Origin of the sequence: Streptomyces albidoflavus (genome assembly GCF_000719955.1) — a bacterium.
Classification (GTDB): Bacteria; Actinomycetota; Actinomycetes; order Streptomycetales; family Streptomycetaceae; genus Streptomyces; species Streptomyces albidoflavus.
Map to the genome: position 1 here is coordinate 1 of NZ_JOII01000008.1, position 115,343 is coordinate 115,343.

The window sequence follows — 115,343 nt, forward strand, 5'->3', positions numbered from 1 at the left end:
CTGCCGGGGCCGGCTGGGTGTGGTGGTGGGTGATGAGGAGGCGGGCGCCGGAGTCTTCGAGCATGTAGGTGAGCCGGTCGGCCGGGTAGGCCGGGTCCAGGGGCAGGTAGGCCGCGCCGGTCTTCATGATGCCGAGGAGGCCGACGGCCATGTCGGTGCTGCGTTCGACGGAGAGGCCGACCAGGTGGCCGGGGCCCGCGCCGAGGGAGATGAGGTGGTGGGCGAGCTGGTTGGCGGAGCGATCCAGTTCGCCGTAGGTGAGCGCGTCTTCGCCGCAGACCACGGCGATCGTGTCGGGGTGTTCGGCGGCCCGTTCGGCGACCTGGCTGTGGAGGGTTCCCGGCCAGGGGGCGACGCCCTCGGTCCCGGCCCACTCCCGCACCACCCGCTCCCGCTCACGGTGTCCCCGTCCACGGGGAAGTTCTCGAAGGCGACCAGGCTGTCGAAGAGGCTGGTGCCGCGTTCGACCCCGCTCCACCCCTGGATGCGGGGGAGCGGCACGTACTCGTACTGCCGTGCCTCGGCCTGGGCCTCCTGCACCCCGGCGAGCCAGGTGCCGACCGGGGTGTCCCCGTCGACGCCGACGCGGACCGGCAGGGTGTTGACGAGCATGCCCACCACCGAGTCGACGCCCGGCAGGTCGGCGGGGCGGCCCGAGACGGTCGCGCCGAAGACCACGTCGCTCTCGCCGGAGTACCGCGACAGCAGCAGTGCCCAGGCGCCCTGGACGACGGTGTTGACGGTCAGCCGCTCGGCGCGGGCGAAGTCGTAGAGCTTGCGCGACGCGGCGGCCGGGAGCCGGGTCACCAGCCGCTCGGCCGACTGCGCGCGGTGGGTGGCGACCGGGTTGCGGTCGTACGGGAGCGACGTCGGCTGGCCGAACCCGTCGAGCAGCTCCCGCCAGTACGCCTCGGCCCTGGTCAGGTCCTGGCCCTGGAGCCACTCCACGTAGGAACCGAACGGGCGCCGCGAGGGCAGGGCGGGGTGCTCGCCGGCCAGCAGGGCCCGGTAGGCCCGGGTGAGCTCGTCGAGCATCTGGAAGGTGCTCCACCCGTCGAGCAGCACGTGGTGGGAGGTACGCACCACCCGCACCGAGGTGTCGGAGGTGCGGGCGACGGCGATCCGCACCATCGGCGCGGCCGCCAGGTCGATGCCCAGCTCCCGGTCCTCGGCCAGGTGGCGGGCGAGCGCACGCCCCTGCTCCTCCTCGCTCAGGCCGCGCCAGTCGAGGTGCGTGACGGGCTGCGTGACGTTCCGGCGCACCACCAGCAGCGGCTGGTCGACCTGCTCCCAGACGACGGCGGAGCGCAGGATCTCCAGGTGGTCGGTGACGTGCTGCCAGGCCCGTTCCAGCAGCTCCGGCGCGGCGACGCCGTCCATCCGGAAGCTCATCTGCTCGAAGTAGGCGCCACCCTCCGGCTCGGCCAGGGTGTGGAAGAGCATGCCGCTCTGCATGGGGGTGAGCGGGTAGACATCCTCGATGTTCCGGCCGTCACCGGCGATCCGGTCCACGGCGGCCTGGTCGAGGCGGGCCAGGGGGAAGTCGGACGGGGTCGCGCCGCCGCTCGACGGGTCCTGGCAGTGCGCCAGCAGGGCCCGCAGCGCCGCCAGGTGTTCTGCCGCCACGCGCTCGACCGTGGCCCGGTCGAAGACCTCGCCGGAGAAGATCCAGGTGAAGCCGAGCGTGCCGTCCTCCACCATGCCGACGACGTCCAGAAGATACGGGCGGGGCTCGTCCGGAGCGTGATCCTGGCCGAGGGCGGGGAGCCGGTCGCGGATCAGGCCGTCCTCGGTGGTGGTGCCGTCCCACTGCCCGAGGTAGTTGAAGCTGACCGGCGGCAGCGGGTCGGTGCGCAGGGCGTGGCCGGGAGTGCCGGGCGCGGAGAGGAAGCGCAGCGCGTCGTAGCCGAGGCCGCGGCCCGGGACGGCGCGCAACTGCTCCTTGACGGACTTGACCGTCTCCCCCCAGCCCGCCGCGTCCGGCAGGGTCAGCGCGACCGGGAAGTGGGTGGTGTACCAGCCGACGGTGCGCGACAGGTCGAGGTCGTCGAAGAGCTCCTCGCGGCCGTGTCCCTCCAACCCGATGACCAGGCGCTTCGACCCCGTCCACGCGCCCAGGGCGCGGCCGAGCGCGGCCACCAGGACATCGTTGATCTGCGTGCGGTACACCGACGGGACCCGGTGCAGCAGCGCGTCGGTCTCCGCGCGGTCCAGGCGCACCTCCACGGTCCGCTCGGCCGCGGTGACGTTGCGGCCGGCCGGGTCGTCGGCGGGCAGGGCCGGAGCGTGCCGGGCGTCGACCGACCGCCAGTGCTCCACCTCGGAGTCGAGGCCGCCGTCCCGGACGTGCGCGGTCAGGTGCTCCGCCCACTGCTGGTAGCTGCTGGTGCGGGCGCCGAGGTCGGCCTGGCGCCCTTCAGCGAGGTGCGCGTAGGCGGTGGCGAGATCCTCCAGAAGGACCCGCCAGGAGACGCCGTCCATGACGATGTGGTGGACGGTGAGGAAGAGGCGCGGCCAGGACGCGCCGGCGCCCCGCAGGAACACGCCCTTCACCAGGGTGCCGGTGGACAGGCCGAGGGCGCGCTGCGCCTGGAGCGCGGCCGCGTCCAGCTCCTGCTCGGGGTCGGGGGACCCGGTGAGGTCGCGGACGGTGAGCAGGCCGGCGGGCCGCTCGCCGTACTCCTGGACCCAGTCGCCGTCCTGGCGGACGTACCGCAGCCGCAGGGCGTCGTGGTGGGCGACGACCGCGTCCAGGGCCCGCTCCAGCAGTGCCGCGTCGGTGCCGGGTGCCAGCCGCAGGTGCACGGACATCGCGTAGTGGTCCGGGTCGACGGTGTGCTCGTCGAGGAACCACCGCTGGATCGGGGTGAGCGGGACGCGCCCGGAGACCACCGCCTCCGGCGCGGCCGACAGCTCCTCGGCGGGCGCGGCGACCGCCGCGAGGGCGGCCACGCTCTGGTGCAGGAAGAGCAGCCGTGAGGTGAGGCGCAGCCCCGCCTGGCGGGCGCGGGAGACGACCTGGATGGAGAGGATGGAGTCTCCGCCGAGGTCGAAGAAGTTGTCGTGCACGCCCACGCGGGAGACCCCGAGGACCTCCGCCCAGATGGCGGCCAGGGTCTCCTCGGTCGCGTCGCGCGGCGCGGTGTACCCGGTGCCCAGCCGGTCGGCGTCGACCTCGGGTTCGGGCAGTGAGCGTCGGTCGACCTTGCCGCTCGGAGTGAGGGGCAGGTGGTCGAGCGTGACGAAGACGGCCGGGACCATGTAGTCGGGCAGGTGGCCGGAGAGGTGCGCGCGCAGGTCCGCGCCGCGCGGCCCGGACCCGCCGTCCTCGGGCACCACGTACGCCACCAGCCGCCGTCTGCCGGACTCCTCCTGCCAGGCGAGCACCACCGCGTCCCGCACTCCGGGGTGGGTGAGCAGGGCGCTCTCCACCTCGCCCAGCTCGATCCGGAATCCGCGGATCTTCACCTGGTCGTCGGCGCGGCCCAGGAACTCCAGGTCCCCCGAGGCCAGCCACCGGGCCCGGTCGCCGGTGCGGTAGAGGCGGTCGCCGCCGGCGAAGGGGCTGTCGGTGAAGCGTTCCGCCGTCAGCTCCGGACGGCCGTGGTAGCCGCGGGCGATGCCCTCGCCGCCGATCCAGATCTCGCCGGGCACCCCCTGCGGGACCAGGTTGCGCGCCGCGTCCAGGACGTAGACGCGGGTGTTGGGCAGAGGCCGCCCGATGGGGACGTAGACGGTGGCGCCGAGGCTCTCCTCGGTCGGGACGAAGACGGTCGAGTCGACGGTGGCCTCGGTGCCGCCGTAGGCGTTGACGACGACGCAGCCGGGGGTGATCCGGCGCAGCAGGTTGCGGCAGTCCTCGACCCGCCAGCCCTCGGAGCCCACCGAGACCAGCCGCAGCGCGGGGAAGTCCTCACCGCGCCGCTCGACCTCCTGGAGCACGGCGTTGAGCAGCGAGGGCACGATCTCCAGCCCGGTGGCGCCGGTCCTGGCGATCAGGTCGAGGAGCGCGGCGGGGTCGGTGGTGACGTCCTTCGAGGCGATGACCAGCGCGCCGCCGAACGGCACCGAGCGGATGAGGTCGGCGAAGAAGAGGTCGACGGAGAGGCTGGAGACCGACAGGAAGCGCGGCTTCAGCTCGGTGAGGCCGTACCGCTCGTCCCAGGCGGTCAGGATGTGGCGGACGTTGCGGTGCTCGACGGCGACGCCCTTGGGGTTGCCGGTGGAGCCCGAGGTGTAGATGACGTACGCCAGGTCGTGCGGGGCGACGGTGGTCGGCGGCGCGGTGGCGGGCAGCCGCCCGATCACCTCGGCCTCCGCCGCCAGGTCGACGAAACGCACGCCGGCCTCCAGGGGCAGGCTCGCCCGCGCCGCGCTGTCGCCGACGACGATCCGGGCGCCGGAGTCGGCCAGCATGTAGGCGAGCCTGTCGCCCGGGAAGCCGGGGTCGAGCGGGACGTACGCCGCGCCCGCGCGCAGGATGCCGAGCAGGCCCACCGCCATGGCGGAGCCGCGCCCGAGGCTCAGGCCGACCAGCGAGCCGGGTCCCGCGCCCAGGCCCGTCAGGTGGTGGGCGAGCCGGTTGGCGCGCTCGTCCAGCTCGCGGTGGGTCAGGGTGGCGTCGTCGGCGATCAGCGCGACGGCGTCGGGGGTGCGGGCGGCCTGGGCGGCCAGCCGCTCGTGGACGAGCGCGTCGTCACGGGACGGCAGTTCGGTGGCGTTCCACTCCACGGCGAGCCGCCGCCGCTCCGCCTCGGTCAGCAGCGGCAGCGCGGCCACCGGGCGGGCGGGGTCCGCGACCGCCCCGTCGAGCAGGACGCACAGGTGGCCGGAGAGCCGGTCCACGGTGTCGGCGTCGAAGAGGTCGGTGTCGTACTCGACCAGGCCGTGCAGGACCCCGTCCCGCTCGGTGAACTCGAAGGTGAGGTCGAACAGCGAGGCGTCCCGCTCCAGCGGATAGGGGGAGACGGCCGCGCCGGGCAGCGCGAGGGTGTCGGCGGGGGTGTCCTGGAGGGCCACCATGGCCTGCACCAGCGGGGTGCGGCTGGTGTCGCGCTCCGGCTGGAGGGCCTCCACCAGCTTGTCGAAGGGCACGTCCTCGTGGGCGAACGCGTCCAGCACCGTGTCCTTGACCCGGTCCAGCAGCTCGCCGAAGGCCAGCTCCGGCGCCACGTCGGTCCGCAGGACCACGGTGTTGACGAGGAAACCGACCACCTGCTCCAGGTCCTTGTGGCCGCGGGCGGCGGCCGAGGTCCCCAGCGCGATGTCCCGCTGGCCGGACCAGCGGGCGAGGACCGCCTTGACGGCCGCGGTCAGCGCCATGAACAGGCTCGCGCCCCGCTGCCGGGCCAGCGCCCTGAGCCCCGCCGTGGTGGCGGCCGGCACGGTGAAGCGGCGAACCGCCCCGGCCGAGTCCCGTACGGCGGGCCGGGGCCGGTCGGTGGGCAGTTCGAGCGGGGCGATCCCCTTCAGCTGCTCGCGCCACCAGGTGAGCTGCTCGTCGAGCTGACCGCCGTCCTCCAGGCGGCCGCGCTGCCAGGCGGCGAAGTCCGCGTACTGGACGGTGACCTCGGGCAGGTCGTGCGGGCCGCCCTGGAGGCGGGCGGTGTAGAGCGCGCCGAGTTCGCGTGCCACGACCCCCATGGACCAGCCGTCGGTGACGATGTGGTGCATGCCGAGGACGCAGAGATGCTCGTCGTCGCTGAGGCGGACGAGCAGGACCCGGACGAGCGGGCCCTCGCGCAGGTCGTAGGGGCGGGCCAGCTCCGCCAGGACGGTCTTGCGGGCGGTCGCCTCGTCGCCCGCGTCCGCCGTCACCCACTCGGCGTCGAGCCGGTCGTGGACCACCTGTACGCCCACGCCGTCCCGCTGCCCGAAGGTGGTCCGCAGCGCCTCGTGACGGGCGGTCAGGTCACCGACGGCGGCGCGCAGCGCCCCGGTGTCCAGGCGCCCGGTGATCCGCAGGGGCAGGGCCGAGTGGTAGTCGGCGCCGCCCGGCTCGAAGTCCTCCAGGAACCACAGGCGCTGCTGGCCGTAGGACATCCGCAGCTCGCCGTCGCGCGCCACCCGGGGCACCGGCGGCGCGGACCCGGCCGCCGACCCGCCGCCACCGCGCCCGGCCAGGCGCTGGGCGAGAGCCTCCCGCAGGTGCGCGGGGAGGGCTGCTATCCGGTCATCGCGGGAAGACGGCTGGTTCATCGGAACAATCCCCCAGGGAGGTGCGGGTCGGCGGGTGTGCTGGTCTGCTGGGCGAGGAGAGGGCTCCCGGTACGGGAGTCCGGCGCGGCGGCCGGGCCCCCGCGGGCCGGGAGCGTGCCCCGGCCCGCGGTGCGTGCGCCGGGGGCGCGGGGTCAGGCGGTGGCGGCCCGCAGGCTGCGCGGGCGCATGTCGGTCCAGTGGGCCTCGACGTGGGCGAGGCACTCCTCACGGGAGCGGTCCGCGAGCACGGTCCGCCAGCCCGCCGGGACGGTGGTGCCGGTGGGCCACAGGGAGTGCTGGCCCTCGTCGTTGACGAGCACGTCGTAGGAACGGTCGGAGTTCTCGAAGGGGTTGGACACGGTGGGCCTTTCGTACGGGAGGGGCGAGGAGGGTCGAGAGGTGTGCGGGTGGGTCAGGACGGGGTGGCGGTGGCCGCCTCCAGCTCGGCGAGGATCACGTCCTCGACCTCGGCGGCCGCCTCGGCGACCGTCGGCCGGTCGAAGAGGGTGCGGGGGGTCAGACCGGTGCCGAAGACCGCGTTGATCTGCGTCACCGTGCGCAGGGCGAGCAGCGAATCGCCGCCCAGCTCGAAGAAGTTGTCGTGCAGGCCGACCCGCTCGGCCCCGAGCAGCTCCTGCCAGACCTCGGCGATCAGCGTCTCGGTGGGCGAGGACGGCGCCTCGTACGCGGTGCCGGTGGCCAGCCGCGCCCCGTCCGGGTCGGGCAGTGCCCGCCGGTCGACCTTGCCGTTGGCGGTCAGCGGCAGGGCGTCCAGCGCCGTGAAGGCGGCGGGCAGCATGTACTCGGGCAGCGAGGCGGCCAGGCGGGCGCGGAGCTCCGCGGCACCGGGCAGTACGGCGCCCTGGGCCGGCACCAGGTGGCCGACCAGCACGGTCCGGCCGGAGCCGGGGTCGGTGTGCGGCACCACGGCCGCGTCCCCGACGGACGGGTGGGCGACGAGCGCGGCCTCGATCTCGCCGGTCTCCACCCGGAAACCGCGGATCTTGACCTGGCCGTCGGTGCGGCCCAGGAACTCCAGGGTGCCGTCCGGCCGCCACGCCACGAGGTCCCCCGAGCGGTACATCCGCCCGCCCGGCGCGCCGAACGGGTCGGCGGTGAACCGCTCCGCCGTCAGCCCGGCCCGCGCGTGGTAGCCGCGGGCGAGCCCCGCCCCGGCGATGTACAGCTCGCCCGGAACCCCGGCGGGAACCGGTTCCAGGCCGCCGTCCAGGACGTACACCCGGGTGTTGGCCAGCGGCGCGCCGAGCGGCACCGAACCCTCGCCGAGGGCTCCCCGCAGGTCGTGCGTGGTGGTGAAGGTGGTGGCCTCGGTCGGGCCGTAGCCGTTGGTGAGCCGCAGCGCGGGATGGGCGTCGAGGACCCGGGCGCAGTGCTCGGGCGAGAGCCGGTCGCCGCCCGCCAGCAGGTGCCGCAGCCCGGCGAAGACCGTCACGTCGTCCTCGGCGACCTGGTGGAACAGGCCCGCCGTCAGCCACAGGTGGGTGACGCCGGCCTCGGTGAGGAACCGGCCGAGCTCCGCCGTGGTCGGCACGTGCGGCGGGTGCACCGCCAGCCGTGCGCCGCGCAGCAGCGCCGTCCACACCTCGAACGTCGACGCGTCGAAGGAGAGCGAGGCGAACTGCGCCACCGTGTCGCCGGGCCGGACCTCGGTGTACCCGCTCGCCAGCGCCAGCCGCACCACGGCCCGGTGCGGGGTCAGCACGCCCTTGGGCACGCCGGTGGAGCCCGAGGTGTACATGACGTAGGCGAGGTCGTCCGGCGCCGGGGACGGCACGGGCGCCGCGTCACCGGGCCGGGCGGCTATCGCCCCGGCCTCCTCGTCCAGGTCCAGGGCCCGGACCCCGGAGGCGGGCAGCCGGTCGCGCAGGGCCTTCTCGGTGACCAGCAGTCCCACCCCGGCGTCGCCGATCATGTACGCCAGCCGGTCCGCGGGATAGCCCGGGTCCAGCGGGACGTACGCCGCCCCCGCCTTGACCACGGCGAGCAGCGCGGTGACCGCGTGCGCCCCGCGCTCCAGGCACAGGCCCACCAGGGAGCCGCGGCCGGCGCCGAGCGCCACCAGGTGGTGGGCGAGGCGGTTGGCCCGCTCGTCCAGCTGCCGGTAGGTCAGCTCCTCGCCCGCGTCGGTGACGGCGACCGCGTCGGGGTGTTCGCGGACGCGGGCGGCGAACAGCTCCGGCACCGACGCCTCGGGCAGCTCCTCGGCGGTGTCGTTCCAGCCGCGTACGGTCTGCTCCGCCTCGGCCTCGGTGAGCATCCCCACGGCGGAGACCGGTGTCCCGCCGTCGGCCGCCGCCAGGGAGCCGAGCAACGCCTCCAGCCGTCCGCAGAGCCGCCCGGCCGTCGCCTCGTCGTACAGCGCGGCGTCGTACGCCAGGGTGTAGCTGAGGTCGTCGCCGGCGTAGGCGATGAGGTTGAGCGGGTAGTTGGTGGCCTCGGTGCCCGCCAGGCGGCGCAGCCGCAGGCCGTGGGCGGCGGCCGCCTCGTCGTCCATCGGGTAGTTCTCGAAGACGACCAGGGTCCGGAAGAGATCGGCACCCCGCTCGACGTCGCCGCACGCCTGGATACGGGGGAGCGGCACGTACTCGTACTGCCGCGCCTCCACCTGGGCCCGCTGGAGCGCCTGGAGCCAGACGGCGGCGGGTGCCGACTCGTCGACGCGTACCCGGACCGGCAGGGTGTTGATGAGCATGCCGATCATCGAGTCCGCGCCGGGCAGGTCGGCCGGACGGCCCGAGACGGTCGCGCCGAAGACCACGTCGGACTCCCCGGCGTGCCGGGCCAGCAGCAGCGTCCAGGCGCCCTGGAGCACGGTGTTGACGGTCAGCCGGTGCCGCCGGGCGAAGGCGAACAGCGCGCGGGAGGCGGCCGGGTCCAGGCGCCGCGCCAGCCGCGCGGTGGAGCCGGTGGCGTGGCCCGGCGCGGTGTGCCGCAGGGCGGGCAGCGGGGTCGGCGCCGCGAAGCCGTCCAGGGTCTCGCGCCAGTACGCCTCGGCCTCGGCCAGGTCCTGCCGCTCCAGCCAGTCGACGTAGGCGCGGAAGGGGCGGCGGGCGGGCAGCGGGTGCTCCCGGCCGGCGGCCAGCTCCGCGTAGGCCGCGTGGGTCTGGGCCAGCACGTCGAAGGTGGACCAGCCGTCGAGCAGGATGTGGTGGAAGGCGCACACCAGCCGGACGGTGGTGTCCGTCAGCCGCACCAGGGTGAGCCGCATCAGCGGCGCGACGGTCAGGTCCACGGGCCGGCCGCGGTCCTCGGCGAGGAGCCGCCGTACGGCCTCCTCCTGCTCGGCGGTGGGCAGGCCACGCCAGTCGAGGTGGGTCACCGGCAGCTCGGCCTGGCGCCGGACCACCATCAGCGGCCGCTCCACCTCCCGCCACTCCAGTGAGGCGCGCAGGACACCGACGTGGTCGGCGACGCGCTGCCAGGCCGTGGCGAGCAGCGCCGGGTCGTCGACGCCGTCCAGCTCGAAGGTCATCTGCTCGGTGTAGGCGCGCGGGGTGGACAGGGTGTGGAAGAGCATGCCGCTCTGCACCGGGGTGAGCGGGTGGACGTCCTCGACGTCGCGGCCGCCGCCGGTGATCCGGTCCACCGCCGCCTGGTCGAGCCGGGCCAGCGGGAAGTCGGACGGGGTGGCCCCGCCGTTCTCCGGGCGCAGGCAGTGCTCCACCACACCGCGCAGCGCGGCGAGGAAGGCGTCGGCGAGCCGCTGGACCGTCTCGGTGCGGTGGACGGCCGGGGCGTGGATCCAGTCGACACGCAGTTCCCCGTCGCCGACGGCCGCCACCACGTCGATCAGGTGCGGGCGGGGCTGGGCGGGCGCCTGGTCGGCGCCGAGCCGCTCCGCGAGCCGCGTGCGGACCAGCCCTTCGGTGCCGGTGGCACCGTCCCACCGGCCGAGGTAGTTGAAGCTGATCTCGGGGTGCGGAGCGCCCGCGAGGGCGCGGTGCGCGGCGGTGTCCGGCTCGGAAAGGTGGCGCAGCGCGCCGTGGCCGATGCCGTGGCCGGGCACGGCCCGCAGCCGCTCCTTGACGGCCTTCAGGGAGCGCCCCCAGTCGCCGGGGCCGTCCGGTGCCTCGGGCAGCTCCAGCCGGAACGGGTGGATGGTGGTGAACCAGCCGACCGTGCGGGAGAGGTCGACGTCGTCGAACAGCTCCTCGCGGCCGTGGCCCTCCAGGGCCACGGTGACCGGCTCCCCGGCCCAGTCGCGCAGGACCCGGCCGAGCGCGGTCAGCAGCACGTCGTTGATCCGCGTGCGGTACGCCGCGGGCACCTGCTGGAGCAGGGCCCGCGTCTCGGCGCGGCTCAGCCGTACGGAGGCGGTCGCCGCGGCGCCGAAGGTGTTGGCCTCCGGCGCCTCGTCGGCGCCGGCGTCCCGGGGCAGCGGCCGGATGTGCGCCGACTCCGCCTGCCAGTAGGGAAGTTCGTGATCCATGGCGCCGGAGCGCACGTGGCCGGTGAGCCGGTCCGCCCACTGCTGGTAGCTGCTGGTCCGGGCGCCCAGGTCGACGGGGCGCCCCTCGGCGAGCTGGGCGTAGGCGGTGGCGAGGTCCTCCAGGACGATGCGCCAGGAGACCCCGTCCATCACCAGGTGGTGGACGGCCAGGAACAGCCGCGGGAGCTGGGAGGGACCCAGGCGGAAGAAGACGCCCTTGAAGAGGCCGCCGCCCGCCAGGTCCAGGGAACGCTGCGCCGCCGACGCGGCCTCGTGCAGCGCGGCCTCCCGCCGTTCCGCCGCAAGCCCGGAGAGGTCGCGTACGGCCAGTGGCTGGGCCGGGGCGGTGCCGTACTCCTGGACCCAACGGCCGTCGTCCTGGCGGGTGTAGCGCATCCGCAGGGCGTCATGCCGGGCGGCGACCGCGGCGAGGGCGCGCTCCAGCAGGGCGGTGTCGGTGCCGGGCGCCAGTTCGACCTGGGCGGACATGCCGTAGTGGTCCGGGTCGACGGTGTGCTCGGCGAAGAACCAGTCCTGGACGGGGGTGAGCAGGGCCTCGCCCGTCACCTCGGCCGGGCCGTCGCCCGTGGCCGTCTCCTCGACCGTCCCGGCCACCTCCGCGAGGGCGGCGACGCTCTGGTGGAGGAAGAGCAGCCGGGAGGTGAGCAGGATGCCGGCCTGGCGGGCGCGGGAGACGACCTGGATGGAGAGGATCGAGTCGCCGCCGAGGTCGAAGAAGTTGTCGTGGACGCCGACCCGTTCGATCCCGAGCACCTCGGCCCAGACCCCGGCCAGCACCTCCTCGGCACGGTTGCGCGGCGGGGTGTGGTCGGCGCCGCCGCGCTCCGCCCGGAAGTCCGGCTCGGGCAGCGCCCGCCGGTCGACCTTGCCGCTCGGGGTGAGCGGCAGCCGCTCCAGCCGCACGTACAGGCCGGGGACCATGTAGTCCGGCAGCGAACCGGCCAGGTGGGAGCGGAGTTCGCCGGTGGTCAGCTCGCGGTCGGTCACCAGGTGGCCGACCAGCCGCTGCCTTCCTGTCCCGTCGCGGTGGACGGCGACCACCGCGTCCCGTACGTCCGGGTGGCGGCCGAGGGCGGTCTCGATCTCGCCCAGCTCGATGCGGAAGCCGCGCACCTTGACCTGGTTGTCGGCGCGGCCCAGGTACTCCAGGCTGCCGTCGGCCCGCCACCGCGCCACGTCGCCGGAGCGGTACATGCGCTCGCCCGGCGCGCCGTACGGGTCGGCGGTGAACCGCTCGGCGGTCAGGCCGGGGCGCCCGTGGTAGCCCCGGGCCAGGTGCGGCCCGGCGATGTACAGCTCGCCGGGCACGCCGGCGGGCACCGGCTGGAGCGCGGCGTCGAGCAGCCGGACGCGGGTGTTGGGCAGCGGGGTGCCGATCGGCGGGACGGCGCCGCCGGTGAGCGGGGCGCTCATGGTGGCGACCACGGTGGACTCGGTGGGCCCGTACGCGTTGATCATGCGGCGGCCCGGCGACCAGCGGGCCACCAGGTCGCCGGTGCTGGCCTCCCCGCCGACGACCAGGGTGCGCAGCCCCTCCAGCCCGTCGGGGGTCAGGGTGGCGACGGCCGAGGGCGCCAGCAGGGCGTGGCTGATGCGGCGTGCGGACAGGAAGTCCTGGAGCGCCTCGCCGACCAGCGGCCCGTGCGGCGGCAGGACGAGGGTGGCGCCCGCGGGCAGCGCCATCAGGATCTCCATGACCGCGCCGTCGAACGAGGACGAGGCGAACTGGACGATCCGGCTCTCCTCGGTCACCTCCAGCCGCTCGATCTCGGCGGCGGCCAGGTTGCCGATGCCCCGGTGCGGGACGAGCACCCCCTTCGGGGTGCCGGTCGACCCCGAGGTGTAGATGACGTACGCGAGGTCGTCCGGGCGCGGCCCCGGCGTGGGGGCGGTGGTGGGCAGGTCCCGGAGTCCGGCGACGGCGGCCGGGTCGACGACGACCGCGCCGGTGTCCGGCAGGCGCCCGGCCAGCTCGGAGCGGGTGACGACGAGGGAGGCCCCGGAGTCCTGGAGCATGAAGGCGAGCCGGTCGGCCGGGTAGCCCGGGTCGAGCGGCAGGTAGGCGGCGCCGGTCTTCATGATGCCGAGCAGGCCGACGACGGTCTCCACCCCGCGCTCCAGGCAGAGCCCGGCGAGGGTGCCGGGCCCGGCACCGAGCGAACGGAGGTGGTGGGCGAGCTGGTTGGCCCGCTCGTCCAGCTGCCGGTAGCTCAACGCGGTGTGCGTGTCCTCCACGGCCGGCGAGTCGGGGCGGCGGCGGGCGCTCTCGGCGACCAGCTCGGGGAAGGTGCCGGGCAGCGGGGGGACGGTGGCGCCGTTCCAGCCGTGGACGAGCTGGTGGTGCTCGGCGTCGGTCAGCATCGGCAGGGTGGCGAGGGCACGGCCGGGCTCGGCCGCGGCGGCCGCCAGCACCGTCGTCACGTGCCCGGCGAACCGGGCGACGGTCGCCTCGTCGAAGAGGGCGGTGCTGTAGCCGACCTGGGCGGTGAGGCCGTCCTCCCCCTCGAAGAACTCCACCGTCAGGTCGAACGGCGCCGCCTCGCGGTGCACCGGGTGGTCGGCGACGGTGAGACCGGGCAGCCGGGCGCGGTCGGCGGGCGCGTTCTGCAGCACCACCATGGCCTGGACGAGCGGGGTGCGGCTGTTGTCGCGGGCCGCGCCCACCGCGTCCACGATCCGCTCGAAGGGCACGTCCTCGTGGGCGAACGCCTCCAGGGCGGTCTCCTTGAGCTGCGCCAGCAGCTCCCCGTACGACATCGCGGCGTCCACGCGGGAGCGGAGCACCACCGTGTTGACGAGGTAGCCGACCAGTTCCTCCAGGTCGCCGTGGTTGCGGCCGGAGGAGGCGGTGCCCACCGCGATGTCCTCCTGCCCGGACCAGCGGGCGAGGACGGCCTTGACCGCCGCCGTCAGCGCCATGAAGAGGGTGGCGCCCTCCCGCCGCGCCAGCTCCTTGACGGCGGAGGCGGTGGTGGCGGGCACGGCGAAGGTGTACGTGGCGCCGGCGGTGGAGCGGACCCCGGCGCGCGGCCGGTCGGTGGGCAGTTCCAGCGGGGTGATGCCGTCCAGCTGCGCACGCCACCACTCCAGTTGCCGGGTGAGCAGGCCGCCGCTCTCCAGACGGCCGCGCTGCCAGGCGGCGAAGTCCGGGTACTGCACGGCGGCCTCGCGCAGCTCCGGGGCGCGGTCCTCGGTGCGCGCGGCGTAGAACTCGCCCAGCTCGCGCAGGACGATGCCGGTGGACCAGCCGTCCGTGACGATGTGGTGCATGCCGAGGACGCAGATGTGCTCGTCGTCGGCGAGGCGGACCAGCAGCACGCGCACCAGCGGCCCGGCCGTCAGGTCGTAGGGGCGGGCTGTCTGGGCGCGGACCAGCTCGCGCAGCCGGTCCTCGCGCAGCGAGCCGTCGACGGCGGAGACGTCCTCGGTCCGCCACTCCGGCGCGAGCTGCGGGTGGACCACCTGGACGCCGCGCCCGGCGACCACGCCGAAGGTGGTGCGCAGGGACTCGTGGCGCGCGGTCAGGTCCTGGACGGCGCCGCGCAGCGCCTCGGCGTCGAGCCTGCCGGTCAGACGCAGCCCGGTGGCGGTGTGGTACTCGGCGCCCGTCGGGTCGAAGTCGTGGAGGAACCACTGGCGTTGCTGGCCGTACGACATCGGCAGGGCGCCGTCGCGCGGCACGAGCGGGATGGCGGAGTCCTCGCCGGAGTCCTCGGGTGCCACCGAGGCGGCGAGCAGGGCGATCGTCGGGGTGTCGAAGAGCACGCGGGGCGGCAGGGCGACGCCCAGCGCCGCGCGCATCCGGGAGACGGCGCGGACGGAGAGGATCGAGTTGCCGCCGAGCGCGAAGAAGTCGTCGTGGACGCCGATCCGTGGGACGCCGAGCACATCGGTCCAGATGGCGGCCAGCGTCTCCTCGACCGCCGTGCGCGGCGCGTCCTCGGTGGCCGCCTCGCTCTCGCGCACCGTGGCGGGGTCGGGCAGCGCCTTGCGGTCCACCTTGTCGTTGGGGGTGAGCGGCAGGGCGTCCAGGACGACGACGGTGGCGGGCACCATGTGGTCGGGCAGACCCTCGGCGAGGAAGGCGCGCAGGGCGTCGGAGGTGGGGCGCTGCTTCCCGGCGGCGACGTAGGCGATCAGGTTGGTGTTGCGGGTGACCACGACCGCCTGGGCGACGCCCGGGTGAAGGGCCAGGGCGCTCTCGATCTCGCCCAGCTCGATGCGGAAGCCGCGCACCTTGACCTGGTCGTCGGCGCGGCCCAGGTACTCCAGGTCACCGCCGGCACTCCAGCGGGCCACGTCCCCCGAGCGGTACATCCGCTCGCCGGGCGCGCCGTACGGGTTGGCGACGAACCGCTCCGCGGTGAGCCCGGGCCGGCCCTGGTAGCCCCGGGCGAGCCCGGGTCCGGCCAGGTACAGCTCGCCGCGCACGCCCGCCGGTACCGGCCGCAGGGCGTCGTCCAGGACGTACGCCCGGAAGTTGGCGATCGGGGTGCCGATCGGCGGCACCACGGCGCCGCTGAGCGGGCGGCTCATCGTGGCGCAGACGGTGGTCTCGGTGGGGCCGTAGGCGTTGATCATGCGGCGGCCGCCCGACCAGCGGGCGACCAGGTCGGCCGTGCTGGCCTCGCCCGCCACGACGAGCGTGGCGTCGGCGGGCAGGCCGCGGCCCTCGGGCAGCACGGCGACGGTGGCGGGCGTCAGGGTGGCGTGGGTGACGCCGTGCTCCGCGGCGTAGGCGGCGAGCGGTTCGCCGGGCGCCAGCGTCTCCTTGGCGCCCATGACGAGAGCGGCGCCGGTCAGCAGCCCCATGCACACCTCCCAGAACGCCGCGTCGAAGCTGGCGGAGGCGAACTGCAGGACCCGGCTGTCGCCGGTGACGCCGAACGCCTCCGCCTGCACGGCGGCCAGGTTGCCGATGCCCGCGTGGGAGACGAGGACGCCTTTGGGGCGACCGGTGGAGCCCGAGGTGTAGATGGCGTACGCCAGGTCCTCGGCGACCGGCGTGGTCTCCGGCGCGGTTGCCGGGCGGGCGTCGAGCGCCGCCCGGTCGGCGGTGAGGTCCACGAGGGTCGCGTCGGTGCCGGGCAGCCGGTCGCGCAGCTCGCGCTGGGTGACGACGACGCGGACACCGGAGTCCTGGAGCATGTACGCCAGCCGGTCGGCCGGGTAGGCCGGATCGAGCGGCAGGTAGGCGGCGCCCGCCTTCATGATGCCGAGCAGCCCGGCCGCCATGGCCGCGCCGCGCTCGACGCAGAGACCGATCAACTGGTCGCGTCCGGCGCCCAGTTCGAGGAGATGGTGGGCGATGCGGTTGGCCCGCTCGTCCAGTTCCCGGTAGCTGACCGGGCCGCTCTCGTCGATGACGGCGGTCCCCTCGGGCCGCTCGGCCACCCGCGCGGCGAACAGCTCGGGGAAGGTGCCGGCGGGGACCTCGCGCGCCGTGTCGTTCCAGACGTGCACGACCTCGGTGAACTCGTCGTCGGTGATCAGCGGCAGCGCGCTGAGCGGCGTCGCCGGGTCGGCCGCCGCCCCGGCGAGCAGCACGGTGAGGTGCCCGGCGAGCCTGGTGGCCGTCGCCTCCTCGAAGAGGGCGGTGCTGTGCCGCACCCGCAGCCGGGCCCCGGCGATCTCCACCGACAGGTCCAGCGGGTCGAAGTCCCGCTGCGCTGGACCGAGTTCGTCCAGCACGGCCACCATGGCCTGGACGTACGGGGTGACGCTGGTGTCCGGCTCGGGAGCCAGCGCCTTGACGAGGTCGGCGAACGGGACGCCGTCGTGGGCCAGCGCCTCGTCCAGGGCGCGGCCGGTGTCGTCCAGCAGGGCGGCGAAGGGCGCGGCCGGTTCGACGGCGGTGCGGACGACGACGGTGTGGCCGGAGCGCGGGGAGACCGTGCCGAGCGCGACGTCCTCCTGGCCGGAGTAGCGGGCGAGCAGGGCGGTGACGGCGGCGGCGAGGACCGCGGTGGGGGCAGTGGAGTGGCTCCGGCCCAGCTCCGCGAGGGCCGCGGCGGCGGGGGCCGGCAGCTCGCGCTCGTGGGTGGCGGTGCCGCTCGACCGGATCACCGGACGCGGCCGGTCGGTGGGCAGGTCCAGGGGCGGGACACCGTCCAGCCTCGCCCGCCAGAAGTCGGTCTGAGCGGGGACCGTCCGGTTCACCGGCGCGTCGGCGCGAACCACGTGTGTACCTCCAGGGAAGCGGCTTCCGGGCAGGGGAGGGCAGGGCAGGGTGCCGGAAGCCGACGGGAACGTCGGAAGAGGAAGAAGAAGAGAAGAAGAGAAGAGGAGAAGAGGCCGGACGGCGGACGCCGGGCGTCGGCGCGCGGGCGCCCCGTCCAGGGCGGCCGCGGAGAGGGAGCGGCTACGGAGCGGCGGTCCGCCGGGCGGCGCGGCCGCCGAGCTGCATGAGGTGGATCTCGCCCGAGGCACGGTCCGTGACGAACCGGCCGGTGTAGGGGGCGACGTCGGTGTCGGTCCGACGCGCGGTGAAGGTCAGGTCCTCGTGGACCGTCAGGTCGGCGACGAGGCCGGTGGCGTCGGTCAGGACCGGCACGCCGCTCTCGGCGGTGCGCACGCGGAACACCGTGTCGCCGTTGCGGTAGTCGCCGTCGAGCCGGCCGGGACCGGCGGTCAGCGGCGGCGTGGTGGCGGCGAGGGGACGGTGGTCGCCGACGGGAACGCCCCGCTCACGCAGGGCGTCGACCAGTTCGGCCCACATCGCGGTGCCGGTGGTGGCGTTGGTGGTCAGCGCCACCACCGTGCCGTCGGCGGGCCGGAACCGCAGGTGGGCGGTGCCGCCGTCGACCGTGCCGTCGTGGCCCAGCCACACCCCGTCCGGCGAGGCGTGGTGGGCCAGGCCCAGGCCCCAGGCGTCGGCCATGCCGAAGGCGTCGGCCGCGGGCGTCCGGGCGCACATCTCGGTGCGCTGCTCCTCGGGGAGCAGCTCCGCCGCGTCCGGGTGGGTGCCCAGGAGCAGGGTGGCGAGGGCGGCCAGGTCGTCCGCGCTGCCGGCCAGTCCGCCCGCCGGGGCCCAACTGGGCGGCAGGAAGAGGCCGACGGGCGTGGCCGAGCGGTTCTCGCCGGGGCGGACCGTGTGGCACTGGGCGAGGGCCCGCTGCCCGCCGGGCGCGTCGTGCACGAAGACCGGGTCGATGCCGAGCGGGCGCAGCACCAGGTTGGCGAGGGCCGCCTGCCATTTCATGTCGGTGACGGCTTCGACGGTGCGGCCGAGGATGTTGTATCCGGAATTCGCGTAGGAGAAGCACGATCCGGGCCGGTGCAGTGTGCGGGTGGCCGCCGAAACACTCGCCGTGTAACGGGCCAGAGAAGTCTCCGCCACGTCGTCCGTCTCGTGGTCGGCCACCAGTCCGCCGGTGTGGCTCAACAGGTGCCGCAGGGTGATCTCGGAGAACGCCTCGTCCACCGCGTTGTCGAATTCCGCCACGTAATCCGCGACGGGGTCGTCCCATTCGAGTTCGCCGTCGGCGACCAGCTGTCCGACAAGAGTCGCGGTGAACGCCTTGGTCACCGAGCCCAGCGCGAAAGCCGTTTCCGTGGTGACCGGATCGGCGACGCCGGTCCTTCTCACTCCGGTGGCCAGCGACAGGCTCCGGCCCGCCCGGAGGACGGTGAGCTGTGCTCCAGGGATCGCGTGCGCACGGGTGAGCGTGCGCAGCAGATCCTCCGCCAGGTCCGCTTCCAAGATTCCCCCCTTGTCGAACTCCGCCGGTACGGCTACCCGTACCCCGAGGGGTGCGGCTAGCCGTACCACCCCATCTTCGATCACCTGTTCGTTGAACGGCAAGAGCTTTCGGTGTGCGGAAAGAGGGCAGCTCAGAGGGGGTGCAGCGACCACGGGAGGGTGGCGGTCACTGTCGTGGGGCCACCCGGTGGACTACTGACGTCCAGCCGGCCGTTGAGTGCGGCGGCCCGGTCGTCCAGCCCGCGCAGTCCCGTTCCGCCCGAGAGGGAGGCGCCGCCCGTGCCGTTGTCGGTCACCGAGACGGCCAGGTGGTTCTCGTGCTCCTCCAGCGTGACGCGGATACGGGTGGCGCGGGCGTGCTTCACGGTGTTGGCCAGGCATTCGGCCACGATGTAGTAAGCGGTCGCTTCCACCCGCACATCGGGGCGCCGCCCGAGACCGCTGTCCACTTCCACGGGAACGTGAAATCGCTCGGTCAAGGCGGTCACGGCGGCCTCCAGGCCACGGTCGCTGAGAATGGGCGGCTGAACTCCCCGGACGAGATCGCGAATATCGTCCAGCGCCTTTCCTATTTCCGTGTGCGTTTCCTCGATCACGTACCGCAGATGCCCGGCATCTTCTCCGTGCCGGTGTTTCGCGAGTGAGAGATGCATGAGAATGACGGCCAGCCGTGCCTGCGCCCCGTCGTGCAGATCGCGTTCCAGGCGGCGGTAGTCGGCGTCGTTGACCCGCAGCGCGGCGATGCGCCGGCGCTCCGCGGCCTCCTCGCGGCGGTGCGCCTCCGCCTCGTCGATGCGGCTCAGGATGGAACGCACCATCCGGGCCCGCAGCCGGCCCATCCAGAGCAGCAGCCCCATCAGCACCGTGAAGAGCGCGGCGGCGGCCAGCGCCACCGTCACCCGGGTCACGGGGCCCGACACCGTCAGCGTGTTGCCTGGGCCGAAGGCCAACTGCTCGGGCGGGCCCAGCGGCAGCGTCACCACGAAGACCACCACGGGCACCGCCAGCGCGGCCAGCGGCAGCAGCCACACCGTGCCGAGCAGCAGCAGGCCGACGTAGCGGATGTCGTCCCAGCCCGCCCGGGGCCGTTCCTCCGGCTCCGTCTTGGCCGTCGGCCGCAGCGGGTCGGACTGGCCGTTGTCACCGACGACCGAGTGGGCGAGCAGCCGCTCCAGGTCGGCGACCGCCCGCAGCAGCGGCAGGCTGAACGAGAGCCCCTCGTTCAGCACCGCCATCCGGGCCGGCAGCTGCCGCAGCACCTCCCGCATCGGGCTGTCCCGCCCGGGGGAGCCGGGTGCCCGCCCGCCCGCGCGCCACCGGCCCACCGCCGACCCGGCGCGGACGCACAGGAGGACCGCCTTGGGTACGGCGACCAGCGGCAGCCACGAGGCGAGGCGCAGCACCAGTGAGAGGAGGAGCAGCGGGGCCAGCAGCAGCCCCACCAGGCTGCCGATGGAAAGGTAGATGAGGCCGGCCGCCACCCGGTAGGAGGTCGAGAACTTCACCGGAGCACCCACCGCACGTCATTCGGATCTGTCGTGGAGTCTTTCGATTCCCCGCAGGTAGTTCAGGACGGCCAGCACCCGCCTGTGGTTCTCGCCCGAGTTGGCGATGCGCAGCTTTCCCAGGATCGAGGTCACGTGCTTCTCCACCGCGCGCTCGGATATACCGAGGCGGTTGACGATTCCGCTGTTCGTCAGTCCGGTCGCCATGAGTTCCAGTACCTGGCGTTCTCGGGGGGTGAGCAATTCCGTCGCGTGTTTCTCGCGCGGACTTCCCACGAACTGCTTGAAGATGTCCGAGTCCAGCACGGTCTCGCCCTGACGGACCCGGTGCAGAGCGGAGAGGAACTCCGCGAAATCGCCCACCCGTTGCTTGAGCAGGTAACCCGTACCTGCCGGTGCCTCACGCACCAGTTCCTCGGCGTACGTGGGCTCCACGTACTGCGAGAGGAGCAGGACGGCCGTGCCGGTGTCCATCCGCTGGATCTCGACGGCGGCGCGAATGCCTTCGTCGGTGTGGGTCGGCGGCATCCGGACATCCATGATGACCACGTGCGGCCGGCACTTCCGCACCACTTCCACAATCTCCGTCGTGTCGCCCAGCGAAGCGATGACGTCAATGCCCTCGTCCGCGAGCAGCCTCGCCATTCCCGCGCGCAGGAGCGCGGAATCCTCAGCGATCGCGACGCGCATGGAGACTCCCGCTAGTTAGGACTGTGCCCGGCAACTGGCGGACGGATGCCACCGAATGGTGCAGGGAAAGTGGTGTGGGGCTGTCAGCATAGGCGCGCCACGCCGGATACCGCTACGTGGGACAGCGGTGACCACGGAGCGGATGGCGCGCGGATGTGCCCCGGCGCGGTCAGGACGTCAGGCCCCGCCGGGACTTCCCGAAACCCCGGTGCGGTGCCACGGCACCCGGTGCGCCGGGGCGCGAACCGGGCGCCGCGCGCACCGCACGAGGTGAGGCGGCACCCGTTACTGACGCGTGGCCGTCGAGGCGGTGCTGACCCGCCGCAGGAGCCGCCCGGTCGCGGCGAGGCTCACCACCACGCCCACCAGGACGCAGGCCGCCACGAGCGTGCCGAGCATTCCCCAGGGCACGCTCAGCGGAGCCCCGCCGCCGAAGACGCTCAGCGAACCCTGGTAGGCGCGGACGCCCCACGCCACCACCGCCGCCGCGATCAGCGTCCCCAGCGTCGTGGTCGCCAGGGTCTCCCACAGCGCCATCCGCCGGACCTGGCCCGCGCTGACGCCGATCATCCGCATCCCCGTGATCTCCCGGCCACGCCTGCTGTAGGACATGACCAGGGTGCTCGCCACCGCGATCAGCGCGTACAGCGAGGCGGGCACGGTCAGGACGGCCAGCACCAGGTTGTTCAGCCGGTCCTGGTCGGTCGCGCTCCGGCCGAACCACGTCTCGGTCGGCAGCACCCGCACCCGGTCGGCGCCGAGCCGCTCGGTGAGCCGGGCGGCGGCCGCCCCGGCGGAGGCGGCGTCCCGCTCGTCGAGCAGCACCGCCGCCCGCTCCGGGGCCGGCGCGGGGGTGGCCCCCCGGGTGTCCGGGGGCAGTACCACCGAGGGCACCGCCGAGCCGCCGTCCAGCACCGCCGCCACCTTCGCCCGCACCGGCTCGCCGCCGAACAGGCCGTAGGTGACCGTGGAGCCCGCCCGGTGCCCGTACCACTCGGCGAACTCCCGCGAGATCGCCACCGTGCCCGGCTCCAGCGGCTTCAGGGAGCCGTCCACCACGGTGATCCGGTGCGTACGGGAGAGCGCCACCGGGTCGGCCAGCGCCGCCTGCTCCTTCCACGCCGAGTGCGGTCCCGCCACCGCGATCTCCAGCGGCGCCGGGGCCGACACCGCGGCCACCCGCGGGTCCTCGCGCAGCCGGTCCACCGCCTCCCGGTCCAGCGAGCCGCCGTCCCCGGCGGGCTCGACCACGAGCTGGGCGGTGGTCCGCGCCCGGTCGTCCGCCGAGGTCGCCGCGCCCGTGGTGGAGAGCACCGTGGTGAAGACCCCGACGATCGCGAGGATCGCCAGCACCGGCCCGACCAGCGACGCGGTCCGCCGCCGGGAGGTACGTACCGACTCCGCCGCCAGCCGCCCCGCCACCGGGTCCGCCCAGCGCAGCGGCAGCGCCATCACCCGCAGCAGCGGCGGCAGGTAGAGCGGCCCCAGCAGGGTGGCCGCGACAGCCAGCGCCATCGTGCCGAAGAGCGCCAGTGGCGTCGCCGCCTCGGTGCCCGAACCCGGTGCGAGGGCCACCATCACCGCACCGCCGAGCAGGGCCAGCACGCCGGTCACGGCCCGCCCCGCGGTCATCGTGCGCGAGTCCAGGTCCGCCTCGCGCAGCGCCTCCGTCGGCCGCACCCGCGCGGCCCGCTTCGAGGCGGCCAGCATGCCCAGCACGGCGATGACCAGACCGCTGCCGGCCGCGAACACCAGCGGCCACAGCAGCGGGCCCGGCCGCAGGTCGACGGGGGAGAGCCCGGTCCCGTTCAGCGCCTCCACGGCGAGCGGCGCCGTTACCGCCGCCACCGCGCAGCCGGCCACCGCGGCCGGCACCGCCACCGCCAGGGACTCACCGAGCACCATCCGGCGCACCTGGCCCCCGCCCGCGCCCACCAGCCGGAGCAGCCCCATGTCGCGGCGGCGCAGCGCGATGCCGAAGGCGCACGTCCCGGCGATGACGAAGACCGTCACGAACGCCGACACCACCCCCGCCATCGCCAGCACGCTCTGCACGCCGCCCATGTCGAGGTCGCCGCTGGAGAGGGTACGGGCCGCGCCGGTGCCGTCCTTCAGGGTCACCGACGGGGTGGAGCCGTCCGGCGTCGCGTCCACCGCCCAGGTCGCCGCGAGCGCGGAGGCCGAGACGCCGATCAGCGCGACGCCGAGCGCGAGCGCGACGAAGGTGCCCGCGAACAGGGCCCAGTAGTGGCGCACCGACTGCACCGAGATGCGCCACATCACCGCTCCCACAGGCTGAGCTGCCGGGCGACCGCCTCGGCCGTCGGGTGGTCGAGCCTGCCGACGACCTGGCCGTCGGAGAGGAACACCACCCGGTCCGCGCAGGCGGCGGCGGCCGGGTCGTGGGTGACCATCGCCACGGTGCGCCCGGCCCGGTCGACCGTGTCGCGCAGCAGCTCCATGATCTGCCGCCCGCTCTTGCGGTCCAGGGAGCCGGTCGGCTCGTCGGCGAAGACGATCTCCGGCTCGGCCACCAGGGTCCGCGCGATCGCCACCCGCTGCTGCTGGCCGCCGGAGAGCTGGGCGGGCCGCCGCCCCGCCTTGTCCTCCAGCCCCACCTGGCGCAGCGCCTCCATGACCCGCTCCCGGCGCACCCGTCCGCGCTGCAGCCGCAGCGGCAGTGCCACGTTCTCGTACACGGTCAGCATGGGCAGCAGGTTGAACTGCTGGAAGACGAAGCCGATGCGGCTGCGGCGCACCACGGTCAGCTCGCGTTCGCCGCAGGCCGCCAGGTCGGTCTCACCGAGCAGGACCTTGCCGGTGTCGGGCTTGTCGAGCCCCGCCGCGCAGTTCAGCAGCGTGGTCTTGCCCGAACCGGAAGGACCCATCACCGCGGTCAGTGCCCGTTGCGGAAAGCCCAGGCTGACCTCGCGCAGCACGGGGACGGGACCCGCCGAGCTGGGATAGCTCTTGGAGACGGCCGCGAGCTGGACGGCGGGGAGCTGAATGTCGGTGAGCAGTGGCATGGTCCCAGTCCAGCAGAGACGACGGCTCGGGGCAGTGGGTCTGCGGCGAGTGTCGGAGGGAGGGTTTTCCCTACCGTCGGCGTACGCCTCCGGGCCGTTAGAGTTCCCGGTGCACACACCCGCACCACGGCTCCGGAGGGACCCGCACCATGACCGTCGCCGTCTGGGAGGCCATGCGACGGCGCCCCGTACGCTTCCTGTTCGGCGCCTGGCCCCTGCGCTCCTGGGCCTTCCTGCTGAGCGGCCTGGTCGTGGGCCCCGTGGTGCTGTTCGTGTGCGCCGCCCTGCTGCTGGTCGGTGTGGGCCTGTCGGTGGTGGGCGTCGGGCTGCTGGTCCTGCTGACCCTGGCCGTCGTGGGCATACCCGTCGCGGCCCTGGAGCGGCGCAGGCTGCGGCTGGTCGAGCCGGAACCGCTGCTCGACCCGCACGGCTCGCTGCCCGGGACGAGCGCCCTGCCGTGGCTGCGCACCCGGCTGCGGGAGCGGGCGACCTGGCGGGAGCTGGCCTACACGGTGCTGCTGGGGGTCGTCTTCACCGCGACGGGGATCGGCTTCGCCGCGCTGCTGGGGCTGTCGCTGATTCTCACGGCGACGCCCGTCATCGTCTGGGCGATCGCCCCCGACACGGTGATGCTGGTGCCCGGGCAGCCCCTCTCCGACCCCGTCGCGGCCCTGCCCGGCAGCGCCGCCGGGCTGGTCGGCCTCGTGGTCTCGGCGTACGCGGGCGGGCTGCTCGCCGGGGCCCAGGTGCGGACGGCCCAGTTCCTGCTCGCCGCCCGCGACGAGGACTTCAGCAGCCGGGTCATCGAACTCACCCGTTCCCGGGCCCGGTTGGTCGACGCCTTCGAGGCCGAGCGGCGCCGCATCGAACGCGACCTGCACGACGGCGCCCAACAGCAGCTCGTCGCACTCACCATGACGCTGGGCCTCGCCGAACTGGAGCTGCGCGGCCAGGACTCGGGCGCGGCCCCTCTCGTCAGCCGGGCCAGGGACGAGGCCCGCCAGGCCCTGGACCAGCTGCGTTCCCTGGTACGCGGCATCCACCCGCAGGTCCTCACCGACCACGGGCTGCCCGCCGCGGTCGCCGAACTCGCCCTGCGCAACCCCGTTCCCGTCACCGTCGACCTGGACCTGCCGCACCGGCTGCCGTCCGCCGTGGAGACGACCGCGTACTTCACCGTCACGGAGGCGCTGACCAACGCCTCCAAGCACAGCGGCGCCGACCAGGTGTCCGTCGTGGGGAGGCTGCGGGACGACACCCTCGTCCTGCTCGTCACCGACGACGGCCACGGCGGCGCCGATCCCGAGGCCGGCGCCGGTCTGCAAGGATTGGCGGACCGGGTGGCCATTCTGAAAGGCAGGCTCATCGTGACCAGTCCCGTCGGCGGTCCCACGCAGCTCCGGGTGGAGGTGCCGTGCTCCGTGTAGTGCTGGCGGAGGACGCCGTCCTGCTCCGCGCCGGACTGGTCGAACTGCTCTCCCGGGTCGGCCACGAGGTGACCGCCGCCGTCGGCGACGCCGAGGAGCTGGCCCGCGCGGTCGCGGCCGACCGTCCCGACGTGGTCATCACCGACGTGCGGATGCCGCCCGGCTTCCGTGACGAAGGACTGCGCGCCGCCCTGGAACTGCGCCGCGCGGACCCTTCCCTGCCGGTGCTGGTGCTCTCCCAGTACGTCGCCACCGCCTACGCCACCCAGTTGCTCAGCGGCTCCCCGGCCGCGGGCGGCCTCGGCTATCTCCTCAAGGACCGGGTCGGGGAGGTCACCGATTTCCTCGACGCCCTCGACCGGGTCGCCTCCGGGCAGACCGTGATCGACCCGGAGGTGGTGCGGGTGCTGCTGCAGCAGGGCACCGCCGACAAGCCGCTCCAGCGGCTCACCCCGCGCGAGCGGGAGGTGCTCGCGGTGATGGCGGAGGGCCTCAACAACCAGGCCATCGCCCAGCGGCTCACCATCACCGAGGCGTCGGTGGTCAAGCACGCCAGCAGCATCTTCATGAAGCTGGAGCTGGACCCGGCCGAGGGCAACCGGCGCGTTCTCGCGGTCCTCGCCCACCTCCGCCGCCAGGACCCCGCCGCCTGAGCCCCCGTGGGCCGTGCCTTCCCGGCCCGGTGGCCCACCGGGCCGGGAAGGCACGGCTAATCACTCCGAGGCGCGGCTCGGCAGCCGTTCCGTGCCGGGGGTCAGCAGCTGGTTGAGGCGGTCCGCCGACCGGTCCCAGGACCAGTGGTCCTCCACCCAGTTCCGCCCGGCCTGCCCCATGGTGGCGGCCCGCACCGGATCGACGAGGACCCCCGTGACGGCGTCCGCGACGGCGACCGGGTCGCTGCCGTCGACGACCGTGCCCGTCTCCCCGTCCAGCACCGTGTCCGGCGCGCCCCCCGAGTCGCCGACGACGACGGGCAGGCCGCTGGCGGCCGCCTCCAGGAAGACGATGCCCAGCCCCTCCGCCTCCAGCCCCGCCTTGCGGGTCCGGCACGGCATGGCGAAGGCGTCGGCGGCCGCGTAGTAGGCGGTGGTCGACGCGTGGTCCAGGCCCCCGGCGAAGACGACGTGGCCGTCCCCGTACCGGTCCGCCAGCTTCCGCAGCCGCTCCTGGTCCGGGCCCTGGCCCACGATGAGCAGCGCCGCGTCGGGCACCGTGTGGCGGATGCGGGGCAGCGCCCGTATCAGCGTGTCCTGGCCTTTGCGTGTCACCAGCCGGGAGACGCACAGGACGACCTTGCGGCCCACCAGCCCGTGATGTTCGCGCACCTGCCGGCCCTGGCCGGGCGCGGGCCGGAACTCCGCCGCGTCCACCCCCGGCACCAGCCGGGCGAGCCGGGCGCGCGGCCCGAGGGCGGGCGCGATGCGCCGCCGGGTGTACTCGCCCAGGTAGGTGACGACGTCGACGTTCTCCCCTATACGCCGCATCACCTGGCGTGCCCCGGGGGTGCGGGCCCACCAGATCTCGTGGCCGTGCGTGGTGGCGACCAGGCGGCGCAGCCCGCCGCGCCGCAGCGCGGGGGCCATCGCGGCGAGCGGCGCCGCCGCCCCGAACCAGGCCCGGTCACAGCCGTGTTCACGGGCGATCCGCAGGACCTGACGGGTGACACGGGGGGTGGGCAGCAGCATCCGGCTGGGATCCCTGATCACCGGGAAGGGCAGCGTGGCGTCGTAGGCGGCAGCGCCCGGTTCGGAGGAGGTGTAGACGACCACGTCGTTGCCGGGGACGCGTGTCGCCATGGCGTGCACGAACGTCTCGATGCCGCCTTGGCGCGGCGGGAAGTCGTTGGTGACGATCAGGGTGGTGTTCATGGGTGGTCGCTGCCTCACGGGGTGACGGGGTGGGGGACGGGGCGGTCAGGCGGTGAAGAGGTAGTTGCGGCAGTCCTCGGTGATCCAGGGGGCGGGTACCCAGCGGCCGTGCTGTTTGCGGTGCGCGCGGTAGCCGTAACTCCCCAGGTGGCTCAGGACCTCGGCCGGGTCGCCTCCGTACTTCGTGAGGTGCCGCCGCTCGATCTCCAGGAGCAGCGTGGGCCGGTGGCGCCGCAGCGTGGCCGAGCCGCCGCGCAGCACGGCCAGTTCGGCGCCCTCCACGTCGGCCTTGAGGAAGGAGAGCTTCTCCAGCCCTATGTCCCGGACCAGCTGGTCGAGCGTCCGCACGGGGGTGCGCACCGAACGGGCCCTACGGAACTCCGCGTTGGGGCCGGGGCCACGGCTGCCCTCCACCAGGTACGCCCGGCCGTGCACCGGCAGGCCCCGGCGGACCGGCAGGCTCAGCGTGCCGTGCCCGGTGCGGTCGCCGATCGCCGTGCGGTGAACCGTCACGTTGCGGGCGCCGAGCAGCCGGGCGGTGGTACGCAGCCAGCCACTGGGCCCGGGCAGCGGCTCCACGCTGTGCACCTGTCCGGTGGGCCCGGCGAGCGCCGACAGCATCCAGGTGTAGAGCCCGTACTCGGCCCCGATGTCCAGACAGGCCGCGCCGGGCCGCACCCAGGCGCCGAGCCCCTCCACCTCGTCCTCCACGAACGGCAGCCTGCGCGCGCCCCAGCCCAGCGAGGCCGCCACCGCCGCCGTACGCCGCGCGCTCACCGGTCACCGCCGACCAGGACGGGGCGGGCCGCGGACCCGGCCGCCACGACGCGGCTCCTGGCGGGGGCCACCCGTGAGGGCGCCTCGGCCAGCCGGGCCCACACGCTGAGGAGGACCGGCAGCGCCAGGTAGCCGAACCGGCCCGCCGGAGCCAGCAGGAAGGCCGTGCAGAGCCCCACCGCCAGCCGGTCGGCGGCCGGGACCAGGCCGGCCGGCGGCCGGACCCACAGCGAGACGGCGACGGCCACCCCGCCCGCCGCCAGCAGGGTCATCGCCGCGTACCAGCCGAACGGGCCGAGGTCGGCCAGGAGCCGGCCGGGCAGCGGACTGGCCGCCGGGGTCTCCCACTCACCCCGCCCGGTGGGAAAGGCGAAGACCTGCTCGACCAGGGGGCCCGGCGCCAGCAGGGCGCTGGGGAGGACGGCCAGCACTGTCCCGGCCACCGCGACCCCCGTACCGCGCAGGGCGGCACCGAGCCCCGCGCGATGGGCGAGGAGAGCCGCGACGACGGCGAGGGCGGGCCATGCCGTCCACTTCAGGGAGCAGGCCAGCGCCAGGGCGAGCCCGGCGGCCACCGGACGGTGCCGGGCGGCCAGTGCCAGGGCCAGGCAGAGCAGGCCGGTGAGCGGGAGGTCGACACCGCTGACGGCGAGCGGCAGCGCCACCACCGGCGAGGCGATCAGCGCGGCACCGACGAGCTGCCCGGTGCCCCGGCCGCCGAGGACGCGGCCCGCCGCCCAGAGGCAGCCGAGGAAGGCCGCCGCACACCAGAGCCGCGCGTCCCCGAGGTACCGCAGCGGTTCCCAGCCGTCGGCCACCACCGCCCCCGGCAGCCCGAACAGCGCCATGCCGGGCAGGTACGGGGTGACCTCCACGACGGCCTGCGGATCGGCCAGGTACGGCGTGCCCTGACGTACGGTCAGCAGCCCGGCGCGCTCGACCACGCCGACCTCGCTCTGCGCCCCGCCGGTCAGCACGAGCACCACGAGGGGCACGAGGACGGCCCCGATCCCGGCGATCCACACCGAGACGGCCCGTCCGAGCGAGCGCCAGGAGAGGACCGCCACGGCCGCGCAGAGATACCCGACGCAGGCGCTCGCGCCCCAGACGCGATGCGGCCCGAGCGAGGAGACCACGGGGAACGCGGCGGCCCAGACCGCGGCCACGAGCCATCCGCAGCACCACAACTTCCGGCTTTCCAAGGACTGTTGTACCCGGTGAGTCAGCACCAGACCATTGCAGCCAACTCCCCGCCCCAGGTCATGACAGCCAGGTCGAGACCTTGTGGTGGGGTTTTCCCCACCATGGGAGACGGGCAGGCCGTGGACGCCGGCCCGGGCGAACGACGGGAACGCCCCTCCCCGGTCGAGCCGCCGGGGAGGGGCGTTCTGTCCTCAGTTCCAGAGCCTCAGTTCCAGAGCCTCAGCTCCAGGGCTCCACGACGATCTTCCTGCCCTCGCCCGCCCGGAACCGGTCGATCGCCTCCGGGTACTGCTCCAGGGGGAGGCGGTCGCTGATGAAGACCGAGGGGTCGAGGACGCCGGAGGCGAAGAGGGCGGCGGCTCGCTCGTAGCTGTGGAGGACGGCCATGGAGCCGGTGATGGTGATTTCCTGGTTGTAGATGCGGTAGGGCTCGATGACGGCGGTGGTGGCGTAGTCGGAGACGCCGAACTGGAGGAAGGTGCCGCCCTTGGCGACGCGGCCGAGGCCGTCCTGGATGGCCTGGGCGTTGCCGGTGGCGTCGATGACGATGTCCCAGCCGGCGGGGCGGTCGAGTTCCTCCGCGCGGGCGGCCGTGGCGGAGCAGCCGAGGAGGCCGGCGGTGGCCAGGCGGTCGGGGTTGACGTCGAGGACGTCGACGCGGGCGGCACCGGTGCGCTTGGCCAGTTCCAGCATCATCAGGCCCATGGTGCCCGAGCCGTAGATGAGGACCTCGGAGCCGAGGTTGCCGCGGAGCACGTCGTAGCCGCGGACCGCGCAGGAGAGCGGCTCGATGAGGGCGGCGTCGCGGACGTCGACGTGCTCGGGGAGGCGGACGCAGTTGGCGACGGGGGCGACGGCGTACTCGGCGGCGCCGCCGGCCGTGGTGACGCCGATGGCGGCCCAGTTGTCACACAGGTTGCCGCGGCCCGTGCGGCAGTAGCGGCACTCGTGGCAGTGCAGGGAGGGGTCGACGGCGACCTTGTCGCCGACGGCGAGTTCGGTGACACGGGAGCCGAGGGCGACGATCTCGCCGGCGAACTCGTGGCCCGGCACGATCGGCAGCGTCGGGGCGAACTCGCCCTGCAGGATGTGGAGATCGGTGCCGCACAGCCCGCAGGAGGCGACCTTGACGACCACGTCGCGCGGACCCGGCTCCGGGTCGGGCACGGTGGTGAGGGACACCTTGCCCACGGCTTCGACGATGGCTGCCTTCATTTGACTGCTCCCAAGGAGAGGCCCTGGACGAGTTTGTCCTGGGCGGCGTAGCCGGCGGCGAGCACCGGCAGGGACACGACCACCGAGGCGGCGCAGAGCTGGGCCAGGAAGAGGCCCTGGCTGGTGACGAAGGTGGTCAGGTGGACGGGGGCGGTCGAGGCGACGACACCGGTCAGCACCCGGGCGAAGAGCAGCTCGTTCCAGCTGAAGATGAAGCAGATCAGCGCGGTGGCCGCGATCCCGGGCGCGGCGACCGGCGCCACCACCCGGCTCAGCACGGTCGGCAGCCGCGCCCCGTCGACCTGGGCCGCCTCGATGATCGAGACGGGCACGTCGGAGAGGAAGGACTGCATCATCCACACCGCGATCGGCAGGTTCATCGAGGTGTAGAGGAGGACGAGCAGCCAGATGTTGTCGAGCAACCCGGTGTTGCGGGCGAAGAGGTAGATGGGCAGCAGCCCGGCCACCACCGGCAGCATCTTGGTGGAGAGGAAGAAGAAGAGCACGTCGGTCCACTTGCGCACGCGCCGGATGGAGAGGGCGTACGCCGCCGGGAGGGCGAGGAGCAGGACCAGCACGGTGGAGAAGAAGGAGGCGGTCAGGGAGTTGACCAGCGGGGGCCAGGGGGTCGGGCCGCCTCCGCCGCCGAAGAAGGTGCGGTAGCCGTCCAGGGTGAGGGAGGCGGCGAAGGACGGCGGGTTGGTGGCCGCGTCGGACTCCGCGTGGAAGGAGGTCAGCACCATCCACAGGGCGGGGAAGCAGAAGACCAGGCCGAGCACCCAGGCGGTGACGGCGACGCCGGTGACACGGCGGCGGGGCCGGGTGGCCGGGGCTGTGGCCGGGGTTGTGGTCGAGGCGCTCATGCGCGGCTCGCCTCCTCGCGGAAGAGGGACGAGACCACCCGCAGGGCGACGGTGGCGATGAGCACCGTGCCGATCACCGCGACGACGCCGACGGCGGAGGCCAGGCCGTACTCGTGGGCCCGGTAGAAGGTCTCGTAGACGGTGTAGGGGAGGTTGGCGGTGCCGAGGCCGCCGGAGGTGAGGGTGAAGACCGCGTCGAAGTTCTGCACGATGTACACCGAGCCGAGCAGGATGCCCAGTTCGAGGTAGCGGCGCAGGTGGGGCAGGGTCATGAAGGCGAACATCTGCCAGCGCCCGGCGCCGTCGATGCGGGCCGCCTCCATCATGTCGTCGGGGCGGCTCTGGAGCCCCGCCAGCAGGATCAGCATCATGAACGGCGTCCACTGCCACACCAGGGCGGCGACCACGGCGGCCAGCGGCATCGACGACATCCAGTCCGGCTGGACCACCTTCTCGATGCCGAAGAGCGAGCCGAACCAGTTGAGCGCGCCGTTGAACAGGCCGTACTCCGGGTTGTACAGCGCGTGCTTCCACAGCAGCGCGGCGGAGACCGGGACCAGCAGGAACGGCGTGATGAGCAGGGTGCGGACCATGCCCCGGCCGAAGAAGCGGCGGTTGAGGAGCAGGGCGAAGCCGAGGCCGAGCGCCACGCTGACCAGGACCACCGAGGCGGTCAGGATCACCGTGGTGATCACCGCGTCGCGCAGGGCGGCGTCGGTGAAGACCGAGGCGTAGTTGGACAGGCCGGTGAAGTGGCGCTTCTCCGGGCTGAGGGAGTTCCAGTCGAAGAGGGAGAGGACGAGCGTCGCCACGAACGGCAGCTGGGTGACGACGACGAGGAAGACCAGCGCGGGCAGCAGCGGCGCCCTGGTCGCCCACGCCTTGGCCTTGCTGCCCCGGGTGGCGGCGGGCGGCACGGGCGCGGGCGGCCTCGGTGCCTTCGCCGGGGCGGTGGATGTGGTCATCGGTACTCCTCCGCGACCTTCTCGGCCAGCTTCTGGGAGGTGGCGAGCGCGGCGTCCACCGACTGGCGGCCCGCGATGGCGGCGCTGATCTCCTGGGCGACCCTGGTGCCCAGGTCGGTGAACTCCGGTACGCCGACGAACTGGATGCCGGCGGTCGGGCGGGGCTGGGTGCCCGGGTTCTTCGGGTCGGCCGAGGAGATGGCCTTCTCGGTGACGTCGGCGAAGGCCCCGGCCTCGGCGCGGTACTCCGGGTTGGCGTAGGTGGAGGCCCGCTTGCCCGCGGGGACGTTGGACCAGCCGCTGGTGGCGCCGACCAGCTCCTCGTACTCCTTGCTGGAGGCCCAGGAGATGAACTTCCAGGCGTCGTCGGACTTGATGGACGCCTTCTGCAGCCCCCAGGCCCAGGTGTAGAGCCAGCCGGAGCTCTTGGTCTGCTCGACGGGGGCCGGGACGTACCCGATCTTGCCCTTCACCGGGGAGCCGGACGCCTCCAGGGAGCCCGCGCCGGCCGTGGCGTCGTACCACATGGCCGACTTGCCCTGGGTCATGTTGTTCAGGCACTCGGCGTACCCGGACTGCGGGGCGCCGCGCTCGCCGTGGGAGCGGACCAGGTCGACGTAGAACTTGGTGGCCTTCTTGAACTCCGGTGAGGTCAGCTGCGGCTTCCAGTCCTCGGTGAACCAGGTGCCGCCCATCGTGTTGACCACCGTGGTCAGCGGGGCGATGACCTCACCCCAGCCGGGCAGCCCGCGCAGGCAGATGCCCTTCATCCCGGGGCGGGAGCCGTCGGTCTGCTTCGCCAGCTCGGCGACCTCCTTCCAGGTGGGCTGGTCGGGCATGGTCAGCCCCTCCTCCTCGAAGATGTCCTTGCGGTACATCAGGAAGGAGGACTCGCCGTAGAACGGCTGGGCGTAGAGCTTGCCGTCCTCGGCGGTCAGCGACTCGCGCAGCGGGGCGAGGATGTCGTCCTGGTCGAAGCCGGGGTCCTTGGCGACGTAGCCGTCCAGCTCGTGCAGCCAGCCGTTCTTCGCGAAGAAGGGCAGCTCGAAGTTGCTGATGGTGGCGATGTCGTACTGGCCGGCCTGGTTGGAGAAGTCCTGGCTGACCTTGTCGCGCACGTCGTTCTCCGGCAGCACCGTGAAGTGCACCTTGATGCCGGTCTCCTTGGTGAAGTGCTTGGCCGTGAGCTTCTGCAACTCGACCATCTGCGGGTTGTTCACCATCAGGACGTTCAGCGCGTCGCCGCCGCCGAACGAGGTGCCGCCCGCCCCGGCACATCCGGAGAGCAGCGCCAGCGCGGCCGCCGCCGCTCCGGTTCGCAGAAGGCGGCGGCGCGGTCCGTGGCGTGGTCGCGGAGGGGCCATGGGGAACTCCTGAGGGGTCGCGGCTCGATGGGGGAAAGGGGGTGTACGGGCGCGGCGGACCGCGCCCCGGCACGCGCGTGGGGCGGTGCCGTGCGGACAGGGGTGGGACCGGCCAGGTCGGTCAGACGCGGATGACCTGGGGACCGAGGAGGGAGTAACGCTGGGCCTCGGCGGAGGTGAGGCCGGTGTCGGTGACGATGGCCTCGAAGTCGGCGACCTCGGCGAACCGGCAGAAGCTCACCGCGCCGAACTTGGTGTGCAGCCCGACGAAGACCCGCCGCCGCGAGCACCGCACCGCCTGCGCCTTCACCTCGGCGACCGTCGGGTCCGGGGTGGTCAGGCCGTACGAGCGGGAGATGCCGTTGGCGCCGATGAACGCCAGGTCGACCACGAAGTCACCGAGCATCCGCCCGGCCCAGTGCCCGACGGTGGCCAGGGTGGCGCCGCGCACCCGCCCGCCGAGCAGCAGCACGGCGGTCTTCTCCGCCCCGGCCAGCGCGGTGGCGACGGCCAGGGAGGCGGTGACGACGGTCAGTTCGCGGTCCTTCGGCAGCGCCTCGGCGACGAGCTGGGGGGTGAAGCCCTCGTCGACGAAGACCGTCTCGGCGTCCCCGAGCAGGTCGGCCGCGGCCGCCGCGATCCGCGACTTCTGCGGCACGTTGCGGGTGGTGCGGACGGCCAGCGTGGTCTCGAACCCCGCCGACTCCACGGGATAGGCCCCGCCGTGCGTCCGGCGTACCAGACCGTGTTCCTCCAGTACGTGCAGATCACGGCGGATGGTCTCCTTGGCCACGCGGAACAGGGCAGCGAGCGCGTTCACCTCCACCGAGCCGTCCCGGCGGGCGGTGTGGAGAATCCCTCTGCGGCGTTCCTCGGTGCCCACGACGCCCTTCCGGTTCTGCTTCGGTGCGGTCCACTGCGGAGCCCGGACCGGTCCGTTCGGGCTCACGTGTCGTTTGTACAAGCAGCGCCCGTGGCTCGGCCACCTCCTGCGCGGGGGTGCTCCTGCCCGTTCTTGCCCGTTCGGGCGGAATGGACCGTGCTGGTCAGCATAGGCGGAGGCGCCGACGCGACACGGAGTGATGCCCGTTTCGGGCCCGATCGGCGCCCGGAAAATGCCCGTGTCCGGTTCGGGGCCCGGATCGGGCGCGCACGGCCGCGGCTGTCCTTCCGCTTCCGTACGCGCCCCGGGTGCCGGTGGTGCCCTGCCCGGCTACACCCGCAGCACCCCCCGCACCACCTCCTCCGCCCCCGCCCCGCCGGTTCCCGACGAGGTCACCCGGCCCGCCGTCAGGACGTGGTAGTGGGCGGCGGCGCGGAGGGCGAAGCCGACGTGTTGTTCGACGAGGAGGACGGAGAGGCCGCCGCGGCGGGTGAGCGCGAGGACGGCCGCCTCGATCTCGGCGACCACCGAGGGCTGGATGCCCTCCGTCGGCTCGTCCAGGAGGAGCAGGCGGGGGCGGGTCACCAGGGCTCGGGCCAGGGCGAGTTGCTGGCGCTGGCCGCCGGAGAGGAGGCCCGCGGGGCGGTGGCCGAGGGTGCGCAGGGCCGGGAAGAGGTCGAGGGCCTCGTCGGTGGCGGCCCGGCCGGCCGGCCGGCCGTCGGCGACCAGGCGGAGGTTCTCGGCGGCGGTCAGCTGGGGGAAGCACTGCTGGCCCTGGGGGACGTAGGCGAGGCCGCGGGCCACCCGCTGGTGCGGGCGCAGGCGGGTGACGTCCTCGCCGTCGAGGCGGACGGCGCCGCGCGAGGGGATCAGCAGCCCGGCCGCCGCGCGCAGCAGGGTGCTCTTGCCCGCGCCGTTGTGGCCGAGGACGGCCGCGACCCCGTCGCGGGGCACGGTCAGGGAGACGCCGTGCAGGACGGTGGAGCGGGCGTACCCGGCGTGCACCGTGTCGATCTCCAGGAGCGTCATGCGCCGGTCACCGCCTCGGCCCCGGCCACCGCCGCGGCGTCCTCGGCGGTGCCGAGGTACACCTCCTGCACCGCCGGATCGGCCCGCACCTCGTCCACCGTCCCCTCGCTCAGCACCCGGCCCGCGTGCAGCACGCTCACCGTGCGCGCGTAGGACCGCAGGAAGTCCATGTCGTGTTCGATGACGACCACGGTCCGCTCGCCCGCGATCCGGTGAAGCAGGGCGCCGGTGGCGTCCCGCTCCTCGTGGCTCATGCCGGCCACCGGCTCGTCCAGGAGCAGCAGCCGCACGTTCTGGACCAGCAGCATGCCGATCTCCAGCCACTGCTTCTGCCCGTGGGCGAGGACCCCGGCGGGGCGCTCCCGCAGCGCGGTCAGCCCGATCGTCTCCAGCGCCTCGGCGACCGCCTCGGGGACGCCCTTGCGGCGCCGCAGCAGGGTGGCGGCGGAGCGTCCGGCGCCGGCCGCGATGTCGAGGTTCTGCAGGACGGTGAGGTTCTCGAAGACCGTCGCCGTCTGGAAGGTACGGCCGACGCCCGCGCGGGCGATCCGGTGGACGGGCCGCCCGAGCAGCTCGGCGCCCTCGAACCGGACCGAGCCGGTGGCCCGGGCGAGGCCGGTGACCGCGTCGACCAGAGTGGTCTTGCCCGCCCCGTTCGGCCCGATCAGGAAGCGCAGGTCGCCGGGGGCGACGCTCAGGTCCACCCCGTCGACGGCGGTGAACCCGTCGAACTCCACCCGCAGCGCGCTGATCTCCAGCCCGCCCCGGGACTCCGTGCCGGTGCCGCTCATACCGCCGCCTCCTTCTGCTCCGCGCCGTCCTCGTCCGCGCCCGTACGGCGCCGGGCGAGCCGTGCCCGTACGGTTCTGGCCAGGGAGGCGAGGCCGCCCGGCAGGAAGGCGACCACCACCACGAACAGCAGCCCCTGGAAGTAGGTCCAGGCGGCCGGGAACTCCTCGGAGAGCGCCGTCTTCGCCCAGGCCACGGCGAGCGCGCCGAGCACCGCGCCGAGCAGGCTGGCCCGGCCGCCGACGGCCGCGCCGATCACCAGCTCGATCGAGGGGACGATGCCGATCAGCGCCGGCGAGATGATGCCGACGGCCGGGACGAACAGGGCGCCCGCCAGTCCCGCCATGCCCGCCGCGACCACGTAGACGACGAGCTTGACGCGGGCCGGGTCGTAGCCGAGGAAGCGGACACGCTCCTCGGAGTCGCGGACGGCGACGAGGAGTTCGCCGTACCGGGAGTGGATCAGCTGGCGGGCCAGGGCGATCAGCGCGAGCAGGACCAGGGCGATGACGAAGTAGACCATCCGCTGGTTGGCCGGGTCGTCGAGCGCGTAGCCGAAGAAGCCCTGGATGTCGGTGAGGCCGTTGGTGCCGCCGGTGGTCGCCTGCTGGCCGACCAGCCAGATCGCGAAGGCCGCCGTCAGCGCCTGGCTGAGCAGGGCGAAGTACGCCCCGCGCACCCGGCGCCGGAAGATCAGCGAACCGAGCAGCGCGGCCACGCCCATCGGCAGCAGCACGGTGGCGGCGAGGGCGAAGACCGGGTTGGCGAAGGGCACCCACCACCAGGGCAGGGTGTCGGTCGTGCCGTAGAGGACCATGAAGTCGGGGAGGTTGCCGGGACCCGCGTCGGCCAGTTTGAGGTGCATCGCCATGGCGTAGCCGCCGAGGCCGAAGAAGACGCCCTGGCCGAGGGTGAGCAGCCCGCCGCGCCCCCAGGCGAGGCAGACGCCGACCGCGACGATGGCGGTGCAGAGGTACTTGGCGAGCAGTCCCAGCCGGAAGTCGGTCAGGGCCAGCGGGGCGACGGCGAAGAGCAGCACGGCGCCGAGGGCGAAGGCGGCGAGGGTGCGGCGGGGCCCGGCGGCGGGCAGCAGGCGCCGGGCGCGGGCGGGCTCGGGCGGCGCGGCCGGGGGCGGGGGTGCGGTCAGGGTCATACGAGGCTCCGGGTACGCAGGGTGTAGAGGCCCTGGGGCCGCCACTGGAGGAAGGCGACGAGCGCGACGAGGACGGCGACCTTGGCGACGCTCACCGTGGTGGACCACTCCAGGACGGACTGGAGGACGCCGAGGACGAAGGCGGCGACGACGCAGCCGCGCAGCCGGCCGATCCCGCCGGCCACGATGACCAGGAAGGCGTCGATGATGACGTTGGTGCCCATCGCCGGGCCGATCGGGCCGACCAGCGTCAGCGCCACCCCGGCGATCCCGGCGAGGCCGGAGCCGAGGAAGAAGGTGGTGCGGTCGACGCGGCCGGTGGGGATGCCGGAGACCTCGGCCAGTTCGCGGTGCTGGACGACGGCGCGGACCCGGCGGCCCAGCGCGGTGCGCCGCAGTACCAGGGCGAGCGTGCCCACCGCCGCCAGGGCCAGTGCCAGGATGAACAACCTGCTGGTGGGCAGGGAGAGTTCGGCCCCGCCCAGTGGCAGCGTGAGGTGTCCGGTGAGCCAGTCGGGGGCGCGGGTCTGGACGTTGGGCGCGCCGAACAGGTCGCGGGCCAGCTGCTGGAGCATGAGCGAGACGCCCCAGGTGACCAGGAGGGTGTCGAGCGGCCGCAGGTAGAGCCGCCGGATGAGGAGGTGTTCGAGCGCCACCCCCAGCACCCCGGCCACCAGGAAGGCGACGGGCAGCGCCAGCAGCAGGGAGAGCCCGGCGCCCGCCAGGTGCTGCTGGAGGACGTAGGTGGTGTAGGCGCCGGCCATGATGAACTCGCCGTGCGCCATGTTGATGACGTTCATCTGGCCGAAGGTGAGGGAGAGCCCGAGGGCGATCAGCAGCAGGACGGCGCCGATGCTGATGCCCGTGAAGGTCTGCCCGAGGATCACCGTCATGGAAGCGGCTCCGGGGTGAGGGTGGGCGGGGACACGCGGGGGAGCGGGCGGGTCAGGACAGACCGGAGGCCCAGTCGTACCCCTTGAGGAAGGGGTCGGGCTCGATCGGTTCGCCGGAGTTCCACACCTCGTCGATCAGCCCGTCGGCGCCGATCCGGCCGATCCGCGCGGTCTTCGCCAGGTGCTGGTTCTCCCCGTCGACGGTGACGGTCCCCTCGGGCGCCTCGAAGGCGGTCCCGTCGGCGGCGGCCCTGACCTTCTCCGGGTCGAAGGACTTGGCCTTCTCGACCATCTCCTTCCACAGGTACACCGAGGTGTACGCGGCCTCCATCGGGTCGCTGGTCGGCTTGGCCTTGCCGTACTTCGCCTTGTACGCCTCGACGAAGGCGGTGTTCGCCGCGGTCTCGGTGGTCTGGTAGTAGTTCCACGCCGTGAGCTGGTCCTTCAGGTACTGCGGACCGATGGACTTCACCTCCTCCTCGGCGATCGACACCGAGAGCACCGGCATGGCCTTCGCGGTGAGCCCGGCCGACTTGTACTCCTTGAAGAAGGCCACGTTGCTGTCGCCGTTGAGGGTGTTGAAGACCGCGTCGGCGCCGGCCGCCTTCACCTTGTTGGCGATGGTGGAGAACTCGGTGGAGCCCAGCGGCGCGTAGTCCTCGCCCTTCACCGTCATGCCGTTGGCCTTCGCGTACGCCTTGATGACCTTGTTGGCGGTGCGCGGGAAGACGTAGTCGCTGCCGACCAGGTAGAGCGACTTGGTGCCCTTGCTCTTCAGGTAGTCGAGGGCCGGGACGATCTGCTGGTTGGTGGTGGCGCCGGAGTAGAAGATGTACGGGGACTGCTCCAGGCCCTCGTACTGCACCGGGTAGAAGAGCAGCGAGCGGTTCTTCTCGAAGACCGGCTTGACCGCCTTGCGGCTGGCCGAGGTCCAGCAGCCGAAGGTGGCGGCGACCCGGTCCTCCCGGATGAGCTTCTGCGCCTTCTCCGCGAAGGTCGGCCAGTCGGAGGCGCCGTCCTCGCTGACCGGCCGGATCTTCTTGCCGAGGACGCCGCCGGAGGCGTTGATCTCCTCGATGGCGAGCTTGACCGCGTCGCGTACGGTCACCTCGCTGATCGCCATGGTGCCGGAGAGGGAGTTGAGCAGGCCGACCTTGACGGTGTCGCCGGAGGTGTCGGCCGCCACCGCCTTGCCGCCGCCGGCCGCGTCGCCGGTCTTGGCGCCGCAGCCGGTCGCGGTCAGCGCGCCGCAGAGCAGCAGGGCGCCGAGCACGGTACGTCGAGAGCGGGAAGTCGCACGCAAGAAGAGCCTCCAGGCGTCAAGGGCACGCGGAAACAGCGGAGTTCGAAGGACCAGCTCCGAGGGCCGCGCGGGGGCTCACAGCGTCCGAGCGGGGTGTTTCTCCCGCGTTTCCCGGCACTTGCGCCCAGGTTGCTTTCGCATCGTGGACACGGCGCCGGGCGCCCCCGGTGACCGGGGCCCACTTCGTTACGCCCGTGACACCCGGGTTGACCGGGGCGTAACACCGGGGCGCCAGACTCCTCGGCATCGCGCGGCACCCGGCGGGCCGAGAAGGCCCCGGGAGCCGCCAGTTCACGTCGCGTCCGGCAGCAAGGCCGGCGCGAGCGTGCCCGTCCCGCCGTGCGCGGGCGGTGGAAGCGCCGGGGGCGGTGACCGCGCTTCGTTCCCCCGAGCGCGCCGGTACGCCCGGCGTGCGTCCACCCCAGGGAGAACCACGTTGACCACGCACCAGACCGACCGGGCCGCCGCTTCCGGGGCCCGCGCGGAACTCGACCGCGAGCGGCGGATGGGCACGGCCGGGGAGGCGACCGCCGACCGGCAGATTCAGGTCGTCGACCTCGCCGACTTCGAGACCCGCCGGGCGGAGATCACCGAGCAGCTCTGGCAGGCCGCCACCGGCACCGGCTTCTTCCAGCTCTCCGGGCACGGCCTGACCCCCGCCGAGACCGACGCGGCCTTCGCCGCCGCCGAGGCGTACTTCGCGCTCCCCGCCGAGGCCAAGGCCGGGCACGCGCTGAAGAAGGGGCTCAACGCGGGCTGGGAGTACCGCAGCCAGGTCCGCCCCTCGACCGGCACCCCGGACGAGAAGGAGTCGTACCAGCTCACCCGCCCGCACATGGACGGGCTGTGGCCCGCCGAGGAGCAGGTCCCCGGCTTCCGCGCCACGCTGCTCGGCTTCGAGGCACGCTGCCACACCGTCGCCCACCGCGTGCTCTCCTGCCTCGCCGAACGCCTCGGCTTCGAGCGGGACTTCTTCGCCCGCCTGCACGACCCGGCGAGCCCCCTGCACCAGAGCACCCTGCGCCTGCTCCACTACTACGCCGTGCCCGAGGAGGCGCGCGGCCGGGCGGAGGCAGGGTGGCGGGCGGGCGCCCACACCGACTTCGACTGCCTCACCCTGCTCTTCCAGCGCGACGGGCAGGACGGCCTCCAGGTCTGCCCCGGCCAGGAGGCCGAGGGCCGCGCGTGGACGCCGGTGCGGGCCAGTTCCGCCCTGATCACCTGCAACGTCGGGGACATGCTCACCCGCTGGAGCGGCGACCGGCTGCCCTCCAACTTCCACCGGGTCGCGGCGCCGGGACCCGGCGACGACCAGGGACCGCGCTACTCGATCGCGTACTTCGCCCAGGCCGACCGGGACGCCGTCATCGCCTCCCCGGACGGCCGCCACGCGCCGATCACCGCCGAGGAGTACCTCCGGCAGCGCATCGCCGCCAACTTCGCGGGCTGACCCGGCCGTTCCCCCGGCCGCACGCGGCAGCCCCGCGTGCGGCCGGGCCCGCCCACGCCCGAAAGCCCACGCACGAAAGCGGGGTCACCCCTCCATGCGCGAACCACAGCCGTGCGCGCTGCTGCTGTCCGGGGCCCAGGTGGTCACCGTCGACGCGGCGCGCACCGTATACACCGACGGCGCCGTCGCCGTCGCGGACGGCCGGATCGCCGACGTCGGCCCCACCCGCGAGCTCGCGGCCCGCTGGCGGCCCGGCCGTACCGTCGACTGCCGGGGCCGGGCCGTCGTCCCCGGCTTCACCGACGCCCACACCCACCTCTTCCAGTCGCTCGCCCGGGGTATCGGCGACGGCCTCGCCATCCGCCGCTGGCTCAACGAGTTCATGTGGCCCTACGCCCTCCACCTCGACGCCGAGGACGCCCGGACCGCCGCCCTGCTCGGCGCCGTCGAGGCCGCCCGGGCCGGCATCACCACCGTCGTCGACCACCACTACGCGCCGAGCGACCCCGCCACCGTGCTCGCCGTGGCCGAGGCGATCGAGCAGGTCGGGCTGGGCGGCGCCGTCGCCCGGGGCATGCTCGGCGACCGCACCCGGATCGCCGAGGAACGCGGCCTGCCCGCCGCCTTCCACCGCTGGTCCAGCGCCCGCGAACTGGAGCTGACCCGCCAGTGCATGGCCGAACGCGGCCCCGGCTCCCGGGTCCGCGTCTGGCCCGGCCCCCTCAACCTCTCCTACGGCGACCCGGAACTCACCCGGGGCGCGGTCGAACTGGCCCGCGCCCACGACGTGCGCTGGCACACCCACCTCAGCGAGGGCGCCCGGGACCCGGCGGACTTCCTCGCCGCGTACGGCACCCGGCCGGTGTCCTGGCTGGCCCGGGAAGGACTGCTGGACGCCCGCGCCACCCTCGCCCACGCGGTGTGGCTCGACGAGGAGGAGCGTGCGGCACTGGGCGCGCACGGTGCCCACGTCGCCCACAACCCCTGCTCCAACGCCTACCTGGCCTCCGGGACGATGGACTGGCGGGGGCTGCGCGCGGCCGGCGCGGTGGTGGCGCTCGGGACGGACGGGCCGAGCGCGGGCGGGCGGCAGGACCTCTTCGAGGTGATGAAGCAGACCCTCTTCGCCCAGCGCCAGGCCACCCTCGACCCGGCCGCCGCCCGCTGCGAGGAGGTGTTCGAGGCCGCCACCGTGGACGGCGCCCGGTACGCGGGCCGGGCGGGCGGCCGGGCGGGCGGCTCCCTCACCGTGGGCGCCCCGGCCGACCTCGCCGTCGTCGACCTCACCGGAGCCGCCCGTCAGCCGGTGCACCGGACCCTCTCGGCGCTGGTGTACACGGCCCGCGCCTGTGACGTGGTGCTGACGCTGGCCGGCGGCCGGGTCGTCTTCGAGGACGGGCACTGCCCCGGCATCGACGAGGAGGAACTGTGCGCCCGCGCCCGCGAACGCGCCCACCGGCTGGTGAAACGCGCCGGATTCGTCCCCCTGACCACACCGTGGCAGCGCTGAGCACGGAGGGAACCCCCATGACACAGGCTCAGGAACACCCCACCGACCACCCGGCCGCCCCGGACGCGGGCCCCGCCCCGCTGCCGCCGGCCCCTGACCCGGTCGAGGAGGTGCCCGCCTGGTGGCGGATCGCCGTCCTCGGCCTCCAGCACGTCCTCGCCTTCTACGCGGGCGCCGTGGTCATGCCGCTGCTGGTCGCCGAAGGGCTGGGGCTCGGGCCCGCCGACACCGCCGCCCTGGTCAACACGGCCCTGGTGGCCTGCGGCATCGCCACCCTGCTCCAGACGGTGGGCCTGTCGGGCATCGGCGTACGGCTGCCGGTGGTGCAGGGCATGTCGACGGCGGCCGTGCCCTCGCTGGTCTCCGTCGGGGCGGCGGCGGGCGGGGCCGAGGCCGGGCTGCCCACGGTCTTCGGCGCGGTGATCGCGGCCGGGGCCGTGCTCTTCCTCGTCGCGCCCCTCTTCAGCCGCCTGGTGCGCTTCTTCCCGCCGCTGGTCACCGGCACCATCGTCACCGTCGTCGGGGTGACGCTGATGGGGGTGGCCGCCCGGCAGGTGGGCGGCGGGGACCCGGGCGCCGCCGGGTTCGGCACCCCGGTGCACCTGGGGCTGGCCGCCGTCACCCTCGGCGTCATCCTGCTGCTCCACCGGTTCGCCCGGGGGTTCCTCGCCTCGGTCGCGGTGCTGCTCGGGCTGGTCGCGGGCACCCTGGTGGCGGCCTTCGCGGGCCGGGCCGACTTCTCCCGGATCGGGGACGCCGGCTGGCTCGGACTCCAGGCACCGCTGCATCACGGCGCGCCCCGGTTCGACGTGATGGCGGTGCTGGCGATCGTCCTGGTGATGGTGATCATCGCGGTGGAGTCGATCGGCCAGTTCTTCGCGGTCGGCGAGATCGCGGGGCGCCCGGTGGGGGAGCGGGACATCACCCGCGCCCTGCGGGCGGACGGCGCCGCGACCGTCCTCGCCGGGCTCCTCAACTCCTTCCCGACCACGGTCTATTCGCAGAACGTCGGCCTGCTCCGGCTGACCGGGGTGGTCTCCCGCTGGATCGTCGCGGCGAGCGGGGTCATCATGCTCGTCCTCGGACTCGTCCCGAAGGTCGGCGCGGTGGTCGCGGCCCTTCCGCCGGCCGTCCTCGGCGGTGCCACCCTGCTGCTCTTCTCGACCATCACCGTGGTCGGCGTGCAGATTCTCCTCAAGGCCGATCTCGGGGACGCCCGGAACACCGTTCTGGTCGCCGCCAGTCTCGGTGTCGGATTTCTTCCGACGGCCTATCCGGAATTCGCCGAACACCTTCCGTCCCGCCAGCTCCAGGCGCTCTTCGAGAGCGGCATCATGCTCGGCACCCTCACCGCCGTCGCCCTCAACCTCTTCTTCCACCACCTGCCGTCCCCGGTGTCCGCCCGGCGAACGTCGCGGGGACAGCGCCTGAACTGTCAGGAGAAATGAGCGTCGGACGGGTTCGCGCGGATTAGCCTGACCGGCGTCAACGGGGCTGCGTATGAGTGGATCATCGAGCCGGGCCGCACCGAGGGGAATCACGAGGGACGTATGAGAACAGCTCTGCTGGTGGCCGCTTTCGATTCCCAGCTGAAATGGTGCGCCCGTATCCACCGGGAACTGCGATCCCGCCAATTCGCCTGCCGGGTGGTCGTCCCCGACATTCGCGCCGCGCTCTCCGAGCAGCAGATCGCCGACGCCGGTGTCGCCTCGGTGGAGACGATGAGCTGGGAGGAGATGACCGCCGAGGCGCTGGAGGCCGACGTCGTCGTCTCCGGCCTCTCGGGCCCGCTGACCAAGCGGCTGAGCGTGGAGCTGTCCGCGCTCGTCCCGCGGCTCGACGGGCCGGGCCCGGTGCTGGTCTCCGGCTGGGTCGGCATCATCATCGAGAAGATCACCGCCGGGTACCTGGACCGGTGCGGCACCGACGTGGTCGCGGTGAACTCCGCCCACGACGTGGCCCACTTCCGCGAGGCCGGGCGGTGGCTGGGCCTGCCGGACGGCAATCTGCTCCTCTCCGGGCTGCCGATCATCTCCGCGACACCCGAGCCGCAGAAACAGGGCCCGATCCGCCGCGTCCTCTTCGCCGACCAGCCCACGGTCCCCGGCAGCCAGGCCGAACGCGGCTACGTCTACCAGCAGTTGATCGCGTACGCCCGCGCCCACCCGGAGCGGACCGTGCTGCTGAAGCCGCGTCACCGGCCGGGTGAGGACACCTTCCACCGGATGAAGCACCACCCGGAGGACCTGCTGCGCGGCGTGGAGCTGCCCCCCAACTTCTCGGTCGACTACACCCCGGTCGACGTGGCGCTGGCCGAGGTCGACCTGCTCGTCACCATGTCCTCGACGGCCTGCCTGGAGGCCATCGACCGGGGCAGCCGGGTCGCCCTCGTCCTCGACCTCGGCGTCCACGAGCGGTACGGCAACCAGGTCTTCCTCGACAGCGGCCTGCTGCGGACCTTCCGGCAGATCACCGAGGACCGGATCGGCACCCCGGCCCCGGCCTGGCGGGACGGCTACTTCCACGGCGCCGGCCGCACCGGCACCGAACGCATCGCCGACCGGGTGGAGGAACTCCTCGCCTCGGGGGAGCGCCCCTCGCGTGCGGTCTGGGAGACGGACTACTTCCGCAGCGCCGCCGAGTCCCACCTCGCCACCGCCGCCCGCCTCGTCCCGCGCCAGTCCCCGCTGGCCCGCCGCAAGCTCAAGCACGGGCCGCTCAAGGGGACGCTCAGCCACGTGGCCTACAACGGGCTGCCGCCCGTGGTGCGGCGCCCGCTGAAGCGGTGGGCCAAGGACCACCAGCTCTTCTGAGCGACGCCGAACGGGCGCCGCCCCCTCTTCCCGCCGTGCGGCGGGGGAGAGGGGGCGGCGCCCGTTCGGCGAGGGCCGGTCGGACCGCTCAGACGGCCTCGGGGGCCGGGAAGGTCGGGTACTCGACCCCGGAGACGTGCTGGACGACCCGGATGACCTGGCAGGAGTAGCCGAACTCGTTGTCGTACCAGAGGTAGAGGATGGCGTTGTCGCCGTCGACCTTGGTGGCGCCGGCGTCGACGATCGAGGCGTGGCGCGAGCCGATGAAGTCGCTGGAGACCGCGTCGGGGGCGGTGATGAAGTCGATCTGGCGCTTCAGCGGCGAGGTGAGCGAGACCTCGCGCAGGTGGTCGAGGACCTCCTCGCGGGTGGTCTCGCGGCCCAGCCGCAGGCTGAGGATGGCGATCGAGACGTCCGGCACGGGGACGCGGATCGAGCTGCCGGTGATCGGCGCCTTCAGCTCGGGCAGCGCCTTGGCGACGGCGGAGGCGGCGCCGGTCTCGGTGATGACCATGTTGAGCGGCGCGGAGCGGCCACGCCGGTCGGAGGCGTGGTAGTTGTCCAGCAGGTTCTGGTCGTTGGTGAACGAGTGGACGGTCTCCACGTGGCCGCGCAGGACGCCGTACTCGTCCGCCATCGCCTTCAGCGGCGGGACGATCGCGTTGGTGGTGCAGGAGGCGCAGGAGAGGATCTGCTCGTCCGGCTTGACGTCCTCGTGGTTGACGCCGTGCACGATGTTCGGGACGTCGCCCTTGCCCGGAGCGGTCAGCACGACCTTGGCGATGCCGGGGCGCAGGTGGTTCGAGAGCCCCTCGCGGTCGCGCCAGCGGCCGGTGTTGTCGATGAGGATGGCGTCCTTGATGCCGTACTCCGTGTAGTCGGCCTGGGCCGGGTCGTCGGAGTAGATCACCTGGATCTCGTGGCCGTTGGCGATGATCTTGTCGTTCGCCTCGTCCACCGTGATGGTGCCCTGGAACTGGCCGTGGATGGAGTCGCGGCGCAGCAGCGAGGCGCGCTTGACGATGTCCTGGCCCTTGCCCCGGCGCACCACGATGGCGCGCAGCCGCAGGCCGTTGCCGGAGCCGGCCTTCTCGATGAGCAGGCGGGCGACGAGGCGGCCGATCCGGCCGAAGCCGTAGAGGACGACGTCGCGCGGCTGGCGGCGGTCGATCTTCCGGTCGCCGGTGGCGCCGGACACGGCGTCGGCGGTGAACTCGGCGACGGAGAGACCGCGGTCGTCGGTCTTGTACGTCGCGGCGAGCATGCCGATGTCGATCTGCGACGGTCCCAGGTCGAGCGTGGTCAGCGCCTGGAGGAACGGCATCGTCTCGGTGACCGAGAGCTCGGCGCCCGCGATCTGCCGCGCGAACCGGTGCGTCTTCAGGATGCTGACCACCGACTTGTTCACCAAGGAGCGGCTGTGGAGGAGGACGGTGACGTCCCGCTCACGCTGCAGCTTCCCGATGATCGGGATCATCGACTCCGCGATCTCCTCGCGGTTCTTCCAGTTGGTGAACGAGTCCTCGTTGACAGTCACAGGTTTATCTTTCGAGCTAGGCGGTGCTCATATGCTAACCCGACCGCTCTTTCGATCTTGCGGCGGTCTCCCGGACGGGGTCCGGGGGTGACTGTTTCCTCCCGCTGTGCACCTTTCAGGTGCCCGGCGGGGTGGCCGGAGACACCGGCCACCCCGCCAGGGACGGCACCGGGCCGCTCAGGAGAGCGCTACCGGGCGGCGGGGGCGCCCAGCGTCCACACCGCGTGCGCCAGGGCGTCGCTGTTGCGGTCCAGCGCGGTGTCGTTGACGTTGGCCGTCGTGTCGCACGAGGAGTGGTAGCAGCGGTCGAAGGACTGCCCCGAGGTGCCGCCCCACTTCTGCGCCTGGGCCGCCGTCTTGCGCTCACCGGCCCCCGTGAACAGGCCGCCGACCGGTATCCCCGCGTTCTTGAAGCTCGCGTGGTCGGAGCGGCCGTCGCCCACCCTGTCCGGCTCGGTGGCGACGCCCAGCCCGGCGTAGTAGTCCTTGAAGGTCTTCTCGATCGTGGGGTCGTCGTCGTAGACGAAGTAGCCGGGGTTCGGCGAGCCGATCATGTCGAAGTTGAGGTAGCCCGCGAAGGTGGCGCGCTGCGCCGTGGAGAGGCTGTTGACGTACGCCCGCGAGCCCAGCAGCCCCAGCTCCTCCGCGCCCCACCAGCCGAACCGCAGGTGCTTCTCCGGCTTGAGCTGGGCGCGGGAGACGGCGAGCGCGGTCTCCAGGACGGCGGCCGAGCCGGTGCCGTTGTCGTTGATGCCCGGGCCCGAGGTGGTCGAGTCCAGGTGGGCCCCGGCCATCAGGACCTGGTTGGGGTCGCCGCCGGGCCAGTCGGCTATCAGGTTGTAGCCGGTGGCGCCACTCGCCGTGAAGGTCTGGAGCGAGGTGGTGAACCCGGCCGCGTCCAGCTTGGCCCTGACGTAGTTCACCGAGGCCAGGTAGCCGGGCCGGCCGTGGGCCCGGTTGCCGCCGTTGGCGGTGGCGATCGACTGGAGTTGGGTGAGGTGCGCCTTCACGCTGCTCACCGGTATGTCGGGCGCGGCCAGCGCCTTCGCGGGAGCGGTGGCGGGCTGGGCGGCGGCCTGGGTGGCCACCGGGCCGAGCAGGGCCGCCACGGCCAGCACGGCGGCGGCACGGCTACGGACGGAAAGGATCATCGCGGGGCTCCGGATCTCCGTACGGGGACAGGACGGAAGGTGCGGGGCGCCGGGCGGCAGGGGCCTCGCCCGGACACCGGCGAGCGGTGGCGCGGTGAGCGACGAGCGTGGGACGCGGCGCGTGGTGCGGAGCGGCGGTGCCGGCCGGGCCCGGGGGCGGGGCGGCGCCGCGGGACAGCGGATGCCGGTGGGACGAGGTGAATGCTGGAGAAGCCCGCGACGGGCGTCAAGAGGGGGGTTCGGGTCAGCGGGAGTGCCGGGCGGGGTGACCGGTTCCGGTCGGCCGGGGAGGGTCCATGAAGGGGGAACGCGCGGCGCCGGGCCCCGATTCCGCCCGGCCGCGTCCGCCCACCGGACACCGCACGGCGCTGTACGTACGGATCGCGCCGCCCGCGCCCCGGACTCCCACGTCCGGTTCCCGCCCTCGGGGACGTCGGGGCCGGGGCGCGAGGGGCCCCGGCCCGGGGCTCAGCTTGCGTCCTCCGCCACGCCGTGCAGGCGGGCGTGGAGCGCCCTGACCTGCGCGGTCAGCTCAGGTGCGGGGCCTGCCACGGTGACGCCGGGGGCCACGGCCGCCACGGGCAGGGGTGCGACCGGGGACGCCGGGACGCCCCACTCCGTGAGCCAGCCGGTGAGCTGCTCCGAGGAGGCCGCGTACACGATCCGGCCCAGCCCCACCCAGGCGTGGGCCGCCGCGCACATCGGGCAGTGCTCGCCGGAGGTGTAGACGGTGGCGGCGGCCCGTTCGGCCACCGTCAGGTTCTCCGCCGCCCAGCGGGCGAGCGCGAACTCCGGATGCCGGGTCGAGTCCCCGGAGGCCACCCGGTTGCGGTCCTCGGCGCGTACCGTTCCGTCCCCGTCCACCAGGACCGACCCGAAGGGCTCGTCGCCCGCGTCGAGCGCCTCCGCGGCCAGTTCCACACAGCGGCGCAGACACCGCAGCTCCGCCTCCCCGGTCACGTCGCTCATCGTGGCTCCTCTCCTCGTCCGTGCTCCGTATCCGTCCTGCCCGGCAGGGTACGTCCGGCCGGGAGCGGCGGCAGGGCGGGCGTGACGGTTGTCAGTGCCGCCTCCTACGGTTCGGTCAGTGGGACTCGCCGGAGCGGCCGGCGGGCCCACCCCTGGGGAGGGGTCTGCCATGCCCGCCGGAGCCACGGTGACGACGACGTATCTGGAGCTGTCGCAGGACGACGGCTCGGCCCACAAGTTCTACGAGGTGACCGTCGCCGACTGCGTGGTGACGGTCCGGTACGGGCGGATCGGGGCCACCGGGCAGACCCAGACGACCACCTTCCCCACCCGGGAGAAGGCGGTGGCCGCCGCCGCGAAGAAGGTCGCGGAGAAGTCCCGCAAGGGGTACGCGCCCGCCGTCCCCGGGCAGCGCGCCCCGCGTGCGGTGACGCGGCGCCAGGTCTCCTCCGCCCCCTCCACGGCGCGCGCCGTCGCCCCCGTGCTGTGGCGGTTCCGCACCGGCTCCGCCGCCTTCGGCATCCACGTGGACGAGGACCGCTGCTGGGTGGGCAACCAGGCGGGCGACGTCTACACCCTGGACCACGAGGGCGCCGTCCTCGCCCGCTTCGGCCTGCCGGACGGCGTCAAGTGCCTGGTCGCGGACGACTTCTGGATCTACGCGGGGTGCGACGACGGCAAGGTCTACGACCTCTCCGCCAAACTCCCCTTCGCCGCCTACGACATCGCCGCCGACGTCGACATCTTCTGGCTCGACATCCACGAGGGCGTGCTGAACGTCTCGGACCGCTCCGGCGGCCTCACCGTCATCGACCACGAGGACGAGCACCAGTGGGCCCGCCGCAGCCAGGGCGAGCACGCCTGGATGATCCGCGCCGACGACCGCGCGGTCTACCACGGCCACAGCGGCGGCGTCACCGCCTACCGCCCCGACGGCGGCGGCCAGTTCTGGCACACTCCGACCAGGGGCGGCGTCCTCTTCGGCTGGCAGGAGGACGACGCGGTCTACGCGGGCACCGCCCACCGCGTGGTGCAGCGGCTGTCGAAGGGCGCCGGAGCGGTGGAGGCCACCTTCGTCTGCGACGGCGCGGTCTACTCCTGCGCCACCTCGCCCGGCGGCCGCTTCGTCTTCGCCGCCGACGCGGCCTCCTCCGTCTACTGCTTCGACCGCGACGGCACCCGGCTGTGGAAGCTCGGCACGGGCGGCGGCTCGGCCCTGTCCATGCAGTACCGCGACGAGCGGCTCTACCTGGTCACCACCGACGGCTCGCTGGTCTGCGTCGACGCGAGCGAGGCCGCGGTCACCGCCGCCCAGCAGGGCTCGGTGCCGGTCGCCCGGGACGTGAAGCTCGCCGCCGCGCTGCCCGCCCGCGCCCCGGCCACGGCGGCCGGCGCGCTCGCCGCCGTCGGCCAGGTCCCCGCCGGGTCCGTCGTGGTCGAGTGCGTCCAGGACGGCGGCCGCCTCCGCGTCCAGGTGACGACCGACGGGTACGACCCCTCGTGGAACGTCCAGTTCCCCCGCGCGATACGCGAGCCCGGCGCCCGGTACGTGGTCGACGCCGTGCACGCGGCGTCCGGCGGCTTCTACCGCGTCCGCGGGGACATCCGCCGCCTGCTCTGACCGTCCGGCGGGCCTTGCCTCCCGTGACGGCCGGTCAGTCCTGGGACGTGAGGGGGCTGGTGCGTGAAGGATCTGTGAGCGACCATGATCGTGCCCGGGCGACCGGGCGCGCCGAGTGGTCGCCCCGGGGCGGGCGGCCCGCTGAACCGCCTGATGGGAGACGGAAGATGACGCCGCCGGTCGAACAGGAGCTGAACAACGGAGTGCCGCACTCCGCACGGATCTGGAACTACTGGCTGGGCGGCAAGGACAACTACGAGGCCGACCGCGAGCTGGGGCAGCGGATGGCGGAGATGTTCCCGCAGATCGTCGACATCGCCCGCGCCTCCCGCCAGTTCCAGGCCCGCGCGGTGCGCCATCTCGCCGGGGAGGCGGGCATCCGCCAGTTCCTCGACCTCGGCACCGGCCTGCCCACCGCCGAGGCCACCCACGAGGTGGCCCAGGCCGCCGCCCCCGCCTCCCGCGTCGTCTACGTCGACCACGACCCGATCGTCCTCGCCCACGCCCGCGCCCTGCTGACCAGCGGCCCCGAGGGCGCCACGGACTACGTCCACGCCGACCTCACCGACGCGCCGACCGTGCTCCGCGAGGCGGCCCGCACCCTGGACCTGACCCAGCCGGTCGCGGTCCTCCTGATGTCGACCCTCGGCCACGTCGCCGACGACGCCCAGGCGGCCGCCCTGGTCCGCTCCTACCTCGACGCCCTGCCCTCCGGCAGCCACCTGGTCCTCTGCGACACCATCGAGACCCCCCTGACCAAGGCCGGTTCGGACGAGTACGCGGACGGCGGCGCCGTCCCCTACGTCTCCCGCCCCCAGGAGGTCGTCGCCTCCTTCGCCGACGGCCTCGAACTCCTCTCCCCGGGCTTCGGCTCCATCACCCTCTGGCGCCCCGAGACGCCCCCGACCGGTGACCCCGTCGAACAGTGGGGCTTCGTAGGCGTCAAGCCGTAGGACCCACGACGCCGGCCGGGCGGGCGTACGAGGCAGGCATCAGCGAACTTCAGCCCGGCCGGCGTTTGAGGCCACCCCACCGCAGCCCGTCCCGGCGGGCGGCCAAGCCTCACGGCCCGCCCCCCCCCGGGGCCGCCCCGGGCGCCCGGCGCGATCGGGTCCCCTTGCCCGACGCGCCGCACGGGCGCCCCATCTCGGCCCGCCCAGCCCGGCATGCTCGGACCGGCACCCCGCCCGGCGCGGCCCGGCCCCGTCCCGCCGGGACCGCCCGCAGCCGCCACGGCCCACCGCCCGGAGGACGCGAGCACCCCATGACCCACACCGCCCCGCCCGGCCCCGGCCCCGAGCCCACCTCCGGGCCCAGCCCCGAGGACCCCACCCCCTGTCCCGAGGGCGCCCCGCCACCCCACGCCTACCTCCCGATCGGCGAGCACGGCATCATCGGCGATCTCCGCACCGCCGCACTGGTCGGCACCGACGGGCGGATCGACTGGTTCTGCGCCCCCCGGTTCGACTCACCGAGCCTCTTCGGCGGGCTGCTCGACGCGGAGAAGGGCGGCGGCTGGCGCATCGACCCGCTCTGCGGCGTCGCCTCCCGCCAGCAGTTCTACTTCCCCGACACCAACATCCTCGTCACCCGGATGCTCACCGAGGACGGCATCGTCGAGGTCCAGGACTTCATGCCGGTGCTCCGCCCCCGCGACCCCCACCACCAGCAGCGCCTGGTCCGCCGCGTCGTCGCCGTCCGTGGACGGATGCGGATGCGCTCCCTGGTCGCGCCGCGCATGGACTACGGCCGCGCCCCGCACCGGCTGACCCTCGACGGGGACCTCGCCGAGTTCACCGGCGAGCACCTGGTGGTCAGCGTCCGCTCCGGCCTTCCGTGGCGGCCGGCCGGGCCCGAAGGCCGCGACGCCGAGACCGCGTTCGCCCTGAACGAGGGCGAGTCGGCCCTCTTCGTCCTCCAGACCCGGGACCCGGGCGAGGAGCGCCCCCGCGAGGAGATCACCCCGGAACGCGCCGAGGAACTCTTCCGCGCCACCGTCACCTTCTGGCGGAACTGGCTCGCCCACTCCACCTACACCGGCCGCTGGCGCGAGATGGTCCACCGCTCCGCCCTCACCCTCAAACTCCTCACCCACGAACCCACCGGCGCCCTCGTCGCCGCCCCCACCCTCGGCCTCCCCGAGGAACTGGGCGGGGTCCGCAACTGGGACTACCGGTACGTCTGGATCCGCGACGCCGCCTTCTCCCTCTACGCCCTGCTGCGCCTGGGCTTCACCGACGAGGCCGAGGCGTTCTTCGACTGGCTCGCCCGCTCCGTCCGCCGCTGCGAGGACGGCCCGGACGGCCCGCTGCGCGTCCTCTACTCCATCGACGGCCGCTCCGACCTGGCCGAGGAGGAGCTGCCCCACCTGGAGGGCTACCGGGGCGCCTCCCCCGTACGCGTCGGCAACCGCGCCTCCGGCCAGCTCCAGCTCGACGTCTACGGCGAACTCTTCGACGCCGCCTACCTGTTCAACAAGTACGGAGAGGGCATCTCCTGGGAGACCTGGTCGGACCTGGTCGAGGTGCTCGACTGGCTGCTCGACCACTGGGACAGCGCCGACGAGTCGATCTGGGAGGCCCGCTCGGGACCGCACCGGCACACCTACTCGCGGGTGATGTGCTGGGTGGCGGTGGAGCGCATGGTGCGCATCGCGAGGCAGCGCGGCCTCCCCGCCGACCTGGTCCGCTGGACCTCCGTACGCGACGCCATCTTCCGGCAGGTCATGGCCGAGGGCTGGAACGAGCGGCTGGGCAGCTTCGTACAGCGCCTCGCCGACGGGGAGGACGAGCAGCCCCCGGAGATCCTGGACGCCGCCCTGCTCCTGATGCCGATGGTCAAGTTCCTCTCCCCGCGCGACGAGCGGTTCCGCTCCACCCTCCGTGCGATCAGCGAGGGCCTGGTCGCCGACTCCCTGGTCTTCCGGTACGACGCCTCCGTCGCCGGGGACGGCCTGGACGGCACCGAGGGCACCTTCTCCCTCTGCTCCTTCTGGTGGGTGGAGGCGCTGACCCGCACGGGCCGGACCGAGGACGCCCGGCTCGCCCTGGAGAAGACCTTCACCTTCGCCAACCACCTCGGCCAGTACGCGGAACAGGTCGGCGTCACCGGCGAACAACTCGGCAACTTCCCCCAGGCCCTCACCCACCTCGCCCTCATCAGCGCCGCCGTCAACCTCGACCGCGCGATGGGCTGAGCGGGCGCGCCCGGGGCGAACGCCTCGCCCGGCGTGCGCGTCGCCCCGCAGCTCAACGCCTCCGGCGCTGCGGCCGGTTTCGTCCACGCCGCACCCTGACCCCCTGCGCTACCTTGCCGCCATGACCACACTCGGCGCCGTCTTCCGTCCGCAACTGCCGCCCGAGCGCCTGCGTTCCGTGGCCCGTGCCGCCGACGCGGCGGGGCTTGAGGAACTCTGGCTCTGGGAGGACTGCTTCCTCTCCAGCGGCGTCGCCTCCACCTCGGCCGCCCTCGCCTGGACCGACCGACTCCGGGTGGGCGCGGGACTGCTGCCCGTACCGCTGCGGAACGTTGCCCTCACCGCGATGGAGGCCGCCACCCTGCACCGCATGTTCCCCGGCCGGGCGATGCTCGCCGTCGGCCACGGCGTCCAGCCGTGGATGGGGCAGACCGGGGCACGTGTCGAGTCCCCCATGACCCTGCTGCGCGAGTACCTGCACGCGCTGCGCGCCCTGCTGGGCGGCGAGCGCCTCACCGTGGACGGCCGGTACGTCCGGCTGGACGACGTCGCCCTCGACTGGCCGCCCACCGCCCCGGCCCCGGTGCACGCGGGCGGCCTCGGCCCCCGCACCCTGCGGCTGACCGGGGAGGCCGCCGACGGCACCGTCCTCGACGCCTCCGTACCGGCCGACGGGGTGCGCCGCGCCTGCGCGCTGGTGGCCGAGGGGCGAGCGGCGGCCGGCCGGAGCGGGCCGCACCCGGTCACCGTCTACCTCCATGTCGCGACCGGCCCCGGCGCGCGGGAGCGGCTGCGCGCGGAGAAGGAGCGGACGGGGAACACGGCCCCCGGGCTCGGCGTCACCGGTGACGCCCGCGCCGTGGCCGACGCCGTCGTGGAACTGGCCGAGGCCGGAGCCACCGCCGTGATCCTCCAGCCGACCTCCGACGAGCCCGACCCGGAGGGATTCGTCCGGTTCGCGGCCGAGCGGGTCCGCCCGCTCGTCCCCTGACCGCCGCCCGTTCCGGGCCGATAGCGTGCGAGCGGGGGCAATTCGCCCCCCTCCCCGTCCGATCGCCCGGGCCACCAGGCACACTTCTTCTGTAGCAGTCTCACCACCAAGGGGATCACGCATGATCACGTTGCAGAAGGAAGACGGCCCGGCCGATCTGGACGGGGTGACCCACCTGTCCATCGGCGTCTCCTGGGACGCCACCGTGGGGGCCAGCGGCGGCATCCTGGGCAAGATCCGGCAGAAGGCCGGAACGGACCTCGACCTGATCGCCATCGCCATGCAGAACGGCGAGCCCGTCCGCCTCGCGGGCCTGGACTCCCTGGACCCGCTGGGCAACGGCTCGCTGGTGCACAGCGGTGACAACCAGACCGGCCACGGCGACGGCGACGACGAGACGGTGACCGTGGAGTTCTCCCGGGTGCCGCAGAACATCAACGCCATCGTCTTCGTCGCGGCGGCCTACAAGAAGCGCAGCTCGTTCCAGAACGCCCGGAACATCAGCTTCAAGGTCTACGACGCGACCGGCGGCAGCTCCACCCAGGTCGCCGACATCTGGCCGAGCCTGCTCACCGACGACAACGGCTGCGCCGTGGCGAAGGCGATGCGCGTCGGGTCCGGCTGGAAGCTCCAGGTGATCAACGAGACCGGGAAGATCAAGCAGGGCGACGAGCGCGCCCTGATGCGCTTCGCCGTCAGCAAGTGACCCGCCACCCCGGCCCGCCGCCGTCGTACCTGGTGGGCGTCCCCGTTCCGGCCCGAGCCGGAGCAGTGACGCGGGTATTGGGCTGCTGACGCGACGGAGGCCAGGCCGGGGAACGGGACACAGGGCCCGGTCCGCGCACCGACACCGGTGCGGGGGCCGGGCCTTCGCGTTACCCGCACACCCCGCCCGCACCGGGACTAATCTGGCTCACCGGCCGCAGGGGGGCGCATGACGGAGGAGACGCCGGGGGAGGGGGGCGCATGACGGAGGAGACGCCGGGGGAGGGGGGAGAGGAGGAGGCCGCCGGGCTGCGGGCCTGGGCGGCGGTCGCCGTCCGCCAGGCCCACGAACTGTGGCCCCGGCTCCAGGGGGACCCGAGGGAGGCCACGTTCCCCCTCGTGGTGGAGCATCTGACCACCCTTGAGCGGCTGTTGCCGCAGGACGATCCGGCGCGGGCGCCTGTCGTCTGCTGGCTGGGGCTGCTGCTGAAGGTCCGCATCCTCGGCCTGCTCTCCGCCGAACGGAGCGAGTACGCCGCCGCCGTCACCCACCTCCGCTGGGCCGACCGCTGCGGGCCGCCCTCCGACCGGCTCGCCCAGAGGTGCCGCCGCGCCCTCGCCGAACTGCTCGTACCCCCCGGCATCGACCGCCAGGTGCGGGACCCTTCCCTGACCCCCGAGGCGGCGGGGCTCCTCCGTCTCCAGCTGGGCGAGGCGATGGAGGTGCTCGGCCGTGTCGTCGCCGGGGACCTGACGACGCGGGAGGAGGTGCTGCCCTTCATGGAACGTGTGGCCACGCTGCTGGCCGCGCTCCCGGGCGAGCCCGGGGAAGGCGCTCCGCGTCCGCCGGCGGAGGACGGCCGCGCCGGAGCGCGGGCGGACCGGCTCCCTCCGGTGTCCGGCGAGGACCCGGCGCAGCGGGCGATGGCCGACGCCGTCCGGGAACTCGTGGCGGAGGCACGCCGGGACGGTGTCTGGTGTGCACGCCTGCTCTCCTGGCTGTGCGCCGGCATGAACGACCCGCGGGGCCCGGAGACCGACGCCGCCCGCACCCTCGCGGACCTGGGCCTGGACCGGCCGGTCTTCGCACCCCTGCGCGAGCTGCTGGCCGCACTCGCCGACGGCGGGCACGGTTCCCTCCCGCTCGTCGAACGCCTCCGGCAGGCCGCGCGGGCGGTGCGGCAGGACCTGCTCGCCCTGGAGCCGGAGGCGCCCGAGCGGGTCCGCGTCGCCAAGTTCCACGCGGCTCTGCTGCTCGCGGGGAACCTCCGGATGCCCGAGGCGTTCGACTTCGCCGAGGTGGACGGGGCCGCGATGCGGCCGGACCCCGACCCGGCGGTGCGTTCGGTCCGGCGGGGGGCGGTGAGCCTCGACCTGATTCTCACCACCGCCATCGACAACCTGTGGGTCTCCAACGGTGATCTGGGACGCGTCGAGCGGAGCGTGGCATGGCTCACGGAGGCCGTCGAAGCACGCCGGGGAGAAGCGGCGTGGGCCGCCGAGCACCGCTACCTGACGACCCTTCTCGCCCAGCGCACCGCTACCGCCGCCCACCTCGGTGGCAGCCTCCAGGACAGTGCCGCCGCCCTCTCGATGGCCGAGCGGCTGGCCGCCGCCGACGACGGGGACGAGGTCCTGAACTGGTTCAGCCTCGTCACCGCGTACCAACTGGCCCGGCGCGGCCAGGGCCAGGCCGCGCCGGCCGGTGTCACGGACCGGCTGATCCGCACGCTGGGCGAACGGCACGCGTCCCCCGCACCCGAGGCCGCCGTCCGCTTCGTCATCGCCGGCACGCTGGGGATCGCCCTTCACGAACGGGCCACCCGCACCCACGACCGGGCCGACCTGCGCGCCGCCGTCCGGTACCTGCGTGAGGCGGTGGCGATCGACGCCGCCACGGTCACCCCGCTGTTCGCGCCCTTCCTCGCCCCCGTGCGCGCCGAACTGATGACCGAGCTGGCCCGGGCCGACCCCCGCCGCGAGAGCGTCGACAGTGCCGCGGCGGAGATCCACCGGCTGGCCGCGGGCGGCCAGTTGTCGCCCTGGCACGAGGCACGGCTGCGGCTTGGCCTGGGCCATGCCATGCTCCGGGCGACCACCCACCGCAGCGACCTGAGCCTGCTCGACCCCTGTATCGAGGAACTGAGCCGGGCCCGCACCCTGGCGGACGGGAGCCCCAGCCGCCCCCTGCGGGCAGACGTGCTCGTCACGCTCTCCGCCGCCCACTGGACGAGCGCCGTGACCGGCGGCAGCCGCGCGACCGAGGACCGGGAGACCGGCCTGAAGCTCCGCCGCGAGGCGCTGGAACTGCTCGCGGCCGACGTCCTCCTCCAACTCGGCGCCGAGCAGGCCCTGTCGGCGGCCCGCGCCGCCACCGGCCACGTCCTGTGGCTCGCCCTGCGGCGTGCCGAGGGCCACCGCCCCGCCGACGCCGTGGAGGCGCTGGAACTGGGCCGGGCCCTCGTGCTCCGGACGGCCGCGGCCGAGCACGGCGTCCCCCGGCTGCTGGCCGACCGGGGCCACGCCGAACTGGCCGCCCGCTGGCGGGCCCAGACACCACGACACCCCCTGGAGCCGGGTCCGGCCGGTCCGGGCCGGGCGAGCGCGGCCCCCGCACCCCCGGTCTCCGTCGCCGGACTCCCCAGCAGCCTGCGCCGCGCGGCCCTCACCGCCCTCGGCCTGGGCGACGGCGACGGTGCCCGGGACCTCCTCGGCACCCCGGACCCCGCCGCGCTCGGCGCCGCCCTCGCCGCCTCCGGCGCGGACGCCCTGGTCTACCTGATCCCCGGTGAAGGCTTCCGCCCGCACATCCCCGGCCGCGCCCTGGTCCTGCGTCCCGGCCGCGCCGAGCCGGAGGTACTTCCCCTCCCGCTGCTGCTCACCCCCGGCAGCCACCAGCTGGAGCGCTATCTGGCCGCCGCCGGCCGAAGGTCGGCGCGGCACCCCTCTGCCGCCGCGCGGGAGGCCGCCGAGGCGGAGTGGCGGGCGGCGCTCGACGCGCTGTGCGACTGGGCCTGGCCCGCCGCCGTCGGGCCGGTCCTCGACACCCTGGAACCCCTCGGCCGGCCGCCCCGGATCGTGCTGATCCCCTGCGGCCCCCTCGGGGTCGTCCCCTGGCACGCCGCACGTACGCACATCCCGCTCGGCGGCCACCGGTACGCCTGCCAGGACGCGGTGTTCAGCTACGCCCCGTCCGGCGGGCAGTTCCTGCGGGCCGCCGGACGCGAGCGGCTGCCCCTCGACGAGGGCCAGGTGCTGGTCACCGATCCGCTGCTCAGCCTGGTGTGGGCCGAGGTCGAGACGGAGGCGCTGCGGTCGGCGTACTACCCGGGTGCCCGGCGCTTCGGCGAGCACGTGGCGGCGGACGGCGTACCGGACGCGCCCGGGAGCGGCGCGGACCTGCTCTCGGTCCTGCCCGGCGGCGACCGGCCCGCAGCGGTGGTGCACGTCTCCTGCCACGGCGTGGCGGGCCCGAGCCCCACCCGCTCGGCGCTGTCGCTGGCCGACGGCGACCTGACCGTCGCCCGCATCCTCGACGAGGCCGCCCCCGGCCCGGCGCCGGGCACGGCGGGGCCGCTGGTCGTCCTCAGCGCCTGCGAGACCGACCTGAGCACCGGTGACCACGACGAGGCACTGACCCTCTCCACCGCGCTGGTCGCCCGGGGAGCCGCCGACGTGGTCGGCTCCCGCTGGGCCGTCGACGACTGCGCCACCGCGCTGATGATGGCCGTCCTCCACCACTTCCTCGCCGGCGAGGGCCTGGCTCCTCCCGACGCGCTGCGCGCCGCCCAGCTCTGGATGCTCGACCCGGAGCGCCGGCCGCCGCCCGGCATGGCCGAACGGCTGTGCCGGGAGGCCCACCGCGCCGACCTGGGGGAGCTTCCCCTGTGGGCGGCCTTCACCCACCAGGGCGATCCGGGGGCCGAGCTGGCGTCCGTTCCTGCCCGGGAACGGGGAGTCGGCCTCACCGAAAGCCGATCCGGCCAAGGTCCCCCGCCGTGACAAGTGCGCCGTCCGTGCCCCAGGTGGGCCACCTGGGGCATGTCGACGCCCCAGGGCACGTCTCATCGGTCATGTCGAGGGCCGGCCGCCACTTCTCCAGGTCATCGCCGACGGCGGGTCGGTGACACCGCTGTCTTCCGGCTCGGCCTGGAGGCACGCGGGCTCGATGAGGTGCTGGGCTCTCGAGCGCATGGTCACGAAGGAGTCCCTGCGGACTCGGGTGCGGGCGTGGATGCGCTTCTCGGTTTCCGGGACCGGTGGCTCATGGTGAGGATGGTGTCCGTCAGCCGGGCCGGCAGGAACCGGTTGAGGGGGATGATGAAGGCGGCGTCCGTGCCGAGGGTGTACCGGGCGCGCGGACGGCGCCTGGTCGCCACCCTGGCGATCTTGGCCCCCGCCTTCGCCGCCGGCAGGGCGCGTTCGAGGAAGGCTGCGTTGGACGCCACCGTCGCGTTGATGAGGCGGCCGTAGAGATGCTGGTGTTCGGTGCTCATGGCGGCGGCGAGTTGGAGGGAGAGGCCACCGCTTCGGGCTGCCATCTCGGTCCGGACGCCGCCGGGCTGGACGACGACCACCTGGACGCCGTGCGCCGAGACCTCGCGGCGGAGGGAGTCGCTGGCCGCTTCGAGGGCGAACTTGGTTCCCGCGTACGCCCCGAAGACGGGCAGCGCGGCCACTCCGCCCACGGAGCTGATGTTGACGATTCTGCCCCGGCTCCGCCGCAGGAAGGGCAGGAGCTGCTGGATGACGGTGATGTGTCCGAAGAGGTTCACCTCGAACTGCTCGCGCCACAGAGCGAGAGGGAGCACCTCGACGGGGGCGTTGATCTCCATCCCCGCGTTGTTGACCAGGACGCGCAGGGCGCGCCGCTCAGGGTCGTCGGCGATCCGCCTGGCGAGGGCCTGCACATGTTCCGGGACGGTGATGTCCAGGGTGACCGGTTCGATGCCCTCGGCCCGGACGGCTTCCGCCTCGCTGTCGGTGCGTACCCCGGCGAGAACGTGGTAGCCCATCGAGGCGAGGGCGCCGGCGGTCGCCGCTCCGATGCCCGACGAGGCGCCGGAGACGACGACGAGCTCGCCGGACTTCCGAGGGTTCTTCCGCCGGTCTTTTCGCGAGACTCCGGATGGACGGATCACGAGGGTGGGTCCTTTCACGAGGCGGGGCTTGCGGGCGCGTCCAGGGGGAATCGGATGCCGGTCAGGTCCTCCGACACCTCCCACAGCCGCCGTGCCACCGAGCTGTCACGTGCTTGGGGGGACCGTCCGACCGGCGTCGGCGCGCCCCGCATGCCCCAGAGCCGTCCGGGGCCGGCATAGCTGTTGCCGGGAAGGTCCGCGGTGGCGGCGTACAGGGTGGGCAGGGCGCCCTCCTCGGCGCTTTGGGCGACGAGCCCGACCAGGAACTTCTCGACGTGAAAGCCGAAGGTGGGTTTCCCCTGCGTTCGCATCAGGTTCGTCGAGGAGATGCCGGGGTGCGCGGCGGTCGAGATGACGGGGGATGCCGCGCGGGTGAGTCTGCGCTGGAGTTCGGCGGCGAACAGGAGATTGGCCAGCTTGGACTGCGCATAGGCGGCGTTGGGCCGGTACTGCCTGCGCTCCCACTGGAGGTCGGAGAAGTCCAGGGAGCCGATCCGGTGCCCGAGCGAGGCAACCGTCACGACCCGCTCCCTGATACGCGGAAGGAGCAGGTTCGTCAGGGCGAAGTGGCCCAGGTGGTTGGTCCCGAACTGCAACTCGAATCCGTCCGCGGTCCGGGAGAGCGGCCCCAAAGAGAGACCGGCGTTGTTGACCAGCAGATCGACGGGCCCCGGAAGGTCATGGGCGAAAGCCCGGACGGAGGAGAGGTCGGCGAGATCTAGGGCGCGGACCTCGACTGGCCCTGTCATGGTCGCCGCCGCGGTTCGCCCCTTCTCCGGGTCGCGTACGGCCAGGACGACACGCGCTCCGCGCTCGGCGAGGGCACGGGCCGTGACGAGCCCGATGCCGCTGTTCGCGCCGGTGACGAGGGCGGTGCGGCCGGTCAGGTCGGGCAGGTCGGCGAGAGAGAATCTGGACATGCGGTGAGAGTAGACACTGGCAACATTGTTGTCAATGGAAACATCGAGGGTGGGTAAGCTGCTCCCATGCCTGACACCACCGAGCGGCGGCCTTACCACCACGGGAATCTCCGCACGGACCTGCTCGACGCGGCGGAGCGCAGCCTGCGGGCCCGCGGGGCCGAGCAGCTCTCCCTGCGGGACCTGGCGCGGGACGTCGGTGTCAGCCACGCAGCGCCCCGACGGCACTTCGCGGACCGCCGTGCACTGCTCGACGCCCTCGCCGAGTCGGGCTTCAGGCGCCTGGGCGAGCAACTGCGGGCCGCAGTGGACGAGATCGGCGACGAGGACGACCTCCCCGCCCGTCTGCACGCGTTCGCGTCGGCCTACGTCCGGTTCGCGACCGAGAATGCCGCACTGACCGAGCTGATGAACTCCAGCAAGCACCGCCCGGGGGCTACGGCGGTCGCCGAGGCCGCGGCGGCCACATTCGGCCAGATCGGTGACCTGATCAAGGAGGGCCAGGAGCGCGGGGAGTTGGAGGGGGACGACCCGGCGGAGACCGGACTCGTCATCTACGCAACCGTCCTGGGGATCACCTCCATGCTCAACAGCGGCATGATCGAGCCCGCACGGCTCGAAGGACTCGTGGGCACAGCGGTGACACAGTTCCTGCGAGGCGCCCGCCCGGCGGAGCCGCGCTGACCGAACGGCAGGGCCACTCCCCGCCTCCACCCCGACCGCGGCGCTCGCTGCTGCGGGCAGACGGAATGGCATCCAGCAGGGCGTGATCCGCATGGTGTCGTTCAGACCTGCTGCGAACCTTCTGGTGCCGACCTCGCCCGGCCACCTCTCCCGCTCTGCCCGGAGTGGCGGCCGTCCTGCAGACTCTCGACGGGGCGACGCCGCCGCCGGCGTCGGCTCGTCGTCGGCTGCTACGCGTACGCCGAGTTCGGGCGGGGCGGCATGGGCTCGCTCATCTTTCCGCTGCTCTGGCTCTCCATGGCATGCGTCGCGGGGCCTCTGTTCGGCGTCGCGGACGCGTGGTCGAGACGCGCTACGCGACCCTGGCGGCGTTACGTGGCGCTCGGCGCACTCGGTGGCCTCTTCGGCAGCGAAGGGCTCCATTACTGGCTCGGCCTGGGGTACCTCCCGCAAGCAGTGGTCTGCGCCGCTCTCACCTTCGGTCTTCCGCTGCTGTTGGGGCGCATTCTGAAGGAACGCGGCCTGAGCCTCGCTGTGGCGATCCCCGCGGCCTTCGTCACCTACCAGATCCTCTATGGCCTCCTGGACGCAGTGTCCGGCTGAGCGGGCCCGCCAGGGAGGGATGTGTCCGCCCGTGCGGGCCGCCAGGTTCTGTCGTCGAACGTCACGCCCGCATCAGGAGTGATGCGAGGGCGGCTGCTGCTTCGCGGGACTGAACGGTCTTGCCGTAGTCCACGACACCTTGATCCAGCGGCGGTGATCATCTGAAGACGCGGCCCAGCGCCTCGGAGGGGGCGGGCCGCGCCCGAGCCGGGCCGGAAGGAGTTGCCTTCCCATCGCGGCGGTGCCGACACCGGACCGTTCGGCACGGCTGGTGAACAGGGCTCGTCAGAGGCCCACTGCCGAGTACGGGCTCATGATGCCGTCGGTGTGGCACGGCGCATGTCCGCGCCGTAGGTCGTGCGGTAGTCCGGGACGACGACTCGGCTCGTCGGTGACGCCTGGTGAATTTGAGCGACGAAGCCGTCCAGGTCCATGGTCGGGTCGTGCTGCGGTGGCTCGCTGAGCGGCCTCTCGAAATTGTCCCAGTGAACGGGTACCACGACACCGGGCTCGCCCAACGCCTTCAGCAGGCGCGGCGCATAGCGGAACGTAGCAGCAGTGGCCGGCACCGCGATCATCGCGAGATCGGGACGCAGCCCGTCCAGTGCTCGCTCGGAGAAGTCGCTGGCGCCCATCAGGAACGCCGAGGGGCCGTCGGCTCCTGCTGTCACCTGGAAGGCGAGTGTGTCGCCCTCTGGCAGGTCGGCGATGGTTGTGGGGGGCGCTGCGGGGGGCGCGTGCAACGTGCCCGGCGCGAAGTAGGAGTAGTTCTTGTTGCGGCTGTGCCGGCTCGACACGACCTCGACGGTGATCCCCGCGAAATCCAGGATCTCGCCACCCTTCACGACCGAGATCTGTTCGCGGTCGACGCCGAGGGCGACGAGTAGATGGAATGTGGTCTCGGTGCCCACGATCCGTGCGCCGGTGGTCTTGGCGATGTGAGGTACGTCGGAGATGTGGTCCCAGTGCGAGTGGCTGACGAGGACGATCTCAGGGCGGTCGACATGTTCATCGATCAGCGCGGGATCGGATGTCAGCTCTGTTCCGGGATGGAATTCGCCGCAGAAGAGGCCGGTCTTGAATCGGGTGATGTAGGGGTCGAAGAGGACCGTTCTTCCGTTGACATCGATGCGCCAACCGGAGGTACCCAGCCAGCGGAAGGATGCCGATCCCGCCGATGGAGCGCTGTGAACAGCGGCTCCGGCAGTGGTGGTCGTGGAGGAAACCAGGCCTGTGGCTGCACCGAGGGCGGCGCCGCGCAGCACGGAGCGTCGGCCGAGCGCTCGGGGGCGCCTCTTCGGACGTTGGCTGTCTGTCTCGTCGCTCATGCCGCCAGTAGAGCAGCGCGTTCCCCGAAACGTCCAAGATCAAAAACTGTGTGCGCTCATACGTGAATGCGTATGAGGGCACGTCAGAGCCCGGCACTGCGCAGGAAATCGACGGCGATGCGAGCTGTGGCACCGATCGCGGCGTCCACTTCCGTACGTGAAGCCGTCAGCTCCCGCGAACGAGCGAAGACGGCAACCGCGTAGAGGCCACCGTCGGGGTATCGGATCACTCCGGCCTCCATATGCAGTCCGGGCAGGGTCCCGGTCTTCGCCGCGACCGCCACTCCGTCGGGAAAACCCGACACCAGCCGGTGCCGGAACGCCTGACGCGCCATCAGCTCACGCACCTGGGAACACGCCTGCGGCGGGCCCGCCTCGTCCTGCCAGACAAGCCGCAACAACCGCGTGATCTCACGAGGAGTGCTGGCGTTGGTCCGCAGCGGGTCCAAGGCACTCAACCGTCTCTTGCGTTCCTCCGCCAACTCGGGGTACCGAAGGGCGAACTCCGCCTCGTCACGTGCACCGACCTCGGCCAGCATCGATTCCAGAACGTCACGGGGGCCACCCACGATCCGTGTCCTGTCGAGTCCGAGTTCCCCGGCCAGCAGACGAACCGTGTCCAGACCGATCCGTGCCAGCAGCAGGTCAGCCGCCGAGTTGTCGCTCACCGTCATCGCGAAGAACGCCAGGTCCCGCAGCGAGAGCTCGATGTCGTCCGCACAGCCGGCTGTGCCCCAGCCTCCGAGTCTGTCGCCCCTCGTCACCCGTACCCGCTCGCGGGGGTCGAGCTGGCCGGCGGCCACCTGCCGCGCAAACTCCAGCACCAGCAGTACCTTGAAGATCGAGGCGATCACCACAGGCTCATCAGCGCCGAGGGCGATTTCGCCCTCACCCGGCTCCGTCCCCGCGGCCACTGCGGCAACCGACGCCGTGCCCACGGGGACTGCGTGCAGCAACCCGTCGGCTCCCGCCTTCGCGAAGATCCCACGGATCCGGTCCTCGACCATCAATAAGCCTCTCACGTAGGGTTCCTGCCTGTGGATCTCATGCGCCACCTGCGCATCTTCGTCACCGTCGCCGACGAACTGCACTTCAGTCGGGCTGCCGACCAGCTTGGCATGGCTCAGCCGCCCCTCAGCCAAGCGGTGCGCAGACTCGAGAACGACCTCGGGGTGGACCTGTTCGACCGATCGCACCGCCAGGTCCGCCTGACTGCCGCGGGCATCGCCATACTGGACGACGCACGTGAACTCCTGACCCGCGAGGAGCGGTTACGGACACTGGCCCGCCGCGCGGGAGACGGCGCGCTGGGCACCCTGCGCGCAGGTGTTCCGCCTGACACCACGGTCGCCATGCTCGCCGCTCTGCTCTCAGCCTGTGCGGAGCACTCACCGGGACTCTCCGTCGATCTGCAGGAGATCACCACCGAAGAACAGCTACGGCTCCTCGCCTCCGGCGGCCTGGACGTAGGCCTCGTCCACCAGCCCGTGGATGCCACCGAACTCCATCTGGGGCCCGAAGTAGTCGCGGATCTGGGCGTCGTCCTCCCCCGCAACTCCCCGCTTGCGCGCATACCCGAGGTCGCGATCGCCGACCTGTCCGGCCACGACCTGGTGCTCTTCCCCCGGGCCCAGGCCCCCGGCTGGTACGACTGCATCCTGGACACCTGCCGCGCAGAGGGCTTCGTGCCCGGTCGTGTACGGCACGCCTCCAATCCCGAATTCCTGCTGGCCCTCGTCCACACAGGCCATGGCATCGCCTTCGACCAAGGGCCGATCGCCCGCAAGGAGCCCCGCGTTCTCTGGCGACCTCTTGCTGAACGTCCCCTCAGCCAGCGAACGACCGGGGCCTGGCCCTCCGGCCGCTCCGCCCACCCGGCCGCTGCTCACTTCGCGGAACTCGCGGCCCGCGTGCTCGCTCGCGACCGTACGGCGACCCTGCGCCGCGACGACAGCCCGCACCCGCCGGCAGGGCCGCCGCGTCCGTGGTCGGTGGTCTATGAGGAACGGAGCTGAAGCCTCCGGGCGGTTCGAGGACTGCGTCGGGGCCAGGGGAGGGCAGCGATGCTCAGGACTCGCGGACCGCCTCCGGACGGCATGCGAGCGGCGCAGCTCCCAGCGACCCGCCGAATGACTTCCGCCGCGCCGAACACGGTGGTGAGCCGCTTCACGACCAGTGGAGTCGCCCTTCGATGACTTCGCAGACCGGATGACTTCCATCGGCGACCTTCGTCAGCATTTCCGCTACGGAGTCGAAATAACGGGCCAGCGACGCGTACTCGCCCGTGATGGTTATCTCGCCCACACGCCACCTGCCGACGCGGCCGTCCCGCACGTCGATGAACTTTCCCGCCCAGCCGTCCCGGTCCGACAGGAACGGGACCCAGTCATTGCGCCAGAACGGGTTGTCCGGCCGGTCCGGAGGATCGAATCCGCCAGGCCGGGAGCGGTTTGCATAGAGTTTCTCCATTGCCCGGATGCCCAGAAAGAAGGTTCCCTCGTCCGGGAACCCGGCGAAGCCGCAACATTCCACTTCGTCGTCGGCCTCTTCCTCGGGAAGATCCAGATTGTTCTGCAACAGCCACTTCCGGAGATCCTCAGGGAGGGGGACACCCATCCGTTCCTCGGCTGCGGCGAGTATCTGCTCCGTGGCGGGCCCCGGCAGATCAGCGTGATCGGCCGGAGCGTGTTGCCGAAGGAGACTCATCAGGCGGGACCAACTCTCCACCACACCCATCGCGCTCCGCCCTCTCTGGATGAACGTCTGTGTCGCATTGCGAAGGCCACGAAGTGCCACCGGGGAGCCTCGCAGGGATGGTACTTCGAAGACGGCTCCCGCCCTCCTCCTCACGGCCACCCCCAGCACAGGACCAGATTCCCAGCGAGGTGGCGGCCCGACAGCAGGCAGGAGCGGTGAGAGCAGCAACGCGGACGCGCCGGCGCTCCGTGCCGGGACGCTGGAACCGGACGTGCTGGAGGGCGGCGGTGCCGGGGAGAGCAGGGTCGTGGGCACACCGGATGTTCCACCCGACGCGTCGGCACCGTTGTCCGGTCCGTCCACACGCTGCTGGCCTGCGACTGTCGTGGATGAAGGAGGTTCACTGAGGCGGGATCGGCTGGGTGAGGTTCACCGGGTTGCCGTCGGGGTCCTGGATGTGGGCGACGCGCTGTCCCCACGGCATGTCGTTGGGGGCGCCGCTGACCGAGCCGTGTCGCCGATGCGCAGGCCGAGGTAGAAGGCCGGGCCTTCCTCCGGTACCCCGGGGGATCTCCTCAGCGCCGAACAACTTCGCATAGAAGCCGAGCAGAACGTCCTGGTCAGCGGTCAGGATGACGGGCTGGAGCATCCCGAAGCGGGGTCACGCCACCGCGCCGGCCTGCCACTTCCGTCTCCGATGAACCCGGTCTTCCCGGGGCCTCGCGACGGCACCGATCCCAACGGATCCGATGGCCGTGACAACGCTCTGACCTGCGCCCGCCCACGGCATCGAGCAGCCGGGCGTGCCATCGGGCGCTTGTGGACCGTGCCGAGCGGCACATCTACGCAGCCACCAGATCCAGAGCCTGTTGCGAAAGTGCCGGCCACAGCGACTCGTTGATGGCCGCGACCAGCACGGTCGCTTCGTAGCGGACGGCGGGCCTGTCGTAGCGGGTGGCGACGACCCGGTGGCGCTGGAGCCGGTTGATCCGCACTCCCCCGCGTACCGCTGCCCGTGGTCGCCCCAGTCGGACCGTGGCGGCGGCCCGCCTCGCGCTCCGCCGCCCCAGGCGGCTGCGGACCCGCTCCGCCGGAACGGGAATGGTGGCCTTGATCCCGCGTCTGCGCAGGCAGGAGCGGTTGCTGCGCGAGTCGTAAGGGCCTACCCCCGTCCCCGCCTCCCCTGAAGGTGCAGCGACCGCAGGGCCGCCTCCAGGGCGAAGCGGTGGTCGGGGTCGGTGAGGCGGTTGCCGAGGTGGCTCTCCAGGTTGCGAAGGCGGTAGCGGACGGTCTGGGCGTGGACGCCGAGGGTCTCGCCGACCTGTTCGGCGGGGGCCCGGGTGGAGATGTGCACCCGCAGGGTCTCGACCAGGCGGTCGCGGCGGCTGGCGGAGAGGCCGTTCAGCGGGGCCAGTTCGCGGTCGGCGAGGCGGGCGACGAGGGCCGGGTCGGCCAGCAGCCACAGGGTGGTCAGGTGGTCCTCGCAGAAGACGAGGGGCGCGTCCGGGATGACCTTGTCGTCGATGAGGGCGAGGACACGGCGGGCCCAGCGGATCGAGTCGGCGGCCTGCGCCGGCGGGACCGTCACCCCGGCCACCGCGTGGGTGGAGCCGAGGGCCCGGTCGAGCATGGCGCGGCGGGCGGCGGTGAGCGGGCCGGGGACGAGCAGGTGCGGCTGGGGGATGCCCGGGTCGGCGAGGACGTCCTCGTCCAGGTGGGCCTGGAACTGGTCGGGGACCGGGGTGCGCAGCGCGATCATCGTGCACTGCTCAGGCAGTTCCCAGGCGGCGGCCTCGCAGAGGGAGGCGATGGTGGCGTGCGGCAGGGGCGGCGCGGCGAGGATGAGGTGGAGTAACTGTTTTCGGACGGCGGATACTTCGGAGGCGGCCCGGGCCTGGACCTCGGCGTACCCCTCGCGAGAGAGGGCCTCCAGTTCGTCGACGTAGGCGAAGACGGTGTCGGCGAAGGTGAGGATCACGCTGGGGGAGAGGCTGTACTGGCGGCCGATGGTCTTGGCTCGGCGCAGCGCGATCCGCGCGCCGAGCCGGTACGCGCCGTGCAGGCTGTCCAGTTCCCGCCCCTCGTACGCCTCCACGCGGCCGAACTTGCGCAGCAGTTCGTCGCGGAGGGCGGACCCGGCGCCGGGATCGGCGACCCGCTCGACGAAGGCACAGAGGGCCTGTTCGACGCCCTGGCGGATGGCGTCGGCGTGCGGGCCGTTGAGGAGCCGGCCGTACTCGGGATACGCCCGGGTGACCTCCAGGCGGATCTCCTTGATGAGCCCGGGGATCTCCGGCCGCATGAAGGCCGCGAACTCCCGGGGCAGCGGGTCGAGCGGTTCACCGACGTCCGGTGGCTGTGCGATCGAGGGCATGAGTGATCCCTTGCTCTCTGCGCGCCCGGTGGGGGAAGCCGAGGGGCGCCCCGCCCAGGCTGGGACAGGGGCGCCCGAGGGCAGCCGTCAGGTGCATTCCGACGTGAGAAGGTGAAGCTAGTTCAACTTCCCTGCGATGTACACCGTTCGTACACAGAATGGCACGCTGTGCAGCGAGCCGTCTCGTGGTACGGCTGGGAATCGTCGGTACGGGCTTGCGGGGGCGGTCAGTTGGCGGTGCCGTGCCAGTACCGGGAGAGGACCTTGCCGGCGTCCGGGGCGACGGTGCCCGGGGCGAAGAGGCCGCCCAGGTGGGTCTGGGTGTTGTTGAGGGTCAGCTTGTTCTTGCCGGCGGCCGAGGGCAGCCCGGTCTTGAGGTTGACCGCGCCGTCGATGACGCCGAGCAGGCCGAGGCCGCAGCCGCTGGCGCCCGGCACCGCGAAGGTGTCGTCGACCTGGGTGGAGCCGAGCATGTTGAGGCGGCTGGCGTCACCGTCGTCCTCGTTCGGGGTGCCGTCGGCGCCGTTGAAGCGGTCGACGGTGAACTCGGGCGCGTCGGCGTTGTACGGGCGCAGCACGATCGGCTTGGACTTGGTGCCGATGTAGCAGTTGTTGCCGAGGAACGGGTTCTCCAGCTTGATCCTCACCGGTATCCGCACGATCGGCATGTCCGTCAGGACGCCGGCGATCTGGTCGAACTCCGAGGGTGTGCCCGCCGATTCGAGGGTCGCGGTGATCTTGTTGAGCTTGCCGTCGGTGAGCTGCTTGCAGATGTTGGTGACGAACGGGATGTCGCTCGGGCACATCAGGCCGATCAGGCCGCCGGGCACGGTGGCGGAGTCGGCGATGATCGACCCCTCAGGGGGCGCCACCACGGTGCTGGTGCCGTCGGCGTTCTGTACGACACCCATCTGGAGGTTGCTGTTCCCGGTGACGACGGTGGTGTTGCCCAGCTTGATCGTGCCGCTGGTCGCGTACGACACGACGCACTGCGGCGAACGGTCGAGACCGTCGGCGCCGAGCATCGCCGGGGCGTCGACCGGACACCGGGTGAACGGCGCCCACTTGCCGGCCGGCTGCGCGGCGGCGGTCGCGGTGCCGACCGAGGCGACGGTGCCGAGCACGGTGGCGGCGGCGGTGACGGCGAGGGTGATTCTGGAGCGGGAGGGACGCATGGCGGGACCTTTCGGGGGAGGGGCGGAGGGAAAGGGGCGGGGCGCGGGGGTCAGCGTTCGGGCTTGGGGATGACGAGGGGCTGGCCGTCGGGGGTGCAGAAGTCCTTCATCGCTTCGCTTGTCGCTTCGAGCGGCATGCACGTCTGGCCCTGGATCTGCTTGACGTAGTTGCCGGGCCCGGAGATGGCGGCGGTGAACAGGCGGTTCAGGTCCTCGCCGCCGGAGGTGCCGCAGCCGGTGAACGCGGGGATGTCGACTTCGCTGGTGAGGGGGCCGCCGGTGGTGAGCTGGTAGCCCTCCGGCTGTCCTCCCCAGGGTGCGAGCCCGAACCCGTCCAGCACGATGTGCGGGCCAGGAAACCTGTCCGGTTCCGGTTCGTGGGAGGTCAGGGGAGTCTCCGTCCGGCAGTCGGAGCCCACGTCCAGAGGCGTGCCGTTGACCTTCACGTCGGAGAGCCGCAGGACCAGCGAGGCGCGGATGGCGGTGTCGAGCTTGACGGGATCGCCCAGGTAGAAGTCGGACTCCAGACGGATGACCTCCGTCTGCTCCAGCACCATCGTGGCCGTGGTGGGCACGAAACCGTAGGTCAGGAAGGTCGCCCGCGCCGGAGGCGTCTGGCGGCGCCCCTCGTACGAGAACTCCACGTTGGCGGGCTGCCGGAAGAGCCACTGGTCGTCGGGGCCGGGGAACCCGGCGTCGACCTGCTCGATGATCATGCAGGACAGGGGGATGAGGTTGGCGCCGTCCAGCTTCCGTACGTTCGAATAACCAGTGACGTACGCCGACAGGGTTACCGGGGTCGGTTCCTCCGCGATGCAGGGCGGCGCGTCCTTCGGGTCGGCCGCCTCCACACGCAGGCGGCCGGGGGGAGCGTCGGCACTGCCTGGCTCCCCCGTGTCCGTACCGGTGGACGCGGACGGCCCCTCGGAGGGCGACGGGCCCTCGGACGGGCCGTCGGTCTCTCCGCCGGTCACCGGGATGGTGGCCAGCAGCCCGCCCTCCGGAGCGTCCTCGCCGAGCGTGCAGGAGGCCGAGACGGGTGCGGGAGAATCCTGCGCGGGGTCGGGCGTCGCGGAGCCGGCCTGTGTCTCCGTGGCCAGCTCCAGACCGCCTGCATGCAGGCGGAGTTCACCGGCCGATCCAGGCGTGACCGAAGGTACGTCCCCCGCCGACTCCAGGACGAGCGGGCCCTCGGCCGGCACGGTCGCGGGCTGTGCCGTACCGCGCCAGGACGCCTCCGCCCGCACCTCGCCCTGGGAGAGCGCGACCGCCAGCTCCGTCGAGGCGCGTACCTCGGCGCCTGGTGCCGCGCCCAGTTCCGCCACGGCGGCCTCGGGCAGTTCGACGGTGGTCGTCACCTCGGCGGGCACGATCGCCTCGCCCTTGGCGGCGGAGTCGGGGAAACGCGCGGCCACCCGCACCGTGACCGCCTGCGGACCGGACGGGAAGGCGCACATGTACGGCAGTTCGGCCTCCACCTCCTGCGCCCCCAGCGCCGTCCCCGCCGCCGGAACCATGGCGGCCAGCACGACGAACGCGGCGATGACCGCACGGCGGCCACCTCTGCGGCGCAGGCTCGGGACGGAGGTACGGGGACCTTTCACGGGCGCTCCTCGGGGCTGACTCTGTCGGGCACATCTGCGGGCACACCCCCGGCCCGCCCGGCCGGGGCCGGACGGACCGGGGGCGTGGGACCTGTTACGGGTTGGAGCCCACGATCTTCGGGATCACGCTGGTGCCGGCCTGCTTGACCAGGTACGTGCCCTTGAAGGTCGGCTTGGCGCCGACCGGGACGGCCGCGCCGCAGTTGGTGGCCGAGACGACCGTCAGGTCGCCGGAGACGCTGTTGACGGCCAGGGCGCCGGTGGAGTTGGTGTAGGTGCCGCTCGCCTTGCCGGTGACGCGGAACTTGCAGGCGCCGACGGTCACGTTGGCGTCGACGTTGCCGACGTGGCCCGTGGTGACCCCGGTCGCGGCGTTGTAGTCCACGGCCACGACCGTCCACGGCACGACGGCGACGGTGACCACGTTGCCGAGGACGCTGGTGCACGGGGAGCCGCTGGCGCCGAAGTTGATGGCGTTGATGTTCGCCACGGTGGCCGGGTTGCCGGTGGCGCTCTGCATGGTGCCGGAGGCGCCCGACGTCGTACACGTCATCGGGATGCCGTTGACGCTGAGCACGATGTTCCCGCTGTTGGTGGCCGTGAAGTTGGCCGGGGACGGGGTGACCGTCCAGACGGTCGACGGGACGGCCGAGGCGGAACCGGCGGTGAGGCCGATGGCGGCCGTGGCGGCACCGGCGACGAGGGCGAGCTTCTTGAGGGATTTCTGCATGGCTCTGGGACGCTCCTTGTGGATTGACCGGCAGAGAAGGGGTGGGCCGCGCCGGAGGTGGGAGGCGACCGGGGCGGCCCGCGGCCCGGTGGTCCTCGACCGCGTGGCCAGACGTTACTTGCGGGAAACTTTCCCGAACAATGGCGCGGTCGAAGATTCTTTACGGCGGGGGAATTCCTGTTTCCGGGGTGAGTGGTCGGCGCGGTCCACTTGGTGGCCCGGTGCGCATTGTCGACAATTCTGATCGATCATGTGGCAGCGCCGGGGGTCGGGTGCGCGGAGTGAAGTCCGAAGGCTCCTTTTACGCTTCCCGGTGACAAAGGGAGAGCTCGTTCCTGTCATCGGGATGACAAACTCCCGGTGGCCGAACTCCCTCTTTCCGCAATCTCGCGACCTGGTATTGCCGACGGAGGTTACCGACCCGTAGCGTTCCGGTGCGTCGCTCGACTCCAGGTCCGGCGGCGTCCGCCGGCCCGCGCGCTGACGGACGCTTTCCGGCCTCGGTCCTCCTTCCGGGGCGGGCGTCCGCCAGCAGGGCCTCGCCCATCCGGCCCCCCGGTGGCGCGGGGCCCTGACTGTCGCCCGGAGACAAAAGAGGGAATCGGTCTTGTCACCTGGGTGACAAAGGAACGGAAACCTCGGGAATGTCGTGCCCCACCCATTGTCCGCGCCCCGCGCGCCGACTTACCGTGCGCCCCGCGGTGCACACCCGAAACGTCCGCGGTGCCCACCCGAAACAGGCTTGCTGGAGGTGAAATGGGAATCGAAGTGGTGGTCGAGGGCCTGACCAAGTCCTTTGGCAAGCAGAACATCTGGCAGGACGTGACGCTCACCCTTCCCGCCGGAGAGGTCAGCGTCATGCTCGGCCCTTCCGGTACCGGGAAGACCGTATTCCTGAAATCGCTCGTCGGACTGCTCAAGCCCGAGCACGGCCGGGTCCTCATCAACGGCGTCGACATGGTGAACAGCCCCGAACGGGACATCTACGAGACCCGGAAGCTCTTCGGCCTCATGTTCCAGGACGGCGCCCTCTTCGGCTCCATGTCCCTCTTCGACAACATCGCCTTCCCGCTGCGCGAACACACCCGCAGGAAGGAGTCGGAGATCCGGCGGACCGTCATGGAGCGGATCGAGATCGTCGGACTCCTCGGCTCCGAGGGCAAGTTGCCCGGCGAGATCAGCGGCGGCATGCGCAAGCGCGCCGGCCTCGCCCGCGCCCTCGTCCTCGACCCGCAGATCATCCTCTGCGACGAGCCCGACTCCGGCCTCGACCCGGTCCGCACCGCCTACCTCTCCCAGCTCCTCATCGACCTCAACGCGCAGATCGACGCGACGATGCTGATCGTCACCCACAACCTCGACATCGCCGCCACCGTCCCCGACAACATGGGCATGCTCTTCCGTCGCGAGCTGGTCACCTTCGGCCCCCGCGAGGTACTGCTCACCAGCGAGGAACCGGTGGTCGCCCAGTTCCTCGGCGGCCGTCGCGAAGGCCCCATCGGCATGTCCGAGGAGAAGGACGCCGCCACCCTCGCCGCCGAGGCGGCCAGCGCCGGCGACCGGCCCGACGCCCCGCGCGTCATCGTCCCGCAACTCCAGCCCAGCCCCGGCCTGCCGCCCCGCCAGGCCGTCGCCCGGCGCCGCGAACGCGTCCTCTCCCTGCTGGGCACCCTGCCCCCGGCCGCCCGTACCGCCATCCGCGACACCTACGCGAAGGACGCCGCCGCGCCCACCCTCACCGTCCCCCGCGCCGGGAGCGGCTCGTGATCACCGGGGCGCTGCGGCAGACCGGCCGGCTCTTCGCGCTGGCCGCCGAGGTGACCCGGGCGATCTTCCGGCGGCCGTTCCAGTTCCGGGAGTTCGTCGAGCAGTTCTGGTTCATCGCCAGCGTCACGATCCTGCCCGCCGCCCTGGTCTCCATCCCGTTCGGCGCCGTCATCGCCCTCCAGGTCGGCTCGCTCACCCAGCAGCTCGGCGCCCAGTCCTTCACCGGCGGCGCCAGCGTCCTCGCCGTCATCCAGCAGGCCAGCCCGCTGATCGTCGCCCTGCTGATCGCGGGCGCCGGCGGCTCCGCGATCTGCGCCGACCTCGGCTCCCGCAAGATCCGCGAGGAGCTGGACGCCATGGAGGTCATGGGCGTCTCGCCCGTACAGCGCCTGGTGGTGCCGCGGGTGCTGGCCACCATGTCGGTGGCGGTGCTGCTCAACGGCATGGTCTCGGTGGTCGGCACCCTCGGCGGCTACTTCTTCAACATCATCCTCCAGGGCGGCACCCCCGGCGCCTACCTCTCCAGCTTCTCCGCCCTCGCCCAGCTGCCCGACCTGTACATCAGCGAACTCAAGGCGCTGATCTTCGGGTTCATCGCCGGCATCGTCGCCGCCTACCGCGGTCTCAACCCGCGCGGCGGCCCCAAGGGCGTCGGCGACGCCGTCAACCAGTCGGTCGTCATCACCTTCATGCTTCTCTTCTTCGTCAACATGGTGATGACGGGCCTCTACCTCCAGATCGTCCCGCCGAAGGGAGGCTGAGGCGCCCATGGCCTCCCCGCTCGCCTGGCTCGACCGCTCCGGCGACCAGCTCATCTTCTACGTCAAGGCCCTGGCCGCGATCCCGCGCACGCTGCGCCGGTACCTCAAGGAGGTGCAGCGCCTGCTCGCCGAGGTCGCCTTCGGCTCCGGCGGACTCGGCGTCATCGGCGGCACCGTCGGCGTGATGATCGCCATGACCCTCTTCACCGGCACCGTCGTCGGCCTCCAGGGGTACGCCGCCCTCGACCAGATCGGCACCGCCGCCTTCACCGGCTTCGTCTCCGCCTACTTCAACACCCGCGAGATCGCCCCGCTGGTGGCGGGCCTCGCCCTCTCCGCCACCGTCGGCGCGGGCTTCACCGCCCAGCTCGGCGCGATGCGCATCAACGAGGAGGTCGACGCCCTCGAAGGCATGGGCATCCGCTCCATGCCCTACCTCGTCACCACCCGCATCATCGCCGGCGTCGTCGCCATCATCCCGCTCTACGCGATCGGGCTGCTCTCCAGCTACGTCGCCTCCCGCTACATCACCGTCTTCTTCAACGGACAGTCGCGGGGCACCTACGACCACTACTTCAACCTCTTCCTCTCCCCGACCGACGTCCTGCTGTCGGTGCTGAAAGTGCTGATCTTCAGCGTGCTGGTGATCCTCGCCCACTGCTACTACGGCTTCCGCGCCCAGGGCGGCCCGGCCGGCGTCGGCGTGGCCGTCGGGCGGTCGGTGCGCAACGCCATCGTGCTGATCAGCGTCACCGACTTCTTCCTGTCGCTGGCCCTGTGGGGCGCGACCACGACCGTGAAGGTGGCGGGGTGAGATGAGCGAGAACACCGGCGCCGTGCTGCGCCGCAGAAGCGCGGGGATCGTCTTCCTGCTCGTCCCGGCCCTGCTGGTCTGGCTGGCCGTGGCCGTCTACGACAAGCAGTTCACCCGCTCCGAGCCGGTCGTCGTCGAGACCGGCACCGTCGGCAACGAGATGCACCTGGGCGCCGAGGTGAAACTGCGCGGCGTCGTCGTCGGCGAGGTCCGCGCCATCGACGCCACCGGCGACGGCGCCCGCCTCACCCTCGCCATGAAGCCGGGCACCCTGGCCGGCGTCCCCGCCGACGTACGGGCGCAGATGCTGCCCACCACGCTCTTCGGCGAGCGGTTCGTGGCGCTCGTACCGCCGAAGCAGCCGAGCGGCGAGGCGCTCGCCGCCGGGGCCGTCATCGCCCAGGACCGCTCCAGCAGCGCCGTCGAGCTCCAGCAGGTCCTCGACAACGTCCTGCCGATGCTCACCGCCGTCCAGCCGCAGAAGCTCTCCGCCACCCTCTCCGCCGTCTCCCAGGCGCTGGAGGGGCGCGGCGAGAAGCTGGGGGACACCCTCACCACGCTCGACACCCACCTGGCCAAGTTCAACCCGCACCTGCCGGCCCTCAACCGCGACCTGCGCCACCTCGTCGAGGTCAGCCACGTCTACGCCGACGCCGCCCCCGACATCCTCACCGCGCTCACCGACTTCACCACCACCAGCTCCACCCTCGCCGAGCAGGAGGGCCGGCTCGCCGCCACCTACGGCGCCACCACCCGCACCGCCGAGGACCTGACCGCCTTCCTGCGGCAGAACCGGTCCAACATCATCCGGCTCAGCGCCACCGGCCGCCCCACCCTGGAGCTGCTCGCCGAGTACTCCCCGTCCTTCCCCTGCACCTTGCGCACCCTCGCCGAGTTCGTCCCCGCCATGGACAAGGCGCTCGGCAAGGGCACCGACCGGCCGGGCCTCACCGTCGAGGTCACCACGGTCCCCTCCCGGGGCGCCTACCAGCCGGGCCGTGACACCCCGTCCTACGACGCCTCGGGCGGCCCCCGCTGCTACCCGGTGCCCTACCTCGGTGCCTCGGTGAAGCCCGCCGCCCAGCCCCCGGCCGCTCTGGAGCAGGAGCTGGGCCCGGCCAACTCCCCGGAGGAGAACGGCCTCGTCAACGAATTGCTGGCCCCCGGCGCCGGGCAGGACCCCGGCGACCTGCCCGACTGGAGCAGCCTGCTGGCGGGACCGGCGTTCCGCGGCGCGGAGGTGACCCTCGAATGACCGACCGGAACCCGCACACCCGGCGCCGCGGCCTGACCGGGCCGGTGCTGAAGTCCCTGGCCTTCCTCGTGGTCACCGTGCTGGCCACCACGGTCCTCGGCTTCAGCATCGCCAACACCGGCGTCCGCACCGGCACCACCACGTACAAGGCCCTCTTCACCGACGTCACCGGGCTCCTCGACGGCGACAGCGTGCGCATCTCGGGGGTCAAGGTCGGCGAGGTCACCGACGTCCGCGTGGTCGACCGCCGCCTCGCCCAGGTCACCTTCACGGTGCAGAAGGAACGGACGCTGCCGCGCTCGGCCACCGCCGCGGTCAAGTACCTCAACATGGTCGGCCAGCGGTACGTCTCCCTCGACCGGGGCAGCGGCGACCTCGCCGGGACCCTGGAGGGCGGCGCCACCATCCCCGTCGCCCGCACCACTCCCGCCCTCGACCTGACCCTTCTCTTCAACGGCTTCAAACCGCTCTTCGAGGGACTCTCCCCGAAGGACGTCAACGAGCTGGCCGGCTCCATCGTCCAGGTCCTCCAGGGCGAGGGCGCCACCGTCGACAGCCTCATCCGGCACGTCGGCTCACTGACCAACACGGTCGCCGCCAAGGACGAGGTGATCGGCGAGGTGATCGACAACCTCAACACCGTCCTCACCACCCTCAACGACCGCGAGGCGGGCTTCGACGACCTCGTCACCACCCTCCAGAAACTTGTCAGCGGCTTCAACGGCGACCGCAAGCCCCTCGGCCAGGCCGTCGCGGCCATGGGCGACCTCACCACGGTCACCGCCGACCTCCTCCAGGAGGGCCGGGCGCCCCTCAAGAAGGACATCGCCGAACTCGGCAGGCTCTCCACCAACCTCGGCGAACACACCCCGCAGATCGAGGAGTTCCTGGCGAAGACGCCCGCCAAGATGACCGCCCTGGCCCGCGTCTCCTCGTACGGGTCGTGGTTCAACCTCTACCTCTGCGAGGCGCGCGTGAGCGGTGTGGAGACCGACGACGGTTCGAAGCCGCCCACCGGCATCGGCCTCACCGAAGCGAGGTGCCAGGGATGAGCCGCCGCCCCCGCATCAAGCCCGTCAAGGACCGCAGCCCCGTCGCCGTCGCTCTCGTCGGCCTGCTCGCCCTGGCCCTGCTCGCCGCCCTCGCGTACAACGTCGAGCGGCTGCCGCTGGTCGGCGGCGGCACCACCTACACCGCCGACTTCTCCGAGGCGGCCGGGCTCGGCGACGGCGACGAGGTGCGGGTCGCCGGCGTCAAGGTCGGGCAGGTCACCGGCGTCGCCCTGGACGGCGCCAAGGTCAAGGTCACCTTCAAGGTCCAGGACGCCTGGGTCGGCGACCGGTCCACCGCCGCCATCGCCATCAAGACCCTGCTCGGCGAGAAGTACCTCGCCCTCGACCCGCTCGGCGCCCGCGCCCAGGACCCCGGCGCCCGCATCCCGCTGACCCGCACCACCTCCCCGTACGACGTGACCAGCGCCTTCCAGGACCTCAGCTCCACCGTGGACGAGATCGACACCGGCAAGCTCGCCGAGAGCTTCGAGGCGATCTCCGACACCTTCAAGGACTCCCCGCCGCACGTGCGCAACGCCGCCACCGGCCTCTCCGCGCTCTCCGCCTCGATCTCGGAGCGGGACGCGAAGCTCGCCGAACTCCTGGAGGGCAGCACCAGGTTCACCAAGACGCTGAAGAACAGGAAGTCCAGCTTCGAGACGCTCATCGAGGACGGCGGGCCGCTGCTCGGCGAGTTGAAGCAGCGCCGCGACGCCATCCGCGCCCTGCTCAAGGGCAGCCGGAAACTCTCCACCGAACTCGGCGGCCTGGTCGACGACAACAGCAAGCAGCTCGGCCCGACCCTGAAGGCGCTCAGCCGCGTCACCGGCGTCCTGGAGAAGAACAAGACGCAGCTGGACAAGACCCTCGCACTGGTCGGCCCCTACTACCGGCTCGTCGGCAACACCCTCGGCAACGGCCGCTGGCTCGACAGCTACCTGTGCGGCGTCGTCCCCCGCAACTACCTGCCCGAGGAATCCCAGCCCAAGACCGGATGCCTCCCGCCGCAGCAGGCGGCGGCGAAGGGGAGCGGTGCCCGATGAACCAGCGCGGAAGAATCCTCAGCGCGGCCCTCGCCCTGGTGGTGCTGGCCGCCGGCGGCCTCGTCGCCGTCCGCCTCCTGGACGCGGGCACCACCCGCGTCACCGCCTACTTCGACCGCGCCGTCGGCGTCTACGCCGGCTCCGACCTGCGCGTCCTCGGCGTCCGCGTCGGCGAGGTCGAGTCGGTCGAGCCGCAGGGCACCAAGGTCCGCGTCGGCCTCGCCCTCGACGAGGGCGTACGGCTCCCCGCGGACGCCCGCGCCGTCGTCGTCGCCCCCAGCATCGTCGCCGACCGCTACGTCCAGCTCGCCCCCGCCTACACCTCGGGGCCCGCCCTGAAGGACGGCGCCGAACTCCCGGCGAGCCGCAACCGCACCCCCGTCGAGATCGACCAGCTCTACGACTCGATCACGGAACTGGCCACCGCGCTCGGCCCCGACGGCGCCAACTCCTCCGGCGCCCTCTCCGGCCTCCTCGACACCGGAGCCAAGAACCTCGACGGCAACGGCAAGCTCATCGGCGAGTCGGTCGAGCAGTTCGGCAAGGCCGCCCGGACCCTCGACGGCAGCAGCGAGGACCTCTTCACCACCCTCGCCCAGCTCCAGGTCTTCGTCACCATGCTCAAGGACAAGGACGGCGAGGTCCGCACCGCCCAGGAACGCCTGGACGACGTCACCACCTTCTTCGCCGACAACAAGGACGACCTCTCCGGCGCCCTGAAGGAACTCGGCAAGGCCCTCGGCCAGGTCAAGAAGTTCATCAAGGACAACCGGGGCGAGCTGAAGAAGAACGTCGACCGGCTGGCCCCCATCACCCAGGCCCTCGTCGACCAGCGCGCCTCCCTCGCCGAGGCCCTGGACGTCGCCCCGCTCGCCGCCGGGAACGTGGTCAACGCCTACAACCCCGACACCCGCACCCTCGACGGCCGGGCCAACCTCAACGAGATCAGCAGCGGCGGCCCCCTGCTCCCGCTGCCCGCCACCGGCGGCTCCTCGGCCGGGAACGGGGAGGCGAAGCGATGAAGCGCGTCCCGCACGTCGGCAGGACGGCCGCCGCCGGCATCGGCGGCGTCCTCGCCCTCGGCCTCGGCTTCACCCTGGCCCTCGGTGCCTTCGCCGAGGCCGCGCCCAGCTTCGAGGGGACCGAGAACCTGCCGCTGCCCGGCGGCGCCGACCTCGGCTCCGACCCGTACACGGTCACCGCCGAACTGGACGACGTCCTCAGCCTCGTCCCGCAGTCCGCGGTCAAGGTCAACGACGTCGCCGTCGGCCGCGTCACCCGCATCGAACTCGGCGGCGAGGACTGGGCGGCGCGGGTCACCATGAAGATCAACGGCAAGGTGCGGCTGCCCGCCGACGCCGGCGCCCGCCTGGAACAGTCCAGCCTCCTCGGCGAGAAGTACGTCCAGCTCGTCGCCCCCGCCGAGGAGACCGCCGCCGGGCGCCTCGGGGACGGCAGCGTCATCCCGGTGGCCCGCACCGGCCGCAACACCGAGGTCGAGGAGGTCTTCGGCGCCCTCTCGCTGCTCCTCAACGGCGGCGGCGTCAACCAGCTCAAGACCATCACCCAGGAACTCAACGCCGCCCTCGGCGGCCGCGAACCCGAGGTCCGCTCCATGCTGAAACGGGTGAACACACTGGTCACCACCTTGGACGAGAACCGCGACGCCATCACCGACGCCCTCGACGGCGTCAACCGGCTCTCCAGCACCCTCGCCACCCGCAAGAAGGACGTCGGTACCGTCCTCACCGACCTCTCCCCGGGCCTGAAGACCCTGGAGAAGCAGCGGGGTTCGCTGCTGGCCATGCTCCGCTCGCTGGACACGCTCTCCGGCGTCGCCGTCGCCACCATCGACGCCAGCAAGGACGACATGGTCGCCGACCTCAAGGCGCTCGCCCCCACCCTCAAGGCCCTCGCCGACGCCGGCAGCGACCTGCCCGACTCGCTCCAGGTGCTGCTGACCTACCCGTTCACCGACGAGGTGCTCAGCGGCGTCAAGGGCGACTACCTCAACACCTATCTGCACCTCGCCGCCGCACCCGGCACCGTCGTCGTCCCGCCGCTCATTCCCGGCGAGCCGACGCCCACCGAGCCCCCGGCCCCGGGGGAGCCCGGCGCGGAGTCGCGGCGCGAGGCACCCGCGCCCGGGAAGAAGTCCCCCGCCAAGTCCGGGTCGCCGTCCGCGAAACCGTCCGGGTCCTCCTCCGGCTCCCCGCTGCCGCTGCCCTCCGTCACCGCCCCCGCGCCCACCGGCTCCCCGGCCGGCAGCGGCACCCCGACCGCCGGAGGTGAGACCCGGTGATCACCCTCGCCGTACGGCTGAAGAACCTCGCGTTCCTGATCATCGCCGTCCTCGTCCTCTCCTTCCTCGGCATCCGCTACGCCGACCTCGGCCGCTTCGCCGGCGTCGCCGACCACTACACGGTGACGGTCCAACTGCCCCGCACCGGCGGCCTGTTCACCCATTCCGACGTCACCTACCGGGGCGTCTCGGTCGGCCGGGTCGGACCCATCGGCCTCACCGGGGACGGGGTCAGCGCCGAACTGCGGATCAAGAAGTCGGCGCCGCGCATCCCCGCCGACACCGAGGCGGTCGTCGCCTCGCTCTCCGCCGTCGGCGAGCAGTACATCGACCTGCGCCCGGCGAGCGACGGCGGCCCCTACCTCGCCGACGGCGCCCGCATCGAACAGGCCGACACCCAGGTGCCCGCGCCCGTCACCGATGTCCTCACCAGCATGAACGACCTCACCAACTCGGTGCCGCTGGATTCCCTGCGCACCGTCGTGGACGAGTTCGGCCTCGCCTTCGAGGGCCGCGGCGACGACCTCCAGGCCCTCCTGGACAACGGCAGCGCCTTCGTCCAGGCCGCCGACCGCAACCTGCCCGCCACCACCCGCCTCATCCAGGACGGCGAGACCGTGCTGCGCACCCAGGCCGAGGAGGGCGAGGCCATCCGCGACTTCGCCACCGGCGCCGAGGAACTCGCCCGCGAACTCAAGAGCTCCGACGCCGACCTGCGCCGCCTCATCACCGTCACCCCCGACGCCGCCACCCAGGTCAGCGGCGTCCTGCGCGACCTCGACCCGAGCCTCGGCGTGGTCCTCGCCAACCTGCTGACCACCTCCGAGGTGGCCGTCACCCGCCAGCGCGGCACCGAGGAACTGCTCGTGAAGTACCCGGCCGCCGTCGCCGCCGGAGCCACCGCCGTCGACGGAGGAAAGGTCAACTTCGGCATGGCCGTCACCTTCTTCAAGCCCCTGCCCTGCACCACCGGCTACGGCGGCACCCGCTACCGCAACGGCCTCGACCTCGGCACCGCCCCGCCGCTCAACACCGGCGCCGCCTGCACCGCCCCCGCCTCCTCCGGCAAGAACGTGCGCGGCTCCGGCAACGCCCCGAAGGGCGGCCCCGTCCCCACCCCGGCCAAGCCCGGCTCCCTGCCCTCGGGCAGCGCCGCCGCCTCCGGCACCCCGGCCGCCCTCCCCGGCGCCCTGGCCCTGCCCGGTCAGCGCGGCGACGCCCCCGCCGGCCTGAGCGGACTGCTCGGCCCCGACGCCGGGAGCGGGCGATGAGGCGGGGCCAGGTGATCACCCGGGTGGGGCTCGCCGTGGCCGCGCTGTTCTGCGGCGCCGGCGCCTGGACGTACGCCGACGCCCGGACCGACGACGGGCTCGCCCACAGCCGCGAGCGGGACGCGGCCCTCGACGCCGGGCGCCACTCGCTCGCCGTCCTCTCCACCCTCGACGCCTCCACCCGCGAGAGCGCCGAACGGTCCATCCGCGGCTGGCGGGACGCCGCCACCGGGCCGCTCCGCACCGAACTGGCCCGCACCGAGGCCGAGGCGGGCGCCTCGGCGCGCGGCACCGTCACCGAGGCCGCCGTCACCGCGCTGGACACCCGCGCGGGCACCGCCAAGCTCATCGCCACCGTCCGCGTCCAGGTCACCCCCGAGGGCGCCAAGGCGAGAACCACCGACCGCAAACGCCTGGAGGCCGTGCTCTCCCGCACCGACGACGGCACCTGGAAGGTCCGGGCCCTCAGCGCCGTCCCCGTCGCGGACCAGGCGGACGGGGCCGAGGACGCCGAGGACCCCGATGACGAGGGGAAGCGCTGATGGGACCATTGCTGAGGAAGGCCGACGCCGAGACCGCCGCCCCGGACGAGACCCCGGAGCCGGCCCCCGAGGAGACCCCGGACGCCACCGGGGAACAGGCCGAGGCTCCCGACGGGCCCGACGGGACGGACACCACCGGCCCCGTACGCCCCCGGTGGCGCCGATGGGCCCCCGCCGCCCTCGCCGCGATCCTGGTCCTCGCCGGTGGCGGCTTCTTCTACGGCGCCCACCAGCTGCGGACCACCCCCTCGGCCGAGAACCGCGCCCTCACCGACACCGAGGCCACCACCCAGGTCGGCGGCGAGGTCTCCGGCGGACTCGCGCGGATCTTCTCGTACACCCCGGGCGGCACGGCGGCCACCGAACGCTCCGCCCGCACCGTCCTCGCCGGGAAGGCCGCCCGGCAGTACGAGGACCTCTTCGACCAGGTCCGCGAGAGTCTCGCCGAGCAGCGGCTCACCCTCACCACGCAGGCCGTACGGACCGGCGTCGTCGAGCTGACCGGCGACCGGGCCCGGCTGCTGGTCTTCCTCGACCAGACCTCGCACCGGGCCAAGGGCGACCCCGCCACCGCCGCCGCCCAGCTGACCGTCACCGCCCGGCTCACCGACGGCCGCTGGCGCATCACCGACCTCACCACGCGCTGACCCCGCACCGCAGAACGGGAGCACCCATGACCAGCAAGCTCCGCGCCGCCCCCCGCACGGCCCGCCCCCTCCTCGTGGCGGCGCTCGTCCTCACCCTGCTCGCGGGCGGCTTCGCGGTGTGCGGCGGCTGGGCCTGGTACGCCGCCGCCCACGACGACACCGCCGCCTACGCCGGGCAGCGCGACGCCGCGCTCGCCGCGGGGGAGCAGGCGGTGCAGAACCTCAACACCCTCGACCACCGCGAGGTCGACCGGGGCCTGGACCTGTGGGAGTCCTCCACCACCGGCGAACTGCACGAGCAACTCGCCGAAGGACGAGAGGAGTTCACCGCCCAGGTGAAGGGCGCCAAGACCGTCACCACCGCCAAGGTGCTCTCCGCCGCCGTCACCGAACTGGACGACCGCGCCGGCCGCGCCAGGGTCCTCGTCGCCCTCCGCGTCACCGTCAAGGCCCCCGGCGCCGAGAAGACCGACAAGGACAGCCGCATGCTCGGCGAACTCACCCGCACCGGTGGCGGGTGGAAGCTCAGCGCCCTGGGCCAGGCACCCGTGGGCGGCACCCCGGCCGGCTGACCCGGCCCGTACCGCGCCCGCCGCCCGCACCGGAGAGGACCCGCATGTCGACCACCCGCCACCTCATCAACAGCCGGCGCCGCCGCCAGGCCCGCGACCCGCAGCCGCCCGCCGCCACGCCGCGCACCGGCGTGGCCCTGCTGCCGCCCGAGCCCGCCGGCACGGCCGGGGAACCGGAGAACGCCCCCGGCCCGGAGCCGGAGGCACCCGAGCCCGAGCCCGCGCCCGCCCCGGCCCGCCGGCGCCGCCCCGGTGCCCTCGCCGTGCTCTGCCTCCTCACCCTCCTGCTCGGCGGCTTCGCCGGCTGGGCCCACGCACGGGCCGCCTCCCTCACCGGCGACCCGGCCCGGCAGAACACCGCCCTCACCGACCTCGCCCGCACCAGCGAGATCAAGGGCCAGACCGGCCGCGCCGTCGCCGCCCTCTTCTCCTACGACCACGCCGACCCGGACGCCTTCGACCGCGCGGCCGGGACCCTGCTCACCGGCAAGGCCGTCGACCAGCACGCCGCCCTCCTCGGCGAGGTCGCCGAACGGGCCGACGAGCAGAAGGCCGTCATCACCACCACCGTCACCGACAGCGCCGTCGAACGCGTCGACGGCGACCGCGCCCGGGTCCTCGTCTACGCCGACCAGAGCAGCGTCAGCACCGCCGGCGGCAAGAAGAAGGACGAGGCCCAGGACGAAGGGGTCTACGCGGGCGCCATGTTCGCCGTCGACGTCGTCCTGCGCGACGGGCGCTGGCTCGTCAGCTCCCTCGACACCTTCGGCCGCTGACCCGCCCCGGACCACGACCGACAGGAGTGAGAGCGATGTCCGCACCCCGCGCACGACGCCTGCCCACGCGCACCCGCAAGGGGCTGCGCGCCAGCGCCGTGGCCGTCGCCGCCATGGCCCTGCTCACCGCCTCCCAGGCCCCCGGCCTCCTCCCCGAGGCGGTCGGCGACACCCCGGCCGACGAGGAACGCGCCGCCTACAGCGCCCCGCCGCCCGCCGTCGACCCGCCCGGCGACGACGCGTACCACACCGAACTCCCGCCGCTGAAGGGCGCGAAGGCCGGCAAGGGCTCCCCGGGCCCCAACCCGCCCGCCACGCTGATCCGCGCCCAGTCCGGCATCCCGGCCACCGTGCTGCGGGCCTACCGGAACGCCGAGCGCAGGGTGGCCGGGAGCGACCCCGGATGCCGGCTGAGCTGGGAACTCCTCGCCGCCATCGGCAAGGTGGAGTCCGGGCACGCCCGGGGCGGCGCGGTCGACGCCGACGGCACCACCCGGGGCCGGATCACCGGCCCGGCCCTCGACGGCAACGGCTTCGCCCTGATCCGGGACACCGACGGCGGCGTCCACGACGGGGACACGGTCTACGACCGGGCGGTCGGGCCGATGCAGTTCCTGCCCTCCACCTGGGCCCGCTGGGGCGCCGACGGCAACGGCGACGGCCGCAGCGACCCCAACAACATCCACGACGCGGCCCTCGCCGCCGGTCACTACCTCTGCGCCGGCACCCGCGACCTCGGCCGCCCGGCCGACCTGGACCGCGCCATCCTCAGCTACAACTACTCCCAGGACTACCTGCGGCTGGTCCGCCACTGGATGGAGTTCTACCGGGGCGGCGTGCACACCGTCCCCGACGGCGAGGGCACCGTCCCCACCAGCCCGGGCCCGGGCGGCAAGACCCCCGCCACCCGCCCCGTCGGCGACGACGGCGACGGGGACGGCGGCATCATCGTCGGCCCCGACCCGGGCGACGACAGGCCTGGCAAGCCCAAGCCCGACCCGACCAAGCCCGGCAAGCCGTCCCCCTCTCCGAAGCCGCCCACCATCCCGGACCCCTCGCCCGGCCCCTCCGAGCCCCCGTCCGAGTCCCCGGACCCCTCACCAGGCCCCTCGGACCCGGGCACCCCGACCGACCCGGGTACGCCCACGCCGCCCGAGGAGTGCGAGAGCCCGAGCCCCACCCCCGACCCGGACGAGAGCACTGGCCCGAGCCCGTCCCCGTCCCCGACCGACCCGGCGTGCGAGGAGCCGGCCGAGGACTGAGCCCCGCGCGGCCCGCGCCCTCACAGCACCTCCAGCGGCACCTTCCGCTCCGGCGGCGGGAAGGCCCGGTCCAGCGCGGCCAGGTCGTCGGCGGAGAGGCGCAGGGAGCGGGCCGCCGCGTTCTCCTCGACGTGGGCGCGCGAACCCGCCTTCGGGATGGCGATCACGTCCTCGTGACGCAGCACCCAGGCCAGCGCGACCTGCGCCGGCGTCGCCCCGTGCGCCTCGGCCACCTCGCCGAGCGCCGCGTGGCCGAGCAGCCGCCCCTGCTCCACCGGCGAGTACGCCATGAGCGGCACCGCCAGTTCTCGGCAGCGGGGGATCAGGTCGTACTCGGGGCCGCGCCGGGTCAGGTTGTAGAGGATCTGGTCGGTGTCGGGGTGGGCGGCGGCCGGCAGGTCGGCGAGGTCGTCGGCGTCCAGGTTGCTCACGCCCCAGGCGCCGATCGTGCCCTGGGCCACCAGCCCCTCCAGCGCCTCCACGGTCTCCTCCAGCGGGACGGGGCCGCGCCAGTGCAGCAGGTAGAGGTCGAGCCGGTCGGTGCCCAGCCGCCGCAGGCTCGCGTGGCAGGCGGCGACGGTGCCGCGGGCATCGGCGTGGGACGGCAGCACCTTGCTGACCAGGAACACGTCGTCCCGCCGCCCCCGCACGGCCTCGCCGACCAGCTCCTCGGCGCGCCCGCTGCCGTACATCTCGGCGGTGTCGATCAGCGTCAGGCCCAGGTCGATCCCGCGCCGCAGCGCGGCGATCTCCTCGGCGCGGCGCTCCGGGTCGTCGCCCATGTGCCAGGTCCCCTGCCCGAGCGCGGGCACCACCGCCCCGGAGGGAAGGGTCACGGTCCTGCTGGTCGTCATCGTGCGTCTCCTTACGTGGCTGTGGCCCGGGCCGGGCCGGTCGTACGGGAAGGCCGGGGCGCGGTCAGGCGCCGGTGCGCGGGCGGCGGGGCACGGCCCGCAGTAGCCAGACCCCGATGGAGCCGGCCAGGACCATCGCGCAGGCGCTGAAGACCAGCCCCGCGTCCCGTAGCCCGAGGGCGAGCGAGAGCGCGCCCACGCCGACCACGGGCAGCGAGATCCCGAGGTAGGCGACGACGAAGAAGGCCGAGGTGGTCTCCCCGCGCCGGTCGGCCGGGGCCCGCGCGCTGACCGCGCTGAGCCCCGCGCGGAACAGCAGCCCCTGGCCCACCCCGGCCACCACCGCGCCCGCCACCAGCAGCGGCAGCGAGGCGGCGAGCAGCGAGCCGCCGATCGCCGCCAGCCCCGCCACCAGCACGAAGCATCCCAGCGGCAGCGCCCGTTCGGCCGGGACGCCGCCCAGGGACGCCTGCCCCACCGTGGAGGAGGCGAACGTCAGGAAGACGACGAGGCCGGAGACGGCCAGGTTGTGCACGCCGAGCGTCTGGGCCATGAAGCTCGGCGCGACCGAGGTGAAGAGCCCGAACATGGCGAACCCGGCGAAGGCCGCCAGCGCCGCCGGGACGAAGACCGACCGCGTCTCGGCGGGCACCGAGGGACGCCGGGGCCGCAGCGCCGGACGGGGCCCGGCGTGCCGCACGGTCTCCGGCAGCACCAGGGTGAGGCAGGTGGCCACCGCCACCAGCCCCAGATGGACCAGGTACGGCAGCCGCAGCGGCCAGGGGGCGTACTCGGCGAGGAGCCCGGCGAGCAGCGGCCCGCAGCCGAGCCCCAGCATGTTGGCGGCGGTCGCCGCGAACGAGGCGCGGCCCCGGCGGTGGCGGGGCGCCAGCTCCATCACCGCCACCGTCGCCGTACCGGTGAAGAGCCCGGCGGAGAACCCGGAGAGCACCCGCCCGGCGAAGAGCAGCGGCAGCCCGCCCTCGAAGAGGAAGCAGAGCGCGCTGGCGGCCGCGCACCCGAGCCCCGCCAGCAGCACCGGCCGCCGCCCCAGCACGTCCGAGACCCCGCCGGCCACCGTCAGCACCGCGATCACCCCGGCGGCGTACACCGCGAAGATCACCGTCACCATCAGCGAGGAGAAACCGATCTCCTCCTGGTACAGCCCGTAGAGCGGCGTCGGCAGCGTCGTCCCCACCATGACGACGGCGAAGACGTACGCGGCCGCCGCGTACGGCCAGGAACGGGGACGGTCCGCCGGGTCCCGCTGATCGTTGGTCACAGCGGCACCTTAGGAACTCGGCTTCCCCGGTGGCGGGACCCCGGGAAGGACGGGCGGGGCGGGCCTGCACATCCGGGGCCGCCGCCGCCCGGGTTGTGGCGAGCTTTCCCCTCATCAGGTGAAGACTCCGGCGCAGCACCCCACCGGTGCGGCGGACCACCGGATAGTGGCGAGGCCGCCCGCCCCGGGCGGCCGCGACGAAAGGTGACGGCCATGCGCATCGAGGCGACCCACCGGGTCCAGCTCGTCTTCTCCCTGCTCGACGCCGACGGCAACGGCGTGCTGGAGGCCAGGGACTTCGACCTCATGGCGGGCCGCGTCGTCGCGGCGGCCCCCGACTCCGACGAGGCGGCGCACGGCGCGATGCGCGACGCCTTCCTTCGGTACTGGACCACCCTCGCCGCCGAGCTCGACGCCGACGGCGACGGCCGGATCACCTTCGAGGAGTACACCGCCTGCGTACTCTCCCCCGAGCGGTTCGACGCCACCGTCGACGCCTTCGCCCGCGCCCTGGCCGCCCTCGGCGACCCGGCGGGCGAGGGCCAGGTGGCCCGCCCGGCCTTCGTCGCCCTGATGACCGCGATCGGCTTCGGCCGCGCCAACATCGACGCCCTCTTCGACGCCTTCGGCCCCACGCCCGAGGACCGGATCGCCGTCGCCACCTGGGTCGAGGGGATCAAGGACTACTACGCGCCGGACAAGGCGGGCATCCCCGGCGACCACCTCGTCGACACCGCGGCCGTCTGACCCGGCCGCCACAGCAGAGGGAAGGGGACACCGCCATGCCACCCGTCGTCGGACTCGCCGTCGGCCACGGCACCGGAGCCGAACTCGCCGAGGTCTTCACCAAGGTCCTCGGCGTGCTCACCCGGGACCACCCCGGGGGCGTCACGCTGGTCCGCTCGCCGCGCCGGTACCACTCGTACCACTCGCTGCGCGGCGAGGGCGCGGGCGAGCAGGTCGCCGCGCTCACCCGCGAGGACACCGACCACTACGAGGAGTTCTGCCGCTCCCTGGCGGCGCGTGGCGCCGGTGCCGTCTTCCGCACGGCGGTCAACGCCCAGTCCCTCTACCTCGTCCGGCAGCGTCTGAAGGCGGTGAAGGTCGACGCCTTCACCGCCGACGACGGCGAGGCGCTGCTGGTCAGGGACGAGGCGCAGGGCTTCTACACCGGCACCAACCGGCACACCCCCGGCACCGTCACCCGCACCATGGAGTTCAGCCAGGAGACCACCGCCGAGGTCGTCTCCTACGCCCTGGAGCGCGCCCGGCGCCGGTGGCCCGACGGGCGGACGGGGCCGGTCGTCATGGCGTACAAGTTCCATCTGCTGGACGGGGTGCTCGGTGCGTGGGCCGAGGAACTGTCGGCCCGGCTCGGGGTCGAGATCCAGCTCTACCAGCCGGACACCGTCAACCGGAACCTCATCACCCACGGCCTCGCCGACCGCACCGTGCTGATCGCGGGCAACGAGTGGGCCGACATCATGCACGTCGTCCTGCTGGATCGTTTCGGCGGTGAGCGGCAGGAGAACCGCTGCACCGAGAACGTCTACCTCCACGCCGACGTGCGCGGCCTGACCGAGTACCAGACCGTGCACGGCTCCGCCGACGACCTGGCCGGGCGCGACCTGGTCAACCCGGTCGCCACGGTCCGCGCCGCCGCGGCCGTCGCCGAGCACCACGCCGGGTGCCCCGGGGCGGTGCAGGAGGTCGAACGGGCCCTCGCCCGGGTCCTGGACCGGGGCGTCGCCACCGCCGACCTCGGCGGCGCCTACGGCACGGCCGCCGTGGTCGACGCCCTCCTCGCGGAGCTGGGCGAACCCGTCGTGCCGGGCGCCCGGGAGCCCGGCGCGGTGGCCGCGGCGCTGCTGGGGGAGGGCGCGTAGGCGTCATGGGCGTGGGTGAAGGTAGTCGCGTCCGGTACACCTACCGTCTTCGTGTGTCGTCGACTGCCCGGGTCGCTTTGGAAGCTGAGTGGGCCAGGTGCAGGTGGGTGTGGAACGAGTGCGTCGCGAAGTCGAAGCAGGTGCAGGAGCGGGGCAGGCGCACCGGCGTGAAGGAGACTTGTGGTCCTGCGGGGCTTGACCGGATGCTGACGGAGGCGCGGCGCGTGATGCCGTGGTTGCGTGAGGGGTCATCGGTTCCGCAGCAGCAGATGATCCGCGACTTCGGCAAGGCGAGGGCGAAAGCCCTCAAGAACATCGCCGACCGGCTGCCGGTGAACCGCCGCGCGGGGATGCCGAAGCTGAAGAAGAAGCGCGACACGTCCCTTTCGTTGAACTACACGACGCGGGGGTTCCAGCTCAGGGAGGGGCGTCTTCACCTGGCCAAGGGCATTGCCCTGACCGTCGTGTGGTCGCGTGAGTTGCCGTCCCGCCCCAGTTCGGTGCGTGTGTACCGGGACAGTCTCGGTCACTGGTACGCCTCGTTCGTGGTGGCCACCTCAGCTGAGGTGCTGCCCGCCACGGGTGCGGTGATCGGGATCGACTGGGGCGTCGCGGAAACCGCCACGACCACCTCCGATGCCCATGACCTGCCGCATGCCGAGTTCGGAAGCCGCGCCGCACAGCGCCTGGCCAGGTACCAGCGCCAGATGGCCCGCAGGAAACCGAAGCACGGTCAGCCCAATTCCAGGGGGTACAAGGAGTCGCAACGGCAGGCGGCGAAGGCGCACAAGAAGGTGGCCAGACAGCGCCAGGACACCGGCCGCAAATGGGCCAAGCGCGTCGTGACCGACCATGACGTGATCGCCGTCGAGGACTTCAAACCCACGTTTCTCACCAAGACCACGATGGCGCGGAAAGCTGCCGACGCCGCCATCGGCGCCACGAAAGCAGCCTTGGTCGCGATGGCGAGGAAACACGGCCGCGACCTGCGCCTGATCAATCCCGCGCATACGACCATGGACTGCGCGCAGTGCGGTACGAGAGCCAAGCACCGCCTGCCGCTCAGTGAACGAACGTACACCTGCACGGCGTGCGGAGCATCGTCCCCCAGGGACAGGAACTCCGCCCGCGTGATGCTGGTCCGGGCTGGTCTCAACCCGGCTGGTGCCGAGGGCGTGAGACCTGTGGGAGCGCTGCTCCCACAGGCAGCCTGAGCCAGGAGTCCCCTTCTTCACGTAAGGGGAGGATTCAACAAGTACGCCTGCTTCTCGCGACCGCGAAGGAAGGTGGACGCCACTTCTCCACGCCGCATGACGCGGCCCGCGCCCCGAGGCCGACGACGCGCTCGCCGCCAACCGCTGGGTCTTCGCGGCGAGGCCGGGACCCCCACTGGTGGAGGCCCCGGCCTGAATCCCCGCCGCCGTCAGCGGTGACGCGTACGGGGGTTGTTCGGCTGGGTGGGATGCGAGCGGTCGTAGGTGCCGTGCGGCAGCGGGTCGGGCGGCAGCGCAGCCGTCTGCGGGGAGACCGAGGAACGGCCCCGTGTTGGCCGGGCCTGCTCGGCGCCGTGCGCCGCCGGGGCGCCGCCCGAGGGCGCCGAACCGTGCTCCAGCTGGTCGAGCCGGTGGTCGATCATCTGCTTGACCTGCGGCCGGTCCGCGTGCTCCTGCTCGTACGCCCGGACCGTCCGCAGGTCGTCCGCCGGGAGCGACCGCATGCGGTGCTCCAGGCCGGCCACCGGCATGTGGTCGTAGTCGGGGAGCGGAAGCTCCTCGCGGGACGGGTGGGGGTCACTCGACTTGTCGTGCATCGGTTGCCTCCTGGGACAGGGCGGTCAGGGCTTGAGGATGACCTTGGTCCAGCCGGAGAGCCGGTCGTCGAAGTTCCGGTACGCCTCGGGGGCGTCGTCCAGCGGCAGTTCGTGCGAGACGATGAACGACGGCTTGGCCTTGTCGTGGTGGATGAGGTCCCGCAACTGGCGGTTGTACGCCTTGACGTTGGCCTGGCCGGTGCCGATCCGCTGCCCCTTGAACCAGAAGTCGCCGAAGTCGAAGGGGAGTTTGCCTTCACGGGTCAGCTCGGTGGGCGCTCCGTCGTCCTGCGGCAGGAAGACGCCGACCACGCCGATGGCGCCGGTCGCCCGCACCGAGGCGACCAGGTCGTTCATGGTCGACTCCGGCTTCTCGTTCCCGTCGGCGTCGTGCGCCTGGTAGCCGACGCACTCGCACCCCTTGTCGGCGCCGCCGCCGGTCCGCTCCAGGATCTGCTCGACGTGGTCGCCCTCGGTGTCGTCGACGGGGATCGCCCCGGCCTTCTCGGCCAGTGCGAGGCGGTCCGGGTGGTGGTCGACGACCAGGACCTGGCCGGCGCCGCGCAGCGCCGCCGAGTACGCCGCCATCAGGCCGACCGGGCCCGCTCCGTAGACGACGACGGACTCGCCCGGGGAGACGCTGGCGAGTTCCGTGGCGTGATAGCCGGTCGGGAAGATGTCCGACAGCATCACGTAGTCGTTCTCCTTCTCCTGCGCGTCCTCGGGCAGGACCAGGCAGTTGAAGTCGCCCCACGGCACCCGCAGGAACTCGGCCTGGCCGCCGGCGTAGGTGCCCATCTCGGCGAAGCCGTAGGCGCCGCCCGGGGTGTCGGAGTCGACGGTGAGGCAGAAACCGGTCCGTTCGGCCTCGCAGTTCTCGCAGAAGCCGCAGGCCACGTTGAAGGGGAGACAGACCCGGTCGCCGGTCTTGACGCGGTCCACGCCCGAGCCGACCTCGACCACCACGCCGAGGTTCTCGTGGCCGAGGACGCGGCCCGTCTCCAGGGTGGTGCGGCCCTCGTACATGTGGAGGTCGGAGCCGCAGATGTTGGTGGACGTGACCCGCACAAGGACGTCCGTGGGGCGTTCGATCCGCGCGTCCGGGACCTCTTCGACCGTGACCTCGCGGGGGCCCTGGTAGACCAGTGCCTTCATTCGGATTCACCGCTTCTTCGTCTCGGGGCTGGGCCCGGGGGCCGCGCGGCTTGGCGGGCGCGGCTCGCGGTGGCTGCCCCGGGCCGGGCTGACGCCACCCCTCCACCGTGACGCAGATCGGGCCCGCCCGCCTGTCGGGGCCGAACGGGTGAGAGGTCAGGCTCCGCCCTCGACCAGGCGGGCCAGATGGGCCAGGGACATGCGGGTGCCCGTCTCGTTGTCGGCGGGTGGGACCGCGTCCGGGACGTTCTCGTGGGTGACGTGGACGTCGGTGGCGGCGCCGGGCGCGTCGGTGAGGACGGTGGTCAGCTTCATCGGCGTGTCCAGACCGGGCGCGTCGGTCTCGAAGGCCAGTACCTCCACCACCCGCTCGCCGGGGACCAGTTCGGCGAAGTGCCCGTGGTAGGTGTCGGTGGCCTCGCCGGACTTGCCCGCGTAGGCCGGGTCGTCGTAGGTGAGCGAGATCCGGAACGTCCCGCCCTCGCGCGGCTCGAAGGAGTGCACCTCGGCGGTCATCCCGTCCGGCGCCCGCCAGCGGGCGACCGCCTCCGGGTCGAGCAGGGCGCGGTAGACGGCGGCGCGCGGGGCGTGGACGCGGTGGGTGACCTGGGTGGTGTACATGGGGGCGAAGGTACCGGGCCGGTGTGACAGGGCGGCCGCTGTCGGTGACGGGGAGTAGCGTTGCGGCACGAGGTCGGGGACACGACGGTGGCGTCCGGCCGGGCACGGGGGGAGCGGATGGACAAGCAGCGTTACGACCAGCGGGTGCGGGTGTTCGTCGAGGTCAGGGGCGGGGAGGCCGACTGGGAGCTGGCCGGGGAGCGGTTCGCGGCGCACGGCTGGCCGGTGCGGGAGGCGGCACCCGCCGGGGAGGGACCGCTCGGGGAGGCCGTCGAGGCCCGCCCGGACAGCCGGGTGTACGAGATCGAGGTGCGGCTGCCCGGGATCGCCAAGGGCGCCGATCTGGGCGCGGCCCGGCGGGTGGCGAAGGCGCTGCGGGCGGCCCGCGTCGAGGGGTATGTGCGGCGGGCGGACGTGCTGCACCGGGACCGTGAGATGCCCTCGTACTGGCGGGCGGTCGACACGCGGTCCCGCCCCCGTCCGGCCGGAGCGGGACCCGGCCGCCTCCTGTACCGCGCGGGGCTCGCCCTCGGCCTCGCCGACGGACGCACCCTGGTGCACGCCGAGGGACGGCAGGCCCTGCGGCTGGCGCGCGCCGGGCTGGGGGCCGAGGCGCTGGTGACGGGGGTGCGGCCGCTGGACGGGCGGTGGCGGGAGCCGCGGGGCCGGCTTCCCGAGGAACTGCTGGAGCGGCGGTTGTGGGGACTCTTCCTGTGGGCCCTCGCCACCGCGGGCGCGCTGCCGTTCCTAGAGGGAAGGACCGGCTGGCCACGCGGATTCTGGCTCGTGGTGCTGGGAGCCGGGATGTTCGGCACCTTGCGCGCCGGGGCTCACCTGCTCCCAGGCAATCCCCTCGGGGGCGGGCTGACGGGTGCGCTCATGCTGGCCGCCTGTGTGCTGACCGTCGGTGGCGGGCCCGGCGGTGAGCCCGCGAGCAGAGCGCAAGTGGCCCTAGTGGCGGTCGTCGTCCTGGTCGTCGTCGGCCTGGGGATGCTGGTCCGGCAGTGGAGCTGGGGAGAGTGGGTGGCGTGGGCGGTGCCTCTGGCCGTCACGCTCGCCGTCTCCACGCTGGCCGCGGCGGGCTCGCTGCTGCACGCGTTCTACGCCGACGGTTTCGGCCTCACGCCCGGTGACCTCGACGTGCCACCGATCTGGAAGGCGCTGGCGGCGGTCAAGCTGCTCACCCTGACGAGCCTGGCACTCGTCCCGCCGGCCCTGTGGGGCCTGGCCCGTCACCGCCATCACTTCTACGCGACACCGGGAGAGAGCTTCAACTTCCTGCTGTGGCCGCTCATGATTCTTCTCCTGGTGGCGGCCGTCGGCCAACTGGTGCTGGAGACGGCCGAAGAGGCCGTGGACCGCACCACCTCCGCCGCCGAACGCGGCACCGACCCGCCCCCGTTCTTCGGCGTGCGCCCTGAGTGGACCTGCGTGGAGCCGGTCATACCCGTCGGCCGGCTCCCGGTCGAGGGCCCGCCCCTCGACCCCGCCCGCCCCTACCTCTCCTTCGGCGTCGCCGGTGGCAACGCCGTGCTCTGGGACGCCGAGGCGGGGGAGGCCGTCAAGGTGCCCGCGTCCAAGGTGCGGCTGGTCCCCGCCGAAGGGGCGGACCAGGTGTGCCGGGGTGTCTGAGCGGCGGCGTATCCCTCCCGGCTCTTGATCGTTCTCCAAGGCGCCCGGCGTCGACCCGTACGCCCGGGCCCCGTTCCGCCTGAGAAAGAGCTGGTACGCGACGCATGACCACCACCACCCGCCCCACCCCGATCCGCACCGCCCTGTGCGGGGCTCTCGCCGCTGTCCTGGCGCTCGGCCCCGCGGCCGTCGCCGCCGCCGAGGAGCCCGGCGGCTGGAAGGGTGAGGGCGGCCTCACCCTGACCGGCGGGCAGAACAACACGGTCGACGCCTACGTGGAGCGGGCCCGGGAGGCGGAGCGCTCGATCAGCGTGCAGGTCCGGGCCGCCGCCGCGATGTCGGAGGCGGAACTCGTCGGCTTCGACCAGCGCCTGAAGTCCCCCGACTCGCTGAAGCGGAAGGTCGCCACCGCCCTGGCCGAGCAGCCCGGCCGGAACGTCGACACGGTCCTCGCCGGCATCACCGACGCCGTGCGCTACACCCTCCAGTGGGACGACGCCGCCTACACCTCCGGCGTCGCCACCGTCGCCGACACGCTCGCCGGCTGGCGCAACGACTCCGTCAAGTGGTCCAACACCTGGGGCCGCGCCTCCGGCTACAAGGGCCTCAACACCGGCTGGCGCGCGCCCCGTTCGGGCCAGCTCTTCGAGGTCCAGTTCCACACCGAGGCCAGCAAGAAGGCCCAGGAGACCACCCACAAGCTCTACGAGGAGCAGCGCCTGCCCTCCACCGGCCCGGAGCGCAAGCAGCAGCTCCAGCGGGAGCAGGACGCGATCTTCGCCGCCGTGCCCGTCCCGGCCGGCGCCGACTCCCTGACCGCCCCGGCACCCGGGCGCGGCCCCGTACCGGCCGGGGTGTAGCCGCCCGTGGGGCCGCGGCGGCGCCGGCCGGGTGGCCGCGGCGCGCGTCGCGGCCCGGGGTCCCGTGGCTCGGGGGCGCGGGTCCGCACGATGGGGGCTCACGGGAGCCGAGGAAGGGAGCGTGCCGCCGATGAGCGGGACCACCAGCAGGGACGACGGCCTCGCCGGGAAGGTCGCGCTGGTCACGGGCGGTGCCGGCGGGATCGGGCGGGCGCTGGCCGTCGCGTACGCGCGGGCCGGGGTCAGCACCGTCCTCGGCTACCTGCCGGGCGACCCGCACGACCCCCGTCAGGCTGTCGCGGAGGCCGAGGCGGCGGGCGGCAGGGCCGTCGCCGTCGCCTGCGACGTCACCGATCCGGCCTCCGTGGACGCCTTCACCGACGCGGCCCACGACCACTTCGGCCGGCTCGACCTGGTGGTGGCCAACGCCGGAGCCCTGGACAGCGCCGCCCTGGCCGAGCTGAGCGACGACCGCTGGCACCGCCTGCTGGAGGTCGACCTGACCGGCGTGCTGCGCACCCTGCGCTCGGCCGCCGCCGCGATGACCGGCGGCGGCGCGATGGTCGCCGTCTCCTCCATCGCGGGCGGCGTCTACGGCTGGCAGCAGCACGCCCACTACGCCGCCGCCAAGGCCGGTGTGCTGGGCCTGGTCCGCTCGCTCGCCGTCGAGCTGGCACCCCGGGGCATCCGCGCCAACTCCGTCATCCCCGGCCTGATCGAGACCCCCCAGTCCCTGGACGAGGAGAACTCGCTCGGCGCGCAGGGGCTGACCGCCGCCGGGGGCGGCATCCCGGCCGGACGGGTCGGCAGGCCCGAGGAGGTGGCCCGCGCCATCCGCTTCCTCACCTCCGACGACGCCTCGTACATCACCGGTCAGCAACTCGTGGTGGACGGCGGCCTGACCGTCCGCTTCCCCGACTGACGAACGCGGCCCGGGGTGCGTCCGCCCAGGTCAGCGGGTCTCCTGCGGGGACGGCGTGTCCGTCTCCCGGTCCGCCGCCCACGAGGCCAGCAGGCGCAGGCCCTCGTCGGAGGGGGAGCCGGGCTCGGCGGTGTAGACGGTGAGGGTCAGGCCGGGCTCGGTGGCCATCTCCAGGCCCTCGTAGGCGAGGGTGAGCGCGCCGACGGCCGCGTGGTGGAAACGCTTGGTGCCGGTCCCGTGGTGGCGGACGTCGTGCGCGCCCCAGCGGGTGCGGAAGGCGTCGCTGCGGGTGGACAGCTCGCCGACGAGGTCGTGCAGCTCCTTGTCGTGCGGATTGCGCCCGGCCTCGGTGCGCAGGATGGCCACCGCCACGTCGGCGGCGAGGTCCCAGTCGGGGTAGAAGCGGCGGGAGGCCGGGTCGAGGAAGTTGAAGCGGGCGAGGTTGGCCTGGTTGTGCGGGTCGGCGTAGACGTCGGCGTAGAAGGCGCGGGCGAGCGGGTTGGCGGCCAGCACGTCCATGCGCCCGTTGCGGACGAAGGCGGGGCCGCCGGTGACCGCGTCCAGGGTCCACTGGAGGCTGCGGTGCGGCGTCCACTGCCGCGTGGCGCGGCGCCGGGGCCGGGCCAGCGCGTCGGAGCCGTCGGCGGCGCGGGCCAGGTTGAGCAGGTGCTCGCGTTCGGCGTCGTCGAGCTGGAGGGCGCGGGCGACCGCTTCGAGGACGGCCGGGGAGACGCCGGCGAGGTGGCCGCGTTCCAGCTTCGCGTAGTACTCGACGCTCACGTCCGCCAGTGCCGCCACCTCGCTGCGGCGCAGGCCGGGCACGCGCCGGCGCGGCCCGGCGGGCAGCCCGGCCCGCTCGGGGCTGATCCTGGATCGCCGCGAGGTCAGGAACTCGCGGACCTCTGCACGGTTGTCCACCACTCGACGGTACGTCCCGCGCGGCCCGTGAGGGAGGTACTGCCGGTACACCCTTCGACGGTGACTGGCAGCCCCGCCGAAGTGGCGGTTGCCTGGAGGAGTGGCACCCGGTGGTGCCGCGCCTCCCACCCCGTAAGGAACCCCTGATGCGCGGAGCAGTGATCCACGCCCCCGGCGACGTACGCCTGGAGACGCTGGACGACCCGAAGATCATCCACCCCACCGACGCGGTCATCCGCACCGCCGTCACCTGCGTCTGCGGCTCGGACCTGTGGCCCTACCGAGGGCTGGAGCCGGTCGGCGACCCCCACCCGATGGGCCACGAGTACGTCGGCTTCGTCGAGGAGGTCGGCAGCGAGGTCACCTCCGTGCGGCCCGGACAGTTCGTCGTCGGCTCGTTCGCCACCTCGGACGGGACCTGCGCCAACTGCCGGAACGGCTTCCCCTCCAGCTGCCTGAACGTGGAGTTCATGAGCACCTGCCAGGCCGAGCTGGTCCGCATCCCGAACGCGCAGGGCACCCTGGTCGCCACCGACGGTCACCCGGACCGGGAACTGTGGCCCAGCCTGCTCGCCGTCTCCGACGTCATGGGCACCGGCTGGTGGGCGGCGGACGCCGCCGAGGTCCGGCCCGGCTCGACCGCCGTGGTCGTCGGTGACGGCGCGGTCGGCCTGTGCGCCGTCATCGCCGCTAAGGAACAGGGCGCGGAGCGGATCATCGTCATGTCCCGGCACGAACCGAGGCAGCGGCTCGCCCGCGAGTTCGGCGCCACCGACCTCGTCACCGAGCGCGGGGACGAGGGCGTCGCCCGCGTCAAGGAGCTGACCGGCGGCATCGGCGCCGACTCCGTCCTGGAGTGCGTCGGCACCGCCGAGGCCATGCGGCAGGCCCTGCACGCGGCCCGGCCCGGCGGCAACGTCGGCTTCGTCGGCGTCCCCCACGAGGTCGGCGTCGACGGCCAGGAACTCTTCTTCAGCCACGTCGGCCTGCGCGGCGGGCCCGCCCCCGTCCGCCGCTACCTGCCCGACCTCGTCCAGCGCGTCCTCGCGGGCCGCATCGACCCCGGCAAGGTCTTCGACCTCACCCTCCCGCTCGACCAGATCGCCGAGGGCTACCGGGCGATGGACGAGCGCCGCGCGATCAAGACGCTCCTGACCCCCTGACCCCCTGACGCACACCGGCCCCACCCGTTACGCCTCCCGAGGAGAACCACCATGACCACCTTCGCCCTCGTCGGCGCCGGCCCCGGACTGGGCCTCGCCGCCGCCCGCCGCTTCGGGGCCGCGGGCCACCGGGTCGCCCTGCTCTCCCGCAGCGCCGACCACCTCGAACCCCTCGTCGCGGAGCTGTCCCGGGACGGAACCGAGGCCCGCGCCTACCCGGCCGACGTCCTCGCCCCGGACAGCCTCACCGCCGCCCTCGGCCGTGCCGCCGAGGAACTGGGCCCGGTGGAGATCCTCCAGTACAGCCCCGTGCCCCGGGCCGACTTCATGAAGCCCGTCCTGGAGACCACCGCCGCCGACCTGGACGACCCCCTCGCCTTCTCCGTCAAGGCGCCGGTGACCTGCGTACAGGCGGTCCTGCCCGGCATGCGGGCACTGGGCCGCGGCACGCTGCTCTTCGTCAACGGCGGCAGCGCCGTGCGCCCCGCCCCGCGCGTGGCCGGCACCTCGATCGCCTTCGCCGCCGAGAGCGCCTACGCACGGATGCTGCACGACGCGCTCGCCGGCGAGAACATCCACGCCGCCCAGCTGATCATCCCCGGCGCGATCCGCCCGGACGCCGAGCACTCCAGCCCGGACGCCCTGGCCGAGCGGCTGTACGCCCTCCACACCGGGCGCGACGAGTTCCGGCACTACGCCGAACCCCTGCCCGGATGAGGCCGCGAAGGAGCCTCGCCCGCGCCCTGGCGGCAACGGCGCTGCTGCCGGCCGGGACCGCGTGCGCCGATGGCTCCCCGCACCCCGCGCCCCCCGCGCAGGCGGCTTCCGCCACGCCCACCGACAGGAGCACCGCCAGGGAACTCCGGGTCACCCTCGACGGCCGTCCGGTCGGCGCCACCCTGCACGACACCCCGCCCGCCCGCGACTTCGCGAAGCTGCTCCCGCTCACCCTGGAGCTGGAGGACTTCCACGACACGGAACGCGTGGCCGCCCTGCCACGCCGCCTGGACACCTCCGGCGCCCCCGAACCCGTCCGGGCCGGCCCAGGAGACATCGCCTACTACGCCCCCTGGGGCAACCTGGCCCTCTTCCACCGCGACGGCCCCGCCCCCTCCGCCGACCTCCTCGTCCTCGGCCGCCTCGAGGCCGGCCCCGGGCAGCTCGGCCGCGCCACCCGCATCACGATCGAGGCGGCGCCCTCCCCGGCACCCAGGAGCCCCTCATGAGCAGCCGCAGGAACCCCGTCTACGACTTCGGCGGGCAGGTCGCCTTCGTCACCGGCGCCGGCTCCGGCATGGGCCTGGCCACCGCCCGGGCCTTCGCGGAGTCCGGCGCCGCCGTGGCCCTCGCCGACCTCGACGAGCGGGCCGTCACCGCCGCCGCGCGGGAACTGGCCGACGCCGGGCACCAGGCCCTCGCGTTGCGCTGCGACGTCACCGACGAGGCCCAGGTCGCCGCCGCCGTCGACCGGACCGTGGAGGCATTCGGGCGGCTCGACCTGGCGTACAACAACGCCGGGGTCATGCCGCCGCCGACCGACGCCGCCGAGGAGAGCGCCGGGCAGTTCGACCGCGTCCAGGACATCAACCTGCGCGGCGTCTGGGCCGCCATGAAGCACGAGCTGCGCCACATGCGGACCAAGGGCGGCGGCGCGATCGTCAACTGCTCCAGCCTCGGCGGCCTCGTCGGCAACCCAGGCCGCGCCGCCTACCACGCCTCCAAGCACGGCGTCATCGGCCTGACCAGGAGCGCGGCCCTCGAATACGGCCCGCGCGGCATCCGCGTCAACGCCGTCTGCCCCGGCACCATCCGCACCCCCATGGTCGACGCCATGATCGAGCGCGGCGAACTCGACCGTACCCAGGCGGAGAGCGGCCAGGCCGTCCCCCGCCTCGGGGAGGCCGAGGAGATCGCCCAGGCCGTGCTGTGGCTGTCCAGCCCCGGCGCCGGTTACGTCACCGGGGTCGCCCTGCCGGTCGACGGCGGCTACACGGCCCGGTAGCGGCGCGAACCTCCCCTCCGCCCCCCCCCAGGAAGGATCACCATGGAGCACATCATCTCGACCCCGACGGTGAAGGCACCGGCCGAGCGGTTCACCGGCGACGTGTACCTCGACACCGTCGAGTCGCCCACCGCCCCCGCCCGCCTCGGCGCCGCCCTGGTCCGCTTCACCCCCGGCGCCCGCACCCACTGGCACCGTCACGTCCACGGCCAGACCCTCCGCATCACCGACGGCGAGGGCCTGGTCGTCACCCGCGACGGCAGTGCCGTACGCGTCACCGCCGGGCAGACCGTGAAGTGCCCGCCCGGCGAGGAACACTGGCACGGCGGCACCGCCACCACGCTCATGGCCCACCTCGCCATGGTGGTCGGCGACGCCGACGGCGACGGCACCACCTGGCTCGAACCCGTCAGCGACGAGGAGTTCGCGCAGGCTCTCCGCGACACGGAGGGGAGCGCCACGTGACGGCCCGCACCACCTACGACTTCCGGGGTGGGACCGCCTTCGTCACCGGCGCCGCCTCCGGCATCGGCCGGGCCACCGCGCTCGCCTTCGTGAGGGCCGGTGCCCGGGTCGCCCTCGTCGACCTGTCCGCCGACGGCCTGCGCCAAACGGCCCGCCTCGTCGAGGCGGCCGGCGGCGAGGCCCTGCCCCTCACCTGCGACGTCACCGACGAGGACGAGGTCCGGGCGGCGGTCGACAGGACCGTCGGCCGGTTCGGGAGGCTGGACGCCGCCTTCAACAACGCCGGAGTCGAACAGCCCGTACAGACCGCCGCCGAGACCGCCAAGGAGGACTGGGACCGCATCCTCGGCGTGAGCCTCACCGGGGCCTTCCTGTGCACCAGGGCCCAGATCCGGCAGATGCGCGCACAGGGCGGCGGCGGAGCCGTCGTCAACGTCTCCTCGGGCGCCGGGGTCAAGGGGTTCCGGGGCCAGGCCGCCTACGCGGCGGCCAAGCACGGCATCATCGGCTTCACCCGCTCCGCCGCCCTCGACCATGCCGCCGAGGGCATCCGGGTCAACGCCGTCTGCCCCGGCATCGTCGACACCGAGATGATCCGCCGCTTCGGCGAGACCCGCCCCGGCGGGCGGGACGGGCTCGTCGCCGACGAGCCCGTCGGCCGCCTGGGCAGGCCCGAGGAGATCGCCTCGGCGGTGCTCTGGCTCTGCTCCGACGACGCCGCCTTCACCACCGGCACGGCCCTCGTCGTCGACGGCGGCCAGACCGTGTGAGCCGCGCGGCAGGCTTCACCCCTCGCGCGGACTCCGGCGCCGGAAGTCCGCCGCCATCTCCTCGAAGGGGACCCACTTCACGCCCTCGTGGCTGTTCACGTGGTCGATGAAGCGTTCCAGCATCAGCAGGGTCTGGGGGCGGCCGGAGACGTCGGGGTGGATGGTGATCGAGAAGACGGCGTACTCCATCTCGCGGTGGACCCAGTCGAACTGGTCGCGCCACTGGGTCTCGATGTCGCGGGGGTTGAGGTAGCCGTGGCTGTTGGGGGACGACTTGATCCACATCATCGGGGGGAGGTCGTCCAGGTACCAGTTGGCGGGGATCTCGACCAGGTCGGTCTCCTCGCCGCGCCGGAGCGGCTTCATCCAGGCCGAGGCGGGCTGGTCGTAGTCGATGCGGGTCCACGAGTCGCCCGAGCGGACGTAGTACGGCTCGAAGTCGCGGTGCATCAGGGAGTGGTCGTAGGTGAGCCCGCGCTCCAGGAGCAGGTCGGCGGTGGCCTCGCTCAGTTCCCACCAGGGGGCGACGTAGCCGGTGGGGGCCTTGCCCGCGCGGCGGGTCAGCAGCTCGACCGCGTAGTCGAGGATGTCGGCCTCCTGCGTGCGGGTCATGGAGATCGGGTTCTCGTGGCTGTAGCCGTGCACGCCGATCTCGTGGCCCGCCGCCACGCAGGCGTCGAACTGCTCGGGGAAGGTTTCCACGGAGTGGCCCGGCCAGTAGAACGACTGGCGGATCCCGGCGCGCCGGAACAGCTCCAGGAGCCGCGGTACGCCCACCTCGCCGGCGAACATGCCGCGCGACACGTCGCCGGGCGAGTCCTCGCCGCCGTAACTGCCGAGCCAGCCGCCGACCGCGTCGACGTCCACGCCGAAACCGATGAAGATCTCCTTGGGCACGGTCCTCACACTCCTCGCCCCGAGCGGGTGGATCGGTGCGGTGCCGGGCCGGGGCCCGGACGTTGCGTGGGCGGCCGGCTCAGTTCTCCAGCCAGCCGGAGACGGCGCGGGCCGCCCCGCGTCTGCTGGCGGCCAGCGCCACCGAGAGCAGCAGCCGGGCCTGCCACGGGCTGAGTTCGCCCGCGAAGACGGCGCCCGCCTTCACCAGGTCGACCCCGCCCCCGCCGCCGTACAGCGGGACGGCCGGGCCGCACGGCACGCGCGAGCAGACCACCACCGGGACGCCCGCGCCGGTCAGCCGGGCCACCTCGCGGGCGACCCGGGGCGCGGTGTTGCCGGTGCCGGGCGCGGCCAGCACCAGGCCCGCCGCGCCCGCCTCGGCGGCGGCCCGCAGCAGGGTCTCGTCGGCGCCCGGGTAGAGGGCGACCACGTCGACGCGGGGCAGGCCCGTGTCCGGGTCGACGCCCGGCAGGGGGCGCGGCGGTCCGGGCGGGGCCAGCGCCGTCACCCTGCCGTCGTGGACGCGCAGCACGGGGCCCCGGCCGGGGGCGCCGAAGGCGCGGTGCGAGAGCGTGTCGATCTTGGTGACGCCCCGGGCGGCGAAGACCATGCCGTCGAAGCAGAGCAGCGGCCCCCGGTCGCGCGCCAGCGGGTCGGCGGCGACCGCGAAGGCGTCCCGCAGGTTCTCCGGGCCGTCGGGGGAGCGCGAGTCGTACGGCTCCTGCGCGCCGGTCAGCACCACCGGGCGCGGGTCGTCCAGCAGCAGCGAGGCGAGGAAGACCGTCTCCTCCATGGTGTCCGTGCCGTGCGTGACGACCAGGCCGTCCGGACGGGCGCCGTCCGTGCCCGGCACGGGGGCCGCCAGCGCGGCCCGCATCTCCTCGACCACCAGACGCATCTTCTCCAGGTCCCAGGAGAACGAGCCGCCCAGCTCCAGATCGCGCACCGGGACGGTCGTCTCCCCGCCGGACAGGCCCGCCTGGCGCAGCAGGTCCCGGCCGGTGGCGGTGGGGACGCGGCCGTCGGGACCGCCGGTGGAGGCGATGGTGCCGCCTGTGGCGAGCAGGGCGACGGTGGGCATGAGGGGTCCTTCCGCCGGTCGGACGTGCCGGGGCGGGGCGTGCCTCGTCGTACGCCCTCTTCCCAGCATCGCGGCACTCGGGGTGGGGCGCGAGCGGGGGCGGCCCGCGGCCGGGGCGGGGTCTGGTCCGCCGGGCCGGAACGGGCGTACCCGTCACCGACGGCCTCACGCGCCGGCCGGGCCGAGGCCGCCCGGCTGCGAAGGGCTCACCCCCGCCCCGTGGTCACCGCCCTGTCCACCTGGGCCGGGGAGAGGGCGTGTTCGGTGGCGAGGATGGCGGCGCCGAGGGCGGCGGCGTTCTGCTGGGTGCGGCTGGGTTCGATGCGCAGGACGCGGGTGGCGAGGGGGTGGGAGCGGCGGTAGACGACCTCGCGGAGGCCGGCGAGGAGGGGGTCGTGGGCGGCGGCCAGGGCCCCGCCGACGGTCACGGTGTCGGGGTTGAAGAAGTTGACCAGGCCGGCCAGGACCTCGCCGACGGCGCGGCCGGCCTCGCGGACCAGGCGGACCGCCTCGCGGTCGCCGGACTGGGCCAGCCGGACCACGTCGCTGCCGGTGGCGGCGGTGCGGCCGAGGCGGGAGAGTTCGGCGGCCAGCGCGGAACCGCCCGCGACCGCCTCCAGGCAGCCGGTGTTGCCGCAGCGGCACGGCTCGTCCCGCTCGGTGACGCGGATGTGGCCGATGTCCCCGGCCGAGCCCTGCGCGCCCCGGTGGAGGCGGCCGTCGGCGATGATGCCGCAGCCGATGCCGGTGCCGACCTTGATGTGCAGTAGGAAGCGGCAGTCGGGGAAGGCCTGCCGCTGCTCGGCCAGGGCCATCACGTTCACGTCGTTGTCGACGAGGGCGCGGACGCCGAGGCGGGCGGCGAAGAAGTCGGGGATCGGGTAGTGGTGCCAGCCCGGCATGATCGGCGGGTCGACCGGGCGCCCCGTGGAGAACTCCACCGGCCCCGGCACGCCGACGCCGATCGAGCGCAGGGTGCCCGGCGGGCGTCCCGCCTCCTCGGTGAGGGCGCGCAGGGTCCGCTCGACGTGGCGCAGGACCGGGTCGGGGCCGTCCGCGATGGAGAGCGGGTCCTCCTGGACGGCGAGCACGGCGCCGCCGATGTCCCGCAGCACCACCCGGCAGTGCGAGGCGCCCAGGTCGACCCCGGCGACGGTGTGCCCGCCGGTCCGCAGGGCGAGCCGCCGGGGCGGCCGGCCGCCGGTCGAGCCGCCTTCGGCCGCCTCGTCGACGAAGCCGTGCGCGATCAGCGCGTCGACCCGCGAGGAGACGGTGGAGCGGGCCAGTCCGGTGAGCCGGGCGATGTCGGCGCGGGTCCGCGCGGCGCCGGAGCTGATCAGTGCGAGCACCTCGCCCGGCGAATGGAAGGAGGTCGCCGAGGGCTGCTCGGGCGCGGAAGGCATAGCCGTCACCCTAAGGAGGAGTTCTGCTGCTCACAAGGCGCCCATTGTTCGGCAGCCGTTCTAAGTCGCGCTCAACTCCGTTGAAAACAAAGTTACTTGGTCCCTTGACAGGTCAAAGGTCCGGGCGGACTCTGCTCGGCAGACCGCTGACCGAGGAGCCAGTCGCGATGCTGACGATGCAAGGCGTGTCCAAGAGTTTCCTGGGGGTGCGCGTCCTCCACGACGTCGATCTCGACCTGCGGGCGGGCGAGGTGCACGCCCTGGTGGGGGAGAACGGCGCCGGCAAGTCGACCCTGATGAAGATCCTCGCCGGGGAGCACGTACCGGACGGCGGGAGGCTCACCCTCGACGGCACCCCCCGCTCCTTCACCCACCCCGCCCAGGCGCAGGCGGCCGGAATCGGCGTCATCCACCAGGAGTTCGCCCTGCTGGAGCACCGCACGGTCGCCGAGAACGTCTTCCTGGGGCGCGAGCCGGGCCGCTTCGGCCTGGTCGACCGGCGCACCATGGAGCGGCGCACCGCCGAACTCCTCGGCGAGATCGACGAGACGGGCATCACCCCGCGCACCCCCGTCCACACCCTCTCCGTCGCCCGCCGCCAGACCGTCGAGATCGTCAAGGCGCTCGCCTCCGACGTGCGGGTCCTGGTCATGGACGAGCCGACCGCGCCGCTCGCCGAGCACGAGGTGGCGCGCCTGGCGGCGCTGGTCCGCCGGCTCGCCGCCCGGGGCCTGGGCATCCTCTACATCTCGCACCGGCTGCGCGAGGTCTTCGACCTGTCGCAGCGGATCACCGTCCTCAAGGACGGCCGGCGCGTCACCACCCTGGACACCGCCTCGACCGACTCCGCCGCCGTCGTCCGCGCCATGGTCGGCCGCGACCTGGACGCCTACTACCCGCCGCGCGCCCGCCCCGAGGAGATCAGCGAGCCGGTCCTGACCGTCGAGGGCGGCGCCAACGACCGCCTCGCCGGGATCGGCCTCACGGTGCGCGCGGGCGAGGTCGTCGGGGTCGCCGGGCTCCAGGGCTCGGGCCGTACCTCGCTGGTGCGGGCGCTCTTCGGCGCCGCGCCCTTCACCGCCGGGACGATGACCGTCGCCGGGCGCCCCCTGCGCCCCACCCGCCCCCGCGAGGCGATCCGGGCGGGCGTCGCCCTGGTCACCGAGGACCGCAAGGGTGAAGGGCTGGCGCTGCGTCAGTCGGTCCGGGACAACGCGCTGCTCGTCACCCGGGCCGTGCCCGGCCGGACCCGGCCGCCCTCGGCGCGCGGGGCCGCCGCCCTGCTGGAGCGGGTGCGGCTGCGCGCCTCGGCCGACACCCAGGAGGTCCAGTACCTCTCCGGCGGCAACCAGCAGAAGGTGGTCATCGCCAAATGGCTGGCCGCCCGCCCGCGCGTGCTCCTCTTCGACGAACCGACCCGGGGCGTCGACGTCGGCGCCAAGGCCGCCATCCACACCCTGGTGCGGGAACTGGCGGCGGAAGGGCTCGCCGTGCTGATCGTCTCCTCCGAACTCCCCGAACTCCTAGGCATGAGCGACCGGGTCCTGGTCATGGCCGACGGCCGCCTCGCCGGGGAACTGCCCGCGGGCGCCACCGAGGAGGCCGTCATGCGCGTCGCCACCGGCGGCGACGGGTCCGGCCCGGACCAGGAGGACGCGGCATGACCGGCGACCTGCTCACCGCGCCCGGCGAGAAGTCCGCCGCCCCCGCGCCCCGCCCCGGCCGCCGGCTGCGCCTGACCGACCCGGTGACCGGCGTCTGGCTGGCCGCCCTCGCCGTCACCCTGCTCGGCTGGGCCGTCGTCGCCGCGCAGGGCGGGCAGTTCCTCACCACCACCAACGTCGTCGCCGTCCTCCAGAACAGCGTCGCCCTCGGCCTGGTCGCGGTCGGCCAGTCGATGGTCATCCTCACCGGCTCGCTCGACCTGTCGGTGGCGTACCTGATCAGTCTGGGGACGCTGGTCGCCGCCCAGACCATGCAGAGCGGCGGCGTGCTGCTCGCGGTCCTCGCCACCCTCGCCCTGTCGGTGGCGGTCGGGCTCGCCAACGGCCTGATCGTGGCGGGGCTCAAGGTCAACGCCTTCATCGCCACCCTCGGCACCGCCTTCATCCTGCGCGGCTGGATCGAGGATCAGTACACCGGCCCGGCCGGCCAGGTCACCGCCGGCTTCCAGCGGCTCGGCTACGACCGGATCGGGCCCGTCCCCGTCTCCGTGTTCCTGCTGCTGGCCGTCGCGGGGGCGGCCTGGTTCCTGACCCGCCGCACCCGGCTCGGCCACCATCTGTACGCCACCGGCGGCGACGAGCACGCCGCCCGGCTCTCCGGGGTCCGCACCCGCCGCACCGTGGTCGTCGCCCACGTCCTGTGCTCGCTCTGCGTCGGCGCCGCCGCCCTCTTCCTCGCCGCCCGGCTCGGCGCGGGCGCCCCCTGGGCCGGCACCGAGGCCCGCTACGACCTGGAGTCGATCGCCGCCGTCGTCCTCGGCGGCACCGCGCTGGCCGGCGGGCGCGGGGGAGTGGCGGGCACCCTCGGCGGGGTCCTCGTCCTCGCCGTCCTCGACAGCGTCTTCAACCAGCTCGCCGTCGACCCGTTCTTCAAGAACGTGGTGCGCGGCGTCGTCATCATCGCCGCGGTCGCCCTCTACGCCCGCCGCCGCACCCCTCGCCGGAGGACCGCATGAGCACCGCCGCCACGGCCCGGCCCGCCCCCGGCACGGGCCGCCGCCTGCTGACCGCGCTGGGCACCGCGACCCCCGTCTACGTCCTGCTCGCCACCGTGCTGATCGCCCTCGCCCTCACCGACCCCGGCTTCTACGAGGCCGACCGCCTCCTCGCCTTCGTCAAGCGGGCCGCGCCCCTGGTCATCCTCGCGACCGGCCAGTACCTCGTCATCGTCTGCGGCGAGTTCGACCTCTCCGTCGGCGCGATCGTCACCGCCGGCGTGGTGGTCGCCGCCCAGCTCTACGCCTCCTTCCCCGCGCTGCACTGGCTGGTCGCCACCCTCGTCCTGCTGGCCGCGGGCGGCGCCGCCGGACTGGTCAGCGGCCTGGTGACGACCAGGCTCCGCGTCCCCTCGTTCATCACCACGCTCGGCATGATGCTGATCCTGGAGGGCGCCGTCTTCTTCTGGACCGGCGGCTCCCCCCAGGGCGCCCTGCCCGCCGCCTTCCGCGCGCTGGGCCGGGGCACCGCCTTCGGCTGGCTGCCGTGGGCGGTGCCGGTCTGCCTCGCCGTCGGCGTCGGCGCGTACCTGCTGATGCGGGCCGACTTCGGCCGGACCCTGCTGGCCACCGGCGACTCCGAACGCGCCGCCCACCTCTCCGGGGTGCGGGTCACCCGGGTCCGCGTCACCGCCTTCGTCCTCTCCGGCGTCGCGGCCGGCCTCGCCGCCGTCCTCGTCGGCGGCTTCTCCGGCGTCTCCGCCCAGGCCGGCCAGGGCTACGAGTTCGAGGCCATCACCGCCGTCGTCCTCGGCGGGGTGCTGCTCGGGGGCGGCCGGGGCTCGGTGGTCGGCGCCATGGCCGGGGCCTTCTCCCTCCAGGCCCTCTTCACCCTGCTCAACCTCCGCGGCGTCTCCGGCGCCCTGGAGTCCACCGTCCAGGGCGTCATCGTCATCGCCGCCGTCGGTCTGGGCGCCGCCGACTACTCCCGCCTGCGCCGCCGCCGTACCCGCTCCCCGGACACCCGATCCCCGGAAGGGACCACCCGATGAGACCGCGTTCCGCCCCCCTCACCGCGCTGGCCGCGCTGCTCGGCGCCGCCCTCCTCGCGGGCTGCACCAGCGACGCCCCCGCCGACGGCCCCGCCGCCCCCTCCGCCGGCGGCTCGTCCGCCGCGGCGGACGGCTCGGGCGACTCGGACTTCTTCGACCAGGCCGAGTACGACCGCCAGCTGGAGCTGGCGAAGGAGACCCCCGAGGGCCCGAAGGGCAAGCCGTGGGAGCAGATGCTGCGGCCGGAGTTCGTCTCCACCACCGCGTACGCGAAGAAGGGCGGCGGCGACGCCCACCTCTGCTTCTCCAACGCGGGCGTCTTCAACCCCTGGCGGCAGGTCGGGCTGAAGAACATGCGGGCCGAGGTCGAACTCCACGAGGAGATCGGCAAGTTCACTGTCCTGGACGCCCAGGGCAAGGACGACAAGCAGATCTCCGACATCCAGGAACTCACCGGCAAGGGCTGCGACGCGCTCATCGTCTCGCCCAACACCACCGCCACCCTCACCCCGGCCGTCGAGCGGGCCTGCGAGAAGGTCCCCGTCATCGTCTTCGACCGGGGAGTCGAGACCGACTGCGCCGTCACCTTCATCAGCCCCGTCGGCGGCTACGGCTACGGCGCGGCCGCCGCCGACTTCCTGGTGGAGAGGACCGAGCCGAAGGCCAAGATCCTCGCCCTGCGCATCTCGCCCGGCGTCGACGCCCTGGAGACCCGCTGGTCGGCGGCGAAGCGCGCCTTCGACAAGGCCGGGGTGGAGGTGGTCGACGCCAAGTTCACCGACGGCGACCCGGCCCGTACCAAGTCGATCGTGGCCGACGCGCTGATCCGGCACGGCGAGATCGACGGGGTGTGGATGGACTCCGGTGCCACCGCCGTCGCCGCCGTCGAGGCGTTCGAGGACGCCGGGCAGGAGGTGCCACCGATCACCGGCGAGGACCAGCAGGACTTCCTGACGGCGTGGAAGGAGAAGAAGCTCACCGCCGTCGCCCCCGCCTACCCGACCTTCCAGTGGCGCACCCCGGTCATCGCCGCCCTGAAGATCCTCGCCGGCGAGGAGGTCCCGAAGGAGTGGACCCTGCCCCAGCCCGTCATCACCGAGGCCGACCTGGACGACTACCTGAAGCCGGGCATGCCGCCGCTGCACTACGCCATGTGCGGCTGCGAGGAACTCCCGGGCTTCCCCGAGAAGTGGGGAGGCAAGGAATGACGGCCGCCCTGCCGATCGGCGCCAACCCCTGGATCTGGTACTCCCCGGTGACCGGCCGCGAACTGGCCGCGCTGCTGCCGCGCCTGGCCGGCTGGGGCTTCGACTGCGTCGAACTCCCGCTGGAGAACCCCGGCGACTGGAAGCCCGCCGAGGCCGCCGCCCTCCTCGGCGGGACCGGCCTCGCCCCCGCCGCCGTCGTCGCCGTCATGCCGCCCGGCCGCGAACTGGTCCGCGCCGGGGCCCGCACCGTCCAGGAGACCCAGGACTACCTGCGCGCCTGCGTGGACGCCGCCCACGCGCTGGGAGCGCCCGCCGTCGCCGGGCCGGTCTACAGCTCCGTCGGCCGCACCGGACGCCTCGACGAGGCGGCCCGCGCCGAGGCGTACCGCCAGTGGCGCGAGCACCTGTGGCCCGTCCTCGAACACGCCCGGGACGCGGGCGTGCGGATCGCCGTGGAACCCCTCAACCGGTACGAGACCAGCCTCTTCAACACCGTCGCCCAGACCCTGGAGGGGATCGGCGACCTGCCCGGGGAACTGATCGGCCTCGCCCTCGACACCTACCACCAGAACATCGAGGAGCGCTCGCTGCCCGGTGCCGTCCGGCAGGCGCGCGGCCGGATCGCGCACGTCCAGGTCTGCGCCGCCGACCGGGGCGCACCCGGCGCCGACGCGCTCGACTGGCCCGGCTTCCTCGCCGAACTGGTCGCGGGCGGCTGGGGTGGGCCGCTCTGCATCGAGTCGTTCACCGCCCACAACGCCTCCATCGCCGTCGCCGCCTCCGTCTGGCGGCCACTGGCGGAGAGCCAGGACGCCCTCGCCGTCGACGGCCTCGCCTTCCTGCGCGGCGCCCTCACCACCCTCCCCTGAACCTCCCCCCACGGCGGCCGCCCGGGCTCCCACCCCCACCCGAGGGAGCCCGGGCAGCGGACCGGAGCACACCCCCACCCAGCCCCCGCCGGGAACGCACCGGACCGGACGGGACCCCCCACCGCACGAGCCGCAGAGAGGACCGCACATGCGCCACCCCGCACGCGCCCTACGGAGATCGGCCGTCGCCCTCGGCAGCGCCCTGCTCCTGGCGCTGACCGCCCTGCCCGCCACCGCCGCCCCGCCCGCCGCCGACCCGGACGAGGACAGCTTCCGCGTCCTGCTCTTCACCCGAGCCGTCGGCTACGTCCACGACTCCATACCCGCCGGCATCACCATGTTCGAGGAGGAGGCCGAGGAGAACGGCTTCGAGGTCGTCCAGAGCGAGGACCCGGCCGTCTTCGACGCCGGGAACCTCGCCGGGTTCGACGCCGTCGCCATGCTCCAGAACTCCGGCATGGTCTGGGAGACCGAGGAGCAGCGCGAGGCGATGCGCGGCTACGTCGAGGGCGGCGGCGGCATCGTCGCCGTCCACAACACCCTCGACATGGGCGTCGAGGAGGAGTTCCCCTGGTGGGACGAGCTGATCAACGGCGGCGCCCACATGCCCGCCCACTCGCCCGGCGTCCTCCAGGGCACCGCCAAGGTCGCCGACCGCGTCCACCCCTCCACGAAGCACCTCCCGGACCGCTGGGAGCGCGCCGAGGAGTGGTACAACTTCGACGCCAACCCGCGCGGTGACGTGCACGTCCTGGTCACCGCCGACGAGACCACCTACGACCCCGGCGACGCCGCGATGGGCGCCGACCACCCCATCTCCTGGTGCCGCACCTCCCAGGGCGGCAAGGTCTGGGCCACCGCGATGGGCCACGACGCCGCCTCGTACCAGGAGGAGGCGTTCCGCGAGCACGTCGTCGGCGGCCTCAAGTGGGCGGCCGGGAACGCGCCGGGCGACTGCGGGGGCACCGTCTGGGACGGGTACGAGAAGGTCACCCTCGACGACAACACCGCCGACCCGATGGAACTCGACGTGGCCGACGACGGCCGGGTCTTCTACGTCCAGCGCAGCGGCGAGCTGAACATCTTCGACCCCGCCACCCACACCACCCGCACCGCCGGCAAGCTCGACGTCTACACCGGCGGCGAGGACGGCCTGGTCGGCATGGAACTCGACCCGGACTTCGCCGAGAACCACTGGGTCTACCTCTACTACGCCCCGGCCGGCGCCGAGGAGGACGTCAACCGGCTCTCCCGCTTCACCGTCGAGAACGGCACCCTCGACAAGGAGAGCGAGAAGAAGCTCCTGGACGTCCCCGCCTACCGCGACCGCACCTTCCCCGAGCCCGGACACACCGGCGGCGCCGTCGAGTTCGGCCCCGACCGCACCCTGTACCTCGGCGTCGGCGACGACGTGCCGCCCAACCTCGACCCCGACTGGCAGGGGTACGCCCCGCTCGACTGGCGCGAGGGCAAGGAGCGCCTCGACGCGGCCCGCACCGCCGGCAACACCGACGACCTGCGCGGCAAGATCCTCCGCATCACCCCCACCGACGAGGGCGGCTACACCATCCCCGACGGCAACCTCTTCGCCGAGGGCACCGAGGGAACCCGCCCCGAGATCTACGCGATGGGCTTCCGCAACCCCTTCCGTTTCACCGTCGACCAGAAGACCGGCGACGTGCACGCCTCCGACTACGGCCCCGACCGCGGCCTGCCCACCACCGACCGCGGACCCGAGGGCCTGGTCGAGTACAACGTCATCAAGAAGGCCGGCAACTACGGCTGGCCCTTCTGCCACGGAGACAACCAGCCCTACGCGCCCTACGACCCGGACACCGGTGAGGTGGGCGAGAAGTTCGACTGCGACAACCTCGTCAACGAGTCCCCCAACAACACCGGCCTGAAGGAACTCCCGCCCGTCCAGCTCCCCGAGATCTGGTACGGCTACGGCGACTCCGAGACCTTCCCCGAGGTCGGCAGCGGCGGCTCCGCCCCGATGAGCGGCCCCGTCTACCAGTACGACGCGGACAACCCCTCGCCCACCAAGTTCCCCGCCTACTACGACGGCGCGGCCTTCTTCTACGAGTGGTCCCGGGACTACGTCAAGGAGCTCCGCTTCGACGACGAGGGCTCCCTGCTGAAGATCAACGACTTCCTCTCCACCAGCAAGTTCAGCAAGCCCATGGACATGACCTTCGGCCCCGACGGCTCCCTCTACCTCCTCGAATGGGGCTCGGAGTTCGGCGGCGGCAACAACGACTCCGGCCTCTACCGGATCGACTACGCCCAGGGACAGCGCAACCCCGTCGCCAAGGCGGCCGCCTCCGCCACCGACGGCCCGGTCCCCCTGGAGGTCGACTTCACCAGCGAGGGCAGCGAGGACCCCGACGGCGACTCCCTGGAGTACGCCTGGGACTTCGACGGCGACGGCACCTGGGACTCCACCGAGGCCGACGCCACCCACACCTACACCGAGAGGGGCGACTTCACCGCCCAGCTGAAGGTCACCGACTCCAGCGGCAAGTCCGGCTACGCCAACATCCCCGTCACCGCCGGCAACACGGCGCCGAAGGTCACCGTCGAGACGCCGGTGGACGGCACGCTCATCGAGTTCGGCGACAAGATCCCGTACAAGATCACCGTCACCGATCCCGAGGACGGGGAGATCGACTGCGACCAGGTGGTCCTCAACCCGGCCCTCGGCCACGACGACCACGAACACCCCACCACCGACCTGCGCGGCTGCGAGGGCACCGTCGACACCGGTGACCTCGGCGGCCACCCCGAGGGCGCCGACCTCACCTACGTCCTCAACGCCCGCTACACCGACCACGGCGCCGAGGGCACCAGCGAGCTGACCGGCTACGGCCGCTCCGTCCTCCAGCCCCGCCACAAGCAGGCCGAGTACCACGACGACCAGTCCGGCACCCGCGTCGTCAGCCAGGAAGGAGCCGAGAACGGCAAGCGGATCGGGGACATCTCCGACGGCGACTGGATCGCCTTCGACCCGATGAGCGTCGAGACCGGCGTGGGCAGCGTCACCTACCGCCTCTCCTCACCCGAGGGCGGCGGCGCCGTCGAACTGCGCGCGGGCGCCCCCGACGGCGAACTCCTCGCCACCACCCCCGTCCCGGCCACCGGCGACTGGGACGCCTACGAGGAGACCGACCCGGTGGACGTCGCGGCCCTGGCCGGGACCCACAAGCTCTACCTCGTCTTCACCGCGCCGAACGAGAACTCCTTCGAC

At 73.3% G+C, this 115,343-nt stretch carries 88 protein-coding genes and 4 pseudogenes (1 of these 92 running past the window's edge); 47 read left to right on the forward strand and 45 right to left on the reverse strand.

Annotated elements, in window-relative coordinates; translation table 11 throughout:
• The 9 genes and pseudogenes from IF45_RS34410 to IF45_RS0111420 all read right to left on the reverse strand — a co-directional run.
• Positions 1-478 (reverse strand): AMP-binding protein (locus IF45_RS34410; RefSeq protein ID WP_370443948.1); only part of this gene is annotated, 478 nt, incomplete at its 3' end.
• A pseudogene (locus tag IF45_RS31350) lies at positions 469-6,198 on the reverse strand (amino acid adenylation domain-containing protein); the annotation flags it as partial. The gene IF45_RS34410 and the pseudogene IF45_RS31350, both read right to left, overlap by 10 nt.
• 152 nt (positions 6,199-6,350) lie before the next feature.
• A complete protein-coding gene (locus IF45_RS0111390; protein WP_003951360.1) occupies positions 6,351-6,557 on the reverse strand; it encodes an MbtH family protein in 207 nt (68 codons plus the stop codon).
• A 53-nt stretch (positions 6,558-6,610) separates the two neighbouring features.
• Positions 6,611-16,849 (reverse strand): non-ribosomal peptide synthetase, encoded by a 10,239-nt coding sequence (locus IF45_RS0111395; protein WP_030307164.1) that lies wholly within the window; start codon positions 16,847-16,849, stop codon positions 6,611-6,613.
• Positions 16,850-17,030: 181 nt separating this feature from the next.
• Positions 17,031-18,371, reverse strand: a complete 1,341-nt coding sequence (locus IF45_RS0111400; RefSeq protein WP_030307166.1) for a serine hydrolase domain-containing protein — start codon at positions 18,369-18,371, stop codon at positions 17,031-17,033.
• 131 nt (positions 18,372-18,502) lie between these two features.
• Positions 18,503-19,876, reverse strand: a complete 1,374-nt coding sequence (locus IF45_RS0111405; protein WP_030307168.1) for a sensor histidine kinase — start codon at positions 19,874-19,876, stop codon at positions 18,503-18,505.
• Between the two features lie 18 nt (positions 19,877-19,894).
• Complete coding sequence (locus IF45_RS0111410; protein ID WP_003951364.1) at positions 19,895-20,566, reverse strand: response regulator transcription factor; 672 nt, start codon at positions 20,564-20,566, stop codon at positions 19,895-19,897.
• A gap of 285 nt (positions 20,567-20,851) precedes the next feature.
• Entirely contained in the window at positions 20,852-22,846 is a 1,995-nt protein-coding gene (locus tag IF45_RS0111415) for an FtsX-like permease family protein (protein ID WP_030307169.1), read from the reverse strand.
• A complete protein-coding gene (locus IF45_RS0111420; protein WP_003951366.1) occupies positions 22,846-23,592 on the reverse strand; it encodes an ABC transporter ATP-binding protein in 747 nt (248 codons plus the stop codon). Before IF45_RS0111420 ends, IF45_RS0111415 begins: the two co-directional genes overlap by 1 nt.
• Positions 23,593-23,741: 149 nt before the next feature.
• On the opposite strand from IF45_RS0111420, the gene IF45_RS0111425 reads away from it, so the two are divergent.
• Both IF45_RS0111425 and IF45_RS0111430 read left to right on the forward strand, forming a co-directional pair.
• Positions 23,742-25,019 carry a sensor histidine kinase gene (locus IF45_RS0111425; RefSeq protein WP_008407455.1) on the forward strand — a complete coding sequence of 426 codons (1,278 nt, stop codon included), beginning with the start codon at positions 23,742-23,744 and terminating at the stop codon, positions 25,017-25,019.
• Positions 25,007-25,672 carry a response regulator transcription factor gene (locus tag IF45_RS0111430; protein ID WP_008407453.1) on the forward strand — a complete coding sequence of 222 codons (666 nt, stop codon included), beginning with the start codon at positions 25,007-25,009 and terminating at the stop codon, positions 25,670-25,672. Before IF45_RS0111425 ends, IF45_RS0111430 begins: the two co-directional genes overlap by 13 nt.
• A gap of 60 nt (positions 25,673-25,732) precedes the next feature.
• On the opposite strand, the gene IF45_RS0111435 is transcribed toward IF45_RS0111430, so the two are convergent.
• From IF45_RS0111435 to urtA, 13 genes are all read right to left on the reverse strand, one after another.
• Complete coding sequence (locus IF45_RS0111435; protein WP_030307172.1) at positions 25,733-26,887, reverse strand: glycosyltransferase family 4 protein; 1,155 nt, start codon at positions 26,885-26,887, stop codon at positions 25,733-25,735.
• A gap of 45 nt (positions 26,888-26,932) precedes the next feature.
• A complete protein-coding gene (locus tag IF45_RS0111440; RefSeq protein ID WP_030307174.1) occupies positions 26,933-27,664 on the reverse strand; it encodes an FkbM family methyltransferase in 732 nt (243 codons plus the stop codon).
• Positions 27,661-28,830 (reverse strand): glycosyltransferase 87 family protein, encoded by a 1,170-nt coding sequence (locus IF45_RS0111445; protein WP_008407447.1) that lies wholly within the window; start codon positions 28,828-28,830, stop codon positions 27,661-27,663. Before IF45_RS0111445 ends, IF45_RS0111440 begins: the two co-directional genes overlap by 4 nt.
• Before the next feature lie 256 nt (positions 28,831-29,086).
• The gene (locus IF45_RS0111450; RefSeq protein WP_003951372.1) at positions 29,087-30,082 is read right to left on the reverse strand and encodes a zinc-dependent alcohol dehydrogenase family protein; all 996 of its coding nucleotides are present in this window, start codon (positions 30,080-30,082) and stop codon (positions 29,087-29,089) included.
• Positions 30,079-30,945: a carbohydrate ABC transporter permease gene (locus tag IF45_RS0111455; RefSeq protein ID WP_003951373.1), complete on the reverse strand. Its 867-nt coding sequence runs from the start codon at positions 30,943-30,945 to the stop codon at positions 30,079-30,081. The genes IF45_RS0111450 and IF45_RS0111455 overlap by 4 nt, the downstream gene beginning before the upstream one ends.
• Positions 30,942-31,910 (reverse strand): carbohydrate ABC transporter permease, encoded by a 969-nt coding sequence (locus tag IF45_RS0111460; protein ID WP_008407444.1) that lies wholly within the window; start codon positions 31,908-31,910, stop codon positions 30,942-30,944. Before IF45_RS0111460 ends, IF45_RS0111455 begins: the two co-directional genes overlap by 4 nt.
• Positions 31,907-33,274: an ABC transporter substrate-binding protein gene (locus IF45_RS0111465; RefSeq protein ID WP_018894779.1), complete on the reverse strand. Its 1,368-nt coding sequence runs from the start codon at positions 33,272-33,274 to the stop codon at positions 31,907-31,909. The genes IF45_RS0111460 and IF45_RS0111465 overlap by 4 nt, the downstream gene beginning before the upstream one ends.
• Positions 33,275-33,395: 121 nt before the next feature.
• Positions 33,396-34,157, reverse strand: a complete 762-nt coding sequence (locus IF45_RS0111470; RefSeq protein WP_003951376.1) for a DeoR/GlpR family DNA-binding transcription regulator — start codon at positions 34,155-34,157, stop codon at positions 33,396-33,398.
• A 330-nt stretch (positions 34,158-34,487) separates the two neighbouring features.
• Positions 34,488-35,186 (reverse strand): ATP-binding cassette domain-containing protein, encoded by a 699-nt coding sequence (locus IF45_RS0111475; protein WP_008407440.1) that lies wholly within the window; start codon positions 35,184-35,186, stop codon positions 34,488-34,490.
• A complete protein-coding gene (gene urtD, locus IF45_RS0111480; protein WP_008407438.1) occupies positions 35,183-35,977 on the reverse strand; it encodes an urea ABC transporter ATP-binding protein UrtD in 795 nt (264 codons plus the stop codon). Before urtD ends, IF45_RS0111475 begins: the two co-directional genes overlap by 4 nt.
• Positions 35,974-37,128: an urea ABC transporter permease subunit UrtC gene (gene urtC / locus IF45_RS0111485; RefSeq protein ID WP_008407436.1), complete on the reverse strand. Its 1,155-nt coding sequence runs from the start codon at positions 37,126-37,128 to the stop codon at positions 35,974-35,976. Before urtC ends, urtD begins: the two co-directional genes overlap by 4 nt.
• Positions 37,125-38,021, reverse strand: coding sequence for an urea ABC transporter permease subunit UrtB (urtB, locus tag IF45_RS0111490; protein WP_018894778.1), 897 nt, complete (start codon positions 38,019-38,021; stop codon positions 37,125-37,127). Before urtB ends, urtC begins: the two co-directional genes overlap by 4 nt.
• Positions 38,022-38,073: 52 nt before the next feature.
• A complete protein-coding gene (gene urtA / locus IF45_RS0111495; RefSeq protein WP_030307180.1) occupies positions 38,074-39,324 on the reverse strand; it encodes an urea ABC transporter substrate-binding protein in 1,251 nt (416 codons plus the stop codon).
• 436 nt (positions 39,325-39,760) lie between these two features.
• Here urtA and IF45_RS0111500 point away from each other — a divergent pair, with 436 nt between their 5' ends.
• The 4 genes from IF45_RS0111500 (at position 39,761) to IF45_RS0111515 (ending at position 45,097) form a co-directional block, all read left to right on the forward strand.
• Positions 39,761-40,774, forward strand: coding sequence for a 2OG-Fe(II) oxygenase family protein (locus IF45_RS0111500; RefSeq protein ID WP_030307182.1), 1,014 nt, complete (start codon positions 39,761-39,763; stop codon positions 40,772-40,774).
• A gap of 94 nt (positions 40,775-40,868) precedes the next feature.
• Positions 40,869-42,284 (forward strand): amidohydrolase family protein, encoded by a 1,416-nt coding sequence (locus IF45_RS0111505; protein ID WP_030307184.1) that lies wholly within the window; start codon positions 40,869-40,871, stop codon positions 42,282-42,284.
• 17 nt (positions 42,285-42,301) lie between these two features.
• Positions 42,302-43,732, forward strand: a complete 1,431-nt coding sequence (locus tag IF45_RS0111510) for a nucleobase:cation symporter-2 family protein (protein ID WP_030307190.1) — start codon at positions 42,302-42,304, stop codon at positions 43,730-43,732.
• A gap of 102 nt (positions 43,733-43,834) precedes the next feature.
• Complete coding sequence (locus IF45_RS0111515) at positions 43,835-45,097, forward strand: DUF6716 putative glycosyltransferase (RefSeq protein WP_234011350.1); 1,263 nt, start codon at positions 43,835-43,837, stop codon at positions 45,095-45,097.
• 88 nt (positions 45,098-45,185) lie between these two features.
• On the opposite strand, the gene IF45_RS0111520 is transcribed toward IF45_RS0111515, so the two are convergent.
• From IF45_RS0111520 to IF45_RS0111530, 3 genes and pseudogenes are all read right to left on the reverse strand, one after another.
• The gene (locus IF45_RS0111520; protein ID WP_015506960.1) at positions 45,186-46,634 is read right to left on the reverse strand and encodes a glyceraldehyde-3-phosphate dehydrogenase; all 1,449 of its coding nucleotides are present in this window, start codon (positions 46,632-46,634) and stop codon (positions 45,186-45,188) included.
• A gap of 203 nt (positions 46,635-46,837) precedes the next feature.
• Positions 46,838-47,785: pseudogene (locus IF45_RS0111525) on the reverse strand (M28 family metallopeptidase); the annotation flags it as partial.
• A 468-nt stretch (positions 47,786-48,253) separates the two neighbouring features.
• On the reverse strand, positions 48,254-48,754 hold the full coding sequence (locus IF45_RS0111530) for a nucleoside deaminase (RefSeq protein WP_018894773.1): 501 nt from the start codon (positions 48,752-48,754) through the stop codon (positions 48,254-48,256).
• 169 nt (positions 48,755-48,923) lie between these two features.
• On the opposite strand from IF45_RS0111530, the gene IF45_RS0111535 reads away from it, so the two are divergent.
• From IF45_RS0111535 to IF45_RS0111560, 6 genes are all read left to right on the forward strand, one after another.
• Entirely contained in the window at positions 48,924-50,375 is a 1,452-nt protein-coding gene (locus IF45_RS0111535; RefSeq protein ID WP_030307199.1) for a WGR domain-containing protein, read from the forward strand.
• Positions 50,376-50,542: 167 nt separating this feature from the next.
• Complete coding sequence (locus tag IF45_RS0111540; protein WP_003951391.1) at positions 50,543-51,328, forward strand: SAM-dependent methyltransferase; 786 nt, start codon at positions 50,543-50,545, stop codon at positions 51,326-51,328.
• A 311-nt stretch (positions 51,329-51,639) separates the two neighbouring features.
• Positions 51,640-53,571: a glycoside hydrolase family 15 protein gene (locus IF45_RS0111545; protein WP_030307201.1), complete on the forward strand. Its 1,932-nt coding sequence runs from the start codon at positions 51,640-51,642 to the stop codon at positions 53,569-53,571.
• Positions 53,572-53,692: 121 nt separating this feature from the next.
• Positions 53,693-54,562 (forward strand): LLM class flavin-dependent oxidoreductase, encoded by an 870-nt coding sequence (locus IF45_RS0111550; RefSeq protein ID WP_030307203.1) that lies wholly within the window; start codon positions 53,693-53,695, stop codon positions 54,560-54,562.
• Between the two features lie 121 nt (positions 54,563-54,683).
• Positions 54,684-55,268 (forward strand): TerD family protein, encoded by a 585-nt coding sequence (locus IF45_RS0111555; protein WP_008408729.1) that lies wholly within the window; start codon positions 54,684-54,686, stop codon positions 55,266-55,268.
• Between the two features lie 260 nt (positions 55,269-55,528).
• The gene (locus IF45_RS0111560) at positions 55,529-59,269 is read left to right on the forward strand and encodes a CHAT domain-containing protein (protein ID WP_030307205.1); all 3,741 of its coding nucleotides are present in this window, start codon (positions 55,529-55,531) and stop codon (positions 59,267-59,269) included.
• Between the two features lie 194 nt (positions 59,270-59,463).
• Here IF45_RS0111560 and IF45_RS0111565 read toward each other — a convergent pair whose 3' ends face one another.
• Together IF45_RS0111565 and IF45_RS0111570 are read right to left on the reverse strand one after the other, a co-directional pair.
• Positions 59,464-60,408 (reverse strand): SDR family NAD(P)-dependent oxidoreductase, encoded by a 945-nt coding sequence (locus tag IF45_RS0111565; protein ID WP_030307206.1) that lies wholly within the window; start codon positions 60,406-60,408, stop codon positions 59,464-59,466.
• 14 nt (positions 60,409-60,422) lie between these two features.
• Positions 60,423-61,328 (reverse strand): oxidoreductase, encoded by a 906-nt coding sequence (locus IF45_RS0111570; protein WP_008408723.1) that lies wholly within the window; start codon positions 61,326-61,328, stop codon positions 60,423-60,425.
• Between the two features lie 66 nt (positions 61,329-61,394).
• On the opposite strand from IF45_RS0111570, the gene IF45_RS0111575 reads away from it, so the two are divergent.
• Together IF45_RS0111575 and IF45_RS0111580 are read left to right on the forward strand one after the other, a co-directional pair.
• A complete protein-coding gene (locus IF45_RS0111575; protein WP_008408721.1) occupies positions 61,395-62,012 on the forward strand; it encodes a TetR/AcrR family transcriptional regulator in 618 nt (205 codons plus the stop codon).
• Between the two features lie 228 nt (positions 62,013-62,240).
• Positions 62,241-62,615 (forward strand): annotated as a pseudogene (locus IF45_RS0111580) (DUF6518 family protein); the annotation flags it as partial.
• A gap of 311 nt (positions 62,616-62,926) precedes the next feature.
• Here IF45_RS0111580 and IF45_RS0111585 read toward each other — a convergent pair.
• A complete protein-coding gene (locus IF45_RS0111585) occupies positions 62,927-63,943 on the reverse strand; it encodes an MBL fold metallo-hydrolase (protein WP_003951399.1) in 1,017 nt (338 codons plus the stop codon).
• Positions 63,944-64,026: 83 nt separating this feature from the next.
• Positions 64,027-64,950, reverse strand: coding sequence for a serine hydrolase (locus IF45_RS0111590; RefSeq protein WP_008408715.1), 924 nt, complete (start codon positions 64,948-64,950; stop codon positions 64,027-64,029).
• A 39-nt stretch (positions 64,951-64,989) separates the two neighbouring features.
• On the opposite strand from IF45_RS0111590, the gene IF45_RS0111595 reads away from it, so the two are divergent.
• Positions 64,990-65,958, forward strand: a complete 969-nt coding sequence (locus tag IF45_RS0111595) for a LysR family transcriptional regulator (RefSeq protein WP_003951400.1) — start codon at positions 64,990-64,992, stop codon at positions 65,956-65,958.
• Between the two features lie 151 nt (positions 65,959-66,109).
• Here the strand turns inward: IF45_RS0111595 and IF45_RS0111600 are convergent, their stop codons facing one another.
• The 7 genes and pseudogenes from IF45_RS0111600 to IF45_RS0111630 all read right to left on the reverse strand — a co-directional run bounded on the left by IF45_RS0111600 (position 66,110) and on the right by IF45_RS0111630 (position 72,523).
• Complete coding sequence (locus tag IF45_RS0111600) at positions 66,110-66,679, reverse strand: SMI1/KNR4 family protein (protein ID WP_003951402.1); 570 nt, start codon at positions 66,677-66,679, stop codon at positions 66,110-66,112.
• 361 nt (positions 66,680-67,040) lie between these two features.
• Positions 67,041-67,289 (reverse strand): annotated as a pseudogene (locus IF45_RS33860) (VOC family protein).
• A 193-nt stretch (positions 67,290-67,482) separates the two neighbouring features.
• On the reverse strand, positions 67,483-67,635 hold the full coding sequence (locus IF45_RS33280) for a hypothetical protein (RefSeq protein WP_003951404.1): 153 nt from the start codon (positions 67,633-67,635) through the stop codon (positions 67,483-67,485).
• 167 nt (positions 67,636-67,802) lie between these two features.
• Positions 67,803-69,014, reverse strand: coding sequence for a PucR family transcriptional regulator (locus IF45_RS0111615; RefSeq protein ID WP_008408708.1), 1,212 nt, complete (start codon positions 69,012-69,014; stop codon positions 67,803-67,805).
• 227 nt (positions 69,015-69,241) lie between these two features.
• Entirely contained in the window at positions 69,242-70,189 is a 948-nt protein-coding gene (locus IF45_RS0111620) for a hypothetical protein (protein ID WP_008410412.1), read from the reverse strand.
• Positions 70,190-70,239: 50 nt separating this feature from the next.
• A complete protein-coding gene (locus tag IF45_RS0111625) occupies positions 70,240-71,793 on the reverse strand; it encodes a DUF6801 domain-containing protein (protein WP_008410410.1) in 1,554 nt (517 codons plus the stop codon).
• Between the two features lie 94 nt (positions 71,794-71,887).
• Positions 71,888-72,523 carry a PraA/PraB family alkane oxidation protein activator gene (locus tag IF45_RS0111630; protein WP_008410408.1) on the reverse strand — a complete coding sequence of 212 codons (636 nt, stop codon included), beginning with the start codon at positions 72,521-72,523 and terminating at the stop codon, positions 71,888-71,890.
• 756 nt (positions 72,524-73,279) lie between these two features.
• Between IF45_RS0111630 and IF45_RS0111635 the strand changes: the two genes are divergently transcribed.
• The 14 genes from IF45_RS0111635 to IF45_RS0111700 are packed head-to-tail and all read left to right on the forward strand — an operon-like array spanning position 73,280 to position 86,587.
• Positions 73,280-74,290, forward strand: coding sequence for an ABC transporter ATP-binding protein (locus IF45_RS0111635; protein WP_008410406.1), 1,011 nt, complete (start codon positions 73,280-73,282; stop codon positions 74,288-74,290).
• Entirely contained in the window at positions 74,287-75,051 is a 765-nt protein-coding gene (locus IF45_RS0111640) for an MlaE family ABC transporter permease (protein WP_003951411.1), read from the forward strand. Before IF45_RS0111635 ends, IF45_RS0111640 begins: the two co-directional genes overlap by 4 nt.
• Before the next feature lie 7 nt (positions 75,052-75,058).
• On the forward strand, positions 75,059-75,865 hold the full coding sequence (locus IF45_RS0111645) for an MlaE family ABC transporter permease (protein WP_003951412.1): 807 nt from the start codon (positions 75,059-75,061) through the stop codon (positions 75,863-75,865).
• A gap of 1 nt (position 75,866) precedes the next feature.
• A complete protein-coding gene (locus tag IF45_RS0111650; RefSeq protein ID WP_008410401.1) occupies positions 75,867-77,120 on the forward strand; it encodes an MCE family protein in 1,254 nt (417 codons plus the stop codon).
• Positions 77,117-78,172 carry an MCE family protein gene (locus IF45_RS0111655; protein WP_003951414.1) on the forward strand — a complete coding sequence of 352 codons (1,056 nt, stop codon included), beginning with the start codon at positions 77,117-77,119 and terminating at the stop codon, positions 78,170-78,172. Before IF45_RS0111650 ends, IF45_RS0111655 begins: the two co-directional genes overlap by 4 nt.
• Entirely contained in the window at positions 78,169-79,215 is a 1,047-nt protein-coding gene (locus IF45_RS0111660; protein ID WP_008410398.1) for an MCE family protein, read from the forward strand. Before IF45_RS0111655 ends, IF45_RS0111660 begins: the two co-directional genes overlap by 4 nt.
• Positions 79,212-80,237 carry an MCE family protein gene (locus tag IF45_RS0111665; protein ID WP_003951416.1) on the forward strand — a complete coding sequence of 342 codons (1,026 nt, stop codon included), beginning with the start codon at positions 79,212-79,214 and terminating at the stop codon, positions 80,235-80,237. The genes IF45_RS0111660 and IF45_RS0111665 overlap by 4 nt, the downstream gene beginning before the upstream one ends.
• Positions 80,234-81,517, forward strand: a complete 1,284-nt coding sequence (locus IF45_RS0111670) for an MCE family protein (RefSeq protein ID WP_008410396.1) — start codon at positions 80,234-80,236, stop codon at positions 81,515-81,517. The genes IF45_RS0111665 and IF45_RS0111670 overlap by 4 nt, the downstream gene beginning before the upstream one ends.
• Positions 81,514-82,788, forward strand: a complete 1,275-nt coding sequence (locus IF45_RS0111675; protein ID WP_003951418.1) for an MCE family protein — start codon at positions 81,514-81,516, stop codon at positions 82,786-82,788. The genes IF45_RS0111670 and IF45_RS0111675 overlap by 4 nt, the downstream gene beginning before the upstream one ends.
• Entirely contained in the window at positions 82,785-83,330 is a 546-nt protein-coding gene (locus tag IF45_RS0111680) for a hypothetical protein (RefSeq protein WP_008410393.1), read from the forward strand. The genes IF45_RS0111675 and IF45_RS0111680 overlap by 4 nt, the downstream gene beginning before the upstream one ends.
• Positions 83,330-83,977: a nuclear transport factor 2 family protein gene (locus IF45_RS0111685; RefSeq protein WP_008410391.1), complete on the forward strand. Its 648-nt coding sequence runs from the start codon at positions 83,330-83,332 to the stop codon at positions 83,975-83,977. Before IF45_RS0111680 ends, IF45_RS0111685 begins: the two co-directional genes overlap by 1 nt.
• A 26-nt stretch (positions 83,978-84,003) precedes the next feature.
• Positions 84,004-84,549 carry an Rv1363c family protein gene (locus IF45_RS0111690; protein WP_003951421.1) on the forward strand — a complete coding sequence of 182 codons (546 nt, stop codon included), beginning with the start codon at positions 84,004-84,006 and terminating at the stop codon, positions 84,547-84,549.
• Positions 84,550-84,593: 44 nt separating this feature from the next.
• The gene (locus tag IF45_RS0111695; protein ID WP_015506949.1) at positions 84,594-85,325 is read left to right on the forward strand and encodes a hypothetical protein; all 732 of its coding nucleotides are present in this window, start codon (positions 84,594-84,596) and stop codon (positions 85,323-85,325) included.
• A 35-nt stretch (positions 85,326-85,360) separates the two neighbouring features.
• Positions 85,361-86,587 (forward strand): lytic transglycosylase domain-containing protein, encoded by a 1,227-nt coding sequence (locus IF45_RS0111700; RefSeq protein ID WP_030307215.1) that lies wholly within the window; start codon positions 85,361-85,363, stop codon positions 86,585-86,587.
• A 20-nt stretch (positions 86,588-86,607) separates the two neighbouring features.
• Here the strand turns inward: IF45_RS0111700 and IF45_RS0111705 are convergent, their stop codons facing one another.
• Positions 86,608-87,441, reverse strand: coding sequence for an aldo/keto reductase (locus IF45_RS0111705; RefSeq protein ID WP_003951424.1), 834 nt, complete (start codon positions 87,439-87,441; stop codon positions 86,608-86,610).
• 64 nt (positions 87,442-87,505) lie between these two features.
• Positions 87,506-88,723 (reverse strand): MFS transporter, encoded by a 1,218-nt coding sequence (locus tag IF45_RS0111710; protein WP_018469852.1) that lies wholly within the window; start codon positions 88,721-88,723, stop codon positions 87,506-87,508.
• A 213-nt stretch (positions 88,724-88,936) separates the two neighbouring features.
• Between IF45_RS0111710 and IF45_RS0111715 the strand changes: the two genes are divergently transcribed.
• The 3 genes from IF45_RS0111715 to IF45_RS0111725 are packed head-to-tail and all read left to right on the forward strand — an operon-like array spanning position 88,937 to position 91,823.
• A complete protein-coding gene (locus IF45_RS0111715; RefSeq protein ID WP_015506947.1) occupies positions 88,937-89,470 on the forward strand; it encodes an EF-hand domain-containing protein in 534 nt (177 codons plus the stop codon).
• A gap of 35 nt (positions 89,471-89,505) precedes the next feature.
• The gene (locus IF45_RS0111720) at positions 89,506-90,609 is read left to right on the forward strand and encodes an isocitrate/isopropylmalate family dehydrogenase (RefSeq protein ID WP_030307220.1); all 1,104 of its coding nucleotides are present in this window, start codon (positions 89,506-89,508) and stop codon (positions 90,607-90,609) included.
• A gap of 5 nt (positions 90,610-90,614) precedes the next feature.
• Positions 90,615-91,823 (forward strand): RNA-guided endonuclease InsQ/TnpB family protein, encoded by a 1,209-nt coding sequence (locus tag IF45_RS0111725; protein WP_030307221.1) that lies wholly within the window; start codon positions 90,615-90,617, stop codon positions 91,821-91,823.
• Between the two features lie 209 nt (positions 91,824-92,032).
• Here the strand turns inward: IF45_RS0111725 and IF45_RS0111730 are convergent, their stop codons facing one another.
• The 3 genes from IF45_RS0111730 to IF45_RS0111740 form a co-directional block, all read right to left on the reverse strand.
• Positions 92,033-92,419, reverse strand: coding sequence for a DUF8129 domain-containing protein (locus tag IF45_RS0111730; protein WP_008414502.1), 387 nt, complete (start codon positions 92,417-92,419; stop codon positions 92,033-92,035).
• A 24-nt stretch (positions 92,420-92,443) separates the two neighbouring features.
• Positions 92,444-93,574 carry a glutathione-independent formaldehyde dehydrogenase gene (locus IF45_RS0111735; protein ID WP_030307225.1) on the reverse strand — a complete coding sequence of 377 codons (1,131 nt, stop codon included), beginning with the start codon at positions 93,572-93,574 and terminating at the stop codon, positions 92,444-92,446.
• 156 nt (positions 93,575-93,730) lie between these two features.
• Entirely contained in the window at positions 93,731-94,195 is a 465-nt protein-coding gene (locus tag IF45_RS0111740; protein WP_008414501.1) for an SRPBCC domain-containing protein, read from the reverse strand.
• A gap of 117 nt (positions 94,196-94,312) precedes the next feature.
• Between IF45_RS0111740 and IF45_RS0111745 the strand changes: the two genes are divergently transcribed.
• The 3 genes from IF45_RS0111745 to IF45_RS0111755 all read left to right on the forward strand — a co-directional run bounded on the left by IF45_RS0111745 (position 94,313) and on the right by IF45_RS0111755 (position 97,609).
• Positions 94,313-95,827, forward strand: a complete 1,515-nt coding sequence (locus tag IF45_RS0111745) for a hypothetical protein (protein WP_030307227.1) — start codon at positions 94,313-94,315, stop codon at positions 95,825-95,827.
• Positions 95,828-95,931: 104 nt separating this feature from the next.
• On the forward strand, positions 95,932-96,687 hold the full coding sequence (locus IF45_RS0111750) for an ATP nucleotide 3'-pyrophosphokinase (protein ID WP_008414497.1): 756 nt from the start codon (positions 95,932-95,934) through the stop codon (positions 96,685-96,687).
• A gap of 130 nt (positions 96,688-96,817) precedes the next feature.
• Entirely contained in the window at positions 96,818-97,609 is a 792-nt protein-coding gene (locus tag IF45_RS0111755; protein ID WP_008414495.1) for an SDR family NAD(P)-dependent oxidoreductase, read from the forward strand.
• A 30-nt stretch (positions 97,610-97,639) separates the two neighbouring features.
• Here the strand turns inward: IF45_RS0111755 and IF45_RS0111760 are convergent, their stop codons facing one another.
• Positions 97,640-98,527: a helix-turn-helix domain-containing protein gene (locus IF45_RS0111760; RefSeq protein ID WP_030307229.1), complete on the reverse strand. Its 888-nt coding sequence runs from the start codon at positions 98,525-98,527 to the stop codon at positions 97,640-97,642.
• A 146-nt stretch (positions 98,528-98,673) separates the two neighbouring features.
• Here IF45_RS0111760 and IF45_RS0111765 point away from each other — a divergent pair, with 146 nt between their 5' ends.
• Genes IF45_RS0111765 through IF45_RS0111790 form a run of 6 tightly spaced genes read left to right on the forward strand, consistent with a single transcriptional unit; the run spans position 98,674 to position 102,927 of the window.
• Positions 98,674-99,690 (forward strand): zinc-dependent alcohol dehydrogenase family protein, encoded by a 1,017-nt coding sequence (locus tag IF45_RS0111765; RefSeq protein WP_008414490.1) that lies wholly within the window; start codon positions 98,674-98,676, stop codon positions 99,688-99,690.
• Positions 99,691-99,741: 51 nt separating this feature from the next.
• Positions 99,742-100,407 (forward strand): SDR family NAD(P)-dependent oxidoreductase, encoded by a 666-nt coding sequence (locus IF45_RS0111770; protein ID WP_003951436.1) that lies wholly within the window; start codon positions 99,742-99,744, stop codon positions 100,405-100,407.
• Positions 100,404-100,916 carry a cyclophilin-like fold protein gene (locus IF45_RS0111775; protein WP_008414488.1) on the forward strand — a complete coding sequence of 171 codons (513 nt, stop codon included), beginning with the start codon at positions 100,404-100,406 and terminating at the stop codon, positions 100,914-100,916. The genes IF45_RS0111770 and IF45_RS0111775 overlap by 4 nt, the downstream gene beginning before the upstream one ends.
• On the forward strand, positions 100,913-101,692 hold the full coding sequence (locus tag IF45_RS0111780; RefSeq protein ID WP_003951438.1) for an SDR family NAD(P)-dependent oxidoreductase: 780 nt from the start codon (positions 100,913-100,915) through the stop codon (positions 101,690-101,692). Before IF45_RS0111775 ends, IF45_RS0111780 begins: the two co-directional genes overlap by 4 nt.
• Before the next feature lie 42 nt (positions 101,693-101,734).
• Positions 101,735-102,157, forward strand: coding sequence for a (R)-mandelonitrile lyase (locus tag IF45_RS0111785; protein ID WP_003951439.1), 423 nt, complete (start codon positions 101,735-101,737; stop codon positions 102,155-102,157).
• Positions 102,154-102,927: an SDR family oxidoreductase gene (locus tag IF45_RS0111790; RefSeq protein ID WP_030307230.1), complete on the forward strand. Its 774-nt coding sequence runs from the start codon at positions 102,154-102,156 to the stop codon at positions 102,925-102,927. Before IF45_RS0111785 ends, IF45_RS0111790 begins: the two co-directional genes overlap by 4 nt.
• Before the next feature lie 15 nt (positions 102,928-102,942).
• Here IF45_RS0111790 and IF45_RS0111795 read toward each other — a convergent pair whose 3' ends face one another.
• The 3 genes from IF45_RS0111795 to IF45_RS0111805 form a co-directional block, all read right to left on the reverse strand.
• A complete protein-coding gene (locus IF45_RS0111795) occupies positions 102,943-103,824 on the reverse strand; it encodes a polysaccharide deacetylase family protein (RefSeq protein WP_003951442.1) in 882 nt (293 codons plus the stop codon).
• Positions 103,825-103,903: 79 nt separating this feature from the next.
• Positions 103,904-104,905, reverse strand: coding sequence for an asparaginase (locus IF45_RS0111800; RefSeq protein WP_030307239.1), 1,002 nt, complete (start codon positions 104,903-104,905; stop codon positions 103,904-103,906).
• A gap of 206 nt (positions 104,906-105,111) precedes the next feature.
• On the reverse strand, positions 105,112-106,308 hold the full coding sequence (locus IF45_RS0111805; RefSeq protein WP_010641484.1) for an ROK family transcriptional regulator: 1,197 nt from the start codon (positions 106,306-106,308) through the stop codon (positions 105,112-105,114).
• A 167-nt stretch (positions 106,309-106,475) separates the two neighbouring features.
• Between IF45_RS0111805 and IF45_RS0111810 the strand changes: the two genes are divergently transcribed.
• The 6 genes from IF45_RS0111810 to IF45_RS0111835 form a co-directional block, all read left to right on the forward strand.
• The gene (locus IF45_RS0111810; protein ID WP_030307241.1) at positions 106,476-107,972 is read left to right on the forward strand and encodes a sugar ABC transporter ATP-binding protein; all 1,497 of its coding nucleotides are present in this window, start codon (positions 106,476-106,478) and stop codon (positions 107,970-107,972) included.
• Positions 107,969-108,988 carry an ABC transporter permease gene (locus tag IF45_RS0111815; protein WP_010641477.1) on the forward strand — a complete coding sequence of 340 codons (1,020 nt, stop codon included), beginning with the start codon at positions 107,969-107,971 and terminating at the stop codon, positions 108,986-108,988. Before IF45_RS0111810 ends, IF45_RS0111815 begins: the two co-directional genes overlap by 4 nt.
• Entirely contained in the window at positions 108,985-110,019 is a 1,035-nt protein-coding gene (locus IF45_RS0111820) for an ABC transporter permease (protein ID WP_030307243.1), read from the forward strand. The genes IF45_RS0111815 and IF45_RS0111820 overlap by 4 nt, the downstream gene beginning before the upstream one ends.
• Positions 110,016-111,227: a substrate-binding domain-containing protein gene (locus IF45_RS0111825; protein ID WP_015506939.1), complete on the forward strand. Its 1,212-nt coding sequence runs from the start codon at positions 110,016-110,018 to the stop codon at positions 111,225-111,227. Before IF45_RS0111820 ends, IF45_RS0111825 begins: the two co-directional genes overlap by 4 nt.
• Positions 111,224-112,096, forward strand: a complete 873-nt coding sequence (locus IF45_RS0111830; protein ID WP_003951452.1) for a sugar phosphate isomerase/epimerase family protein — start codon at positions 111,224-111,226, stop codon at positions 112,094-112,096. The genes IF45_RS0111825 and IF45_RS0111830 overlap by 4 nt, the downstream gene beginning before the upstream one ends.
• A 148-nt stretch (positions 112,097-112,244) precedes the next feature.
• Positions 112,245-115,343: the 5' portion of a ThuA domain-containing protein gene (locus IF45_RS0111835; RefSeq protein WP_030307245.1), read on the forward strand. Its footprint extends 30 nt past the window's final position; 3,099 of the gene's 3,129 nt are visible here — the first part of the coding sequence; its start codon is at positions 112,245-112,247; its stop codon lies beyond the right edge, outside the window.

Excerpts from the sequence above, each read along its gene's own strand:
- IF45_RS0111410 (WP_003951364.1), bottom strand. The coding sequence starts at position 20,566 with ATGCGCGTCGCGATCGCTGAGGATTCCGCGCTCCTGCGCGCGGGAATG.
- IF45_RS0111615 (WP_008408708.1), bottom strand. The coding sequence starts at position 69,014 with ATGCCCTCGATCGCACAGCCACCGGACGTCGGTGAACCGCTCGACCCG.
- IF45_RS0111475 (WP_008407440.1), bottom strand. The coding sequence starts at position 35,186 with ATGACGCTCCTGGAGATCGACACGGTGCACGCCGGGTACGCCCGCTCC.
- IF45_RS0111590 (WP_008408715.1), bottom strand. The coding sequence starts at position 64,950 with ATGGTCGAGGACCGGATCCGTGGGATCTTCGCGAAGGCGGGAGCCGAC.
- IF45_RS0111755 (WP_008414495.1), top strand. The coding sequence starts at position 96,818 with ATGAGCGGGACCACCAGCAGGGACGACGGCCTCGCCGGGAAGGTCGCG.
- IF45_RS0111705 (WP_003951424.1), bottom strand. The coding sequence starts at position 87,441 with ATGACGACCAGCAGGACCGTGACCCTTCCCTCCGGGGCGGTGGTGCCC.
- IF45_RS0111725 (WP_030307221.1), top strand. The coding sequence starts at position 90,615 with ATGGGCGTGGGTGAAGGTAGTCGCGTCCGGTACACCTACCGTCTTCGT.
- IF45_RS0111715 (WP_015506947.1), top strand. The coding sequence starts at position 88,937 with ATGCGCATCGAGGCGACCCACCGGGTCCAGCTCGTCTTCTCCCTGCTC.
- IF45_RS0111535 (WP_030307199.1), top strand. The coding sequence starts at position 48,924 with ATGCCCGCCGGAGCCACGGTGACGACGACGTATCTGGAGCTGTCGCAG.
- IF45_RS0111805 (WP_010641484.1), bottom strand. The coding sequence starts at position 106,308 with ATGCCTTCCGCGCCCGAGCAGCCCTCGGCGACCTCCTTCCATTCGCCG.
- IF45_RS0111780 (WP_003951438.1), top strand. The coding sequence starts at position 100,913 with ATGAGCAGCCGCAGGAACCCCGTCTACGACTTCGGCGGGCAGGTCGCC.
- IF45_RS0111735 (WP_030307225.1), bottom strand. The coding sequence starts at position 93,574 with ATGAAGGCACTGGTCTACCAGGGCCCCCGCGAGGTCACGGTCGAAGAG.
- IF45_RS0111530 (WP_018894773.1), bottom strand. The coding sequence starts at position 48,754 with ATGAGCGACGTGACCGGGGAGGCGGAGCTGCGGTGTCTGCGCCGCTGT.
- IF45_RS0111680 (WP_008410393.1), top strand. The coding sequence starts at position 82,785 with ATGAGGCGGGGCCAGGTGATCACCCGGGTGGGGCTCGCCGTGGCCGCG.
- IF45_RS0111800 (WP_030307239.1), bottom strand. The coding sequence starts at position 104,905 with ATGCCCACCGTCGCCCTGCTCGCCACAGGCGGCACCATCGCCTCCACC.
- IF45_RS0111745 (WP_030307227.1), top strand. The coding sequence starts at position 94,313 with ATGGACAAGCAGCGTTACGACCAGCGGGTGCGGGTGTTCGTCGAGGTC.
- IF45_RS0111505 (WP_030307184.1), top strand. The coding sequence starts at position 40,869 with ATGCGCGAACCACAGCCGTGCGCGCTGCTGCTGTCCGGGGCCCAGGTG.
- IF45_RS0111695 (WP_015506949.1), top strand. The coding sequence starts at position 84,594 with ATGTCGACCACCCGCCACCTCATCAACAGCCGGCGCCGCCGCCAGGCC.
- IF45_RS0111750 (WP_008414497.1), top strand. The coding sequence starts at position 95,932 with ATGACCACCACCACCCGCCCCACCCCGATCCGCACCGCCCTGTGCGGG.
- IF45_RS0111655 (WP_003951414.1), top strand. The coding sequence starts at position 77,117 with ATGACCGACCGGAACCCGCACACCCGGCGCCGCGGCCTGACCGGGCCG.
- IF45_RS0111730 (WP_008414502.1), bottom strand. The coding sequence starts at position 92,419 with ATGCACGACAAGTCGAGTGACCCCCACCCGTCCCGCGAGGAGCTTCCG.
- IF45_RS0111450 (WP_003951372.1), bottom strand. The coding sequence starts at position 30,082 with ATGAAGGCAGCCATCGTCGAAGCCGTGGGCAAGGTGTCCCTCACCACC.
- IF45_RS0111435 (WP_030307172.1), bottom strand. The coding sequence starts at position 26,887 with ATGAACACCACCCTGATCGTCACCAACGACTTCCCGCCGCGCCAAGGC.
- urtD (WP_008407438.1), bottom strand. The coding sequence starts at position 35,977 with ATGAGCGGCACCGGCACGGAGTCCCGGGGCGGGCTGGAGATCAGCGCG.
- IF45_RS0111700 (WP_030307215.1), top strand. The coding sequence starts at position 85,361 with ATGTCCGCACCCCGCGCACGACGCCTGCCCACGCGCACCCGCAAGGGG.
- IF45_RS0111665 (WP_003951416.1), top strand. The coding sequence starts at position 79,212 with ATGAACCAGCGCGGAAGAATCCTCAGCGCGGCCCTCGCCCTGGTGGTG.
- IF45_RS0111560 (WP_030307205.1), top strand. The coding sequence starts at position 55,529 with ATGACGGAGGAGACGCCGGGGGAGGGGGGAGAGGAGGAGGCCGCCGGG.
- IF45_RS0111770 (WP_003951436.1), top strand. The coding sequence starts at position 99,742 with ATGACCACCTTCGCCCTCGTCGGCGCCGGCCCCGGACTGGGCCTCGCC.
- IF45_RS0111585 (WP_003951399.1), bottom strand. The coding sequence starts at position 63,943 with ATGAGCGACGAGACAGACAGCCAACGTCCGAAGAGGCGCCCCCGAGCG.
- IF45_RS0111415 (WP_030307169.1), bottom strand. The coding sequence starts at position 22,846 with ATGTGGCGCATCTCGGTGCAGTCGGTGCGCCACTACTGGGCCCTGTTC.
- IF45_RS0111540 (WP_003951391.1), top strand. The coding sequence starts at position 50,543 with ATGACGCCGCCGGTCGAACAGGAGCTGAACAACGGAGTGCCGCACTCC.
- IF45_RS0111740 (WP_008414501.1), bottom strand. The coding sequence starts at position 94,195 with ATGTACACCACCCAGGTCACCCACCGCGTCCACGCCCCGCGCGCCGCC.
- IF45_RS0111545 (WP_030307201.1), top strand. The coding sequence starts at position 51,640 with ATGACCCACACCGCCCCGCCCGGCCCCGGCCCCGAGCCCACCTCCGGG.
- IF45_RS0111575 (WP_008408721.1), top strand. The coding sequence starts at position 61,395 with ATGCCTGACACCACCGAGCGGCGGCCTTACCACCACGGGAATCTCCGC.
- IF45_RS0111555 (WP_008408729.1), top strand. The coding sequence starts at position 54,684 with ATGATCACGTTGCAGAAGGAAGACGGCCCGGCCGATCTGGACGGGGTG.
- IF45_RS0111690 (WP_003951421.1), top strand. The coding sequence starts at position 84,004 with ATGACCAGCAAGCTCCGCGCCGCCCCCCGCACGGCCCGCCCCCTCCTC.
- IF45_RS0111645 (WP_003951412.1), top strand. The coding sequence starts at position 75,059 with ATGGCCTCCCCGCTCGCCTGGCTCGACCGCTCCGGCGACCAGCTCATC.
- IF45_RS0111785 (WP_003951439.1), top strand. The coding sequence starts at position 101,735 with ATGGAGCACATCATCTCGACCCCGACGGTGAAGGCACCGGCCGAGCGG.
- IF45_RS0111650 (WP_008410401.1), top strand. The coding sequence starts at position 75,867 with ATGAGCGAGAACACCGGCGCCGTGCTGCGCCGCAGAAGCGCGGGGATC.
- IF45_RS0111465 (WP_018894779.1), bottom strand. The coding sequence starts at position 33,274 with ATGGCCCCTCCGCGACCACGCCACGGACCGCGCCGCCGCCTTCTGCGA.
- IF45_RS0111670 (WP_008410396.1), top strand. The coding sequence starts at position 80,234 with ATGAAGCGCGTCCCGCACGTCGGCAGGACGGCCGCCGCCGGCATCGGC.
- IF45_RS0111815 (WP_010641477.1), top strand. The coding sequence starts at position 107,969 with ATGACCGGCGACCTGCTCACCGCGCCCGGCGAGAAGTCCGCCGCCCCC.
- IF45_RS0111515 (WP_234011350.1), top strand. The coding sequence starts at position 43,835 with ATGAGAACAGCTCTGCTGGTGGCCGCTTTCGATTCCCAGCTGAAATGG.
- IF45_RS0111720 (WP_030307220.1), top strand. The coding sequence starts at position 89,506 with ATGCCACCCGTCGTCGGACTCGCCGTCGGCCACGGCACCGGAGCCGAA.
- IF45_RS0111425 (WP_008407455.1), top strand. The coding sequence starts at position 23,742 with ATGACCGTCGCCGTCTGGGAGGCCATGCGACGGCGCCCCGTACGCTTC.
- IF45_RS0111550 (WP_030307203.1), top strand. The coding sequence starts at position 53,693 with ATGACCACACTCGGCGCCGTCTTCCGTCCGCAACTGCCGCCCGAGCGC.
- urtC (WP_008407436.1), bottom strand. The coding sequence starts at position 37,128 with ATGACCCTGACCGCACCCCCGCCCCCGGCCGCGCCGCCCGAGCCCGCC.
- IF45_RS0111630 (WP_008410408.1), bottom strand. The coding sequence starts at position 72,523 with ATGCAGAAATCCCTCAAGAAGCTCGCCCTCGTCGCCGGTGCCGCCACG.
- IF45_RS0111620 (WP_008410412.1), bottom strand. The coding sequence starts at position 70,189 with ATGCGTCCCTCCCGCTCCAGAATCACCCTCGCCGTCACCGCCGCCGCC.
- IF45_RS0111830 (WP_003951452.1), top strand. The coding sequence starts at position 111,224 with ATGACGGCCGCCCTGCCGATCGGCGCCAACCCCTGGATCTGGTACTCC.
- IF45_RS0111455 (WP_003951373.1), bottom strand. The coding sequence starts at position 30,945 with ATGAGCGCCTCGACCACAACCCCGGCCACAGCCCCGGCCACCCGGCCC.
- IF45_RS0111660 (WP_008410398.1), top strand. The coding sequence starts at position 78,169 with ATGAGCCGCCGCCCCCGCATCAAGCCCGTCAAGGACCGCAGCCCCGTC.
- IF45_RS0111820 (WP_030307243.1), top strand. The coding sequence starts at position 108,985 with ATGAGCACCGCCGCCACGGCCCGGCCCGCCCCCGGCACGGGCCGCCGC.
- urtB (WP_018894778.1), bottom strand. The coding sequence starts at position 38,021 with ATGACGGTGATCCTCGGGCAGACCTTCACGGGCATCAGCATCGGCGCC.
- IF45_RS0111775 (WP_008414488.1), top strand. The coding sequence starts at position 100,404 with ATGAGGCCGCGAAGGAGCCTCGCCCGCGCCCTGGCGGCAACGGCGCTG.
- IF45_RS0111685 (WP_008410391.1), top strand. The coding sequence starts at position 83,330 with ATGGGACCATTGCTGAGGAAGGCCGACGCCGAGACCGCCGCCCCGGAC.
- IF45_RS0111825 (WP_015506939.1), top strand. The coding sequence starts at position 110,016 with ATGAGACCGCGTTCCGCCCCCCTCACCGCGCTGGCCGCGCTGCTCGGC.
- IF45_RS0111600 (WP_003951402.1), bottom strand. The coding sequence starts at position 66,679 with ATGGGTGTGGTGGAGAGTTGGTCCCGCCTGATGAGTCTCCTTCGGCAA.
- IF45_RS0111510 (WP_030307190.1), top strand. The coding sequence starts at position 42,302 with ATGACACAGGCTCAGGAACACCCCACCGACCACCCGGCCGCCCCGGAC.
- IF45_RS0111810 (WP_030307241.1), top strand. The coding sequence starts at position 106,476 with ATGCTGACGATGCAAGGCGTGTCCAAGAGTTTCCTGGGGGTGCGCGTC.
- IF45_RS0111635 (WP_008410406.1), top strand. The coding sequence starts at position 73,280 with ATGGGAATCGAAGTGGTGGTCGAGGGCCTGACCAAGTCCTTTGGCAAG.
- IF45_RS0111570 (WP_008408723.1), bottom strand. The coding sequence starts at position 61,328 with ATGTCCAGATTCTCTCTCGCCGACCTGCCCGACCTGACCGGCCGCACC.
- IF45_RS0111460 (WP_008407444.1), bottom strand. The coding sequence starts at position 31,910 with ATGACCACATCCACCGCCCCGGCGAAGGCACCGAGGCCGCCCGCGCCC.
- IF45_RS0111595 (WP_003951400.1), top strand. The coding sequence starts at position 64,990 with ATGCGCCACCTGCGCATCTTCGTCACCGTCGCCGACGAACTGCACTTC.
- IF45_RS0111765 (WP_008414490.1), top strand. The coding sequence starts at position 98,674 with ATGCGCGGAGCAGTGATCCACGCCCCCGGCGACGTACGCCTGGAGACG.
- IF45_RS0111420 (WP_003951366.1), bottom strand. The coding sequence starts at position 23,592 with ATGCCACTGCTCACCGACATTCAGCTCCCCGCCGTCCAGCTCGCGGCC.